Source organism: Myxococcales bacterium, from assembly GCA_016720545.1.
In the GTDB taxonomy this organism is placed as follows: Bacteria; Myxococcota_A; Polyangia; order Polyangiales; family Polyangiaceae; genus JAAFHV01.
The window spans coordinates 288358-401764 of sequence record JADKKK010000035.1; the positions used below are offsets into that span (position 1 = coordinate 288358).

98 protein-coding genes and 2 pseudogenes (1 of these 100 cut by a window edge) are annotated in these 113407 nt (G+C 72.0%); 44 read left to right on the forward strand and 56 right to left on the reverse strand.

The features are described from left to right. Positions 1-61: 61 nt before the first annotated feature. Positions 62-2161 carry a M3 family metallopeptidase gene (locus IPQ09_29795; GenBank protein MBL0198341.1) on the reverse strand — a complete coding sequence of 700 codons (2100 nt, stop codon included), beginning with the start codon at positions 2159-2161 and terminating at the stop codon, positions 62-64. A gap of 65 nt (positions 2162-2226) precedes the next feature. Next, positions 2227-3282, reverse strand: coding sequence for an agmatinase family protein (locus IPQ09_29800; protein ID MBL0198342.1), 1056 nt, complete (start codon positions 3280-3282; stop codon positions 2227-2229). A 135-nt stretch (positions 3283-3417) separates the two neighbouring features. On the opposite strand from IPQ09_29800, the gene IPQ09_29805 reads away from it, so the two are divergent. Both IPQ09_29805 and IPQ09_29810 read left to right on the forward strand, forming a co-directional pair. After that, positions 3418-4617 carry a hypothetical protein gene (locus IPQ09_29805; protein MBL0198343.1) on the forward strand — a complete coding sequence of 400 codons (1200 nt, stop codon included), beginning with the start codon at positions 3418-3420 and terminating at the stop codon, positions 4615-4617. After that, on the forward strand, positions 4614-4922 hold the full coding sequence (locus IPQ09_29810; GenBank protein ID MBL0198344.1) for a hypothetical protein: 309 nt from the start codon (positions 4614-4616) through the stop codon (positions 4920-4922). The genes IPQ09_29805 and IPQ09_29810 overlap by 4 nt, the downstream gene beginning before the upstream one ends. 115 nt (positions 4923-5037) lie before the next feature. Here the strand turns inward: IPQ09_29810 and IPQ09_29815 are convergent, their stop codons facing one another. Further along, the gene (locus IPQ09_29815; protein MBL0198345.1) at positions 5038-5403 is read right to left on the reverse strand and encodes an RNA-binding protein; all 366 of its coding nucleotides are present in this window, start codon (positions 5401-5403) and stop codon (positions 5038-5040) included. Between the two features lie 302 nt (positions 5404-5705). Then, a pseudogene (locus IPQ09_29820) lies at positions 5706-6359 on the reverse strand (spermidine synthase). A gap of 209 nt (positions 6360-6568) precedes the next feature. On the opposite strand from IPQ09_29820, the gene IPQ09_29825 reads away from it, so the two are divergent. After that, a complete protein-coding gene (locus tag IPQ09_29825; GenBank protein MBL0198346.1) occupies positions 6569-7096 on the forward strand; it encodes an LEA type 2 family protein in 528 nt (175 codons plus the stop codon). Positions 7097-7430: 334 nt separating this feature from the next. Here the strand turns inward: IPQ09_29825 and IPQ09_29830 are convergent, their stop codons facing one another. Then, positions 7431-8621, reverse strand: a complete 1191-nt coding sequence (locus tag IPQ09_29830) for a fatty acid desaturase (GenBank protein MBL0198347.1) — start codon at positions 8619-8621, stop codon at positions 7431-7433. 294 nt (positions 8622-8915) lie between these two features. Between IPQ09_29830 and IPQ09_29835 the strand changes: the two genes are divergently transcribed. Beyond that, positions 8916-9665, forward strand: a complete 750-nt coding sequence (locus tag IPQ09_29835; GenBank protein MBL0198348.1) for a hypothetical protein — start codon at positions 8916-8918, stop codon at positions 9663-9665. Between the two features lie 195 nt (positions 9666-9860). Here IPQ09_29835 and IPQ09_29840 read toward each other — a convergent pair whose 3' ends face one another. Next, positions 9861-10118 (reverse strand): hypothetical protein, encoded by a 258-nt coding sequence (locus IPQ09_29840; GenBank protein ID MBL0198349.1) that lies wholly within the window; start codon positions 10116-10118, stop codon positions 9861-9863. On the opposite strand from IPQ09_29840, the gene IPQ09_29845 reads away from it, so the two are divergent. From IPQ09_29845 to IPQ09_29855, 3 genes are read left to right on the forward strand one after another with little or no spacing between them, the layout of a single operon-like run. Beyond that, positions 10117-11613 (forward strand): hypothetical protein, encoded by a 1497-nt coding sequence (locus IPQ09_29845; protein ID MBL0198350.1) that lies wholly within the window; start codon positions 10117-10119, stop codon positions 11611-11613. The two genes, IPQ09_29840 and IPQ09_29845, sit on opposite strands and share 2 nt — an antisense overlap. Positions 11614-11616: 3 nt before the next feature. Beyond that, positions 11617-12504, forward strand: a complete 888-nt coding sequence (locus IPQ09_29850) for a hypothetical protein (protein MBL0198351.1) — start codon at positions 11617-11619, stop codon at positions 12502-12504. Further along, on the forward strand, positions 12501-12716 hold the full coding sequence (locus IPQ09_29855; GenBank protein ID MBL0198352.1) for a hypothetical protein: 216 nt from the start codon (positions 12501-12503) through the stop codon (positions 12714-12716). Before IPQ09_29850 ends, IPQ09_29855 begins: the two co-directional genes overlap by 4 nt. Positions 12717-12904: 188 nt before the next feature. Here the strand turns inward: IPQ09_29855 and IPQ09_29860 are convergent, their stop codons facing one another. Further along, positions 12905-13735 (reverse strand): hypothetical protein, encoded by an 831-nt coding sequence (locus IPQ09_29860; GenBank protein ID MBL0198353.1) that lies wholly within the window; start codon positions 13733-13735, stop codon positions 12905-12907. A gap of 61 nt (positions 13736-13796) precedes the next feature. Between IPQ09_29860 and IPQ09_29865 the strand changes: the two genes are divergently transcribed. The 5 genes from IPQ09_29865 to IPQ09_29885 all read left to right on the forward strand — a co-directional run bounded on the left by IPQ09_29865 (position 13797) and on the right by IPQ09_29885 (position 18318). Next, positions 13797-14276: a hypothetical protein gene (locus tag IPQ09_29865; GenBank protein MBL0198354.1), complete on the forward strand. Its 480-nt coding sequence runs from the start codon at positions 13797-13799 to the stop codon at positions 14274-14276. Between the two features lie 180 nt (positions 14277-14456). Then, entirely contained in the window at positions 14457-15242 is a 786-nt protein-coding gene (locus IPQ09_29870; protein MBL0198355.1) for a YbjQ family protein, read from the forward strand. Continuing rightward, on the forward strand, positions 15242-16234 hold the full coding sequence (locus IPQ09_29875) for a heavy metal-binding domain-containing protein (GenBank protein ID MBL0198356.1): 993 nt from the start codon (positions 15242-15244) through the stop codon (positions 16232-16234). Before IPQ09_29870 ends, IPQ09_29875 begins: the two co-directional genes overlap by 1 nt. Before the next feature lie 3 nt (positions 16235-16237). Then, entirely contained in the window at positions 16238-17410 is a 1173-nt protein-coding gene (locus IPQ09_29880) for a heavy metal-binding domain-containing protein (GenBank protein ID MBL0198357.1), read from the forward strand. Next, positions 17407-18318 carry a heavy metal-binding domain-containing protein gene (locus IPQ09_29885; GenBank protein MBL0198358.1) on the forward strand — a complete coding sequence of 304 codons (912 nt, stop codon included), beginning with the start codon at positions 17407-17409 and terminating at the stop codon, positions 18316-18318. The genes IPQ09_29880 and IPQ09_29885 overlap by 4 nt, the downstream gene beginning before the upstream one ends. A gap of 24 nt (positions 18319-18342) precedes the next feature. Here IPQ09_29885 and IPQ09_29890 read toward each other — a convergent pair whose 3' ends face one another. Next, positions 18343-18759 carry a hypothetical protein gene (locus IPQ09_29890; GenBank protein MBL0198359.1) on the reverse strand — a complete coding sequence of 139 codons (417 nt, stop codon included), beginning with the start codon at positions 18757-18759 and terminating at the stop codon, positions 18343-18345. Positions 18760-19222: 463 nt separating this feature from the next. On the opposite strand from IPQ09_29890, the gene IPQ09_29895 reads away from it, so the two are divergent. Next, on the forward strand, positions 19223-19870 hold the full coding sequence (locus IPQ09_29895) for a M15 family metallopeptidase (GenBank protein ID MBL0198360.1): 648 nt from the start codon (positions 19223-19225) through the stop codon (positions 19868-19870). Between the two features lie 24 nt (positions 19871-19894). Here the strand turns inward: IPQ09_29895 and ribF are convergent, their stop codons facing one another. Further along, a complete protein-coding gene (gene ribF, locus IPQ09_29900; GenBank protein ID MBL0198361.1) occupies positions 19895-20932 on the reverse strand; it encodes a riboflavin biosynthesis protein RibF in 1038 nt (345 codons plus the stop codon). 126 nt (positions 20933-21058) lie between these two features. Between ribF and IPQ09_29905 the strand changes: the two genes are divergently transcribed. The 9 genes from IPQ09_29905 (at position 21059) to IPQ09_29945 (ending at position 32047) form a co-directional block, all read left to right on the forward strand. Next, the gene (locus IPQ09_29905) at positions 21059-22300 is read left to right on the forward strand and encodes a DUF4912 domain-containing protein (protein ID MBL0198362.1); all 1242 of its coding nucleotides are present in this window, start codon (positions 21059-21061) and stop codon (positions 22298-22300) included. 183 nt (positions 22301-22483) lie between these two features. Further along, positions 22484-23434, forward strand: coding sequence for an outer membrane beta-barrel protein (locus IPQ09_29910; GenBank protein ID MBL0198363.1), 951 nt, complete (start codon positions 22484-22486; stop codon positions 23432-23434). Beyond that, on the forward strand, positions 23431-23847 hold the full coding sequence (locus IPQ09_29915; GenBank protein ID MBL0198364.1) for a hypothetical protein: 417 nt from the start codon (positions 23431-23433) through the stop codon (positions 23845-23847). Before IPQ09_29910 ends, IPQ09_29915 begins: the two co-directional genes overlap by 4 nt. A gap of 180 nt (positions 23848-24027) precedes the next feature. Then, positions 24028-24120, forward strand: coding sequence for a potassium-transporting ATPase subunit F (locus IPQ09_29920; GenBank protein MBL0198365.1), 93 nt, complete (start codon positions 24028-24030; stop codon positions 24118-24120). Beyond that, on the forward strand, positions 24117-25871 hold the full coding sequence (gene kdpA, locus IPQ09_29925) for a potassium-transporting ATPase subunit KdpA (protein MBL0198366.1): 1755 nt from the start codon (positions 24117-24119) through the stop codon (positions 25869-25871). Before IPQ09_29920 ends, kdpA begins: the two co-directional genes overlap by 4 nt. 11 nt (positions 25872-25882) lie before the next feature. Next, positions 25883-28018, forward strand: a complete 2136-nt coding sequence (kdpB, locus tag IPQ09_29930; protein ID MBL0198367.1) for a potassium-transporting ATPase subunit KdpB — start codon at positions 25883-25885, stop codon at positions 28016-28018. A 14-nt stretch (positions 28019-28032) separates the two neighbouring features. After that, positions 28033-28620: a potassium-transporting ATPase subunit KdpC gene (gene kdpC / locus IPQ09_29935; protein ID MBL0198368.1), complete on the forward strand. Its 588-nt coding sequence runs from the start codon at positions 28033-28035 to the stop codon at positions 28618-28620. Between the two features lie 23 nt (positions 28621-28643). Then, positions 28644-31340 carry a sensor histidine kinase KdpD gene (locus IPQ09_29940; GenBank protein ID MBL0198369.1) on the forward strand — a complete coding sequence of 899 codons (2697 nt, stop codon included), beginning with the start codon at positions 28644-28646 and terminating at the stop codon, positions 31338-31340. After that, a complete protein-coding gene (locus IPQ09_29945; protein ID MBL0198370.1) occupies positions 31337-32047 on the forward strand; it encodes a response regulator in 711 nt (236 codons plus the stop codon). The genes IPQ09_29940 and IPQ09_29945 overlap by 4 nt, the downstream gene beginning before the upstream one ends. A 23-nt stretch (positions 32048-32070) precedes the next feature. Here IPQ09_29945 and IPQ09_29950 read toward each other — a convergent pair whose 3' ends face one another. Continuing rightward, positions 32071-33786: an acyl-CoA dehydrogenase family protein gene (locus tag IPQ09_29950; protein ID MBL0198371.1), complete on the reverse strand. Its 1716-nt coding sequence runs from the start codon at positions 33784-33786 to the stop codon at positions 32071-32073. Between the two features lie 139 nt (positions 33787-33925). Continuing rightward, positions 33926-34963 (reverse strand): SUMF1/EgtB/PvdO family nonheme iron enzyme, encoded by a 1038-nt coding sequence (locus IPQ09_29955; protein ID MBL0198372.1) that lies wholly within the window; start codon positions 34961-34963, stop codon positions 33926-33928. A gap of 327 nt (positions 34964-35290) precedes the next feature. Between IPQ09_29955 and folP the strand changes: the two genes are divergently transcribed. The 3 genes from folP to IPQ09_29970 are packed head-to-tail and all read left to right on the forward strand — an operon-like array spanning position 35291 to position 38204. Then, entirely contained in the window at positions 35291-36151 is an 861-nt protein-coding gene (gene folP, locus IPQ09_29960; GenBank protein MBL0198373.1) for a dihydropteroate synthase, read from the forward strand. Continuing rightward, on the forward strand, positions 36145-37275 hold the full coding sequence (locus tag IPQ09_29965; protein MBL0198374.1) for a TIGR00159 family protein: 1131 nt from the start codon (positions 36145-36147) through the stop codon (positions 37273-37275). Before folP ends, IPQ09_29965 begins: the two co-directional genes overlap by 7 nt. Then, positions 37272-38204, forward strand: a complete 933-nt coding sequence (locus tag IPQ09_29970; GenBank protein MBL0198375.1) for a YbbR-like domain-containing protein — start codon at positions 37272-37274, stop codon at positions 38202-38204. Before IPQ09_29965 ends, IPQ09_29970 begins: the two co-directional genes overlap by 4 nt. Before the next feature lie 67 nt (positions 38205-38271). On the opposite strand, the gene IPQ09_29975 is transcribed toward IPQ09_29970, so the two are convergent. The 3 genes from IPQ09_29975 to IPQ09_29985 all read right to left on the reverse strand — a co-directional run bounded on the left by IPQ09_29975 (position 38272) and on the right by IPQ09_29985 (position 41980). Continuing rightward, positions 38272-39150, reverse strand: coding sequence for an amidohydrolase (locus IPQ09_29975; protein MBL0198376.1), 879 nt, complete (start codon positions 39148-39150; stop codon positions 38272-38274). A 103-nt stretch (positions 39151-39253) separates the two neighbouring features. After that, entirely contained in the window at positions 39254-39925 is a 672-nt protein-coding gene (locus tag IPQ09_29980; protein MBL0198377.1) for an ABC transporter ATP-binding protein, read from the reverse strand. A gap of 141 nt (positions 39926-40066) precedes the next feature. Continuing rightward, positions 40067-41980: a hypothetical protein gene (locus IPQ09_29985; GenBank protein ID MBL0198378.1), complete on the reverse strand. Its 1914-nt coding sequence runs from the start codon at positions 41978-41980 to the stop codon at positions 40067-40069. On the opposite strand from IPQ09_29985, the gene IPQ09_29990 reads away from it, so the two are divergent. Further along, entirely contained in the window at positions 41921-42973 is a 1053-nt protein-coding gene (locus IPQ09_29990; protein ID MBL0198379.1) for an NADH:flavin oxidoreductase/NADH oxidase family protein, read from the forward strand. The two genes, IPQ09_29985 and IPQ09_29990, sit on opposite strands and share 60 nt — an antisense overlap. Positions 42974-43018: 45 nt before the next feature. Here IPQ09_29990 and IPQ09_29995 read toward each other — a convergent pair whose 3' ends face one another. From IPQ09_29995 to IPQ09_30005, 3 genes are all read right to left on the reverse strand, one after another. Next, entirely contained in the window at positions 43019-43843 is an 825-nt protein-coding gene (locus tag IPQ09_29995) for a crotonase/enoyl-CoA hydratase family protein (protein MBL0198380.1), read from the reverse strand. A gap of 39 nt (positions 43844-43882) precedes the next feature. Next, the gene (locus tag IPQ09_30000) at positions 43883-45175 is read right to left on the reverse strand and encodes an FAD-dependent oxidoreductase (GenBank protein ID MBL0198381.1); all 1293 of its coding nucleotides are present in this window, start codon (positions 45173-45175) and stop codon (positions 43883-43885) included. A gap of 98 nt (positions 45176-45273) precedes the next feature. Continuing rightward, positions 45274-45822, reverse strand: coding sequence for a winged helix DNA-binding protein (locus IPQ09_30005; GenBank protein ID MBL0198382.1), 549 nt, complete (start codon positions 45820-45822; stop codon positions 45274-45276). 82 nt (positions 45823-45904) lie between these two features. On the opposite strand from IPQ09_30005, the gene IPQ09_30010 reads away from it, so the two are divergent. After that, positions 45905-46882: a hypothetical protein gene (locus IPQ09_30010; protein ID MBL0198383.1), complete on the forward strand. Its 978-nt coding sequence runs from the start codon at positions 45905-45907 to the stop codon at positions 46880-46882. Positions 46883-46939: 57 nt separating this feature from the next. Then, positions 46940-49612, forward strand: coding sequence for a DUF3160 domain-containing protein (locus IPQ09_30015; protein ID MBL0198384.1), 2673 nt, complete (start codon positions 46940-46942; stop codon positions 49610-49612). Between the two features lie 52 nt (positions 49613-49664). Here IPQ09_30015 and IPQ09_30020 read toward each other — a convergent pair whose 3' ends face one another. After that, positions 49665-50231 (reverse strand): GNAT family N-acetyltransferase, encoded by a 567-nt coding sequence (locus IPQ09_30020; protein MBL0198385.1) that lies wholly within the window; start codon positions 50229-50231, stop codon positions 49665-49667. A gap of 76 nt (positions 50232-50307) precedes the next feature. Then, entirely contained in the window at positions 50308-51471 is a 1164-nt protein-coding gene (locus tag IPQ09_30025; GenBank protein MBL0198386.1) for a hypothetical protein, read from the reverse strand. A 389-nt stretch (positions 51472-51860) separates the two neighbouring features. Here IPQ09_30025 and IPQ09_30030 point away from each other — a divergent pair, with 389 nt between their 5' ends. Then, positions 51861-52748 carry a hypothetical protein gene (locus IPQ09_30030; GenBank protein ID MBL0198387.1) on the forward strand — a complete coding sequence of 296 codons (888 nt, stop codon included), beginning with the start codon at positions 51861-51863 and terminating at the stop codon, positions 52746-52748. 30 nt (positions 52749-52778) lie between these two features. Here IPQ09_30030 and IPQ09_30035 read toward each other — a convergent pair whose 3' ends face one another. The 4 genes from IPQ09_30035 to IPQ09_30050 form a co-directional block, all read right to left on the reverse strand. Then, entirely contained in the window at positions 52779-53576 is a 798-nt protein-coding gene (locus IPQ09_30035) for a hypothetical protein (GenBank protein MBL0198388.1), read from the reverse strand. A 42-nt stretch (positions 53577-53618) separates the two neighbouring features. Beyond that, positions 53619-55319 carry a hypothetical protein gene (locus tag IPQ09_30040; protein ID MBL0198389.1) on the reverse strand — a complete coding sequence of 567 codons (1701 nt, stop codon included), beginning with the start codon at positions 55317-55319 and terminating at the stop codon, positions 53619-53621. 11 nt (positions 55320-55330) lie between these two features. Then, a complete protein-coding gene (locus tag IPQ09_30045; protein MBL0198390.1) occupies positions 55331-57937 on the reverse strand; it encodes a TonB-dependent receptor in 2607 nt (868 codons plus the stop codon). Between the two features lie 71 nt (positions 57938-58008). Continuing rightward, positions 58009-59586: a serine/threonine protein kinase gene (locus IPQ09_30050; protein ID MBL0198391.1), complete on the reverse strand. Its 1578-nt coding sequence runs from the start codon at positions 59584-59586 to the stop codon at positions 58009-58011. 183 nt (positions 59587-59769) lie between these two features. Between IPQ09_30050 and IPQ09_30055 the strand changes: the two genes are divergently transcribed. After that, complete coding sequence (locus IPQ09_30055) at positions 59770-60627, forward strand: hypothetical protein (protein ID MBL0198392.1); 858 nt, start codon at positions 59770-59772, stop codon at positions 60625-60627. Next, positions 60624-61679, forward strand: coding sequence for a DNA polymerase III subunit delta (gene holA / locus IPQ09_30060; protein ID MBL0198393.1), 1056 nt, complete (start codon positions 60624-60626; stop codon positions 61677-61679). The genes IPQ09_30055 and holA overlap by 4 nt, the downstream gene beginning before the upstream one ends. A gap of 25 nt (positions 61680-61704) precedes the next feature. Here holA and IPQ09_30065 read toward each other — a convergent pair whose 3' ends face one another. Beyond that, complete coding sequence (locus IPQ09_30065) at positions 61705-62130, reverse strand: hypothetical protein (GenBank protein ID MBL0198394.1); 426 nt, start codon at positions 62128-62130, stop codon at positions 61705-61707. 280 nt (positions 62131-62410) lie between these two features. Here IPQ09_30065 and IPQ09_30070 point away from each other — a divergent pair, with 280 nt between their 5' ends. The 4 genes from IPQ09_30070 to xseB are packed head-to-tail and all read left to right on the forward strand — an operon-like array spanning position 62411 to position 67624. Then, positions 62411-63079: a GTP cyclohydrolase II gene (locus IPQ09_30070; GenBank protein ID MBL0198395.1), complete on the forward strand. Its 669-nt coding sequence runs from the start codon at positions 62411-62413 to the stop codon at positions 63077-63079. Positions 63080-63131: 52 nt separating this feature from the next. Beyond that, positions 63132-65213 carry a hypothetical protein gene (locus IPQ09_30075; GenBank protein ID MBL0198396.1) on the forward strand — a complete coding sequence of 694 codons (2082 nt, stop codon included), beginning with the start codon at positions 63132-63134 and terminating at the stop codon, positions 65211-65213. Between the two features lie 15 nt (positions 65214-65228). Next, entirely contained in the window at positions 65229-67343 is a 2115-nt protein-coding gene (locus IPQ09_30080; GenBank protein ID MBL0198397.1) for a HEAT repeat domain-containing protein, read from the forward strand. Further along, positions 67340-67624: an exodeoxyribonuclease VII small subunit gene (xseB, locus tag IPQ09_30085; GenBank protein ID MBL0198398.1), complete on the forward strand. Its 285-nt coding sequence runs from the start codon at positions 67340-67342 to the stop codon at positions 67622-67624. Before IPQ09_30080 ends, xseB begins: the two co-directional genes overlap by 4 nt. Positions 67625-67773: 149 nt before the next feature. Here xseB and IPQ09_30090 read toward each other — a convergent pair whose 3' ends face one another. The 8 genes from IPQ09_30090 to IPQ09_30125 all read right to left on the reverse strand — a co-directional run bounded on the left by IPQ09_30090 (position 67774) and on the right by IPQ09_30125 (position 74110). Beyond that, a complete protein-coding gene (locus IPQ09_30090) occupies positions 67774-68682 on the reverse strand; it encodes a hypothetical protein (protein MBL0198399.1) in 909 nt (302 codons plus the stop codon). A gap of 147 nt (positions 68683-68829) precedes the next feature. Further along, a complete protein-coding gene (locus IPQ09_30095; protein MBL0198400.1) occupies positions 68830-69321 on the reverse strand; it encodes a hypothetical protein in 492 nt (163 codons plus the stop codon). Then, positions 69318-69929 carry a hypothetical protein gene (locus tag IPQ09_30100; GenBank protein ID MBL0198401.1) on the reverse strand — a complete coding sequence of 204 codons (612 nt, stop codon included), beginning with the start codon at positions 69927-69929 and terminating at the stop codon, positions 69318-69320. The genes IPQ09_30095 and IPQ09_30100 overlap by 4 nt, the downstream gene beginning before the upstream one ends. After that, positions 69926-70753: a sigma-70 family RNA polymerase sigma factor gene (locus IPQ09_30105; protein ID MBL0198402.1), complete on the reverse strand. Its 828-nt coding sequence runs from the start codon at positions 70751-70753 to the stop codon at positions 69926-69928. Before IPQ09_30105 ends, IPQ09_30100 begins: the two co-directional genes overlap by 4 nt. Before the next feature lie 134 nt (positions 70754-70887). Further along, positions 70888-71082: a DUF1844 domain-containing protein gene (locus IPQ09_30110; protein ID MBL0198403.1), complete on the reverse strand. Its 195-nt coding sequence runs from the start codon at positions 71080-71082 to the stop codon at positions 70888-70890. Positions 71083-71171: 89 nt separating this feature from the next. Next, positions 71172-71405, reverse strand: coding sequence for a hypothetical protein (locus tag IPQ09_30115; GenBank protein ID MBL0198404.1), 234 nt, complete (start codon positions 71403-71405; stop codon positions 71172-71174). Between the two features lie 108 nt (positions 71406-71513). Next, positions 71514-72077, reverse strand: coding sequence for an FKBP-type peptidyl-prolyl cis-trans isomerase (locus IPQ09_30120; GenBank protein MBL0198405.1), 564 nt, complete (start codon positions 72075-72077; stop codon positions 71514-71516). A gap of 35 nt (positions 72078-72112) precedes the next feature. Beyond that, positions 72113-74110: a 3-isopropylmalate dehydratase gene (locus IPQ09_30125; protein ID MBL0198406.1), complete on the reverse strand. Its 1998-nt coding sequence runs from the start codon at positions 74108-74110 to the stop codon at positions 72113-72115. Positions 74111-74261: 151 nt separating this feature from the next. On the opposite strand from IPQ09_30125, the gene IPQ09_30130 reads away from it, so the two are divergent. Further along, positions 74262-75149, forward strand: coding sequence for a glycosyltransferase family 4 protein (locus IPQ09_30130; protein MBL0198407.1), 888 nt, complete (start codon positions 74262-74264; stop codon positions 75147-75149). Positions 75150-75202: 53 nt separating this feature from the next. On the opposite strand, the gene ftsZ is transcribed toward IPQ09_30130, so the two are convergent. From ftsZ to IPQ09_30210, 16 genes and pseudogenes are all read right to left on the reverse strand, one after another. Then, positions 75203-76504, reverse strand: coding sequence for a cell division protein FtsZ (ftsZ, locus tag IPQ09_30135; GenBank protein MBL0198408.1), 1302 nt, complete (start codon positions 76502-76504; stop codon positions 75203-75205). Positions 76505-76736: 232 nt separating this feature from the next. Beyond that, positions 76737-78038, reverse strand: coding sequence for a cell division protein FtsA (gene ftsA, locus IPQ09_30140; protein MBL0198409.1), 1302 nt, complete (start codon positions 78036-78038; stop codon positions 76737-76739). A 122-nt stretch (positions 78039-78160) separates the two neighbouring features. Continuing rightward, positions 78161-79069: an FtsQ-type POTRA domain-containing protein gene (locus IPQ09_30145; protein ID MBL0198410.1), complete on the reverse strand. Its 909-nt coding sequence runs from the start codon at positions 79067-79069 to the stop codon at positions 78161-78163. Further along, positions 79066-80476 (reverse strand): annotated as a pseudogene (locus tag IPQ09_30150) (UDP-N-acetylmuramate--L-alanine ligase). Before IPQ09_30150 ends, IPQ09_30145 begins: the two are co-directional and overlap by 4 nt. Further along, complete coding sequence (murG, locus tag IPQ09_30155) at positions 80476-81618, reverse strand: undecaprenyldiphospho-muramoylpentapeptide beta-N-acetylglucosaminyltransferase (protein ID MBL0198411.1); 1143 nt, start codon at positions 81616-81618, stop codon at positions 80476-80478. The pseudogene IPQ09_30150 and the gene murG overlap by 1 nt, the downstream one beginning before the upstream one ends. Beyond that, entirely contained in the window at positions 81615-82952 is a 1338-nt protein-coding gene (gene ftsW / locus IPQ09_30160; GenBank protein ID MBL0198412.1) for a putative lipid II flippase FtsW, read from the reverse strand. Before ftsW ends, murG begins: the two co-directional genes overlap by 4 nt. Next, the gene (gene murD / locus IPQ09_30165; protein ID MBL0198413.1) at positions 82916-84337 is read right to left on the reverse strand and encodes a UDP-N-acetylmuramoyl-L-alanine--D-glutamate ligase; all 1422 of its coding nucleotides are present in this window, start codon (positions 84335-84337) and stop codon (positions 82916-82918) included. Before murD ends, ftsW begins: the two co-directional genes overlap by 37 nt. A gap of 4 nt (positions 84338-84341) precedes the next feature. After that, entirely contained in the window at positions 84342-85490 is a 1149-nt protein-coding gene (locus tag IPQ09_30170; protein ID MBL0198414.1) for a phospho-N-acetylmuramoyl-pentapeptide-transferase, read from the reverse strand. Continuing rightward, positions 85487-86950: a UDP-N-acetylmuramoyl-tripeptide--D-alanyl-D-alanine ligase gene (locus tag IPQ09_30175; protein MBL0198415.1), complete on the reverse strand. Its 1464-nt coding sequence runs from the start codon at positions 86948-86950 to the stop codon at positions 85487-85489. Before IPQ09_30175 ends, IPQ09_30170 begins: the two co-directional genes overlap by 4 nt. Further along, positions 86951-88489, reverse strand: coding sequence for a UDP-N-acetylmuramoyl-L-alanyl-D-glutamate--2,6-diaminopimelate ligase (locus tag IPQ09_30180; GenBank protein ID MBL0198416.1), 1539 nt, complete (start codon positions 88487-88489; stop codon positions 86951-86953). Continuing rightward, positions 88486-90567: a transpeptidase family protein gene (locus IPQ09_30185; protein ID MBL0198417.1), complete on the reverse strand. Its 2082-nt coding sequence runs from the start codon at positions 90565-90567 to the stop codon at positions 88486-88488. Before IPQ09_30185 ends, IPQ09_30180 begins: the two co-directional genes overlap by 4 nt. Then, positions 90564-91010, reverse strand: a complete 447-nt coding sequence (locus tag IPQ09_30190; protein ID MBL0198418.1) for a cell division protein FtsL — start codon at positions 91008-91010, stop codon at positions 90564-90566. Before IPQ09_30190 ends, IPQ09_30185 begins: the two co-directional genes overlap by 4 nt. Positions 91011-91018: 8 nt before the next feature. Then, positions 91019-91903 carry a 16S rRNA (cytosine(1402)-N(4))-methyltransferase RsmH gene (rsmH, locus tag IPQ09_30195; GenBank protein ID MBL0198419.1) on the reverse strand — a complete coding sequence of 295 codons (885 nt, stop codon included), beginning with the start codon at positions 91901-91903 and terminating at the stop codon, positions 91019-91021. A gap of 143 nt (positions 91904-92046) precedes the next feature. Further along, positions 92047-92490, reverse strand: coding sequence for a division/cell wall cluster transcriptional repressor MraZ (mraZ, locus tag IPQ09_30200; protein MBL0198420.1), 444 nt, complete (start codon positions 92488-92490; stop codon positions 92047-92049). Between the two features lie 438 nt (positions 92491-92928). Beyond that, positions 92929-94077 carry an acyl-CoA dehydrogenase family protein gene (locus IPQ09_30205; protein ID MBL0198421.1) on the reverse strand — a complete coding sequence of 383 codons (1149 nt, stop codon included), beginning with the start codon at positions 94075-94077 and terminating at the stop codon, positions 92929-92931. A gap of 141 nt (positions 94078-94218) precedes the next feature. Further along, positions 94219-95322: a S1 family peptidase gene (locus tag IPQ09_30210; protein ID MBL0198422.1), complete on the reverse strand. Its 1104-nt coding sequence runs from the start codon at positions 95320-95322 to the stop codon at positions 94219-94221. Between the two features lie 307 nt (positions 95323-95629). On the opposite strand from IPQ09_30210, the gene IPQ09_30215 reads away from it, so the two are divergent. Further along, complete coding sequence (locus IPQ09_30215) at positions 95630-97369, forward strand: hypothetical protein (protein MBL0198423.1); 1740 nt, start codon at positions 95630-95632, stop codon at positions 97367-97369. 93 nt (positions 97370-97462) lie between these two features. Here IPQ09_30215 and IPQ09_30220 read toward each other — a convergent pair whose 3' ends face one another. The 6 genes from IPQ09_30220 to thrS form a co-directional block, all read right to left on the reverse strand. After that, the gene (locus tag IPQ09_30220; GenBank protein MBL0198424.1) at positions 97463-97876 is read right to left on the reverse strand and encodes a cobalamin B12-binding domain-containing protein; all 414 of its coding nucleotides are present in this window, start codon (positions 97874-97876) and stop codon (positions 97463-97465) included. Between the two features lie 34 nt (positions 97877-97910). Continuing rightward, positions 97911-98561, reverse strand: coding sequence for a hypothetical protein (locus IPQ09_30225; GenBank protein MBL0198425.1), 651 nt, complete (start codon positions 98559-98561; stop codon positions 97911-97913). Next, positions 98497-99219 carry a translation initiation factor IF-3 gene (locus IPQ09_30230; GenBank protein MBL0198426.1) on the reverse strand — a complete coding sequence of 241 codons (723 nt, stop codon included), beginning with the start codon at positions 99217-99219 and terminating at the stop codon, positions 98497-98499. Before IPQ09_30230 ends, IPQ09_30225 begins: the two co-directional genes overlap by 65 nt. A 178-nt stretch (positions 99220-99397) precedes the next feature. Further along, positions 99398-100084, reverse strand: a complete 687-nt coding sequence (locus IPQ09_30235) for a hypothetical protein (protein MBL0198427.1) — start codon at positions 100082-100084, stop codon at positions 99398-99400. Positions 100085-100407: 323 nt separating this feature from the next. Continuing rightward, the gene (locus IPQ09_30240) at positions 100408-101313 is read right to left on the reverse strand and encodes a hypothetical protein (GenBank protein ID MBL0198428.1); all 906 of its coding nucleotides are present in this window, start codon (positions 101311-101313) and stop codon (positions 100408-100410) included. After that, positions 101313-103274 (reverse strand): threonine--tRNA ligase, encoded by a 1962-nt coding sequence (gene thrS / locus IPQ09_30245; protein ID MBL0198429.1) that lies wholly within the window; start codon positions 103272-103274, stop codon positions 101313-101315. The genes IPQ09_30240 and thrS overlap by 1 nt, the downstream gene beginning before the upstream one ends. An 89-nt stretch (positions 103275-103363) precedes the next feature. On the opposite strand from thrS, the gene IPQ09_30250 reads away from it, so the two are divergent. Continuing rightward, the gene (locus tag IPQ09_30250) at positions 103364-104398 is read left to right on the forward strand and encodes a metallophosphoesterase (protein ID MBL0198430.1); all 1035 of its coding nucleotides are present in this window, start codon (positions 103364-103366) and stop codon (positions 104396-104398) included. A gap of 311 nt (positions 104399-104709) precedes the next feature. Then, positions 104710-105378, forward strand: a complete 669-nt coding sequence (locus IPQ09_30255) for a transposase (protein ID MBL0198431.1) — start codon at positions 104710-104712, stop codon at positions 105376-105378. Between the two features lie 47 nt (positions 105379-105425). On the opposite strand, the gene IPQ09_30260 is transcribed toward IPQ09_30255, so the two are convergent. Beyond that, the gene (locus IPQ09_30260) at positions 105426-106238 is read right to left on the reverse strand and encodes a hypothetical protein (GenBank protein ID MBL0198432.1); all 813 of its coding nucleotides are present in this window, start codon (positions 106236-106238) and stop codon (positions 105426-105428) included. A gap of 339 nt (positions 106239-106577) precedes the next feature. On the opposite strand from IPQ09_30260, the gene IPQ09_30265 reads away from it, so the two are divergent. From IPQ09_30265 to IPQ09_30275, 3 genes are all read left to right on the forward strand, one after another. Continuing rightward, positions 106578-107201 (forward strand): TetR/AcrR family transcriptional regulator, encoded by a 624-nt coding sequence (locus IPQ09_30265; GenBank protein MBL0198433.1) that lies wholly within the window; start codon positions 106578-106580, stop codon positions 107199-107201. A gap of 517 nt (positions 107202-107718) precedes the next feature. Further along, positions 107719-110019, forward strand: a complete 2301-nt coding sequence (locus IPQ09_30270; GenBank protein ID MBL0198434.1) for a hypothetical protein — start codon at positions 107719-107721, stop codon at positions 110017-110019. Between the two features lie 78 nt (positions 110020-110097). Next, positions 110098-111207, forward strand: a complete 1110-nt coding sequence (locus tag IPQ09_30275; GenBank protein ID MBL0198435.1) for a serine hydrolase — start codon at positions 110098-110100, stop codon at positions 111205-111207. 66 nt (positions 111208-111273) lie between these two features. Here the strand turns inward: IPQ09_30275 and IPQ09_30280 are convergent, their stop codons facing one another. Beyond that, on the reverse strand, positions 111274-111846 hold the full coding sequence (locus IPQ09_30280; GenBank protein MBL0198436.1) for a hypothetical protein: 573 nt from the start codon (positions 111844-111846) through the stop codon (positions 111274-111276). A gap of 218 nt (positions 111847-112064) precedes the next feature. On the opposite strand from IPQ09_30280, the gene IPQ09_30285 reads away from it, so the two are divergent. Continuing rightward, the gene (locus IPQ09_30285) at positions 112065-113075 is read left to right on the forward strand and encodes a hypothetical protein (protein MBL0198437.1); all 1011 of its coding nucleotides are present in this window, start codon (positions 112065-112067) and stop codon (positions 113073-113075) included. Continuing rightward, positions 113072-113407, forward strand: the beginning of a protein-coding gene (locus IPQ09_30290; GenBank protein MBL0198438.1) for an alpha/beta hydrolase. 699 nt of this gene lie beyond the right edge of the window; 336 of the gene's 1035 nt are visible here — the first part of the coding sequence; it begins with the start codon at positions 113072-113074; its stop codon lies off the right edge, out of view. The genes IPQ09_30285 and IPQ09_30290 overlap by 4 nt, the downstream gene beginning before the upstream one ends.

Genomic DNA, 113407 nt, shown 5'->3' on the forward strand with positions numbered 1-113407 from the left:
AGAAGTTCCCAAAAACCTATTGTTTTCAACGGGCTGCAATCTTCCGCTGGGACCGCAGCGCTCAGGCCGCCGGGGGCGCGGCGCCGCTCAGCCCCATACGCGCGACGAGCGCATCGACCGTGGGATCGCGCCCCAAGAAGTCGCGGTACAGCTCCTCGGGCGGCGCCTCGTCGCCGCGCGCGAGCACCTTCGCGCGGAAGGCCGCGCCCACCTCGCGGGAGAGCACGCCCGCGTCTTTGAAGGGCGTGAACGCGTCGGCGTCGAGCACCTCGGCCCACTGGTACGAGTAGTAGCCGGCGGCGTAGCCGTACGGGCTCCCGAAGAGGTGCGCGAACGACGCGATCATCGCGTAGTCGTCCGGGAGGGCCGCGGGCGAGAAGGGCTGAAACGCCTCCCGCGCGAGGCGGAGCAGCTCGGCCTTCGACGTGACGGCCGGCGTGCGGTGCAGGAGCAGATCGACCGTGGAGAAGCCGAGCTGCCGCAGGAGCATGTTGGCCGCGCGGAACGTGCGCGCCGCCTTCATGCGCAAGCGCATGTCCTCGGGGAGGCCCGCCCCCGACTCGACGTGCCGGGCGAAGAGGTCGAGCCCCTCCTTCTCCCACGCGAAGTTCTCGGTGAGCATGGAAGGGAGCTCGACGAAGTCGGAGAGCACCCTCGTGCCCGCGAGCGCGCGCTCGCGCACCGCCGAGAGCACGTGGTGGAGCAGGTGACCGAACTCGTGAAAGAGGGTCTCGACCTCGCGGTGCGTGAGCAGCGCGGTGCGCGCGCCGGGCGCGGGCGGGGTCATGTTGCCCACGATCACGGCGACGTTCTCGCGCTCGTGGGGCGTGCCGGGGAGCCGGTCGAGCATGCCGCCCATCCAGGCCCCGTCGCGCTTGTCGGCCCGCGGGAACAGATCCATGTAGAACGCACCTAGTCGCGTCTCGCGCGTCCCATCGTGATCGCGCACGACGTACGAGAGCACGTCGTCGTTCCACGGCCGGGGCGGGCCGTCCGGCTCGTCGGCCGTCCAGGGCACGACGCGCACGCCGTAGAGCTCCTCCGCGATGCGGAACAGCCCCTCCGACACGCGGTCGAGCGGGAAATAGGGGCGGAGCGCCTCGTCGTCGACCTCGTAGCGCTTGCGGCGGAGCTTCTCGGCGAAGTAGGCCACGTCCCACGGGGCGAGCGGCAGCGCGGCCTCGCCGGCGATCTCCCGCACGAAGGCGTCGAGCTCGGCGTTCTCGCGCGCGAACGCCGGCGCGATCCGCGCGCGCAGATCGTCGACGAACGCCTGCGCTTTCTCGCCGGTCTTGGCCATGCGGTCGGAGAGCACGAGCTCGGCGAAGTTGGGGAAGCCGAGCAGCTTGGCCTTCTCCTCGCGCAGCCGCAGGATCGTGAGCGCGAGCTCGAGGTTGTCGCCGGGCGCGGTCGTGGCGCGGGTCACGTTGGCCCGGTAGAGCCGCTCGCGAAGCGCGCGGTCGTCCGCGTACGTCATGATGGGCACGTAGAGCGGCGCGTGAAGGGTGAGCAGGTACCCCTCGAGCCCGCGCTGCTTGGCCGCCTCGGCGGCGGCGGCCACGGTCCCTTCCGGGACGCCGCCGAGCGCCTCGCGGTCGGCGACATGGTGAGAGAACGCGTTGGTCGCGTCGACCGTGTTCTGCGAATAGAGCAGCGTCATCTGCGCGAGCTCCACGTCGAGCTCGGCGAGCCGCTTCTTCCCCGCGGCGTCCAGGTTCACGCCGTTCTTCACGAAGTCGAGCAGGGTCTTGTCGAGGAGGCGACGCCGCCCCCCAGTGAGCGCGCGCCCTTCGTCGGTCGCGGCGTACGCGGCCAGCGCCCCGTAGAGCGGCGCCGAGAGCGCGATGCCGCTGTAGAACACGGCCACCTCTTCCTGCACGGCGGCGTACGCGTCCCGCAGCGCCGGCGTGCTCGCGGTCGACTCGAGGTGCGCGGCGACGCCGAGCGCAAAATCGAGCCCGGAGGTGGCCGCGTCGAGCGCGCCGAGCGTGGCGTCGTAGGTGAGGCGCCCCTCGGCGTGCGCCCGCGGGATCGCGTCGAGTGCCTCCTGCGCGGACGCGCGCAGCGTGGCGACCGCCGGGGCGATGTGCTCGGGCAGCACCGCGTCGAAGGGGATGTTCGTGGTGACCGTGAGCAGCGGGTTCTCGGGCGACATCGGCAGGAGTCTACCCCGCGCGCCGCGCGCGTTCGTGGGCTATCGCACCGCGCACCGCGGCGTCGGCGCGGTCAACCGCAGAGCTTCGCCATGCCTCGGCTGGCGAAGAGGAACCCGGCGAGCTTGTAGAGTAGCCGCGCCCCCACGTTCGCGTCCCACTCCCCCTCGGGGCCAGGCGCCACCTCGTTCAGGTCGAAGCCGAGGAGCACGCGGCCGGAACGCACGACCTCCGACAGCAAGAACACGGCCTCCGCGAGGTCGAGGCCCCCGGGCACGGGCGTGCCCGTGTTTGGGCAGAATCGCGGGTCGAGCCCGTCGATGTCGAAGGACACCCACACGCGCGCCGGCAGCGCGGCCACGATCGACGCGGCCACGCTCGCGAACGCCTCGCCGCGGAGCCGGCGGCGCGACAGCTCGCGATCGGTGAAGACCACCACGCGCTCGCCCTGCGCGGCGACGTAGTCGATCTCGGCTTCGCACACGTCGCGAATGCCGACCTGCACGAGCCGTGTGAGCTCTGGGACCTCGTCCAGCGCGTTGCGCATGATCGAGGCGTGCGAGTACAGGAACCCCTCGTACGCGTCGCGCGTGTCCGAGTGCGCGTCGAAGTGCAGCACGCCGAACGACCGCTCGGTGCGCGCCACGGCGCGCAGCGCCCCGAGCGGCACCGAGTGATCGCCGCCGAGCACCGCGAGCAGTTTGCCCTCGTCGAGGACGCGGCAGCTCTCTACGAACACCGCCTCGTTCACCTTCCGCGACAGCTCGTTGACGCGCGCGAGGGCCGCCACCAGCGCGGGATCGCCGTGGGTCTCGCCGCCGGCCTCGATGATGGCGCACGCCTCGGCCTTGCCCTCTTCGTTCCACGCGGCGAGCTCGGGAGCGGCCGGGAGGAGGCAGATGCCGGGCGCGTACGGGCGCTCGACGTCGAGGTCGTACAGGTCGACCTGCTTGCTCGCCTCGAGGATCGCCGCCGGGCCGAGCGAGGTGCCGCCGCCGTACGAGGTCGTCGCCTCCCAGGGCACCGGAACGACCAGGAGGGCCGCCTGGTCACGGGTGTGCGGCAGCCCGAACAGACCGGAGTCGAGGGCGGCCGGGGCATTCGGATCGAACGGCAGGTCGGACGTCATGGCGCACTGTCGCAAGGCCGGCCGCGCGAGACAAGCGCACTCGGGCGGGACGCGCGGTCGATTCTCGGGTGTGAGCGGTCCGGGGCGATGGCCGGGGCGCGCGCGCTCCGCGCCGCGGGGACGCACAATGATGGCATGGCGACGTTCTTCAATAAGCTCGGTCTCGCGCTGGCCCTCGGCGCGCTGGCCACGGCCACGGTGCCTCATCGCATCGCGGGCGCGGAGGCGGGCGCGTGGTTGGACGGGGATCCGGCGCTCGAAGAGCGGCTCGCGCGCGGGCTCCGACAGACCACCCAAGACGACCTCGTGAAGCATCCGTTTCGCACGGGGTCGAAGCACTTCGACAGCGAGTGGCTCTTCGGCACCTACATGATGGCGGGCATGGGCTTCGGGCAGCTCGCGCTCTCGCGCTCCTCGACGCCCGCGCGGACCGTCGAGCTCACGGCCGATCTCGACCGCTGCATCGCGGGCATGCTGAAGGACGAGTCGCGCTTCTACGACAGGTCTGCGTGGGGAGCCGATCCCCTGCAGACCCTCGCGAGCGATCAGGGCCACATCGCGTTCCTCGGCTACCTGAACCTGACGCTCGGGCTCCGGCGCCTGCTCGACCCGAACAACCCCTACGCGGAGCTGAACGACCACGTGAGCGCGGCGCTCGAGCGGAGGCTGCTCGCGACCTCGGGCTTCGTCGAGACCTTCCCCGGCCAGACCTTCCCCATCGACAACGCGAGCGCCGTGGGCTCGCTCGGCCTCCACCAGCGCGCCACCGGCAAGAGCCACGCGCGGGTCATCCAAGCGTTCGCCACCCGCGTGAACCGCCTCGCCCGGCAGCGGAGCGACGGGCTGCTGATCCAGATCACGACCACCGCGGGGGCGCCGCTCGGGCCCGGGCGAGGCTCGGGCACGTTCCTCGCTTCGTACTTCCTGTCGTTCGCCGACCCGGTCCTCGCGCGCTCGCTTTACGAGTCCGGAAAGAGTGCACTTTACACTGAACACCTCGGGTTCGGCGCGATGCGCGAGCACGCCGCCGGGCACGAGGGGAACAACGACATCGACTCGGGGCCGGTGCTCTTCGGGCTCGGGGTGTCGTCGAGCGGCTTCGCGCTCGGGCCGGCGCGGGCCTTCGGCGACGCCGACGCGTTCCGTGGGCTGTACGCGCTCACCCACCTGTTCGGCGTGCCGGTCGACAGCGGCGGCACGCGCACCTACGCCACCGGAGGCCCCATCGGCGACGGGATCTTGCTGGCGATGTTGACCGCGCCCGCTCCCGCGAGCGCGCCTGCGACCGAGGCTGCGGCGGTCGTCACCGCGAGCCGCGAGGGGGAGCTCCCGTGAAGGCGACTCGAAAGCTGGAGCTCGCCGCGACGTTGGCCCTCATCACCCTCTACGTAGGGATGGCGCACGTGGCGGCGGCCGAAAAGGTCGCCAACGCCCTGCTCGCCGGCGGCGGCGCGGTCAGCCCCGCGCTCCTCGTCTTCGTGGTCGCGCTCGTCGTGCTCCGGTTCCTGGTCGTGATGGTGCTGCCCGGGGTCGTGGCCGCGCGGCTCGGTCTGCTGCTCTGGGCTTGGCTAGCTGAGCGCCGGCAGGAGCGTGATGCGTGGCGGGAGAGGCCGGGGAGCGCGGCGAGGCCTGATGCGTGACGCTCGCGCAACGCCGCGCTGAGAGCACAGAAGGAGCACAAAAGAGCGGACCCCCGCGGCTCGCATGCGAGCGACGGGGGTCTCTCACGCCGCCTCCTGGAGAGGAGGCCGCGTCTTACCAGCGGTCGCCGCCGCGGCCACCGCCGCCGCCGCCGCCGCCGCCGCCGCCGCGACGACCACCGCCGCCGCCGCCGCCGCCGAAGCCGCCGCCGCCGCCGCCACCGCCGCGGCTCTGGCGCTCCTCGGCCTCGTTGACGCGGAGGGGACGCCCGTCGAGGAGAGCGCCGTTCATCTCGGCGATCGCCTTGGCGGCCTCTTGCGCGGTCGACATGGTCACGAAGGCGAAGCCGCGCGAGCGGCCGGTCTCGCGATCGGACACGACGTGGGCGTCAGTCACCTCGCCGAAGCTGGAGAAGGCCGCGCGAACGGAGTCCGCGGTCGCGTTGAACGAAAGGTTGCCGACGTAGAGACGATTGCCCATCAGATTCTCGCTTCTTCAAAAAAACCCCCGGATCCGGGGGGGTTGTTGACTCGGGCCGAAACATCGGCGACCGAGGTGTCGCGCCGTATCGAAGCTGTCTGCGCTGGTCCCGAGAAATGACGAGAGGCGAGAGACCGACCGTGTCCGTGACGGGCGACACCTTATCTCGCCGCGAGGAACGTGCAAGGGCATTCTGGCGGCCCGTTGACAAACTCCCGTCAGACCCGCCCGCGGCGTTTTTGGGCGGGCTTTCGAACGAGGCCGGGCGGGACAGGCGGCGCCGCGCGCACGACGGGCGCCGGGCGGGCAAGGTAGATGGTGTGCTGGCGGGCGCCGCGGCCGGCGCGCTCGAGCTCGTGTCGAAATCCAGCCGCCTCGAGCCAGCGCTCGAAGCCCGGAGAGCGCGCCTCGCCCCACACGGCGAGCACGCCGCCCGGGCGTAGCGCCGCGCGGAACGCGACGGTCGCAGCGCGGCCGTACAGAGGGTGGCCCGGGGCGACCGCGGTGGGCGGGCCCTCGTAAAGGTCGAGGACGATGGCGTCGAACTCGCCGCGAGCCGAGGGGCGGCCGAGACGCGCCACCGCGTCCACCAGCTCGAGGGTCACCCGCGGATCGCTCGCGGCGCCGCCCGTGAGGCCGGCGAGCGGCCCCGCGCACCATCGAGCGACGATCGGGTTCAGCTCGGCCACGACCACGCGCGCGTCGGGCCGGAGCGCGTCGAGCGCCGCGCGCAGCGTGTAGCCCATCCCGAGGCCGCTCACGAAGACCCGCGCGCCGGCGCGCTCACCCAGCCCGGCGCAGGCGAGCACCGCGAGCGCGTCCTCCGACCTATGGGCGGCGCTCGTCATCACCACCCGACCGCCGAGCGTGATGAGGAAGTCGCGCTCACGCTGCTTCAGCTCGAGGAGCCCGTCAGGGGTGCGCTCCGCCGCGGCCGTGATCCACGGGCGGGTCATGCATGCCCGCCGCGCGCTGTGCGCGACGTCGGGGGACGAGGGAGCCCGCTGCCGTTGAGGTTGCCGCTGGTTCGCACGAAGCGCATGGCCGAGTGCCCTACCACGCGCGGAGCTGGCGCGCGAAGCCGCGGCGGACACGAAGGCCAGCGCGGACCGCGGGCCACACATTCACGCCCACCGCGAGCGCACCGGAGCGCTAAGATGAGGGCGTGCCTTCCCTTATTCGCTCCTGGTCTCTCCGCTCCGCGCTCGCGACGCTCGCCGCGCTCGCCGCGCTCACCGCGACCGGCTGCGCGCGACAGCCCACGATGCACCTGAACCACGCTGAGATAAGCGGCATGTCTCTCGGGTTCCCACCGAGCATCGCGGTGGTGCTCGTCACCGTCGTCGACGTCCACAACCCGAACTCCTACGACGTGGCGATCCGCGCCGTGCGCGGGACGGTCACCTTCGCCGACCGCTACACGCTGCCGCTCGACTACCGCGCGCCCGACGGGGGCCTCTGGCTCCCCGCCGACCGCACGACCCAGATCCGCGTGCCGGTGACGGTGCCGCTCGACATGGCGCTCGCGCTCGCGCGGGAGACCTTCAGCCAGCCGTTCGTCGGGTTCCGCATCTCGGGCAGGGCCGACGTCACGGCCACTCGCACCTTCCAGATCGAGAAGGACGACTACTCGATCGACGAGCGCGGCACGTTCTCTCGACAGCAGCTCGAGCTTGCGCTCCCCCACTTTTGAGGCTGCGTGACAAGCCGCGATTCCGTCGGTGCGCGCGCCCTGTCTCGCAGTTGCGATCGATCGCCCGCGCGGAATGCGCATGAAGTCCGCCAAGAAGATCCGCAAGCTGTCCGTGCCCCTCGTCGTCCGCACCGGCGTCCGAGCCGGCGCCCGAAGGGCTAGGGGGAGCTGACACGACCGCGCCGAGGCGTCCGGCGCCCGAACCTGAAAGCGAGCCCCGGAGGGGCGAACGAAGGTCTATGGCGGCCCCGAGCCGAAGGCGAGGTGTCGCCATGAACGCGCCGTCGCTCACCGCGCGCGTCGCACCGTCGGGCGTAGGCCGAGGCGCGGCGGCCTAAGCCTTGGCGCGCGCGCGCCGTGACAGCCCATCCCCCCACCTCATCGAGGTCTTTCCCACCAGGATGTCGGCGAGCTTCTTCACTCGCGACCACACCGATCCCTGCACGTAGGGGACGCCGTGCTTGGCGCAGAGCTCCTTCACCCGGGGCTGCGCGCGCTGGTACGCGAGGGGCGGCAGGTCGGGAAAGAGATGGTGCTCGATCTGGTAGTTGAGGAACCCGTGCATGAAATCGCGGAGATCTCCGCCGGTCTCGTAGTTCGCGCTGCCCGCGACCTGGCGCACGTAGAGCTCCGCGCGGTCCCGGGTGACTCCCTCGAAGCGGTACAGATCGTCGCCCGCGTGATTGGGCACGATGATGGCGAACGTATGAAGGTTGGTGAGCGCCTCCGCGCCGACGGAGTTCACCCATACCGAGAGCGCGGCCAGCGGCCCGAGCGGGAGGAACAGCGCGGGGATCACCACGAACCGGCCGAGACCGTAGGGCAAGAGGCAGCTCGACCAGAAACCGCGCCCGACCGGCGTGCGGGGATCGAACACCTCGAGGTAGGGCTCGGGGCCGCGGGCGTCGCGGGTCACGCCCGACTCGCGCCGGGCCCTCCGAGCCTTCGCGCGCTCCAGGATCTGAAACGTGTTGGGCGCGTAGTAGGTGACCTTCCACGTGAGCGCGTAGAAGCCGACCGCCAGGTACTTCAGCGCGAGCGGGATCTTCGCGTCGCGGAGCGGCGCGGCGTTCTCCTCGACGAGGTCCGGATCGGCCACTTCACCCGTGTGGTAGTGGTGCAGCACGTTGTGCTCGTGGTTCCAGGCGTCGGGGTGCATCCAGTCGAACCAGTCGACGAGCCGCCGCCTCCCCTTCGCGAAGCCACGCGACGTGTAGCGTTCGGGGACACCCGACACGCGATCCATGCTCCTGTGCCCGACGTGGTGGGCCAAGATCGCCCAGCGGGCCATCGAGCCCGTGGAGATGAGCGCCATGGAGATCGGGTTCGGGAAGAGCCAGGCCGTGGCGTAGCCGGCCGTCGAGCAGGCGTGTCCCCATCGCTCCAGCTTGCGGAGGTGCTCGAAGTGCTCGACGCCGAGGCTCGCGTCGAGCTCCCTGCGCAGGGCGTCGAGGTCGCGCGCGAACGCCTCGTAGTCGATGGGCGGCGGAGCGGGCGCGGGCGGCCGGTCGCATGGGGTGGTCATCGTCTGTCGGCCCTAAGGTGAGACGACGCCTCGTAGCACCTTCAGGGCGGCGGAGGGCGCTCGACCAGGAGTCCGTCGTGAACCCCCTCCGGTTAGTAGGCGCGACAGGCGGCGCCGAATGAAGCAAGACCTCGTGGTCACGCCCTCCATGGTCGACTTCCGGTGAGGCGAACGAAATCCGTCCCCCCGATGTCACACCCTCCAAGGCTCCCGCGACTTCCTGGCTGAAACGGCGGTGACCTGCACGTTGGGCGTGCGTGGCGGCTGCTCGCAGGCTTTTCTGGAGGTTGCACCATGGGTTCGTTCCCGAACGTGCGCGCGCGACTTGGTGCGTCCGCGGCCGTGTGGTTCGTCGTGCTCTTCGGGCTGGTCGCGGGCGGCGTGACGGCCCCACGCACCGCCGCGGCAGAGACCTCGTCGGTTGTCGCAGCGCCCGCCCGGATCCCGCGAGGAACGGTGTTGGCCTTTGCCCCGGAGAACCGCGGCGGAAAGCAGCCCGTCTTCGTGTACCTCCACGGAATCGCGGGAGGGCCCGAGCGCGGGTGCGCCGAGTTCGCCCACAGCGTCCCCACGTACGGCTGGCTCGTGTGTCCGCACGCGAACGTCAGAGAAGGGCAGCGCTACTCGTGGGGCGGCTCGCTCTCCGAGCAATGGGCGGTGGTCCAGCGCGCGCTCGCTCAAGTAGCCCAGGAGCCTGAAGTGGATCCGCGCGCGCCCGTGGTGCTTCTTGGGTTCTCGCAAGGAGCCTACCTCGCGGCGCAGCTCGCGACGGCCTATCCGAACAAGATCCGCGCGATCTTGTTCGTTGGGGCCAACGTTCGCCCAAGTAAGGACGCGCTCGAAAAGGCGGGGGTGACGAAGGTCGGCTTCGCGGCAGGGCTCTATGACGCGTCCCACTCCTATCTGAACGAGAGCGCGAGGCAGCTCGAGCAAGCAGGGTATCCCGCGCAGTTTCGTTCGCTCGGCAACGTGGGCCATACGTACGTGGGGGATGCGCAGGCGCGCGCCATCGACAGCCTCGTGTCGTGGATGGCGAACGACTGAGGCAGCGCGGGCGTACGTGCAGCCGACTGCGCGACTCGCGAGGAGGGTAAAGCCGGGCAGCTGCCGGCGCCGGCGGTGCCTCGCTCGCCCCTGCTCAAGGCGCCGGCGAGGCTCGCTGAAGCGCTCGTTCTCGTGAGCCCACGAGAGGGCGATGTGGGCGCCGTCAACCTCCAGCCCGCGGTTGATGTATCCCGCCTACGGGACGGGCATGGAGAAGTGCACGGCCCAGTTCTCGAGCCTGTTGCCGTGGCGTGAGCGCGTGGAGTCCGAGTCCCGGAGGTTACCTCGGGCGCCCGTGGTCGCCCCGGCGGGCGCGCCGGCCACGCCGGTGTGGGCGTAGCGCACGCTCTTCGCGGCGGTGGCGAGCGGCGCCGCGGAGAGCTTGATTCGCACGGTGTCGGTCCCGGCGAGAGTGACGGCCCCGTCCCGGTTGGCGTACTCTCTCGCACGCATGCTCGAACGCATCGCTCTCCACCAGACCCGCCTCCGCACCCCTGGCCTCGGCCTCGAGGGCAAAGGCGTCGCGCTCGGCGCGAAGGGGCTCGTGCTCCTCCCCTCGATCGATCGCCTCGTCGCGTGGCTCAGCGTGTACACGCGCGAGCACTCGCTCGAGGACCTGATGCCGAGCATGGAGATCGAGCTCGTGCGCTCGAAGCTCGGCACGCGGGAGATCACCCTCTCGTTCGCCGCCGAGTCCAGCGATCGGATGGACCGCATCGCGGAGACCGCGCGCCTCGTCGGCGGGTTCGCCTTCACCGGGACGAGCCGGCACTTCGTGCAGTACCGCGACGCCGGCGCCCCCTTCGGCTACGACGCGACACAGCTCCTCACCACCGACCTGCCGCTCTGCCTCTACCACGACAAGTTCACCCAGGTCTACGAGATAGACAAGAAGGTTGACCTTAGGGCGCTGCTCTTGAGGCTCATGCCGCACGTCGATCCCAGCACCAACGAGGACACGGGGCCACGCATCCTCGTGGCCGAGGCAGGGCTCGGGCCGGCCCTCATCCACTACTTCGTTCGCTCACGGGTGGAGGGCGAGGTCGCCGTGGGCGAGTGGCCCCCAGAGAGCGCCTTCGACGAGGGGCCCGTGCGCCGCACCATCGTGCGCCTCCCCGAGCTGCCGAAGCGCATGCTGAGCCTGATGCGGCTCACGCCGGGCATCACGACCTTCCTGCCGGCCGGGCCGGGCGTCGCCGTCGAGCAAGGGTACCGCCACCCCGTCGCGTTGCGCGCGTGCCCCGTCTTCGACCCGAACGGGCTCGTGCTGCTGCGGGGGCGCGGCGACGACCCGTGGATGCTCGATCGCACGCCACAAATGGGAGATTTGCGCGCGTTCGCGCGGGTCGAGCTGCGCCACGACGGGCGCCCCGAGGCCCTCGCCGCGACGGGCACGATGAAGCCCGACGCGGTCCGCGTGCCGCTGCGGGTAGTGCCCTCGCCCTCGCCCTGGAAGAACGTGACGGCCTCGTGGGTGCCGCCGGAGCAGGTCTCGCTGTTGCGGCGTCTCGCGTACGCCCTGCCACACGACACCATCACGCGGACCCGCATCGCGCTCACGCCGCGCGGCGCGTTCTTGCGCGCGTCGATGGGCATCGAGGCGATCCCGATCGGCACCTTCTTCTACGAGTTTCATGCGAGCCTGTTCCTGCCCGCGGGGTACGACGTGACGCCCGCCGTGGCGCCCGAGGTGCTCTGCCGGGCCCTCGGCGCGCCGGCGTCGCAGGTGCTCTTCATCGACTCGCTCGCGCGCGCGATGAGCGTCGAGGAGTCTGCGTTCGTGCCGCTCGAGACCGTGCTGCTCGAGAGCAAGCCCTGGGAGCCCATCGTCGCCGAGTCGATCGAGCGCGCCCTCGCGGAGCGCACGGTCGACCTGCGGCTCGAGCCGCTCGGCGCCTTCCCCATGAGCGGGGTCGCCGCGCCGCCCGACGCGACCTCGGGGGGCTGAAGCGTGGCGAAGGCGAACCCAGGCACGGTCCAAGACGTCCTCTTCGCTCAGTTCTTGGCGCCGCTCGTGCTCGGCGGCCCGATGACCCTGCACAAGCCGATCGGTGGGGCCACCGCGCTCGCCATGGAAGGCGACCGCCCCTTCGCCGACCCCGACCTCGGGAGCCACGTGCAGCTCGCACGCGCGCGTGTGGCGCGGAGCCTCGCCCCCATCGACCGCCTCGAGGCCATTTCGGCCCACGAGTGGGCGCTCGCCGCAGTGCTCAACGATCTTGTCCAATCGACCCACCCGGGCTTCGACGCGGTGCTTCGCCGCAGCTCGCCCGGCAAGCTCCTCGCCGTGCTCGACGCCACCCTCGCCCGCATCCCGAACCCCCGGAGCGTGGGCGAGAGCCTCTCGCGCCACACGCTCTTCTCGCGCGTGCTCGAGGTGAGCCGCACCGACGTGACCCTCGCGTGGTGGACTGGCAAGCAGACGTTCCTCGGCACCGAGCCGCCCGCCCGCCTCAAGGCGTGGCCGGAGCTCCGGCGCGTGGAGGAGACCCGCCTGCCGCGCGGGCTCGTCGAGCTTCCGGCCAGCGGCGGCGTGGTGTCGGGCACCGCGTTCCTCGGCACCCTGAGCACGTTCTTCGAGCGCACGCCGCTCACCGATCTCGCGACCCTCGATCGCAAAGAGCCCGCCTTTCAGTGGATGCCGGGCACGCTCGGGCTCGTGGGCTCGCGCGGCGGCCGCACGCTCGCTGGGCGATCGCCCGCAGGCCCACCACGTCGGCCGACGAGGCCCTCGGCGCCGCGACCCGGCGCCTCGCGGAGGGGCGCCAGTGGCAGGGGCTCGGCGTCGCGCTCGATCTCCTCGGCGAGCACATCCTCGCGCGCGCCGTCCAGGCCATGAGCCGCGGCGGCGACGCCGTCCCGGTGGCCCCCGACAAAGATGGCTCGGCGGGCGGCTTCACGCGCAGCGTGGGCGCCTTCGCGGCGCGGCGCCTCGTCGCGACCTCGGGCGGAGGGCTCGACGCCGCCGGCCGCCAGCGCGTCCTCGCGCTCCTCGGGCCCGCGGCGGAGTCCGGCGCGGCGCGGACCCTCGCCGAGCTGCTCGCGGGATGATTCGAGCGAGGGCTCGCACGTCGCCCAGCCCGACGCGGGGGCCAGGTACGCGTGGCGTCGCGGCACGGGGTGGCGCGCGATATCCGCCCTTCTCGAGTGCAAGCCTCCGGATGAGCGAGCGAGGCGATCATGACTCCGTCCAGGGCCGCACCCGTCAACAACGAGCTCGATGGCTCCTTCGAGCCCCGTCAGACCGGGTGGGCCGGCGGCTCGCGCTCCGCGCGCATCGCGCGGCTCTCCTGACGCGCGCGCTCGTGGACCTCGGCGATCGGCGCGAGCGCTCCCTGCACGGCCTTCCAGGTGGACGGTCGGCCGGCCCGCGCGAGCGAGAGCACCTGGACTGCGTATTCGGCGATGGTCTCGACGAGCTCGAGGCGCGCGAGGCCCCGATCGGGCGCGGCCTCCTCGGCGCCCAGGCGGTCGCCCACGCCGAGCGCCTCGCCGTACGCGGCGTGGCAGCGGAGCACCTCGTCGAGGAACTGCGGGCCCGCGAAGCGCCGCGCGGCGTCGAGCCAACCCTCGCGCTTGAGCCCGTCGAGGCGCGCGCCGATCTGCGCGAACTCGGCCAGGTAGTTCAGCTTCAAGATAGAGAGATCGCCGACGAGCGCGAGCACCCTCGCCGCCTCCACGGCCTCGGGATAACGCGCGGCGGGCAGCGCGGACACGTCCTCGATGCGGCGCACGAAGGTCGCCCACGCGCGGTCCATCGCGACATCGAACGGCCTGGCGTCGAGGTCGTTCGCCGCCTGGCTCGCTTGCCGCGCTTGCCGCGCTTGCCGCGCTTGCATAGCGCGCGCGCGATCGCGGGCCGCGGCGAGACGTGAGGTCTCCTCGGCGAGCGCGGGGGTCGGTCGCGACTTCGCCTCGAGGAGCGCAGTGGCGAGCGCGATGGCCTCGCCGAGGTCCATCGTAGGGAGCTCGTACGGGCTGCGATCGAACCGCTCGCCGTACGCCTCAAAGCTCGCGCCGCCGGGGCGGACTCCGACTGCCGAGCGCTTCGCGGCCTTCCTGCGGGACATGGCACCATCGTCGACCACGCGAGGCTTGCGCGCAAGGATCCGCGGGCGGTACGGTCGAGCGATGTCGGCCGCCCACGTTCCGTGTACGAACTGCGGAGCCCCCACTACCCCGCAAGGCGACGGTCGAACGTACGTGTGCGGCTTCTGCAAGACCCAGGTTGTCGTCGCCGTCGAAGGCCACCAGCTCGCCGCGAGCATGCGCCTCGACCTCGGCAACATCGACGCGTTCCTCGCGAAGCTCGCGAGCACGCTGCACGCAGGCTACCCCGAGGTCACGCGCGTCCAGGCGCACGGCGCCTACGTCCAGGCCATCGACGTGACCCTCGATCCCGAGGGCTTCGGCCTCCGCCGCGAGGGCGCGGGCCTCGTCGCCCAGCACAAGAAGGTCGTGCGCGGCATCGCCCTCAAGTCGAAGGTGATTCCCCTCGATCAGTGGGTCGACCTGCTGACGCGGGCCCTCGCGAGACAGGCAAGCTCCAACGCGCGCGCCGCGTGGGTGCTCGCGCAGCTCACCGGCGGCGACGAGCAGGGGCGCCCGTAGCCGCGCGCTCTTCCGCGCTGGTCAATCGGTCGAAGACCACGATAGCTTCGACGGGCCATGCAAAAGCCGCCCGCCGATCCGCGCCTCGGGATGCCGTCCCCTGCGAACCAGGCGACTCGCAATCAGCATGCACAGTACAACCACGAGCTCCCGCAGCACGCGCGCGAGCGACTGGCGAGCATGCGGCAGCATCGCTTCTTCACGAGCGATCTCTCAGTGAACGAGTTCTTGCTCGTCAAGGAGGTGGGCTTCCAGCCCCTCGGCCTCGTCATGGGCAGCAGCATCTTCCACGTGGGGTTCCACCCCGTGCGCCCGGGCGTGAGCGAAGAGCTGACCACGCTCACGCAGGCGCTCTACCAGGCCCGCGAGCTCGCGATGGTGCGCATGGAGGAGGAGGCCGACGCGCTCGGCGCGGACGGCATCGTGGCTGTCCGTCTCACGCTCACCATCCACGCGTGGGGCTCGAACGTCATCGAGTTTCTCGCGCTCGGCACGGCGGTGAAGAGCGTTTCCGGCGAGGGGACCTGGCGCGCGAACAACGGCAAGCCTTTCCAGTCGGACCTGTCGGGACAAGACTTCTGGACCTTGCTCCACGCGGGGTACCGCCCCGTGGGCATGGTCATGGGGAACTGCGTCTATTACGTCGCGCCAGAGGCCCAGTGGGCCGGGCAGCCCCGGGGCTGGGGCGGCGCGCCGCAGGGCTATGCCTACGCGCCGCCGCAGAACATGGAGCTCGTCGGCCCCACGCAGGCCTTCTACGACGCCCGTGAGCTCGCGATGGAGCGCATGCAGGCCGAGGCCGAGGACCTAGGCGCCGAGGGGATCGTCGGCGTGACGGTGGACGAGAGCAACCACACGTGGGGAGTGAACGTGCTCGAGTTCAGCGCCATCGGCACCGCGGTCGTGCCTATTCGAGCCGATCACGAGATCGAAAAGCCTCAGCTCGTCCTCTCGGTGAACGGCTGATGCACCCGCGCCCACGCATCGACTTGGCCGCGAGCTTCCACCACGTCGCGCAAGGCGGCATTCCGCTCCGCGCCCAGGAGCGCCTGATGGCCGAGGCCGGCCCGCACCGCCGGCTCTTCACGAGCGATTTGTCGGTGAGCGAGTTCGTGCTCACGCGGGACGTGCAGTGCGAGCCCATCTCGCAGGTCATGGGGAGCAGCATCTATTTCGTGGGCCAGATCGCCGACTACAAGGGCGCGACCGGCGAGATCACCGTCATCAGCGACGCGCACCGCGAGGCGCGGCGGCGGGCCATCGCGAGGCTCTACCAGGAGGCCGCCTTCGTGCGCGCCGACGCGGTGATCGGCGTGCGCCTGAGCGAGCGCATGATCACGATGGGCCGGCGCGGCAAGGGCGGCGACGATGGCGGCGAGGTGCTCGAGTTCACGGTCGTAGGCACGGCCGTCCGCGCGCCCTGGATCACCCACCCGCCTGGCCAGCCGGTGATCACCGATCTGTCCGGGCAGGAGCTCTGGGCCCTCGCGAAGGACGGCTACGAGCCGTGCTGCTTTCTCTTCGAGTTCTGCCGCTACCACGTGTGGCACGTCACGCCCGCCGGGCAGTTCCACGGGGAGATCCTCGAGGCGACGCAGGCGATCGAGGCGGCGAGGGCCATCGCCGCGACCAAGATCCAGCGCCAGGCGGCGGCGTTCGAGTGCGAGTTCGTGGTGGGCAGCGACATCACCCTCAAGGTGAAGGAGGTGCCCTGTGGCGCGAACGACTGCGAACGCAACGATCTCGACGTCGACCTGAGCTGGCTCTGCACCGGGGTGCGACGCATCCCGGGCGCGCGCTGGCGAGCGCGGGTCGAGGTGCCGCCGCTGACGCTGACCTTGACCCCCCTCGGGCGGCGCCAGGGGGAGATCATCGAGGGCGGCGACGACGCCGAGGAGATCCGCATCGAGGCCGAGAACGCCGAAGAAGCGGCCATCGAAGCCTCCGAGGGGCGCTGAGCCGTGTCGACTCGCCGACATCCCCCGCCGCAGGCGCCGCACGCTCCGCGGCCCGCGCCCGCCGCGCCACCCGCACCCGAGGCGCCGACGCTCCCGCCGCACGCCCACGAGCGCCTCGCCGAGATGAGGGCGAAGAAGCTCTTCACTTGCGATCTGTCGGTCAACGAGTTCTTGCTCGTGAAGGAGGCCGGCTTCGACTGCCTCGGCCTCGTGATGGGCACGTCGATCTACCAAGTGGTGCCCACCGTTCCCCAGCTCGAGAAGGGCGCCCCCGGCTGCGAGGTCTACGACATGACGCGGGCGCTCTACCACGCGCGCGAGCTCGCGATGGCGCGCATGGAACAAGAGGCCGAGGAGCTAGGCGGGGACGGCATCATCGGCGTGCGCCTCGTGGTCAATCTCGACGGTGATCCCCAGCGTATCGCTTGGAAGCAATACCGGCAGTGGCAGGCGTGGGCGCACGAGCAGGGCTATCCACGCCGGGTGACCAACCTCGGCTACGATTGGTTCTCCAGGTGGCAACAGGTGGCGTGGGCGCAGTGGACGCAGTGGTGCCAGCGCATGGGCTGGCCCGCCCAGCCGGCGCCGTGGTCGCTCCCGCCGAAGGAGCCGACGTACGCGCTCGGACAGAACGTGGTCGAGTTCATGGCCATTGGCACGGCGGTCAAGCACCGTGGGCCCGAGAGCTTCAAGAACAAGTTGGGCAAGCCCTTTCAGTCGGCGCTCTCCGGGCAAGAGCTCTGGATGCTCGTGCGATCGGGCTACCGCCCCGTCGGCTTCGTGATGGGCAACTGCGTGTATTACGTGCCTCCGTGGCTGCTCAAGCCCCCGACCGGGGGCTTCTTCACCCGCGCGAAGAGCTGTGAGCTCTCGGGCTACACGCACGGCCTCTACGACGCGCGCGAGCTCGCCATCGAGCGGCTCCAGTGGGAGGCCGAGGCGCTCGGCGCGACGGGCGTCGTCGACGTCACCGTGAGCGAGAACGCCCACGCGTGGCAGCGCACCTACGTGAACATCGGCAACGCGGCGCTGACCTCCGGCGAGATGATCGAGCTGTTCGTCATCGGCACCGCGGTGGTCCCGATGCCCGGCGCCGATCGGAGGCTCCAGACCAAGCTCGTCCACGTCGCCAACGATCGGCGCGGCGCGCAGCACCTCGGGGGTCGAGAGAAGTGACCACGTCGGCCCGCCCCGTTCCCGCGCTGAGCGATCTCTCGGTGACCGAGTTTCTCACGCTCTCGCGCATGGGCTTTCTCCCGCATGGCCTCGTGGTCGGGGCGAGCGTCTACGAGGCCGACACGAGCTCGAGCGGCGCGCAGATCGATCTCTGGGGCGCGCTCTTCGGCAACGCGCCGCTCGTGAGGCCCGTCGAGACCCAAGAGGTCGTCGCGCTCTCCGAGGCGGTGCGCGCGGCGCGTACGCTGGCGATCGAACGAATGCGGATGCAGGCGGCGCAGGTGATGGCCGAGGGGGTCGTGGGCGTGCGCCTCGACGTGGAGCACCACCTCTGGCGAGGCAACCACCAGGTCGTGAAGTTCATCGCCGTGGGGACGGCCGTCGGCTTCGACCGCGAGCACGGCCCCGAGGCGCTCCGAGGCGCGCCCAGCCTCCGTCTCGCGAGCGGCGCGCCGTTCACGAGCGATCTGTCGGGGCAAGACTTCGTGGCGCTCCTCCAGGCGGGCTTCAGGCCCGTCACCGTCGCGAGCGGCACCTGCGTCTACCAGCTGAACCTCCAAGAGATGGTCCGCTATCAGGGCTACAACTGCGAAGTCGCCGAATACACACGCGCGTTCTTCGACGCACGCGAGACCGCGATGGCGAGGCTCCAGTACGATCTCTTCTCGTGGTGGCCCGCCGGCCACCCCGACGCGCCGACGGGCATCGTGGGAATGACCGTGAGCGAGAACGCGCACCGCCCGCAGCTCATGGGAGGCCCCGCCCGCAACGCCGTGGTCGCGGGCTCGATGGCCCCGGTGGTCGAGTTCACGGCGGTGGGGACCGCGATAGCTCCGCTCGCCCCCGGCGATCCGCGCCGCGCACGGCAGACAGTGAAGCCGCTCGTGGTCGTGCCGCTCGATCGGTGACGAGCGCTCTCCCTCAGGTCGGTGTCAGCTGCACTGGCAAGCGTCGAAGCTCGCGCCGGTGCTCTTGAAGCGCTCGGCCTTCGCCTTGCCCTGACCGGTGCAGAGCGCCGTGCAGCGCGCGTCGGTGACCTCCCCTGCCCCCGAAGTGCAGAAGCAATTGAGCTCGTTCGGCTGAATATCCACGCGCGATCCCCCGAAGCCCGACTGAGTGCACATGGCCTGGCAGGAGCTCGTCGCGTCCTTCCCGCTGTCCGCGCCGGGGGCCGCCTCAGGGCTCGCGTCGGCGGCGTCGGCGACCGGAGCGTCGGCCACGGCGTCGGCGACCGAGCCCGCGTCTCCCGCGTCCGAGGTCGTCGCGCTGTCGCTGCACGCGGGGAGCACGAGCACCGAGCTCGACGCGACGGCGATCAGCGGGACGAGCGCACGCAGAGCTTTTCTCATGGCCAAACGCTCACATGACCCGCAGCTTCGCGCAACTTCCTAGGGAGCCAAGGGGGCGCCGCGAGAGACGCCTCCTCGCGGCGCGGCGGGCGCCCTCGCAGAGCGGCTCGCGGGCCGCCTCGCGCACGGGCGCGGTGGCGCGATCCGTGGTAGGCCGCTCCGCATGAAGGGATCTCACTCGCTAGGGCCGTTCGCGCGACGCGCGCTCCCCGCGCTCGTGCTCTGCGTGGGCTGCTCCGCCGCCGAGGCCCCCACGGGCGCAGACCCGCCCGACCCCACCGCCGCGCCGTCTGCGGAGCCAAGCGCGACCGCGCCCCCAAGCTCCCCGCCGCCCGACGCGGCCCCCGCCGACGCCGGACCGCCTGCGCGCGACGCCGCGCCGGCCGCCCCCGCGCCTCCCGCGGGGCTCGCGTGCTACGCGAAGCACACGGGCGGCACAGCGCTGCAGCGCGGGGGCTCGTGGGTGCTCGCCTTCGGCCCGACCGCCTCGCCCGCCCTCGACGTACTTTGGGACGACGGCCGCGCCAAGACCTTCGACGAGAAGCTCGCGGCGCCCGACGTCGAGGACATTCTGTCGATACCCTATCGGCGAGGTTCGATAGTCCCCGTCACCGGAGTCAACGACGACCCAGGGCGCATACGCCACGACGGCGTGCTCAAGGCAATCTACGGCCAGACCGAGGCCCTCGTCCGCGCCGAGCTCGTCAACGTGAGCTTCATGGGGCAGTCTCTGCCGTTCCACCGGAAGGCGGCGCCCGCGCTCACGCGGGTCGCGCAGCGGCTCGCCACGGCGGTCGCGCAGACCCCCTCCCTCGGGCAGTACGTGACCGGAGAGCTCGGCGGCACCATGACCTGGCGCTTCATCGCGAACACCACGCGGCTCTCTTCGCACTCGTTCGCGACGGCGATCGACATCGTGGTGGCCAAGAGCAACTACTGGGAGTGGGAGAAAGACACCCAGGGTCGCTTCACCTGGAAAAACTCGATCCCCCAGGCCATCGTCGACATCTTCGAGAGCGAAGGCTTCGCGTGGGGTGGCCGCTGGTACCACTACGACACGATGCACTTCGAATACCGCCCGGAGCTGTTCGATCCGGCGTGCGTGCCGTAACGCAGCCACCCGACGGTCGGCGCCTCAGTCGAAGCCGCCGCGCTCGGGTACGGGGATGGCGGACGTGAGCGCCCTCGCGGCGGCCGAGTCCTTCACGATTTGCTCGCGGAGCGCCTCGAAGCTCTCGAACTTGCGCTCGTCACGCACGCGCTCGCGCACGTGAACGCGGAGCGGGCGGTCGTAGAGGTCGAGCGACGCGTCGTGGAGGTGGACCTCGACGTGCCGCTCGGGGCTGCCGGCGCTGACCGTCGGGCGGGTGCCGACGTTCATCACCCCGTGACCGAGCGCGCGGATCGGGGCGCCATCCGGCGCCTCGAGCAGGTCGACCGAGACGGCGTAGACCCCGTTCGCGGGGAGCAGCTCGGGGACCTCGGCGAGGTTCGCGGTGGGGAAGCCTATCGTCCGCCCCCTCTGGGCTCCGCGCGACACCACGCCGGACAGCGCGTGGGGCCTCCCGAGGAGCTCAGTTGCACTCTGCACGCTTCCCGCCGCGACCAGCCCGCGGATGCGCGTGCTCGAGAGCGGGCCCTCCGCGTCGGTCGCGAGGACCGAGGCGTAGGCCTCGAGGCCGCGAGAACGCGCCGACGTCTCGAGAAACGCGAAGTTGCCCGCGCGCGCCTTGCCAAAGCGGAAATTGTCGCCGACGACGACGACGCGCGCGGCGAGCGCCCCGAAGACGAGGTCGTTCAGGAAGCCCTCGGGGGGGGTCTCGGCGAACGCGCTCGAGAAGCGCGCCACGATGATCTCCACCACGCCGTGGCGCCCGAAGAGCGCGGCCTTGCGGGCCACGGTGGTGAGCCGCGGCGGCTCGGGTCGGCCGAGGACCCCCGCCGGGTGGGGCTCGAACGTGAGGACCGCCGGCGCGAGCCCCCGCTCCCCCGCGAGCGCGCCCATTTGCGCGAGCACGGCCGCGTGCCCGCGATGGACGCCGTCGAAGTTACCGATGACGAGCGCCGACGCCGGGGCGCGCGACGGCAGCCCAAGCCAGGGGTCGACCCGGATCACGCGCGGGCCCAGAGGCCCACCGGGATCGTGAGGGTGAGGGGCGTCGGCTTCAGCCACGGCGACCCCTTAGCACGGCGCGGCGGGCGCCGTGCACGAGAGAGAACGGCACCCACGGCGGTTTTCGGTACCCGCGCTTTTGTCGCTTTGGTACCTCTCGTACGGGGCACTTCGCCCGGAGGTACCATGAAACGAGCGAGTCTCGACGCCCTCGATCGCGAGGCGCTCATTCGGCTGGCCGAGGAGCACGGCATCACGCGGCCGCGCATCCTCACGCGGCCCGAGCTCGTCGACGAGATCCTGCTGCGCTCGGCCACGGAGCCGGGGGCCGATGCGTCCCTCGCGCGGGGCTTTTTTGGGCTCGCGCGCGACCTCGTGGCGCGCGTGGTGGAGCGCGGGCTGCACCTGCCGGAGGCCGCGTCGCTCATCCGCAACATCGCGGTCGAGCCCCCACGGCGCGCCCCCCGCGTGGCGCCGCTGCCCACGGTCACGCTGGCTCAAATCTACGCGTCGCAGGGGCACACGGCCCGCGCCGTCGAGACGCTGCGACGGGTCCTCGACGAGGAGCCGGACCACGCGGAGGCCCGCCGGCTGCTCGCGACCCTCGAGGACTCGGCCTACGCGCCGCCGAAGGAGCCCTTGCCGCCCGAGCCCGAAGAGCCCCAGGCTGCGCCCGAGGCCGAGGAGACGACCACCGCCCCCGAGGGAGACGAGGCGAGCGCCGCCAGCGCCGCGCCAGCGGCGGCCGACGCCCCTGAGCCCGACGACGCCGTGGCCCCCCGGGAGAGACCCGTCGTCGAGGCCGCGGCGAAAGCCCCCGCGCCCACCGCCCCGCCGAGCGAGCCCGCGCGCGAGCCCGTGCCCGCGATGCTGAACGACAGGCCCCTGCCGCCCCGCTACGACGTGACCGAGTGCGTCGCGATCTCAGTCGATCCCGAGACCCTCTTCGTCTACTGGGAGGTGCGTGAGGAGCTGCTCGTGCGCGTCCGCGCGGGGCGCGGGCCAGGCGTGGTCGTTCTGCGAGCGCTCGTCATCGAGCCGAGCTGGGGGGGGCCTCGCACGGTGGTGCGCGACCACGACGTCCACGCGACCCTCGGCGACTACTTCCTCCGCGAGCTCCCTTCGGGCAGCGTGGTGCGCGTCGCGATCGGCTACCGCCCGGAGGCAGGCGATTTCTCGCCGCTCGCTCACTCGCCGCTCCTCACGCTGCCTCGCCGTTCGCCCGTGCTGGACCTCGCCCAGACGTTCGTCCGGTGGACGCCCGGCGGCGCCGTCGAGGAGCCCAACGAGCGGCTCGCTCAAATCGCGGCCCTCGCCGCGGCGCGCGCACGCGAAGAGACCGCGCGCGTCGAATGCGGCGCGCCTCGCGACGCCGCGCCACCCGACGAGCCCCCGCGCCGCGCGAGCCCGCCGCTCGGCTCTTCGTAGGCAGCGGCGACCGCTTCGCCCCGGCCAACGACGTCGGCGCGCCCAGGTCGTCTGGGCCGCCTGGCGCCACCCGGTGCGGAGCGGCCGCCGACGCGACGTTGATCCTTTCTTGACGCCACGGCGGCCCACCTTGACCGCGCCGAGATAGGGGAGGCGGTACGACGACGGTGCACGGAGTCACCCATGCACTCGCCGTCCCGCCGCACCGCTCCAAGGCTCGCCGCCGCGCTCGTCGCCGCGCTCGTCGCCGCGCTCGTCCTCGCGCTCTCCCGCCCGACCCTCGCAGAGGAGCCCGACGCCCGTGCGCCCCGCGACGCGCCACTCGGCGCGCCGCCAGCCTCGCCAGAGAGCCAACCGCTGCCCGCCCCTGCGCGTCAGGTCGAGGCCGGGCGAGACGCCACGCCCGCCGCGCCCCCCGAGAGAGGGGGCGCGACGACCGCCGCGCCACCAGCCCCCGCGGCGAAGGCCGCGACGAGCTCGTTCGTGCTCGGCGGCTACGCGGAGGCGGCCTACCAATGGAACTTCAACGTACCCTCCAACGGAATTACCCACTTCCGAGGCTTCGACAACAGGCACAACACGCTGACCCTGTCGAACGTCGCCCTCGACGCCGCGTGGGATCATGAGGGGCTCATCGGACGACTCGCGCTGCAGGTCGGCCACACCCCCTCGACGTATTACCTGAGTGAGCCTGTCGCGCCGGGCGCGAGCGCGACGAGCGCCACGGGCCCCGAGGTTTGGAAATACCTGCAGCAGGCCAACGTTGGGTATCGTTTCGGAGTGGGTCGTGGGCTCACGGTCACCGCGGGCCTGTTCTTGTCACCCATCGGCCCCGAGTCCATGGCCGTGCGCGACAACTGGAACTGGTCACGCTCGAACCTCTTCTTCGGACTGCCCTTTTATCACACGGGCGTGCGCGCCTCGTACTCGCTCTCCGACCCGTGGGTGGTGACGCTCGGGGGCTACAACGGCTGGAACTCGGTCGTCGACAACAACCACGAGAAGTCCGCCTCGGCGGAGATCACGTACAAGCGCGACCACATCGCGGTGTCGCTCCTCTACTTCGGCGGGATCGAGCGCCCCAAGGGGCGCGCGAGGGGCGCGCGTGGCGTCATCTGCTCGACTCGCACGTGACCTGGCACGCGAGCCCGCGGCTCTCTCTGCTCGCCCACGCGAATGGCGGTCTCGAGCCCAACGAGCTGGGCGTGAGCGGGTGGGCCGCCGGCGCGATCGGCGGGCGGCTCAAGCTCCTCGAGCAGCTCTTCTTCGCCGTCCGCGGCGACGTGTTCTACGAGCACGTCCCCGAGAACGGCGCCGGCCGAGCGACACCCATTTTCTGGCCCGCGCCGTGGGTGAGCTCGGGCACCGCCACAGTCGACCTCCGGCCCCACGAGCGAGTGTCGTTTCGGCTCGAGTACCGGCACGACCACGCCGGAGGCGACATGTACTTCGGAGGCCACGTCGAGGGCGACGGCGGCGCGACCCCGTTCGTCATGAATCGCGACTCGCAAGACACCCTGACGGGCGGAGCGACCACGTGGTTCTGAGCGGCGGGACCCAGGCACTCTTCATCAGTCGCTTTCCAGAGTGCGACGGCGCGTGCGCTCGCTTCGCACCCAGACCGTCTCGTTGAGGAGCCCATTCATGGACATCGTCTTCATCACAGTCATATGCGGTTTCTTCCTACTCACCTGGGGCTTCGTTCGCCTCTGCGAGAAGGTCAAGTCATGACGCCACTGCTCATTCTCGGTGCCGCCCTGGCGGCCCTCCTCCTCGTCTTCCTGGGCTTTGCGCTCCTCTACCCCGAGAAGTTGTCATGACCGTCTCGACTGTGAACGCCGTGGTTCAGTTCTCGACCTTCGGGGTCGCGCTCGTCGCGCTCGCCCTGCCGCTCGGCTCGTACATGGCGCGGGTGTACGCCGGCGAGGCCACGTTGGCCCGACGCGCGATGGGCCCCGTCGAGCGCCTCTTCTACCGACTCGCGAACGTGCGGGCAGACGAGGACATGACCTGGCAGAGGTACGCGGGCAGCGTGCTCGTCTTCAACCTGCTCGGAGCGCTCGTCGTCTACCTGCTGCAGCGCACGCAGGGAGTGTTGCCATTGAACCCGGCTGGCCTCGCGGGCGCGACGCCCGAGGTGTCGTTCAACACGGCGGTGAGCTTCGCGACCAACACGAACTGGCAGGCATACAGCGGCGAGACGACGATGAGTCACCTCACGCAGGCGCTGGGGCTCGCCGTGCAAAACTTCGTCTCGGCCGCCACCGGCATGGCCGTGCTAGTGGCCTTCGTGCGTGGGTTCACTCGGCGCACGGCGGACGGGCTCGGGAGCTTCTGGGTCGACCTGACGCGGTCGACGCTCTACGTTCTGCTGCCGCTCTCCTTCGTGCTGGCGCTCCTGCTCGTCTCGCAGGGGGTCGTGCAGACGCATTCTGGCGCGGCGGCGGCGCGCCTCCTCGATCCGACCGCCGAGACCGGGGGCGCCGCCGTCACCGACCAGGTGCTCGCGCTCGGGCCCGCGGCCTCGCAGATCGCCATCAAGCAGCTCGGGACCAACGGCGGCGGGTTCTTCAACGCCAACTCGGCGCACCCCTTCGAGAACCCCACGCCGGTCTCCAACTTCCTGGAGGTGCTCGCGATCGTGCTCATCCCGGCGGCCCTCTGCTTCACCTTCGGCGACATGGTGAAGGACCGACGCCAGGGTTGGGCCGTGTTCGCCGCGATGCTGGCGGTCTTCATTCCACTGCTCGTGGCCACGACGGCCTTCGAGCAGGCGGGCAACCCGCTCCTCGGCAGCCAAGGCGTGGATCAGGTCGCGTCCGCCCTCTCCTCGGGCGGGAACATGGAGGGCAAGGAGGTCCGCTTCGGCATCTCCAACAGCGCGCTGTGGGCGACCGCGACCACCGCGGCCTCCAACGGGTCCGTGAACGCCATGCACGACAGCTTCACCCCGCTGGGTGGACTCGCGCCCATGTGGCTGATTCAGCTCGGCGAGATCATCTTCGGTGGCGTGGGCTCCGGACTCTACGGAATGCTCGTGTACGCGATCATCGCGGTCTTCATCGCCGGGCTCATGGTGGGACGAACTCCCGAGCTCCTCGGCAAGAAGATCGAAGCCCACGAGATGAAGATGGCGTCGCTCGTCATCTTGCTGCCGGCGGCCACCGTCCTCGTCGGCGCGGCGGTCGCGTGCGTCGTACCGGCCGGCACCGCGCCGCTCGGGAACCCTGGCGCCCACGGCTTCAGCGAGATCCTCTACGCCTTCTCGTCGGGCGCGAACAACAACGGCTCGGCGCTCGGAGGGCTCACGGCCAGCGGCACGTTCTACGCGACTGCGATAGGCCTCTCGATGTTGATCGGGCGCTACTGGGTGATCGTCCCGGTGCTCGCCATCGCCGGCTCGCTCGCCAAGAAGAAGTGTGTGCCCGCGAGCGCCGGGACCCTGCCCACGCACACGCCGCTCTTCGTGGGGCTGCTCGTAGGGACCATCGCCCTCGTGGGCGCGCTCACGTTCATCCCCGCGCTCGCGCTCGGCCCGATCGTCGAGCAACTCCAGCTCTCCGGACATTGAAGGACGAGGCCATGTCCCATTCTGCACATCCCGCGCGACCGTTGATTGAAATGTCTATCGTGCGACCCGCCGTGGTCGACGCCTTCCGGAAGCTCGATCCCCGGCGCATGGTGAGAAGCCCTGTGATGTTCGTGGTGGAGGTCGGGAGCGCCTTCACGACTGTGCTGTTCGTCCACGCCGCGATCACGGGTCGCGGAGACGCCCGCCCCGGCTTCATCCTCGCCGTCGCGCTCTGGCTGTGGTTCACGGTCCTCTTCGCGAACTTCGCGGAGGCGATGGCCGAGGGCCGCGGCAAGGCGCAGGCAGACACGCTCCGCAAGGCGCGGCAGGACATCCTCGCGAAGCGGCTGAGGCGGGGCGGCGACAGCGCGGAGCGCTTCGCCGGGCACGTGGTCGAGCGCCTAGCCGACCCCGAGCGGCGCGCGGGGGCGCTAGACGAGGTGGTGTCGTCGGCGCTTCGGATAGACGACGTCGTCTTCGTGGCCGCGGGAGAGCTGGTGCCCGCCGACGGTGAGGTCGTGGAGGGCGTCGCCTCCGTGGACGAGAGCGCCATCACCGGCGAGAGCGCCCCCGTCATTCGTGAGAGCGGCGGCGACCGCAGCGCCGTCACCGGCGGCACGCGCGTGTTGTCCGACTGGCTCGTCGTGCGTGTGACGAGCAACCCCGGCGAGGCGTTCCTCGACCGCATGATCGCGATGGTCGAGGGCGCCAAGAGGAAGAAGACGCCCAACGAGATCGCGCTCGACATTCTGCTCGCAGCGCTGACGATCGTCTTTCTCCTCGCGACGGTCACGCTGCTCCCGTTCTCGCGGTACGCGGTCGCGAGCTCGAGCCAGGGCAGCCCGGTGCCGCTCACCATCTTGGTCGCGCTCCTGGTGTGTCTCATCCCTACGACGATCGGCGGCCTCCTCTCGGCCATCGGCATCGCGGGCATGGACCGGATGATCCAAGCCAACGTCATCGCGACGTCGGGGAGAGCGGTGGAGGCCGCGGGCGACGTCGACGTGCTGCTGCTCGACAAGACGGGCACGATCACGCTCGGGAACCGTCAAGCGACCGACTTCCTGCCGGCGCCTGGCGTGAGGTCGAGCGAGCTCGCGGACGCGGCGCAGCTCTCGTCGCTCGCCGACGAGACCCCCGAGGGGCGCTCGATCGTGGTCTTGGCGAAGGAGCAGCACGGGCTGCTCGCGGGGGACGTCGAGGCGCTGGGCGCGACGTTCGTCCCCTTCTCTGCGCAGACCCGGATGAGCGGCGTGGACCTCGACGGCAGGCATATTCGCAAGGGGGCTACGGACGCGATCGTCCGCTTCGTGGAGGAGAGCGGCGGCGCCTTCCCGACCAAGGTGCGCGCGATCGTCGACGAGGTGGCGAAGCAAGGCGCCACACCGCTCGTGGTGGCAGACGGCTCGCGCGTGCTGGGAGTGGTGAAGCTCAAAGACATCGTGAAGGGGGGTATCCGCGAGCGCTTCGCGGAGATGCGCCGCATAGGGATCAAGACCGTCATGATCACCGGGGACAACCCGCTCACGGCGGCCGCGATCGCCGCCGAGGCGGGAGTCGACGACTTCCTCGCGGAGGCCACCCCCGAGACGAAGCTCGCGACGATTCGGGACTATCAGGCGAGGGGGCACCTCGTCGCCATGACGGGGGACGGCACCAACGACGCGCCCGCCCTCGCCCAGGCCGACGTCGCGGTGGCCATGAACACGGGCACCCAGGCGGCGAAGGAGGCCGGCAACATGGTCGACCTCGACTCCAATCCGACCAAGCTTCTCTCCATCGTCCATATTGGAAAGCAGATGCTGATGACGCGCGGGGCGCTGACGACGTTCAGCATCGCCAACGATCTCGCGAAGTACTTCGCGATCATCCCGGCGGCGTTCGTCGCGACGTATCCAGAGCTCGGAACGCTCAATGTCATGCGACTGCATTCCCCGACGACGTCGGTGCTGAGCGCCGTCATCTTCAACGCGCTCATCATCATCGCGCTCATCCCACTGGCGCTCCGGGGCATCCAGTACCGACCCGCTCCCGCGCCGGCGCTCCTCCGTAGGAACATCCTCGTCTACGGCCTCGGTGGGGTCCTGCTCCCGTTCCCGTGCATCAAGCTCATCGACGTCGCGCTGACGGCGATCGGTGTGACCTGAAAGGTGGTAATGACATGTTCGACGTCCTTCGCCAGGCAGCGGTCCTCCTCGCCCTCTTCACCTCGAGCACCGGAGTCGCCTATCCGCTGCTGGTCACCGGCGCAGCGCAGGTCGCCTTCCCAGCACAAGCCAACGGCAGCCTCCTGCGCGCGAACGGGCAGGTCGTGGGCTCTCGCCTGATAGGTCAACCTTTCGATGACGCTCGGTACTTCTGGGGGCGCCCCTCGGCGACCGCGCCCAGCCCGTACAAGGCCTCGTCGTCGACGGGCTCGAACCTCGGCCCAACGAACCCCGCGCTCATCACGGCCGTACGGCAGCGCGTGACCGACCTCCGTGCCGCACATCCGGACCAGGCCTCGACGCCCGTCCCCGTCGACCTCGTCACCGCGTCGGGGAGCGGCCTCGACCCGCACATTTCGCCGGCGGCCGCCCTCTACCAGGTGCAGCGCGTGGCGGCGGCGAGGGGGCTCCCCCCAGACCGCGTCAGAGCGCTCGTGCTCGCGCATGTCGAGGGTCGCACGCTGGGCCTCCTCGGCGAGCCGCGCGTGAACGTCCTCTGGCTCAACGTCGCGCTTGACGGGCTGGCCGCCCGGGGCGCTTAACACGAGAGAGGGAAATTTCACGCGTGAGCGACGTTCGCGACAGACCCGACCCCGACACCCTGCTGCGGCGCGTGCAGGACGAAGAAGCGCGGGCGAAGCGCGGCAAGCTCAAAATCTTTTTTGGTTTCGCGCCCGGGGTCGGCAAGACGTACCGCATGCTCCAGGTCGCCCGGGACCTCGTCACCGACCAGCACCTCGACGTCGTCGTGGGCGTGGTCGAGGACCACCGACGGGCGGACACGGCGCGCCTGGTGCTCGGCCTCGAGCTACTCCCACGGCGAAAGGTGCACTACCGCGGACGCACGGTCGATGAGCTCGACCTCGACGCGGCGCTCGGGCGGCGCCCGAAGCTCCTGCTGGTCGACGAGCTCGCTCACACGAACGCCGCCGGGTCGCGCCACCCGAAGCGGTGGCAAGACGTGGAGGAGCTGCTCGACGCCGGCATCGATGTCTTCACGACGATGAACGTGCAGCACGTCGAGAGCCTGAACGACATCGTGGCCCAGATTAGCCGAGTCCAAGTGCGCGAGACGGTCCCCGACTCGACCCTCGACCGCGCCGACGCGATCGAGCTCGTGGACATCGCGCCAGAGGAGCTCCTCGCGCGCCTGAAGGAGGGGAAGGTCTACCTGCCCGATCAGGCCAAGCGCGCTGCGGCGCATTTCTTCCAGCGTGGCAACCTGCTCGCGCTCCGCGAGCTCGCCCTTCGCAGGACGGCTCAGCGCGTAGACGAAGACGTGAGGGAGTACCGCGAAGAGCACGGCGTCGCCGTGCCGTGGCCCGCGGGCGAGCGAATCGTGGTGTGCGTGGGTCCCGCGCCGAGCTCCGGCAGGTTGATCCGCGCGGCGGCGCGCATGGCAGCCGGCCTGCGCTGCCCGTGGGTGGCCTCGTACGTCGACTCCACCACCGCGCGCCCCATGAGCGAGTCCGCCCGGCTCCAGCTGGAGGCCCACCTGCGCGTCGCCGAGACGCTCGGCGCCACGGTGACGCGGCTCTCCGGGCCGAGCGTGTCGGGCGCCCTGCTCGACTACGCGCGGAAGCACAACGTCACGCGCCTCGTCATCGGCAAGCCCACGCACTCGCGCCTGTGGGACCGCGTGCGGGGCTCGCTCCTCGACGAGATCGTCCGCGGGAGCGGTGAGATCGACGTGCACGTCATCCGCGGCGACAGCGCGCGCGAGGCGCCCCCTCGCGACGACCCCCGGGGGAGCGGGCGTTCGACCGGACGGCAGTACCTGTCGGCGACGCTGCTCGTGGCGGGGACCCTGGGCCTCGCGCTCGTGCTGCGCGGCCTCTTGGACCTGCCCGACCTCGAGATGTTGTTCCTGCTCGCCGTGATGGTCGCCGCGGTGTGGTTCGGACGCGGCCCATCCATCCTCGCCGCCGGCCTCGGGGTCGCCAGCTACGACTTCTTCTTCGTCGCCCCGGAGCACACGTTCTCGGTAGACGACCGCCGCTACTTCTTGACCTTCGGGATGATGTTCGCGGTGGGCTTCGCGATGAGCGAGCTCGCCGGGAAGCGCCGGCGACAGCAGCGCGACGCGCAGGCGCGGGAGGAGCGCACGGCGGTGCTCTACGCCCTGACGCGAGAGCTCTCGTCCACCGACGAGCCCGCCCGCATCGCGGCCATCGCTGCGCGGCACGCGGCGGACATCTTCTCCGCGGAGGCGATCGTCCTCGGGGTCACGACCGACGGGGAGCTGCAGCCGCTCGGGCGCTTCCCCGAGGGGGCCGAGCTCGACGTGAGAGACGCGGGCGTGGCCAAGTGGAGCCACGAACACGACGCGTTGGCCGGACTCGGGACAGGCACTCTGCCCGGAGCCGAAGCGCTCTGCTCGCCGCTCCGAGCGGGGCAGTCGCGTCTCGGGGTGCTCGCGCTCGTGCCGCGAGACCAGGCGGAGATGCGCGCCGACCAGCGGGGCTTCCTCGACGTCCTTTGTCGCCAGGTCGCGGTGGCGCTCGAGCGGGCGCGCCTGTCCGAGGAGGCGAAGCAGTCCGCGCTCCGCGCCAAGACCGAAGAAATGCGCTCATCATTGCTCTCCGCGGTGTCCCACGACCTTCGGACGCCGCTCGCCTCGATTACGGGCGCCGCCACCTCGCTGCGCGACGACGCCAACCTCGGCGCGGAGACGAGGGGTGAGCTCGTCGAGTCGATCGTCGACCAAGCCGAGCGGCTCGAGCGCTTGGTGGCGAACCTGCTCGACATGACGCGCCTCGAGTCAGGGGGCGTGGCGCTCCGGCGGGACTGGGTGCCACTCGACGAGATGATCGGCTCCGCGCTCACGCGCCTCGAGGCGCGGCTCGGCGCGCGCGAGGTGACGGTGTCGATCGCCGCCGACGTGCCGCTCGTCAGCGTCGACCCCGTGCTCTTCGAGCAGGTCTTCGTGAACCTCCTCGAGAACGCCGACAAGTACACGCCAGGCGGGAGCCCACTGGAGATCGACGCGCGGCGCGACGGCGACAGCGTCGAGATCGAGGTACGTGACCACGGCCCGGGCTTGCCCCCCGGCGCCGAGGAACGGGTCTTCGAGAAGTTCTATCGAGGCCCGCACGCCGGCGTGGCGGGCGCCGGGCTCGGACTGCCAATCTGCAAGGGCATCGTGGAGGCGCACGGGGGGACGCTCCGCGCCGAGACCCGCGAGGCCGGCGGCGCGGCCTTTCACATTTCAATCCCACAAGGCGGGACGCCTCCCTCCGTCCCCACCGGCGGAGGCCAATGAGCGTTCTCGGCGCCGTCATCCTGGTCGTCGAAGACGAGCCGCAGATGCGCAAGTTCATCCGCGCGTCGCTGAGCTCGCACGGGTATCGGGTGCTCGAAGCGGAGCGGGCGGCCGAGGCGATCATGAGGGTCACGAGCCACAACCCCGAGCTCGTGTTGCTCGACCTCGGCCTGCCAGACGGCGACGGCATCGCGCTCACGAGGCAGCTCCGCGAGTGGACCCGAGTGCCCATCATCGTGCTCTCGGCCCGCGGGCGCGAGGACGACAAGGTCTCGGCCCTCGACGCCGGCGCAGACGACTACCTCACCAAGCCCTTCGGCGTGAACGAGCTGCTCGCCCGCATGCGCGTCGCGCTTCGGCACGCGCTCAATCGAGACGTCGCTGCGCCTGCGCCAGCGCTCGAGTTTGGCGATCTCAAGATCGACCTGGTCCGCCGACAGGTCTCCCGCGGCGGTGAGGAGCTCCACCTCACCCCCATCGAGTACAAGCTCCTCGTCTTGCTCGCGCAGAACGCCGGCAAGGTGCTCACGCACCGCCACATCTTGAATGAGGTCTGGGGGGCCGCCTACGCCGCACACACACACTACGTTCGAGTGCACATGGCGGAGCTTCGGAAGAAGGTCGAGGCCGATCCGTCCCGTCCCAAGCTCCTCGTGACGGAGCCGGGCGTCGGCTACCGCCTGCGCGATCGCCTGCTGCCCGGCTGAGGAGATGGCGTGCTCGAGGGCCGCTACATCACGTCGAACGGATAGCCACCGTCGACGTAGGCGCGCTCGGCGATGCTCTTGCGGAGCTCGTCGTCGTTCTCCTCGAGCTCGGCGACGCAGCCGGCGAGGCGCCGCCGCGCGGACGCGACGAACATGCGGGTCATGTCGACCTCGCGCTTGCTCCCCTCGAGGCCGTGCCGCTCGAGCGCGCGGCTCGTGCGCGAGAGCACGGCGGCGATCGCGTAGAGGTCGATCGTCATGTCGGCTGCGCGCTTCTGGGGGAACTGCATCTCATGCACCATCTTGCCGTGACGCCGGATGGTGCGGTCGGCGTGCTTCGCGAGGAGCGTCGCGTACTCGCCGAGCACGTCGCCCTCGGCCTCGAGCGCAGGGTGGATGTGCGACAGGCGGTCGCGAGAGAGCGCCGAGCGGGCCTTTCGCATCGCGAACTCGCTCAGCAAGCCGAAGCCCTTGATGGGCTCCCGCACGGCCTTGGCGACCTCCGAGAGCTCGCGCCCCGGGCCCTGCATCCCGGACAGCGCGACGAAACACCGGAGGATCTCGTTGGTTCCCTCGAAAATGAGGTTGATGCGCGCGTCTCGGTAGATTCGCTCGTACGGGTAGGATTGCATGTATCCTGCACCTGCCGCGATCTGGAGCGCCTCGTTCGCGACGCGGTCGAGGGTCTCCGAGCCGAACACCTTGCAGACGGCGCTCTCCACCGAGTGGTCACCCGGCCGCGAGTCCACGGTCCCGGTCGTCAGGTAGGTCATGCTCTCGAGGGCGAAGGTCTCCGCGACCATCCGCGCGATCTTGTCCTTGATGAGCCCGAAGCCGCCGATCGGGCGGCCGAAGGCCTTGCGCTCTTCGGCGCGCTCGACCGCCAGCCGGAGCAGCCGCTTCGACGCGCCGACGCACCCCGAGGCGAGGCTCAGACGACCGCGGTTCAGGATCTCCATCGCGACCTTGAAGCCGCGTCCCACCTCGCCGAGCACGTTCGACTCGTGCACGCGCACGCCGTCGAGCGTGACCGAGGTCGTGGAGCTCCCGCGGATGCCGAGCTTCTTCTCGTTCTTGCCGCTGGTCACGCCGGGGCCGCGCTCCACGAGGAAGGCGGTGAGCCGCGGCTTCGCGCCGTACTCCGCCGGAGACGTGCGCGCGAAGACCGTGAAGAGGTCGGCCACGCCGCCGTTCGAGGTCCAAATTTTCGTACCGTTCAGCACGAAGGAGTCGCCGTCTCTCACCGCCGACGTCTGGATCGCGCTCGCGTCGCTGCCCGCGCCCGGCTCGGTGAGGGCGAAGGCGGCGAGCGTGTCTCCCGACACGAGCCGAGGCAGGTACGTGGCCCGCTGCCGCTCGGTGCCGAAGAGCACGAGCCCCATGGTGCCGAGCGACGCGTGCGCGCCGACCGTGACGCCGAGGGAGGCGTCGATGCCCGCGAGCTCCTGAATCACCCGCGCGTACGCGGTCTGCGAGAGCCCCGCGCCGCCGTACTGCTTCGGCACCAGCATGCCGAACAGCCCGAGCTCGCCCAGCCCACGGAGCACCTCCGTGGGGATCTCTTCGTCGCGGTCGATCGCCGCCGAGTCGACGTGCTTCGCCGCGTACCGTCGCAGGCTCGCCGTGAGCGCGTGCACGACGTCGACCTCCGCCTGGGCCGGCTCCGGCCAGGGAAAAACGAGGCTCTCGGAGACATCTCCGAAGTAGAGGGCTTTGGCGAACGACTCGTCCGAGCTCATGGGTGAGACCCTCTCTGACTCGCCGCGGACGCGCAACCCTTTCTTGGGCGCGCGGCCCGTGCCGACGCCCACCTCGTGTCCCGGCAGGCGAGTCCGCCGTGCGCTGGATGAGGTCGCCCCGGGCCCTCCCGCGCGCGGATCACGCTCCGGGCGCGTCGCCGCAGCAGCGCAGGCCCTGCTGGTAGAAGCGATGGCTCTGGTTGTGCGCCTTGGTCGCGGGGCGGCAGCGCGCGCGCACCGGCCCCCAGTACCCGCCCTTGAGCACCGACGGGCGCTCGCCGGGGCGCGAGCTCCGGGTCCACTCGTCGACGTTGCCCGTGAGGTCGTAGACGCCCATCGCGCTCCGGCACCCGGGGCGGCTGCCGGAGGGCTCGCCTTGCCAGAGCTTGTCGAGCTCGAGGAGCGTGGTGAGGGAGGAGCGCTTGCCAAAGCGACCCCAGGGGCGCCACGGCTTGTCGACGACGCAGGCGGCCGGATCCCGCGCGAAGCCGTAGGGATAAGGCGTGGCCTCTTCACCCTCACACGCGAAGGTCCACTCGTCCTCGGTGCAGAGCCGCTTGCCCTCGCCCGCGCAGAGCGCCGAGGCCTCGTGCCAGTCGACCATCACGATGGGGTGCGCGCCCACGCGGTTCGGGTACTCGAACCGGTCGATGCAGTAGTGCATGGGGCGCGTCTTCAGCGACCGCGACCGCACCTGCCACGCCGTGGCGTCGTACTCCGCGCAGCGCTCCGGGAACTTGCGGCTCACCCAGCGCTTGCAGGTGAGCTGCTGGAGCCCGTCGACCCCGAACCAGTGGCCCGCGTCGTCCTTCATCTGGCCGCGCACCTCGACCATGCCCTCCGAGCACGCGCCGCGCGTGCCCTCGCGCGCGTCGGTGATCGCCGGCGGCTCGATGTCACCGAGCCCCGCCACCTGCCAGAACGCGTCGTCGAGGAGCCTCCACCGCCGCTCCGGCGCCTGGAACGTCGACTCGACGGTGACCTGGCCCACCACCCGCTCCACCACGGGGGGAGTCGGTGGAGACGAGGCGCGCGCCGCGGCCGCCCCCTCCGTCACGAACCCCGTGGGGTCCCCCACTGTGCCCGTCACCGCCGCCCCCGCGACGCCGACACGCAAGCCCACGGCCACGGCCGCGGCCCCGAGGCGTCGTGCCCACACACCCGAGGAATCAATCACCTTCCCCATACATCAGAGATTCCCATTCAAATGCTCGAAATCAAGCGAGTTTATTCGAATCACGGCAGGTTGCGTGGTGCCCAGAGATCTGGCACGATCTCCTCGGCCTCCAGGAGGCGTCGCAAACGAATTGCTCACAGGCCCGGGTCTTGCTAGGGCTGTGAGAGCGAGACCCGACTCCGACTCTCCAATGACCGCCACGAGCGGCGCGCGGAGCGCGCGATCGAGCCTCGCTGGGGAGGCTCATTGGAAGGAGGAGTCTGCAGCGGCGCCGCCCGCTTCTTCGAGGAGGTCGCCCGCGCGAACGCGCGAGGCCTGGCCGCCTTGATGGGCGTCTGCAACGTCACTCCAGACAGCTTCAGCGACGGCGGCCTCACGGCCGATCCCGAGGCGGCGCTCGCCCAGGTCGATCGGCTCGTACGCGAAGGCGCCGGCATCGTCGACATCGGCGGAGAGTCCACTCGCCCCGGCGCAGCGCGCGTGCCGGCAGACGCGCAGCTCGCGCGGATCGAGGAGGTCGTGGCGCGCGCGGCGGAGCGGGTCGTCGTCTCCGTCGACACCACGCTGGCCGAGGTCGCCGAGCGCACGCTCACGCGCGGCGCCCACGCCGTGAACGACGTGTCGCTGCTCTCCGATCCCGACCTCGCGGGCGTCGTCGCGCGACACGGCGCCGCGCTCGTGCTGTCGCACGCGCGGGGGTCCCAGGCCGACATGGCCGGCTTCGGCGCGTGGCCCGAGCACGCGTACGGCGACGTGGTCGACGACGTGCTCGCCGACCTCGAGCGCGCCCGCGCCCGCGCCATCGCGGCGGGCGTCGCCCCCCGCGCGATCGTGCTCGACCCCGGGCTCGGCTTCTCCAAGAGCGCGGCCCACAGCCTCGAGCTGCTGCGGCGCACGCGCGAGCTCGTGCGACGCGCCGGCGGCCCTGTGCTCGTCGGCGCGAGCCGCAAGTCGTTCCTCGGCGCCGCCTGCAGCGAGCCTGACCCCAAGAAGCGTCTCGGCGCCTCTCTCGCGGCGGCGGTCCACGCGCAGCGGTGCGGCGCGGCGATCGTGCGCGTGCACGACGTGCGCGAGACCCAGCAGGCGCTCACCCTCGACGCGCTGCTCGGCGCGCCCGACGACCCACGCGCAGGGCGCGATCCGCGCGCCCCGAGCGGCCACCAATCCGATCGGGAGGCCCCATGCTAGAGGGCTTCCTCCAGCTGTTCGCGCGGCGGCCGGCGCAGCAGGTGCTGCTCGACATCGCCGACGTGCTCATCGTGGCCTACGTGGTCTACCGCGGCCTGCTCGTCATGCGCGGCACGCGCGCGATGCAGATGGGCCTCGGCCTCGGGCTCATTCTGCTCGCGTACGTGGTGTCGCGCTGGGCGGGGCTCGTGACGCTCTTCAACGTCCTCTCCACGCTGCTCTCGTCGATCTTCGTGCTCGTCGTCGTGGTCTTCCAGAACGACATCCGGCGTGGCCTCATGCGCGTCGGGTCGGGCGCGCTCGTGGGCTTCTCGCGGCAGCAAGAGACCCGCGTGATCGACGAGATCGTGGCCGCGGCGACCGAGCTCGCGCGGCACCGCATGGGCGCCATCATTTGCCTCGAGCAGGAGGCGAACCTCGACGAGTTCGCGAACGCGCAGGGCACCACGATCGACGCCGCCGTGCAGCGCGATCTCTTGGTGTCGCTCTTCGTCCCCGAGGGAGCGAACAAGCTGCACGACGGCGCCATCATCATTCGCAACCTCCGCATCGCGAAGGCCGGCGCGTTCTTCCCGCTCCCCGACACGAAGGTCCTCGACAAGTCGATGGGCACGCGACACCGAGCCGCGATCGGCATCACCGACGAGACCGACGCCGTGGTCGTCGTGGTCTCGGAGGAGCGCGGCACCGTGAGCCTCTTCTTCAACGGCAACATCATCCCGAACGTCGACGGCGCGGCCCTCAAAGAGGCGCTGGTCGGGCTCTTCGGGAAGGCGTCGCAGGCGAAGCGCACTGCGCCCGCGGCCCGCGCGCCGGCGAGCGAGAAGGGCAAGGGGCCCCCGCGCGCCGCGAAGACCCCCGTGCCCGGCAGCATCGCGCCCGTGGGCAAGACCCCGCTCCCCGGCTCGCTCGTGCCAGTGAAGGTCCCCCGGCAGATGACCCCCATGCCGGGGACGCTGAAGGCCCCGCTGCTCTCCGCGCCCGTGCCCGACGAGTCGGTGCCTTCGCTCGTCACGAGCCTCGAGCTCTCGCGGCCCATGAAGCGCATGGAGCCGATAGTCAAGGTCATTGATGATGCCCCCACGTCCACCCGCGGCGACGGCGGCGAGGGGAGCGCAGGATGACGGCCGCCGCGCCCACGCTCTTCGCGGCCGCCCTCGAGAACTGGCGGCTGAAGCTCCTCAGCCTCGCTTGCGCGCTCGTGCTCTTCTCGCTGGGCCACGGCGGCCAGGACGCGAAACGCACCCTCGTGGTGAACCTCGAGGCGCGCCTCCCCGACCGCGAGGACAAGGTCCTGGTCGACGCGCTGCTCACGAACGTGCGCATAACGATCAAGGGCTCGAGCGCGGAGATCGACAACCTCCGCGCGAGCGCGTTCGGCCTCCAGCTCGACCTCCGCAACGCGAAGTCGGGTCACGTCACCTTCGAGCCGCAGATGGTGCACGGGCCCGCGGGCTCCCGCTTCGAGGTGGTCGACTTCGACCCCGCGGGCGTCGACGTCGCGTGGGAGGATCGCATCAAGCGTGACATCCCCGTGCAGGTCAGCGTCGTCGGCACACCGGCGGCGGGGTACGTGGTGAAAGGCGCGCCCCTGGCCGACCCCACCAAGGTGAGCGTCACGGGCCCCGCGACCGATGTGATGGCCCTCACCGACGTGAAGATCGGCGCGTTCGACGTGCGCGGCCTGTCCGAAGGCGCCTACCCGCGCGAGCTCGCGATCGTGGGGCTGCCCGCCCGCATGCGCGCCGAGCCCCGCACCGTGTTCGTGACGGCGACCATCGTGCGCGAGACGGCCGAGCGCGCCTTCCCGCGGCTCGCCGTCGTGGTGGTGGGAAACGCGAAGGCGAAGGCGAAGCCCGCCGAAGTGGACGTGCGGCTCGTGTGCCCGCCGGAGCTCGTGCGATCGCTCCGGCCGGAGCAGGTGGTGCCGCGCGCCGAGGTCTCGTCGAAGGAGGCGAAGGAGCCCGGGGGCAGCGTGACGGCCCCGGTCGAGGTCGCCGTCGACGGCTGCGAGGCGTTCGTGACGCCGTCGTCCGTCGTGCTCAAGTGGTGAGGGCCTGAGCCCCGTGAAGTGCGAGCTTTTCGCTGCGTCTCGGTGCCCGTCGCATGAACCTCATGAACTATCCGGGCGCGCCGAGCCCGAAGAGGCGCCGCGCGTTGCCGGCGAGCACGGCCTCGAGATCGCCCTCGCGGACGCCGTGCGCCCGCAGCCTCGTGAGCTCGCGGTCCCACGCGTAGGGGAGGTTCGGAAAGTCGGTGCCGTAGAGCACGCGCTCCGGGCGGGCGAAGAACAGCGGGCTCGGCTTCATGGGGAAGTAGTCCGCGAGCATCATCGTGGTGTCCAGCCAGAGGTTCTCGTGGCGCTCGAGCAGCCGGAGGTAGGGGTCGAACTCGTCGGCGCCGAGGTGGGGCACGCAGAGCTTGAGCGTCGGGTGGTCGCGGAGCACCCGCTCGGTGCGCTCGGCCGCGCAGAGCTCGTGCGGATCGCGGCGGTAGGCCAGGCTGCGAGGCTCGCGCCCCGCGTGCATCACGAGCGGCAGACCTCGGCGCGCGCAGGCCTCGTAGATGGGCCCGACGGCGTCGTGGTCGGGCGAGAAGCACTGCACGTGGCAGTGGAGCTTGAGCCCCGACAGCCCGAGCGCGAAGGCCTCGTCCACGATGGCCTCGGCGTCGGGCTCGCCTGGCAGCACGGTGCCCAGGGCGGTGACGAACGGCTCGCGCCGCGCGAGCTCGGCCGCGTATGCGTTGAGGGCCCGCGCCATGCCCGGTTTGTGCGAGTACGTGAGCGCGACCACGTGCTCCACACCGCGCGCCTTCAGAAACGCGATGGCCTCCGGCGTCTTCAGGGGGTAGCGAATGGGCCAGCCGTGGGCCTCGAACCACCGCCAGATCGCGTCGAACATGCGATCGGGGAAGAGGTGCACGTGCGCGTCGATCACGGGCGGCAGGCCCCAGGGCACCCGCGGGCCCTCTTCGTCGTCGAGGCCGGGCGCGGGCATGACGAACCCGTCGAGGCACACGCTCGCGTCCGACGGCGCGTGCGGCGCGTGCGGCGCGTCGCTCACGCGTCGACCATCACGCGCGACCTCATCGTGTCGCCGCTCAACCTGCGCTCTCGCTCCGATAGGGCGCGTCGTCGCGCCGCTCGTCGTGGAGGACCCGGCCGTCCCGGAGGGTCACCTTGCGCGGCATGCTGTCGGCGAGCGCCATGTTGTGGGTCACGACGATGATGGTCGTGCCGCGCGTGGCGTTGATGGAGAAGAACAGCTCGTGGATCTGGTCGCTGGTCTTCGAGTCGAGGTTGCCGGTGGGCTCGTCCGCGAGGAGGAGCTTCGGCTGGAGCACGAGGGCGCGCGCGAGCGCCACGCGCTGCTGCTCTCCGCCCGACAGCTCGCCCGGCCGGTGCGAGGCGCGGTTCGCGAGGCCGACCTCGGCGAGGAGATCGTTCGCGGCCCGCTCGAGCTCTTTGCGCGGCCGCCCCTGGATGAGCCCGGGCATCATCACGTTCTCGAGCGCGTTGAACTCGGGCAGGAGATGATGAAACTGAAACACGAACCCTATCATGCGGTTACGCAGGCCCGCGAGGCGCGAGCTCGAGAGCCCCGAGAGCTCGTCGGCCCCGAGCTTCAGGGAGCCCCCCGTGATGACGTCGAGCGTGCCGATGCAGTGGAGGAACGTGCTCTTGCCGGCGCCGGACTGCCCGACGATGCCGACGAACTCGCCCTCGTCGATGGTGAGGTCGATGCCGCGCAGGACCTCGAGCGGCCGCCCCATGTGGACGAACGATTTCTTCACGCTGGTCGCGACGACGAGGGGAGTGCCCACGGGTGACCTGTTACCACCTCGGGTGTCACTCCCACGCGAAAATCTACGAGCCGGGTCGCCTCGCCGGCCAGCAGCCTCGCGAGCGCGGCGCTACTCGTTCGCGAGCGCCTCGCGGATACGGGGCACGAGGGCGTCGAGCCCGCCCACGACGGTGAGGCTGCCGATCTTCTCGGCGATGCGCTCGGCGTGCTCGAGCTCCTTCAGGCGCAGCAGGGTCGGGTGCTCGTCGAGAAGCCTCGCGGTGTTGAGGAGGCTGCGCGTGGCCGCGGTCTCTTCGCGGCGGGTGATGAGGTTCGCCTGCGCGCGGCGCTCGGCCTCGACCACCTGGCCCAGGATCGCGCGCATTTCGCCCGGCAAGATCACGTCGCGGAGCCCCGCCGACACGAGCGTGAGGCCGAGGGCCGCGCACGCGTCGCGGGCACGCGCCACCAGCGCGGCGCCGAGGTCTTCCTTGCGCGAGAGCAGCTCGTCGAGCGTGAGCCGCTGGGCCTCCTCGCGGAGCGCGAGCTGGAGGCAACGGTGGAGCGCCTCTGGGGGGGGGGGGGGGGGGGGGGGGGGGGGGGGGGGGGGGGGGGGGGGGGTCCCCCCCGCGGGGGGGGGGGGGGGGGACCGGGGGGGGGGGGGGGGGGCCCGGGGGGGCCCCCCCCCCGGCGGCGCGGGGGGCGGGGGGGGGGCCCCCGGCCGGGGGGGGGGGCCCCCCCCCCCCCCCCGGGCGGGGGGGGGGGGGGGGGGGCGGCCGGGGCGGCCGCGGGGGGGGGGGCGGCGGGGGGGGGGGGGGGGGGGGGGGGGGGGGGGGGGGGGGGGGGGGGGGGGGGGGGGGGGGGGGGGGGGGGGGGGGGGGGGGGGGCCCCCCCCCCCCCCCGGCGGGGGGGGGGGGGGGGGGGGGGGGGGGGGGGCCCCCGCCCCCCCCCCCCCGGGGGGGGGGGGGGGGGGGGGGGGGGGGGGGGGGGGGGGGGGGGGGGGGGGGCGGGGGCGGGGGGGGGGGGGGGGCCGGGGGGGGGGGGGGGGGGGGGGGGGGGGGGGGGCCGGGGCGGGGGGCGGGGGGGGGGGGGGGAGGGGGGGGGGGGGGGGGGGGGGGGGCGGGGGGCCGGGCCGGGGGGGGGGCGGGCGGGGGGGCCCGGGCCGCCCCCCCCCGACCCCCCCCCGGGCCCCCGCCGGGGGGGGGGGGGGCGGGGGGGGGGGGGGGGCGCGGGGGGGCCCCCCCGGGGGCGGGGGCCTCCTTTTTCCGGGGGGGGGGGGCGGGGGGGGGGGGGGGGGGGGGGGGGGGGGGGGGGGGGGGCCGCGGGCGGCCCCCGCCCCCCCCCCCCCCCGGGGGGGGGGGGCCCGGGGGGGGGGGGGGGGGGGGGCGGGTCTTGGGGGGGGGGGCCCGGGGGGCCGGGGGGGGGGGGGGGGGGGCCGGGGGGGGGGGCCGGGGGGGGGGGGGGGGGGGGGGGGGGGCCCCGGGGGGGGGGGGGGGGGGGGGGGGGGGGGGGGGGGGGGGGGGGGGGGGGGGGGGGGGGGGGGGGGGGGGGGGGGGGGGGGGGGGGGCGGGGGGGGGGGGGGGGGGGGGGGGGGGGGGGGGGGGGGGGGGGGGGGGGGGGGGGGGGGGGGGGGGGGGGGGGGGGGGGGGGGGGGGGGGGGGGGGGCCGGGCCGGGGGGGGGGGGGGGGGGCCCGGGCCGGGGGGGGGGGGGGGGGGGGGGGGGGGGGGGGGGGGGGGGGGGGCGGCGGGGGGGGGGGGGGGGGGGGGGGGGGGGGGGGGGGGCGGGGGGGGGGGGGGGGGGGGGGGGGGGGGGGGCCCCCCCCCCGGGGGGGGGGGGGCGGGGGGGGGGCCCGGCGGCCCGCCCCCCCCCCCCCCCCCCCGCGCCCGCCGCGGGGGGGGCCCCGCGGGCCCGGGGGGGGGGGGGGGGGGGGGGGGGGGGGGGGGGGGGGGGGGGGGGGGGGGGGGCGCCGTCACGGGCAACGTGATGATCGACCGCCGCGCGCTCGGCGAGCCCGGCAACGTGGTCGTGGAGGACGATCGCGATCTCGAGGCGCTCCGCGCGTGGGCCACCGCCGGCACGGCCTGTGGCGCTCACTTGTGGATGCAGCTGAACCACCCCGGCAAACAGTCGCCCGCGTTCCTGTCGAAAGAGACCGTCGCGCCCTCGGCCGTGCCGTTCGGCCCCGCGTTCGCGGCCGCCTTCCGCACGCCCCGCGCCCTCACCGAGGCCGAGATCCAGGACCTCATCACGCGCTTCGGCGCCACGGCGGCCATCGCCAAGCAGGCCGGCTTCACCGGCGTGCAGATCCACGGCGCCCACGGGTATCTCGTGAGCCAGTTCTTGTCGCCGCACCACAACCGGCGCGACGACCGCTGGGGCGGCTCGCTGGAGAACCGCGCCCGCTTCGTGCTGGCGGTGTACCGGGAGATCCGCGCCCAGGTGGGGCCCGCGTTCCCGGTCGCCATCAAGATAAACTCCGCCGACTTCCAGAAGGGCGGCTTCTCGGAGGAGGACTCGCTCCAGGTGATCACCTGGCTCGCGGAGGCGGGCGTGGACCTCGTCGAGGTGTCGGGTGGCACCTACGAGGCGCCCGCGATGACCGGGGCGCAGCGACCGAGCACGGCGGAGCGTGAGGGGTATTTCCTCACGTTCGTCGAGGCGCTCCGCGCGAAGGTGGACGTACCGCTCGCGGTGACCGGCGGCTTCCGCACCGCGAGCGGCATGGCGGCCCCCATCCGGAGCGGCGCGGTCGACCTCGTCGGGCTCGCGCGCTCGCTCTGCGTGGAGCCGGAGCTCCCCCGGCGCGCGCTCGGGGGCGAGGCGGTGGAGAGCCAAGCGCGCAAGCTCAGCACGGGCGTCCGGGCGCTGGACCGGATCGCCGCGCTCGACGTGACCTGGTACGAGAACCAGCTCGCGCTGCTCGGCGCGGGCAAGCCCCCGAACCCGCGGCTCGGCGCCGTGCGTTCGATGCTCACCTCGTTCTGCAAGCAGGGGACTCAGGCGTTCAAAATGCGGCGCCCCAGCGGCCGCTCGTGAGCCCGGGCGTCTGGCGCGGGGCGCGCATGCCCGCTCCCCCGCTGGCTAATCGCCCTTGAAGACGGGCGCGCGGCGCTCCATGAACGCGGCCATCGCCTCCGCCAGGTCGTTCGAGGCGAGGAAGGCCGCGTTCCACACGGCGACGAAGCGCTCGCGGTCGCGCACGTGGGAGCGCTCGCCGAAGTCGAGCACCTCCTTGATGCCCGAGACGACGAGCGGCGAGTTGTCTGCGATCTGGCGCGCCATCGCGCGAGCGCTCTCGAGCAGGCTCGCCTTGTCGGGGAGCACGTCGTTCACGAGGCCCACGCGGAGGGCGCGGGCCGCGTCGATGTCTTTGCCGGTGTAGGCGAGCTCCCGGGTGACCCCCTGCCCCACGATCCGCGGGAGCCGCTGGAGGCTCCCCAGATCGGCCACCATGGCGACGCGCACCTCGCGCACCGAGATCTTCGCGTCGGCGCTCGCGAGGCGTACGTCGCACGCCGTGGCGAGGTCGAGACCGCCGCCGATGGCGTGGCCGTGCAAGCAGCAAATCACGGGCTTCTTGCACGCCTCCACCGCGTCGAACGAGCGCTGCAGATCGAGCACCAGCTCGTAGAGGCCCGTCCGCTGCTTCGCGAGGTTGGGCGGCGCGAGGTGGGGCATGAGCGTGGGCATCATGCCCTTGAGGTCGAGCCCGAACGTGAAGTGCTCGCCCTGGCCATAGAGCACGACCGCGCGCACCTCGTCGTCCTTCGAGAGCCGGTTGAACACCTCGGGGCACTCGGCCCAGAAGTCGGGGCCCATCGCGTTCCCCTTGCCGGGTCCGAGCAGCACGACCTCGGCGACCGCGCCTTCGCGCACCACGCGGAGCGCCTTTCCTTCGAAGCTCATCGTCTCTCCTTGGTTCTCGTCACCCGTCGTCACACGTCGTCACGCGCCGAGCTCCGCGCAGAGCGCGCGCGCCTCGACGATGTTGTCCTCGATAGAACAGTAGGTCCACCCCCCGTAACGGCCAATCGAATGCACGTGGCGCTTGCCGAGCTCGGCCCGCAGGCGATCGGTCTCGGCGATGGATTCGCGTGTAATATGCACGTAAGCAGGGTCCATCACCACGCTGTGCGAGGACACGAGCTCGTGACCAGCGACGATGCCCTCGCGCTCGAGGTCGGCCAGCACGCGCGCGCGCATGCCCTCGGCGTCGACCTTGGCGTCAGCGGGATACCCGAGCTCCACGTAGAGGCTCATGCGGTCGGCGCCGAAGATGTTGTCGTAGAAGCCGATGCGGTAGAACGAGGTGGCGCGGTCCGGGTAGTACATCCAGTGCACGTCGTCGGGGCCCTTTCGGTCGAACCCCAGGTTCCACACGAGCACTTTGTTCCACGAGAACACCGACGCGTCGTGCTCTATCCCGGTGAGCGCCGCGAGGCGGTTCAGCGGGGCCGACGAGATGAGCCGGTCGAAGCTCACCTGCCGGCGCGGGGTGGTGACGACCTTCGCGTCGAGGTCGATGCGCGTGACGGGCTCCGACAGCGCGAGCGCGGAGGGCGCGACCTCGCTCGCGACGGCCCGCACGTACTCGATGGCGCCGCCCTCGGGGTAGGTGAAGGTCGCGTTGTACGAGCTGTTGTCGGGCGCGCGCATGTTGCGCACGATCGCCGTGAGGTCCGCGTGGGGGAAGAACCGCCCCATCGCGTCTTTGTCGAGGCGGCCGAGATCGCACGCGTAGAGCTTCTCGTTGTAAGGGATGAGGAACTTCTCGGCGATCGAGCGCCCGAAGCGGGCGTAGAGCATGTCCTTGAAGCTCTCCTCGGCGGGCGCCGGCGGAGCGTCGGGGCCGAGCAGCTCGCGCGGCGCGCGGGCGAAGTAGAGATCGACCAGGCAGTCGATGAGCTCCTCCTTCGGCAGCTGGTGGATGTTCTTTTGGAACGGGAAGTCGATGCGCCGCGCGCCGCCCGAGTGAGAAATGAAGCTCCGCTTCTCGATCGTGCGGATCTCCTGGCCCGGCATTCGCTCGCGCAGCCAGGCCTCGATTTCAGGGTGCTTGAAGTGGAAGAAATGCCCCGAGTAGTCCCACACGAAGCCGTCTTGCTTGACGGTCTTGCAGTACCCTCCGATCTCGCGGTCGGCCTCGAAGACTCGGGTGTCGTGCCCCTTGCCGAGGGCGGCGGCGGCCGCGAGCCCGCTCATGCCAGCCCCCACGACGATCGTGCGCGCGTGCTCCATGGCGCGCACTGTCGCAAATGGTCGCGCCGCCGTCGAGCGAACGCGACGCGGCGCGCCTGGTGGCGGCTCCGCGGCGGGCGCTTCGCCCCAAGGCTGCTCTAGTCAGCCGAAGGCCCGTGCGCCGCGCTCTCCGCCCAGCGAGACAGCTCGAGCATCGCCGCCACGGCAGCGGCGCGGTCGCGCGCGCCGAGGCGCGCCTCGAGCGCCGCGTCGAACGACGCGTGGAGCCCGCGCACGTCCGCCACGACGCGCTTCCCGCGCGGCGTGAGGCGGACACGGCGGGCGCGGCGATCCGCGGGGTCGGCCTCCCGCTGGACCAAGCCCTCGGACTCGAGCTCTTCGACGAGCTGCCCGGCCGCCTGCTTGCTCACGCCGAGCCGCTGCGACAGGTCGCTGAGGCGAGCGGTGCCGGCCTCGAGGAGCGGAAGGAGCCGCCCGTGCGAGGCGCGGAATCCGGGGAACTGGACGCGCATGCGGCGCACCGTGAGATCGCCGAGGAGGCGGCCCGCGTGCAGCACGAGCTGCGTCGTGCTCGCGCCGTCGGCGCCGGGCGCGGCGACGCCTTCAGACTTCGCAGGCTCCGCGGGCTCCGCGGGGGCTCGGGGGCTCGGCTTCGGTGCCTTCGGGGCGCGCGCGCGTTTTTCCATGCGTCGATGGTATCCGGCCGCGCGCGGAACTTGTCAATGCTCTTGACGAGTGAGGCGACGCCCGTCGTGCTAGCTTGAGGCCGTGGCCCGCTCCTCCTCCCTCACCCCTCGCGCCGCGATCCTGCTCCTGCTCGCCACACAGCCCATCGCCAGCTCGATCGGCCTGCCAGGCTGCAGCACGCAGACCACCGCGATCACCGAGCCCGACGCGGGCGCCGCCCCCGACGCGAGCGCGACGCCCGACACCACGACCACGCCGGCCGCGCGCACGACGCCAGCGACAGAGTTTCTCCCGAAGGTGACGGGCGCCTGCCCAGACTTCGTCGCGGCGGGCGCAGGCGGGAAGGCCAGCTTCGCGCCGGGCGGCAAAGCGCGCGACGTGCAGCTCTGGGTGACCGACGCGGCGAAGACCAAGGACGGCCCCGTGGTGTTCTTCTGGCACGGCGCGGGTGGCTCACCCACGGAGGCGAGCGGCGCGCTGAGCCCCCAGGTGATCTCCGCGATCACCGCCGCGGGCGGCATCGTCGCGGCGCCCTACCACGACCCCGCGGCGGGTCAGCTCCCGTGGTTCCTCGCGCTCGGAGGCAGCCAGGAGGACGACCTCGCGGTGATGGACGAGGTGGTCGCCTGCGCCATCAAGGACCTCGGCATCGACCCGCGACGCATCCACTCGGTGGGCTTCAGCGCGGGCGCGATGAACACGATGCAGGCCGCGTGGCGGCGCTCGGGCTACATCGCGAGCATCGTCGCCTATTCGGGCGCCACCATCGGCGAGCCGCCGGTGCAAGACCCGACGAACCTCTTCCCGGCGCTCGTCACTCACGGCGGCCCGTCCGACAGGGTCCTCATCCGCTTCGAGGAGACGACCGTCGCGTTCCGCGCGAAATTGAAGGAGGCGGGGCACTTCACGGCGCTCTGCGCGCACGGCAAGGGCCACACGGTGCCGAGCGACCTCCGCGCGAGCGCGTGGAAGTTCCTGCAAGACCACCCCTACGGGACCCGACCCTCGCCCTACGCGGCCGCGCTCCCCGAGGGCTTCCCGAGCTACTGCGAGCTGTAGCCGCCGACCTCTCCTCGCGGGATGCGCGCCGGGCTGGCCGGCGTACTGTGAGCCGCCATGCCGCGCAGCCAAGGTCGCCCCAAGTCGCTCGTCCCCCGCACCCGATCCGCGCGAGCCCTCAGCCTCGTGCTCGCGCTCGGCGCCCTCGGCGCGTGGCCGCTCGCGTGCGCTTCCACGCCGCCCTCGCCCGCCGCGTCGGTGCCCTCGAGAGAGGCGCCGCTCGCCGACGCCGGGACTCCACACGCGCGCGCGTGTGTGGCCTGGCACACCGCAGCGAGCGCGCCCACCGCCCCGCCCGACGAGAGCGCCCCGGCCCGGCGCGCCACCCCGGAGCACGCCCAGGATCGGTGCGAGACCGCCGACTCGAACCTCGCCACGGCCGAGCAGGCGATCCTCGCCCTCGACCGCGCCGACACCAGCGCCGACGCCGTGCGCGCGTGGCCCCCGTGGGACCACAAGTCCGCGCCCGAGCACGGGCAGGCCGTGGCGCGGCGGTTCGCCTTCACCCGCGCAGAGAGCGCGGCGCTCCGCGACCGCGGGTTCGTCGTGCTCTCGCGCGTGCCCAGCACCACGTTCGCCTTCGGCCTCCACGAGGTCTACCAGTCCCAACTGCCGCTCTACGTGTCGGCCGACGCGATCCTCCACGCGGTCTACGCCTCGAACGATCGGCTCATCGCCGACATCGAGGCGGGGCTCCTGCGCGATCGCCTGGGCCGCGCCCTCTCGGCGATGCACTGCGCGCTCGCCGCGAGCGGCGACACGTATCCTCTGGATATTTCACGTGATATCGACATCTATTTGACGGTCGCGCGATCGCTGTTGGCGGACGAGGCCGTGCCCAGCGTGCTCGGGACCGACGCGGAGGTGAGCGCGCTCGTCGGCGCGGCGAAGGCGGGCGCGGCGCTCGCGCAGGTCGACCTCTTCGGGCGCTCGCGGCTCATCGACTGGACGCAGCTCACACCTCGCGGTCACTACGCGGACCCCGCGCCGAGCGCCGACGCGACGAACGCGACCGAGGGCGGGCCCGCGCGACCGCGGCTCGCGCCGTTCTTCCGCGCCGCCATGTGGCTCGCGCGGTTGGAGTGGAACCTCGTGTCGCGCTCGTCGCGGAGCTCGCAGCAGGGTGCGCTCGACCCGCGCGAGACGCCCCGCGAGGCGATCGACGCGCTCGCCGTCGCAGACCTGGCCGAGCGCGCGGGAGCGCTCCCGGACCTCGACGCGATCGACCGCGCGTGGACGCTGCTCGCCGGTCGGCGCGAAGACGTCTCGATCGCCGATCTCCTTCGGCTGAAGCAGAAGGCGGGCATCGCGCGCGTCGACCTCGGCGCCTTCGACGCGCTGAAGGCGGCCATCGGGAACGATTTCGAGCGCACCGCCCGCACCCACCCCATGGCCGAGGGAGCGAAGAACCTCCCGGCGATCGCCACGCTCCTCGGGCCGCGAGTGACCGCCGACGCGGCCGCGTTCCGCCCCCTCATCCACACCGAGGTGAACGGCCGGTACCTCCCGGCCGCGGGCGACGTCGCGTACGTGCTCGGCCTCGATCGCGGCAAGGCCGCCCTCGCCGACGATTTCGCGAAGTTCCCGGCGCTCGGGGCGCAGCTCGAGGCAGCACGCGGCGTCCTCGGGACCGCGAAAGACGCGGGCGATCTCTACGGCGCGTGGCTCGGCGCCCTCCGCGGCGTGGCGGCGACGCCCCGCGGGGTCGTGCCCTCGTTCATGAAGACGACCGCCTACGACGACCTGCGCATGAACACGCTCGTGGTGGGCTACGGCCAGCTCCGCCACAACTACGCGCTCATGGCCGCGCAGGCCTACGACGAGGGGGGCTGCGAGATCCCGGACGGGTGGGTCGAGCCCCTGCCCGCGCTCTACGACGGGCTCACGGCCTACGCCGAGCGCGGCAGCGCGACCCTCGCGGCGCTCGATCCCAAAGACCGGCTCGGGGCGCTCGCCTACTTCAAGCGCCTCGCGGAGCTCACGCGGGTGCTGGCCACGATCGCGCGGCACGAGCTCGCGGGGCGCCCGCTCTCGATCGAGGAGAAGCGCTTCCTCTCGATGGTCGTCGAGATGACGCCCGGCGGCACGGGAGGCCCGCCCCGGTTCACCGGCTGGTACTTCGACCTCTTCCGCGGGAGAGAGGCCGAGGCGCTCACGAACGCGGCGTTCGTCGCCGACGTCGCCACCTCCGCGTACACGCAGCGCGTGCTCTACGCCGGCGCGAGCGCGCCCCGGATGGGGGCCTTCGTGGTCGACACCGGCGGGCGGCCGCGCGTGATGGTGGGCCCCATGGCGAGCGGCTACGAGCTCGTGGGGCCGCTGGCGGCACGCTACACGGACCAGTCGGTCACCGAGGTCGCCGGAAAGAGCGCGCGCTGGGCGGCGTCGTACACGGCGCCCACGCCTGCCGCGGCCGCCCTCGCGTTCGCGGCCAACCTCGACGGCGGCGGCAGCGAAGTGCCGATCGTGCTGCGCGCGAAGGGGGCGCTCGGAGCGATCACGATCGAGACCCTGAGCCACCACCGAGTGCCCCTCAGCCGCGCCGTACGGGTCGTGACGAACGCGAGCCTGGTCCAGCTGAAGCTCCCGGCGCGGGGCGTGGAGGGCATACGTGTTCGCGTCGGCGACGACTCGGTCGAGGCGTTCGTCTCGGGCCCGAACACCCAGCTGCTCGTCGAGCGCGGCGGCGCGACGTTGCTCGAGGCGGATCTCGCAATACTGGACAAGTAGCCGTTCTAAATGGCGTTCTGATGACTTCTTTGGCCAGCGAGTGAGCGCTCGCTCAGTCGGGCCGCGTGTCCAGTCGCAGCAGCGCCTCTTCGCACACGGGAAACCGCGTGTCGCCCTCGGACGATCGCCGATACCCGATGACCTGGAAGCCACCTCGCTCCAGCACGCGAAGTGAAGCGCGGTTCGAGGTGGCCGCGCGCGCGTGGACTGGACGCACCGTGACCTCCCGCAGGATCGCCGCGAGCGCCCGCGTGGCGATGCCGCGGCCCCAGTGCGCTCGTGCGATCCAATACCCCACGAAGTCGAGCTCCCCCTCGACCTCGCCGGAGGGACCCACGCGCGCGCCTTCCTCCGGCAGCCCGAGCCGCCGGAAGCAGTTGATCATCCCGACGAGGACGCCGTCGGCTTCGATCGCCCGCGCCACGAGCCCTGGAGGCGGTGAACGCAGCAGCCGTCCCCAGTGTGCATCGAATTCGGCCCGCGAGCGCGGGGTCACCACGGCCACGCGGGCGGCCTCGGGATCGTGCTGGTGCTCGAAGAGGGCGGGCAGGTCGACCTCGACGACCTGGCGAAGGTCGACGTTCGCGGGGCACGCGCGGTCGGTGCGGGCGTCGGACACCGCGTCACGCTAGCGAAGCTGCGCGGGCCACACCACCTACGAAGGCGAGAGCGTGCGAAGACAGCCGGCGGCACGCTCATCGAGGGCGATCGGCGCGCAGCGCGGGCGGGTCGTCGCCAGACGCGTTCGCCTCGTTCGCCTCGTTCGCCTCGTTCAAGATGACCCGCGCGCCGGGCGGTGTGGGAGGCTCCGACGGCGCGCCCTCATCGGCGGCGGGCACGTAGGACCGCGCCTCCCTCCACACGTCGTCGGGAAGGAGCCGCCGCGCCTCGGGGATGGCCTCGAGGAGCGCGAGCACGAGCGGGGGGGTGCGGCGAGACAGGTGGCCCTCGAGCGTCGCGGGGCCGGCCGCGCGGGCGAGCCAATAGGCGGCAGCCGCGCGCGCCTCGACGGTCGCGCTCGGGCTCGCGAAGAGCGCGAGCAGCTCGTCGGGCCGCGCGCCCGCCGCGCGGTAGCCGTCGGCGCGGAGCGCGTCGAGCCGCGCGCGCCACGCGTCGAGGGACGCGCCACGCCGCAAGAGGTCCTCCGGCACGCGCCGCGCGCCGACCGCGAAGGCCTCGGCTTGGTGGGCCCGCACGCGCTCGACGAAGCGCGCCGCGGCCCCGGCGTCGTCGGGATCGAGGACCAGCTCGACCTCAGCGTCGCCCGCTGCCTCACCGACGACGAGGGTGCTGTCGCCCGCGCGGTCGAGGCGAGGCGCGAGCCTCGGCGGGGACAGCTCCACGTAGGGCACGTAGCCACGCGCGTGCCCCTGGTCGATGCGCACGCCGCCCGCGTCGAGCTCGAGGGTCGTCGTGGTCGCCGAGAGAGCCCGCGCGAAGAGCGGCGGGCGTCGCTTTCCCACGCGGGCGCCGCGCGGTGCGTTCGGCCCCGCGACGGCCAGCAGCGTCACCACCGCGACCGCCCACGCGCACACGACGAACACGGGGCTCGAGAGCGCGACACCGACGCCAGCGCCCAGCGCCACGAGCGTGAGGGGGAGCACGAGCGCGAGACGACCTCGCGGGGCCGCGCGCGGGAACAGGAAGACGAGCGACGTGACGAGCGCCAGCGCGAGGAGCCCCGCGAGCACGGGCTCGGCCGTGAGGAGCCTCGACGCGGCGCCGATCCCGAGCACCGTGGGGAGCGCCACGAACGCGCCGCCGAGGGCCGGGGCGCTCGAGACAGCGCGGCCGCGCACGCGCAGAACCTCGTTCTCGCCGCCGCCTCCGTCTCCCGCTCCCGCTGCCTTGCTCTCCACGCCGCGCTCCTCCCGGCCGCTCGCCGCGCCGCGAAGACTAATGCATCCATTCTCCCACGGTGGTCGGCATCCTCGATGAAAGGAGCGCGGTAAAAATGAACGTTCAAGGGGCGCGGGGAGCGCAATCGCTCCGCCAGACAGCCACCTGGCGCTCGCGGAGCCGGGCCAGCCGGCGCTGTTCGTCTGGAGCCCGGCGGCCCCCGGACCGGGCTCGCCGGTCGCGCCGAGCACCGCGTCGTACGGGGCGCTCGGCGCGCATCAGGCGATCGGCCTTCCGCGCGTACCGCAGCACGAGGCGCTGAGCGAACACCCGGGCTCGCGGGCGCACATCCACCCGACCAAGTGCAGCGAGACTCCGCCGGCTTGGCGGGCTCGTGTAGAGTCGGGCCATGCCCTTTTCGCCACGCCCGCTCGGCCGCACGGGACTGAAGGTATCTCCGCTCGGCCTCGCCACCGGCGGGGGCTCGCTGCCGGCCGAGGGGGTCGAGCTCGCCTTCGAGCGCGGGCTGACCACGCTCTACTGGGGCAGCTACCGCTCGGCGCCCTTCGGCAAGGGCGTCGCGGCGCTCGCGCGCTCGCGGCGCGACGCCTTGCAGCTCGTCGTGCAGAGCTACACGCGCGCGGCTTCGCTGATGCGCGGCTCGCTCGAGCGCGCGCTGCGCGCCCTGGGGACCGACCACACCGACATCTTGCTCCTCGGCTGGTGGAACCGCCCGCCGCCGCAGCGCATCGTGGACGCGGCGCTCGAGCTGCGCGAGCGTGGGCTCACCCGGCACCTCATGATCTCGTGCCACGATCGCACCACGTTCCCGACGTACGCGAGCGATCCGACCTACGGGGCCATCATGGTGCGCTACAACGCCGCGCACCCTGGGGCCGAGACCGAGGTGTTCCCCTCGCTCGGCGACGCGACCTCGAGGCCCGGCGTCGTCGCCTACACCGCCACCCGCTGGGGCCACCTCCTCGACCCGGCGATGGTCCCCGCCGACGAGCCGCGACCCACCTCGGCCGACTGCTACCGCTTCGCGCTGACGCACCCCTCGGTCGACCTGGCGATGTGCGCCCCGCGCGACGTGGCCGAGCTCGAGCTCGCGCTCACGGCCATCGAGCGAGGCCCTCTCTCGGACGACGAGCTCGCGTGGATGAAGCGGGTCGGCGCGCACGTGAAGCGCGCGGCGGCGGGCACGCGCACGTGGAACCCGGTCGACGCGCTGGACCGCGCGATGAGCTGGCTGACGCCCGGGCCGTCCTCCGGCGCCGACATTCGTCGCGACTGAAGGCGTCTCTCTCGCGCCGCCGCACCGCGCTCACGCCGGAGACAGCGTGAGGCCTCGGAGGACGCTCTCGATCACGTCGACGACGTATTGAAGCGGCGGCGCCGCGCCGAACGCGGGCGCGCGGCGCTCGGGCGCCTCGGCGACCTCGTAGCCGATCGACGGGTGCATGATCAGGAATCCATCTCCCCGTAGTTGTTCGAGATTTCTCTGCACCGATGGGGCGTGGAGCATCGCCTCGTTCATCGTCGGGACGAGGATCACCGGCCCGCGCGTGCTGATGGCCGCCGCGGAGACGAGGGTCGAGCAGTCCCCGCGCGCGATGCGCGAGAGCGTCGTGGCGGTCGCTGGGTAGAGGACGGTCACGTCAGCCCACCGCGCGAGGGCGAGGTGCGGCACGACGTCCGTCGGGCTGGATGGCCACAGCTTCGACGGGACGGGCGCGTGCGTGAGCGCCTCGAGAGGCAGCCGACGAACGAACCGGAGCGCGCTCGGCGTCGCGACCGCCCGGACCCCGTGCCCTCGGCCCACGAGCAGTTCCACCAAGAGCGGGGAGAACGCGGCCGCGATACCGCCGCCGAGCGCGAGCAGCACGCGAGCTTGGCGCGTAGCCATTGGGGCGTCCGCGGCCACGCTGGGCGCGCCGGGAGGCGCGCGGGGGACCTCGACGACGACGCCCGCGGCGCGAAGGAGCGCGAGCACCTCCTCCACCACCGAGAGCCGCTGGCGACTCCCGGCGCGCGCCGCGATCGTCTCGGTGAGCTCTTCGAGCGTGCACGGGGTACAGAGCTCGGCGACCTTCGTCGCGAGCGAATCGTTTATATGCAACATGCACATCGCCTGCAGGGAGCCTGCCTGCAGGCGCAGGTGGTGTCAGCGAGGCAGGCACTCGACGGGCACGCCGCCCGCGCACGCGGCCTGGCCCTCGGGCGTGGTCGGCGGCACGATCTCGAGCACCGCGCGCGGGCCCTGCGAATAGAGCACCGGGCGCGCCTTGCGGTTGCACGATCCGACCTTGTCGCGCTCCACGAGCGAGCCCTCGAGCGCCGCGCACGCGCCAGCCTCGTTCGGCGTGGTCCACACCTGCCCCGAGGGGTACGCCGCGATCATCGCGTAGCGACCGAGCGGAAGGCAGCCCGCGCGCACGTCGGCCACGAGGCTGCCGAGGCCGCGCCGGAGCGCTCCCTCGTCGAAGACCGGCTTGGGGGCGCTCTCCGCGGGATCGGCGCTCTCCCCGGTGAGCGAAGGCGTGACGACGAGGCCCCCGCGATCGGGGCGCGCGGCGTCGACGCAGAGCGCCGCGGGTCGCACGAGCACCTTCACCCTGCCGCGCAAGGCCGCGACCGAGGGCGCCGATCCGATCGGTCCGGCGACGGTCTTCACGAGGCTCTCGTCGAGCAGCGTCAGTCCCTGAAGGAGCACGGCCGGAGCCTTGTTGCTGCCCTGAAACGCGAGGCTCTGAGGGTCGGCCTTGTGCTCGGGATCGTCCACGAGCTTGCGGAACGTCACCTGCGGCCAGAGCGCGGGGATACGCGCCGACTCCGGCTGCGGCGCGCCTCGACCGAACACGAGCAGTCCCCCGCGACCGGCAGGAGGGAGCGCCTCGAGCGGCAGCCCGAAGGGAGCGCTCAGCGAGGTCGCAACGTCGAGCTCGTCCGGGGCCACCCCGTACCCGAGGGTCACTGCGGGGAAGGAACCCTCGTACCGAGTGAGCGTCTCCAGGTTCACCGTCGCCGGCGCCGCGAGCACGCGGTGGTCCTGGGTCATCGTGACGACGGGCACGTAGCGGGGCTCTCCGCTGGGGTTCCCGGCGCTGGGTGTCTTGGTCGCGGGGAGCTCCGCGCCCGCAGGGAAGAAGGTCGGGCGGTTGGTCGATACGACCCGCGCGATCGTGACCGGCACGTTGTCGGTGAGCGCGCCCTCGGGCGGGATGCTGAAGGTGTCGTCGGGGCCCGGGGTGCCTACGGAGACAGGCAAGTACTTGGGTACGTACGAAGGGTTTCCGCTGTTGAGATCGGCGTCGCGCTGATCGACGTAGCCGCCCGCGAGATCGCCCGCCTCCGGCTGGTTGCGGTACCGGAACTGGGGCTGGAAGCGGCCGCTCCGATGGTAGAACGCGACGAGGGAGTACGACGCGCCCGCGAGCGGCGACATCGTGAAAGGCGCCGACACGCTGACGATCTCGCCCGTAGGCGGGCAGGACAGCTCCGCGCCGCGCGTGCGCGGCTCGTTCGCGAACAGAGTGTCCCCCGGCACGACGGCGAAGTTGACGGCGCTCGCGGCGATGCCGAGCGGCGGCGGCGGGTTGCGACGGTCGAACGCGAGGATGATGGCGTCGCCCACGACGTGCCGATCGCGCGTGCACGGCCGGGGGCCCACGTACGTGACCGTTCCGCGGATGACGCCCTGCGCCGGGAAGAGGCGCTTGTCGTTGCGTGTGTCGTCGATCGGCACCGTGCAGGCCGCGACCAACCCAACGCACGCGAGCGCGCGCGCGGCGGTCCCGGCGGCGCGCGTGGACGTCGCGCGGGGCGATCGCGGGTCACTCGGGCGTAGTGGGGGAGTTCGTTGCATGTTGCACACTGTCAGAAACGGAAGGTGCCGAGGCCCATGACCCGGCGGTCGACGACCTGCCCGAACGGGTGCTGCCGGTGCTGCACGCCGGCGAGGTTGAAGCCCGCGACCGAGACCTCGAGGCGGTCGCTGAGGAACAGGTAGCCGACCCGCGCGTTGAGGAGCGAATAGGCGGGCAGCTCGAAGCGCTGGTACTCGACGCGCTGAGCCCTCACGTTCGTGACCTGCTCCGCCCACGCCTGACTCGCCACGTAGTGAAAGTCGACCGAGGCGCCCAGCCCGGCCTTGAGGCGGAGCTGCACACCGGCGTTCAGCTTGTGGGCGCTCGTGCGCGCGTCGGTGGTGATCACCTGCGACACGCGATCGGCGTCGCTGCAGCCCGACTCGTCTTGGTTCACCACGTTCAGCGTGTAGCTGCCGTAGAGGTCGAGGCCCTCGAGGGGAAAGGTGCGCACCGTCACCTCGCCTCCCACCATGTTGTAGAGCTGGCACTGGTTCGAGAAGCCGCCGATGAGCAGCGGGAACTGGCCCGCCTGGCTGTCGAACGCGCGCGTACCCGCCGCGATGTCGCCCACGGTGATGGGCCGCGCGCCCGAGAGCTGGATGAGGCTCGACACCCGGTTGTAGTACGCGGCTACGTCGACCACGAGCTTGTCCGAGTCCTGGGTGAGGTACCCGACCTCGGCGTTGAAGATGCGCTCCGGCCCCACCCTGAAGTTGGGCTCGTCGGTGCGCACGCCCTCGGTGATCGAGGTGCCACCCGCCACCGGGAGGTTCACGGGCAAGCGGAGGTACGACTCGAGGAACGTGGGCTTGCGGAACGCAGTCGCCACGGTGGCGCGGACCGTGGAGCGCGCGGTGGGGTGCACGAGCATGGCGCCGCGCGGCGAGGGCACGAAGCGCTGGAGATAGGGCACGTAGTCGAGGCGCATGTCGCCGATCGCCGTCACGGACTTTCCGAAGCTCACCTCGTCATGGAGGAACGCGCCGAAGTGGTGCTCGGTGCGGCGGGTGTCCAGGAAGGTCCAGTTCACGTCCTTGAAGCGGTAGCTGCCCCCGGCGCGGAGCTCGTTGTGGACCGTGGGCGCGAGGTCGAACCCCGACTTGAGCTGCACCTCGTTGTCGACCACGTTCTGCTCGGCGCGGGAGGGCAGGAGCGACTGCCCCACGTAGGCGACGTTCAGCGTGCTGTCCGCCCGGAAGCGGTTCCAGAAGGTGCGCAGCTCGACGTACTTCGAAGAGAGGCCCGCGGTGAGATCGGTGGAGACCATGTTCGGCAGCACGAGATCGTTGAGCGCGCCGATCCCGAGCACCTCGATGTTGCCCTGCACGAGGCCGCCGCCGACGTACACGTGGGTGTCTTTGCCGAAGGACTGATCTCCGCGCAGATCGACGCGCACGGTGCGGGCCGCCTCGACCTGATCGGCCACGCCGAGGCGCACGTCGGCGCGCCCGTTGGGGACCTCCCGCGACCACCGGGGCAGGTAGTCGTAGCCCGCCGCGGCACGCCAGCCGAAGCCCTTGCTCTGGCCAGACGTCCACAGGCTGCCGTGCGCGGCGCTCTGAGAGCCGTACCCGCCAGCCACGCCGCTCCGCTCGCCCCGCCCCTGCCCCGGCCGCTTCGTGAGGATATTGATGACCCCGTTGAACGCGTCCGCGCCGTAGAGCGCGGAGCCGGGGCCACGCACGACCTCGATGCGGTCGATGTCCTCGACTCCGATCGACAGCGCCTGCCAGAAAGTCGCACCGAGCAGATCGACGTACACGCTGCGTCCGTCGACGAGCACCAGCACTTTGTTCGAGAGCCGCTGGTTGAAGCCTCGAATGCTCACCTCGGTCTGCCCGCCGGTGACCTGCATGATGTCGACGCCGGCGAGCCGGCGGAGCAGCTCGGGCAGTTTGGTGATGCCCGACAGTCGGATGTCCTGCTCGGTGATGATCGCCGTCGAGTTCGGCGCCGAGAGGGGGCTCTGCTTGCCGCGCGATGCGGTGACCACCGTCTCGTCGAAGACGTCCTCCGTGCGGGCCGTGCCGAGCTCGGCGGCCTTTGGGGGAGCGGGCGCCACCGGCGCGGCCGGGCGAGGGCGCGCGGGCTCGGGCGTCACACAAGGCTCGGCCTTCGCGGGCTCCGGCTTCGTGGGCTCCGGCTTGACCGGCGCGGGAGGCTCGGGCTTCGGCGGCTCGGCGGCCTTCGCCTGCGCTGACTTCAGCTCGAGCGCGGCGACGATCTTCGCGACGTCCTCACGGTCGGGAGGATCGCCCTCGAGGTAGCGCTTGTAGGCGGCGAGCGCCTCCTCGACGTGGCCCGCCTCGGCGTGCGCGCGCGCGATGTTGAAGAGCACGTTGGGGTGCGGCAGCAGGCGATAGGCCTCGTCGAGCTCCGCGATGCCCTGCTCGAAGCGCTTCTCGGCGATGGCCGCCATGCCCGCCTTGAAATGAGCCCGCGCCTCCGCGCGCGCGTCGGCCGCCGCCGGGGCCGCGTACAGCGCGATCTGCGCGAGCGCGCCCACCGCGACGAGCAGGCGCGAGAGCCCGCGGCCTCGTGACGCGGTTCGCCCCCCCGCGAGCTCGGCGCGAGCCCGGTGGTCAGCGTGGTGACCCTGCTCGCGCGACGCCATCGGCTCCCGACATTACTTCAACCCGACGGAGGGTGCGACAGTGGAGACACCCCAGCACAACGCCGAGGGGCTCAGTAGGCGCCCTTGTAGCCGCTGGGGGTCGGGGGCGGTGCCTGCGGCTTGCCCGCGGGAGTCGGCCCATCGAGCTGCACGTGGACCTTGCCATCGCCCACGCGGGCCTCGACGGGGACCGGCTTCCGCGGCGGCTTCTGCACGAGCAGCGAGAGGACGCGCTCGGGGCTCGCGTCGTCGCCCGTCAGCAGGATGCTGCACGGGGTGGCCTTGCAGAGGACGACGCCGTCGCGGCGGACGCTCGCGCCAGGCGGCTCGGAGACGACCTGGAGCTGCGTCTGGCGGACTTGGGCGGGGCCCGAGGCCGAGGGGGGCGGCGCCTGGCTCGGCGAGGGCGCGGGCGTAGGTTGCGGGGCGGCCACGACGGGCCTCGCGACCGGTGGCGACGGGGACATCGACAGCTTGTACGCTGCGAGCCCGCCCAGACCGCCGGCCGCGGCGGCGATCGCGACCGCCACCGGCAGCACGTACTTCGACGAGCGCCTCGCCTCGCGCCGGGGGACCTCGTCGTGGGACAGGGAGAGCGGCGTCTGGCTCTGCGGCGCGGCGCTCGCCACGACCGCCGGGGCCTGCCGGATCGCGATGCCGCCGCTGCCGCTCGCCGCCGCGCGACGGACGACCCTCTGCGAGCCGCTCGCGCCCGCCCCGAGGGGGAACGCGGAGACCTGCCCCGTGACGCTGACGCCCGCTGCCACGCGGAGCGCGAGCAGCAGGTCGTCCATGCTGGCGTAGCGGTCGTCGGGGTTCTTCGCGAGGCATCGGTGCACGATGTCCTCGACCTCGATCGACGCCACGATGTCGGGCTTGAGCTCGGCGAGAGGCGGCGGCGACTCGCTCACGTGCGCCATCAAGATGCTCACGCTGGTCGCGCGGTCGAACGGCACCTTCCCCGTGAGCAGCTCGCAGAGCACCACGCCGAGCGAGTAGATGTCGGTGCGCGCGTCGACCGCGGCGCCGTGGATCTGCTCGGGCGCCATGTACTTGGGCGAGCCCATGAAGAGGCCCGTCTGGGTGATCTGATCCTCGGCCTTCTCCAGCACGTTCTTCACGAGCCCAAAGTCGAGGATCTTCACGAAGTCGCTCTCGTCGCCGTGCTTGACGAGGAAGATGTTCGCCGGCTTGAGATCGCGGTGGATCACACCGATCGCGTGAGCCTCGCGCAGCCCCCGGCAGATCTGGCTCACGATGTTGACGGCGCGCTCTTCCGTGATGAAGCCGTCGCGACGGATCGCCTGGTAGAGGGTCTGCCCCTCCAGGTACTCCATCGCCATGAAGTAGTAGTCGTCCTCGGTGACTCCGTAGTCGAAGATCGTTACGGTGTTCGGGTGGGAGAGGCGCGAGGTGACGCTCGCCTCCAGGAAGAACCGCTTGTGGAACTCGGGCTCGGCGCCGCCGTTGTAGCTCGGGTTCAGCACCTTGATCGCGCAGAGGCGCCCGAGGGGCGACTGCTCCGCGAGATACACCTTCCCCATGCCACCGCGCGCGATGAGGCGCGTGATCCGGAAGCGATCGTTGATCGTGCGCCCTATCAGCGGATCGGCAACGTCCGACCGGGTCGCACCTGTTCGCTCCGTCATTTCCTGGCAGGAAGTGTGCCCAAGGCGCGTGGTGCTGTCAAACGATGCCCACGTCATGCGCGACGGAGGGCGGCGAGGATCGCCCGAGAGGTCGCACTTCGTACGATACTTCCCTACCCCCCGGTCGTCGCGCCGCGTCCTCCCTGTGCCCCCGGCGCGCTCTGGGATAGGCTTCGGCCACCCATGCTTCGCACCGCCCGCCCCGCCCGTCGCCCGCCGCCCTCGTCACGCGCCAGCCTCGCCGTCTCGCGCCTCTTGGCCCTCGCCGCCATGGCTGTGCTCGTCCTGCTCTCGGGCGGGGCGCTCGCTGGCGGCGGCAGCTTCTCGCTGAAGAGCCACGAGTCGACCGAGGTCGCGGGGATGTGGCGCATCTTCGTTAAAATCCAGCTGCCGAAGCCCCCGGCCACGGCCCACCAGTCGCTCCGGTTCGTCTTCACCAAGACCGTCGCGTACGAGCGCTCGCTCGTCGATGGCAAGTCCGAACCCGTCGTCAACCGCCAGAGCCTCCAGAACCAGAACCCCATGGTCGAGTCGCTCGACGTCGGGTTCTCGGACGCCACCGGCAAGATCTACCCCGGCACGAACTTCGACTTCGCCCTGAAGCGCGAGCGTGGCTTCGAGGCGGGCGAGTACAAACTACAAATGCGCACCTCGGACAACGTGGAGATCGGCACCGCGACGAACCTCATCTTGAAGGGCGACAACCCCGTCGTCGATCGCCGCAGCATCGCCTTCAACGCGAAAGACACGAGCATCAAGAAGTACCACGACGGCGTCGACGCCGGCCCCGCGGTGGCGAAGAACGACGAGGTCGCGCCGAGCACGATGGAGGGCGACGTCAAGCCCGCGGGAACGGCCGCGCCGTTCGTCTCGAAGGACGCGTTCAACCGAACCCCTGAGGAGGACATCAAGCTCCAGAAGCCGAGCGGCTGCGGCTGCGACGTGCCGGGCATGGGCGGCGACGCCCCGCTGTTCGCCACGCCGCTGCTGGCGGTCGGTGCGCTCGCCGCAGCCCGCCTCCGCAAGAAGCGCGAGGGATGACCCCCGACGCCGCGATCGCCGCGGCGCAGAAGGGCGACCTGCTCCCGGTCTACGCGATCGTCGGAGAGGAGCGCTGGTTCCGTGACCGCGTGATCCGCGCGCTGCGCGACGCCTGCCTCGCCGGCGGCTTGGCCGACTTCAACGAAGACAAGATGACCGCGGGCGACGTGGGCGTCGAAAAGGTGCTCGCGGCGGTGCGCACCGTGCCGATGATGGCGCCGCGCCGCTTCGTGCTCGTGCGTCAGGTGGAGCGGTGGGAAGAGCGCGAGGGTGGCGCCGACGGATTCCCGACCGACCCGCTCGCCGAGTACGTGAAGGCGCCCGTCCCTTCGACCTGCCTCGTCCTCGTCGCGCAGAAGCTCGACGGCCGGCGCAAGCTCGGGACCGCGGTGAAGAAGGGCGGCCTCGCGGTGGACTGCAACGCGATCGAGCGGCGCGCTCTCCCGGGGTGGCTGCGCACCACGGCGCGCACGAGGGGCCACGATCTCGACGTCGACACGGCCGACCACCTGGCCGAGCTCATCGGGTCCGACCTTTCGCTCCTCGACGACGCGATCGAGCGCCTGTCGCTCTATGTGGGCCCGGGCGCCCCGATCGACGCGCACGCGCTCTCCGAGTGCATCCACCGCGTCCGGGCAGACGACACCTGGGCGCTCGTCGACGCCGTGGGCCAGCGTGACCTCGCGCGCGCCTTGGCCGTGCTGGCCGACACCTACGACCCGCGCGATCGCGGGCTGCCGCTCCTCGGGGCGCTCGCGTGGTCGGTGCGTCAGCTCGCGCGCTACCAGGCCGCCGTGGAGGGCGGCGCGCGCGACGACGAGGCCGCGCGCTCGGCGGGCGTCTTCCAGCCCCACCGCGCTCGTGAGCTGTCGACCAAGGCGCGAGGTGTCTCGGCGCGGGAAGTGGAGCGCTGGATGACGATCCTCGCGGAGACCGACCTCGCGCTAAAGAGCTCCCGTCGGTCGCCCGACGCCATGCTCGAGGACATGCTCATGAGCCTGTGCCGGCGGCGCGACGCTCGCCCCCGACGGCGCGCGCCGAGCTCCGGCTGAGCCGGACCGGCGAGTCTGCGGGTCGCTACTCCACACGCGGCGCGGGGAACAGCAGTCGCTGATAATAAATGAGCGCGAACGCCCAGACGACGCACGCGATGAGCGAGATCACGATCGCGAGGGTCCCCAGGGTCGTGCTTCGCCCCTGCTCGGCAGCGCGCGCACGGGCCCGCAGGCCGAGAAAGAGGCCTGGCAGGGCCAGCGGCACGCAGGCCACGAGCCCCACGGTCGCGAGCACCATGGCGATCATCCCATCGGACTCCCCGCCTCGTGGCGCGGTGGGCGGAGCTGCCCCGGACAGGCCTGACCCGCCAAAGGGTGTGGGCCCGAACGGGCGCAGAGCGGGCGCGGGAGGAGTCGGCGGCGCTGGCATGAAGTCGTAGCCGCACGCAGGGCAGACAAACGCCGTCTCGGAGACCGAGGCTCTGCACTTGGGGCACGTGATGTTCATGGGGGTCCCAACAGGGCCAACAGCCAGGAGGGCTTGGGTCGGAAGGCTGCGCCGAGGCACCGGCGCGGCCGCGAAAGGGCGCGCAGAGTGTACACGCTTTGCAGGCGCGGTCCCCGCCGCGATCGAGCGCGCCCGTCTGCGCGGGCGGGCCACGGATGAGCTTCCTCGACTCGAATGGCCGATTGACTCAGCTCCTTTCGGCTTTACATTGCTTCGCCAGTCGGCGATGCATTCGCCCTCGCGCGCCCCCGGCGCAGCCCCCCTGGAGAGAACGAAAGAGATGCACGTCCCCAATAGGGTGATCCGGCCTCGAACCGAGTGGCAAGCGATGGCCGAGCTGCCCACGCGCCACGGTCCCTTCAAGACCCACGTCTTCCGCGGCACCCGCGGCGAAGAGCACGTCGCGCTCGTCTTTGGCGACGTGGCGAACAAGCAGGCGATCCCCGTCCGTGTGCACTCCGAGTGCATCACGAGCGAGGTGTTCGGGTCCATGAAGTGCGACTGCAAGGAGCAGCTCGACGCGGCCATGGCCGAGGTGGCCCGCCGAGGCGCGGGCGCCATTCTCTACCTGCGCCAGGAGGGCCGCGGCATCGGCCTCACGAACAAGATCCGGGCGTACGCGCTCCAGCAGTGCGGTCACGACACGGTCGACGCGAACCGGCTGCTCGGCCTCCCCGACGACGCGCGCGAGTACGACTCCGCCCAAGACATGCTCGAGTTCCTGCGTGTGCGCAGCGTACTGCTCCTCACGAACAACCCCGCGAAGGTCGAGGCGCTGCGCGCCCTGGGCGTCGAGGTCGACTCGCGTGAGGGCGTGGTCATCCCGCCGAACGCGTTCTCGGCCGGCTACCTGGAGGCCAAGCGCCTCCGCATGGATCACCACCTGCCCGACCACGCGCCCGAGCCGCTCCGCACGCGCACGCTCCGCGCCGTGAACGACGCCGAGTAGCGCGCTCTTTTCCCGTTCCTTCGCGTCGAAGCTCGCGTACCCTCTGGGCCGGATGCGATCGTCGTCTTGCACGGGATTTTTCGCCTCGATCCGCTCGCGGCGAGGCGCCCGCGTCGCTCTCTCCAGCGGCGCGCTCGCCTTGGTCGGCGCGCTCACCGGCGCGGGCTCGGCGCGCGCGCAGGCGCTCCCATCGTTCGACGCGCGCACGTACCGCCCGTCCACCGATCCATCCGCGTCGCTCGTGTACGAGCCGGTCGGCACCCCCGGCCCGTGGCTGTGGAACGTGGGCGCTGGCCTGGGCTACGCGCACCGGCCGATCGTGCTGCGCGGGGCGCGCACCGGTGACGAGACCTTCGTGCCCGTGCGAAATCAGCTCGCGCTCGATCTCGTCGGCGGCCTAGGGCTCGGCACCCGCGGGTTCGTGGGAGTCGCCCTCCCGCTCGCGCTCGCGCAAGAGGGCAGCGGCAACCTGCCCTCCAGCACCTCGACCGCGCGCCGCGTGCCGACCACCGCGCTCGGCGATCTCGCGGTGCACGGGAAGGCGGCCCTGGTCGACAACCGCGACGGAGGCTTCGGCGTCGCCGCGCTCGGCACCATGACGCTCCCCACGGGCAACCAAGAGTCCTTCCTCGGCGAGGGCGCCGTCACCGCGCAAGGGCGCTTGCTTGGCAGCTACTCGTTCGTCCTCGCAGAGCTGTCGGGAAGCCTCGGGTACAAGCTCCGCACGGCTCAGCGCGTCTGGCCCGATCCCGGCGGCGCGCGGTTCGGTGACGAGATCCCCTTCACGCTCAGCCTCACTGTGCGCCCCTCGGTTCTCGGCCTCGACTCCGCGAACCGCCAGCGCTGGGAGATGTCTCTCCACGGGTGGGTGCCCGCCGGGCCGGTCGCGCCCTTGGGCCTGGGCGACGAGCGCAGCCCTCCGCTGTCGCCGGCGATGATCGCCATCTCCGATCGCGTCGAGCTCGGGCGACGGCGCGATCTCTACGTCGTGGCGGGCGTCGATCTCGGGCTCGGCTCCGCGATCGGCGTGCCGTCGTTCCGCGGCCTCGCGCAGCTCGGCTGGTCGCCGCGCACGCACGACGAAGACGGCGACGGCGTGCCCGACGACGTCGATCAGTGCCGGCAGATCCCGGAGGATCGCGACGGGTTCGAGGACAGCGACGGCTGCCCCGAGATCGACGACGACGACGACGGGATCGTCGACAAGGAAGACGCGTGCCCCCGTGTGGCCGGCGTGGAGAGCTCCGAGCCGCGCAGGAACGGGTGCCCCGTCGGCGACCGAGACCGGGACGGCGTCCCCGACGACGTCGACCGCTGCCCGAGCCTGCGCGGTGTGCCGAGCTCCGAGCCGGGGAAGAACGGCTGTCCGCTCGTCGACTCGGACGGCGACGGCGTCACCGACGAGCTCGATCGCTGCCCCGACCAGAAGGAAGATCGCGACGGCTTCGAGGACGACGACGGCTGCCCCGACCCCGACAACGACAAGGACGGGATCCCAGACGCCGCGGACATGTGCCCGCAGGAGCCCGGCGTCGCGAAGGCGAACGCCGCCCGCCACGGCTGCCCCGCCCTCGATCGTGACCACGACACCTTCGACGACGAGGACGGCGACAAGTGCCTCGACCAGCCAGAGACCTGGAACGGCGTCGCGGACGACGACGGCTGCGCCGACGTCGGTGGCAGACCGCTGCTCGTGCTCGACCGGAAAGCGTACACGCTCCGCGTGGCCTCGCCGGTCGCGTTCCTCGCGCCCGCGCCGGGCGTGGCCGGCGCCCACGCGGCGCTCGATGCCAAGACCGAGGGCGCGCTCCGCGCGATCGCCGCGCTGCTGAAGCAGCACCCGGGCTGGTCGGTCGGCGTCGCGTCGCGACCGCGCGCGGGCAGCTCTGTGGCCGCCGAGGAGGCGATGGGCCGCGCGCTCGCCATCGAGTCCGCGATCGCCGCGCATGGCCCACCCGACGGCGCGGTCGAGACCGTCGGCTGGGATCCTAAGCTCGCCAACCGTTTCGACGCTAACACTCAGTTTGTATTGCGAATTTCGTCCAACGCCTTGCCGCTTGCGGTCCCCCCCGGCGCGGGCGCGCCGCCAGGCGAGGTCGCGCCGTCGAAGCCTGCGGCCCCAAAGGCGCAGTAGGGGTATCGTTTGGCGGTGCTCCGCGCTCGTCGCATCCTCGCCGCCGTGTGCCTGCTCGCGCTCTCGCGCGGGGAGGCGCGCGCGCAAGACATCGCGACGCTCGAGGAGATGGTGCCGGCGCCCGAGCGCACGGCGAGCAACCTGCGTGGCCGCTTCGGGATGGAGCTCGTCCTTCGCCTCGTGCGATCGCGAGAGCCGGAGGACCGCCTCCGCGGACTCCGACGCGCCGCCGACATCGCGACCCCGGAGGCGCTCGCGCTCATCGCCTCTCAGGTCGAGTCGAACGCCGCCGTGCGCGCCGATCCGCGGGCGCTGATCGAGGCGGCGCGCGGTCTCGCCCCCCACGCCCACCAGGACGGCGCCCGGACCGCGCTCCTGGCCATCCTCACGTCGCCGCCAGGTGCGCGCGGCGCGCGGAGCCCGGCCAGTGGCGCGGAGCCCGGAGCGAGCCCTGCGGAACAGGTCGAGTTGGCGCGCGCGACCGCGGCCCTCGCGTTGGCCGAGAGCGGCAACGGCGCCGCGCTCGAGGCCTTGCTCAACGCCACGCGGACGACCAGCGCCGCGAGCGCAGCCGCCGCCGACGCCCTCGCCCTCGCGCCGCCCGCCACCCTCCGCGGCCTCGGCACGGCCCGAGGGCTCACCGCGCCCCTGCTGCTCGCGGTCTCGCGGACGGAAGATCTGCGCGCCGGGGACGTGCTGCTCCTCGGCCTTGCGGCGGCGGATCCTCGAGTGAAAGGCCTCGCGCTGCTGGAGCTGGCGAGGAAGGGCGACGAGCGGGCGCTGCCCGCGGCGAGAGAGCTCGCGAAGAAGGGCGCTGGGCCGGCTCCTCTGCGGATCGCCGCGGTGCAGGCGCTCGCCGCGCTGGGCGCGCACGAGGCCACCGACGGCGTCAAGGCGCTGCTCGAGGACGAGGGCGCCGCGCCCTTCGCCGTCGACCTCGTCCCTCGGCTCGAGAGCGACGACCTCGTGAAGCACCTCGCCGCGCGCGCGAGCCTCCACCCGCTCCACGCCCAGCGCTTGGCGGCGATCGGCGCGCTCTCGCGGTGCCGCTCCGTCGCAGCCGCGAAGGCCCTCGGCGCCCTCGTGCTCGACAAGTCGGTCGAGAGCGAGGCGGCGCACGCCCTCGGCCGCATGCGAAGCGCCGCCGCGGTCCCCTGGCTCATCGCCATGCTCCGCTCGCCCGAGGCGCGGCGGCTCGGAGCGCGCGCGTACGTCGTGCACGTGCTCGCGGGCGGAGCGCCGATCGACGAGGCGAAGAGCACACTGCGGACGCTATCCGCCTCGCGAGCGACGAGTGACCGAGCGGTCGGCGTCTTCGCGCGGGTGGCGCTCGGCGACGCGGCCCCAGAGAGCCACCTGTCGGACCCCGACCCCTCCGTGAGGGCCGCCGCGGCCATGGGCTGCCGGGGTCGCGCGAACGCCGCGGTGCACAGCGCTCTGTTGGCACGCGCCGTCGACGAGAAGCACCCAGCGGCTCGCTCGGCCCTCTTGGCGGCCCTCGCCAGCGGGGATCCGAGCGGCAAGGTCCCCTCCGTGCTGCTCGTGGATCGCGCAGAGTCGGGCGAACCCGAGGCGCCGCTGGCGGCGTTCGTGCTCGCGCGCCGTACGAAAGAGCGGGCGAGCGACAAGGTGCGGTCGCTCGCGACCTCGGCCACACCGCTCGTCGCGACCTATGCGCTCCGCGGGCTCGCCGAGAGCGAGGCCCTCGACGCCTCGGGCTGGCTGGCCAGCGCGTACGCGTACGAGCCCGACGCCCAACGCCGGAGCGCGCTCGTCGCGGCGCTCGCGGCCCGCCACCGCGACGCGCGCGCGCCCGTGCGCGCCCAGACGCTGAACCTCGCGGCCCGGCTCGACCCGAGCCCCGAGGTGCGCTCGCGCGCGAGGCAAGCGCTACGCGGCTCGTCACCGGTCGCCGGTGAGGCCACCGAGGTCGCGTGGCTGCGGGTGACCGGGCCAGACGGCCGCGCGCCCGCCGACACGGGCCACGCCGCGACGCTCGTCACGTCCGCGGGCGAGGCCGTGCCGATCGCTTTCGATCCCGACGGCTACGCGGTCGTCCTCGCGGTCCCGCCTGGCGACACGCACCTCCTGCTCGCACCCCGCTTCACCACCGAGGGACCCACGAAATGAAGTCACGACGCGATGACGCGAACGCGCCCGCGCCCGCGCCCGCACCCACCGACGACGCTCCATTCGAGGTCTCGATGAAGCGCCTGGCCGAGATCGTCGGGCGACTCGAACGCGGCGATCTGCCCCTTGAGGAGTCCCTCGCGCTCTTCGAAGAGGGAGTGAGCGTCTCGGCGCGCTCCCAGGCGAAGCTCGAGGCCGCGCAACGGCGGGTCGAGGAGCTTCTTGCGGTCGACGACGAAGGGCGCTCGCGGCGCGCGCCCCTCGATCCGCTCGTCGACTGACGGCGCGCTGCGCTAGCCCTGACGATTCATGAGGTTCGTGCGACGAGGCACCGAGCCCGCGGCGAGAAGGTCGCGCTCCGCACCGCAGTACGAGCGTTGCGGCGAGAGGACCGGACGGCTCGCGCGGAAGCCTCGTGAGCTCGACGGGCTTAGCGTCCGATCGCGCCTCGGTAAACCCAGCCCTCGCCCTCGGCGAACGTGATCTTGAACCAGCCCTCGCGCGACGCGGAGGTAGTCACTTTCGTGCCGCGCGGCAGCCTCGCCACGACGGCGCCCGACTTCGGGGCGTCGCGCACGAGCGCTGTCTCCCAAGTGACCTGCGCCGATCCGGACGTGGCGGCAGGCGTGGCGCCGTCGTCGGGGCGCGCCGGCGCCTCGGCCGAGGTGGCCGCGCCCGCCGGGTCGAACGTGACCCCATACGCCACGACGTAGCGCGTGTGCGTGTGGGGGAGCCCCTTCAGGACCACCCCCGTGAACTCGGTGCGCATGCACCCGAGGAAGGCCTCCGTGTCTTTGACGGTCGAGGACTTCCCAACGCTCAGGTCCATGCGCCCGCTCGCGTAGTCGAGCGTAAAGACGGCCGAGAGCTTCCCGCTCGCGTGGGCAGCGGCCGTGCACTGAGCGAGGTTGCGCAGGCGCGGCTGGGCGACGAGGTCGAAGCCGGAAGCTCCGCAGCCCGTCCTGAGGGTCTCGCCCTCTGCGGTCTTGCAGGAGAGCACCGCGCCTCGCCCCACGGTCGCGGTGCTCCCCGCGTGCGCGGCGGGCGCGGGCGCGCTGGCGCTCGCGGCGGGCGCGCTGGGCTTCGCCGAGGCGCCAGGCGTCGCGAGCGGCGCCGTCGCGGCCAGCGCGACCTCGCGGCCCCCGCCGGGCGCGCGCATCGCCGAGGCAGCGGGGCCGGCCACGCCCTCCGAAGGCGCGTTGGGGCCAAGCTTGACGCCCGTGAGCTTCGGCCACGCGATGCCCACGATCAGGCCGACGGCGGCGATGACCCCGACCCGGGACCACGGGGGCCCGTCATGCTCCGGGATCTCCACGACGACTGACTCAGCCTTCTTCATGCGAACTGCCCGGTTCGTACCACGACGGCGACGCGGTGGGCCAATCTCCCGCTGTGGATACGCTGTGGCTACGCGGCAGACGAGCCGCCGATTCCCACGGGCCGCGACGAGCCTCCGGGCTCCGCCGACGTGCGGGTCGGCAGTGCCTCAGCGGAGAGTGATCGCGAGGACGAGGTTGCCGCCCTGAAACGACTGGCCTGCGACGAAAAAGGTCTGGCCGACCGAAGCCGACACGCGCAGCAGTTTCAGGTACGAAGCGCCCCCAGCCTGGCTAATCGAGGCGGACAGGTCGTGACGCTGGTCGGCGGTGAGCCCGGCGTACGCCACCAGGAGATCGCGCCCGTTCGGTAGCTTGACCGGGGCGTTCTTGCCACTCTCGAGCTCCAGGTCCTTCTTGTCGAGGAGCCGGTACGTGTTGAACGCGCTAAACGGCGGCACCTTCAGGCGCGACACATCGCCGATCCGCGGGTCGTAAGAGCCGGGCTCGGGCCCCTTGGTGGCGTGAATGACCATCACCTCGACACGCACCTTCGGCGTCGCCTCTGCCCGCGCGCCCCGCGCCAGCGCGCCCGCGCCAATGACCGCGGCGCCGAAGAGCGCGGCAGAGACCATGTGCCTTCGGGTCAACACGCGCATCACGGGGCTCCCTTATCGTCGATCCAGACCACGACACTCGAGGACATGTTGACCCCCGCAGGCAAGTAGAACACTGACACCTGGCTCGTCTCGTCCGAGTCGATCGCTCGAACCTCCACGCCCTGCTCGGCGCCGACAGGCTCGATCGCCGACGGCGTCGCCAAGGCGACGGGGCCCACGTGGGGCGCCTCGCTGCGGGCGCGCGCATAAAACAAGCTGGCGGCCGCCAAGGCGAGGGCGCCGACCACGGCCGCGACCTGAGAGGCACGCGCACGGCGAGCCCGCGCTGCCGAGAGGGAGTGAACGGGCGCCTGCGTGGCGGCAGGCGCTGCCGGCGCGGCTCGACCCGCGGCCGCAGCGGGGACATCGTCGACGACGGCCTCGGTGGGGGGGAGCTGCGCCATGATCGCGTCGACGAGCTCCACCGAGGGTGCCGGCTCGAGCGCGGTGGCGGCCTGCACGGCGTGACCGAGCACCGCGAGGGACTCGGTGAAGGCGCGGGCCTCCGGAGACTGCGCCAGGAGCGAGAGCGCGGCCTCGTGCTCCTCGTCGTCGAGCTCGCCGTCGGCGAGCGCCGAGAGCCGCAGGTAGTCTTCGCGTGAGAGCCTCATGATGGCACCCCGTCTCCGTCGTCCGTCTCGGGTGCTTCAGCCTCAACGCCTCGAGCGCGCTCGACACCCTCGACCTGCTCGGCGTAGCAGTCGGCCAGCGCCCGCTGCAGCTTCTGCCTCGCGTGAAACAGGCGGCTCATGATCGTGCCCTTGGACACGTTCATGGCCTGCGCCATTTCCTCGTAGCTGAGGCCCTCGATTTCGCGCATCACGATGACCCCGCGGTGGTAGGGCGGCAGCGCGTCGAGCGCGGCCTGCACCCGCACGGCGATCTCACGGCGCCGGACGACCTCGGCCGGATCGGCGCCGTCGATGTGGGCGACCAAGGGAAACGCGCCATCCGCGGCCTCTTCGGCGTCGACGCGGCCCGGCTCGAGCTCCACGAGCTGGCGGCCCGGCTTACGGATGAGGTCGATCGAGAGGTTGGTGATGATGCGGTAGAGCCAGGTGAAGAAGGACGAGCCGCCCTGGAAGGTGCCGAGGCCCTTGTAGACCCGAAGGAAGGCGTCCTGGACGAGCTCGCGAGCGTCGGCTTCGTCGCGCACGAGAGACAGCGCGATCGCGAAGGCGCGGCGCTGGTGGCGCTCGACGAGGCGTCGAAACGCTTCTCTGTCGCCTTGCTGGGCTCTCGCGATGAACGCACGGTCTTCCTCGGCTTCCTTGATGCGGGCTAACTTGGCGTTTGACGCGCTCGCCGGCTCCGTATTCAGCCGAGTCACGGGTACCTGCGGTCGCCGCGACGCGTCCCCCTCCGGCGTCCCTCGACGCAAGCCGCTCCCGGCGCCCGGACCGCGGTTGTCCTGGAGCTCTTCGGTGGCGACCATGCCACGCGACGACTCCTCCCCGCTCGCGGGGGTCTCGGACGACGACACGGACATGGCTCAGCGGGCACAGTACCCCGTTTCGCGCGCCCGAGCCGCACGAAATGCCGGACAGCGCGCCGCGCCGCCGGACGCGGTTACTTCTTCACGCGCTCGACGTAGCGCATGCGCACGTCGAAGAGCACCTGCGAGAGGAGGCGCTCCTCGTCTCCTGTGAGGTTGCCGCGGGTCTTCTCCTCCAGGAGGCCGAGCAGGTCGATGTCTTGCTTGGCGAGCGGGAGGTTGCGCTCCACGCGCCCGTCGTCGGGGTGGGGCGCCAGCCCCAGGTGCATGAGCGCCGAGTGGCTCAGCGAGAGGATGAACGTGGGGAGATCGATGAGCGGGAGCTCAGGGTCCTTGTCCTCGGTCACGGGGGGCGACCTCAGCTCGGCTCGTCGGAGGCGTCCGTCTCTTCGTCGTCGTCGTCGTCGGCGTCGGCGTCGGCCCCCGCGAGCGCGGGCTGGGCGAGCGTGACGGGCTCCGAGGCGTCCGCGAGGTCGGGCAGCGCCGCGAGGAACTGCTCGAGATCTTTCTCGCTGAGGGCGCCGCTCTTGAGGTTGCGGTCCCGCACGCGGATGTCGAGGGCGCTCGGGCTGATGGTCTTGTGGCTGCTCATGCTGCTCTTCTCTTCCGGTGGCTTCGTGGAGTCGCGCCTGGGATTGGCTCTAGGCCGTAGTCAACCCAGCGCCGAATTGCAAGGGCGCCCGCGGGCGGCGATGGGCGGTCAGTTGTCGAGCTTCTTGCCGAGCTGCACGAGCGACGGATCGTGGCCGCAGTCGGGGCCGTGCACGTGGGCGGCGTCCTCGGCCTCCTCCAGCTCGCGCGCGGCGGCCTCGATCTCTTCGGCGGTCGCCGGTCGAAGCTCGCGGACCGTGACCGAGTAGACGAGGTCGGTCCCGGCCAGCGGGTGGTTGGCGTCGACCACGACCACGTCGTCTCGGACCTCGACCACGTGCATCACCGCTTCGTCACCGTCGGGCGCCTCGGCGATGAACTCGTCGCCGACGGCCACCGCCTTGGGGTCCGGGAACTCCGCCCGGTCGACCTCGAGGACGAGCTCCTCGTCGTGCTCGCCGAACGCCTCGGCCGCGGGCACGTGGATGTCGCGCTGGTCGCCCTTGGAGAGCCCCTTCAGACGCACCTCGAGGCCGGGCACGAGCATGCCGTAGCCGTGGACGTAGCGGATGGGCTCGCCGTCCTCATCGTCGCTGCTGTCGACGACCTCCCCTTCGGAGTCTTTGAGGACGTAGTCGAGGACGACGAAGGCGTTCGCTTGGATGGTGGTCATGGGGCGTTTCTCGGGTTGCGCGGTCGCGTGAGAGGCTAGGTGAGCCCAGCGAGCTCGTCGGGAGAGCCGATGTAGCCCAAAATCGCGCTGGCGGCGACCACCAGCGGGCTGGCGAGGTACACCTTGCCCGGACCGCTGCGTCCTGGGAAGTTCCGGTTGATGGCGCTCACCGTCACCTGGTCCGGCGAGTCGCTGACGCCGGGGCCCGCTTTGATGCACGCGCCGCAGGAGGGGTCCACGAGCTCGGCGCCGGCCTTGGCGAAGATCTCAAGGTAGCCCTTCGCCTCGGCGTAGCGGCGAATGTCCTGGGAGCCGAACTGGAGGTACAGGTGCACGCCCTCCTTGACGGTGAGGCCACGCGCCGCTGCGGCGCCCAGCACCTCGGCGTACATGTCCATGTCGGCCTTCTTGCCGCCCGTGCACGAGCCCCCGTAGGCGATCTGCACGGCCACCTTCCCCCCATGCCGCGCGTCGAGCTGGGCGAGGGGCACGCCGTTGCGGGGATCGCCGGGTGTGGCGACCATGGGCTCGATGGCGCCGAGATCGACCTCGAACGTCGCGAGGTACGTGGCGCCCGCATCGGCGCGCACGATGCGCGCGCGCACGTCGTCGGCGTCGAGGCCGCGCTGACGCACGAGGTAGTCGACCACGACGTCGTCGGCCTCGATGATCCCCGTGAAACCGCCGGCCTCGACGGCCATGTTGGTGAGCGTCGCGCGCTCGTCGAGCGAGAGCCCGCGGACCCCGTCGCCGGTGAACTCGAGCACCTTCCCGATGCCCGCGCCCGACGTGAAGAACTCCTGGGAGAGCACGTGGAGCATCACGTCTTTGGCGCACACGCCTGGACGGAGCGTCCCGCGGAGCACGAATCGCGCGGTCTCGGGCACGGTGACGCGCACGTCCTTCGTAAACCACGCGTTCGCCATGTCGGTCGAGCCCACCCCAAACGCGAAGCAGCCGAGGGCGCCCGCCATGCACGTGTGGGAGTCGGTGCCGATGACGAGCTGGCCGGGAAGCGCGAGCTCCTCGATCACCTTGTTGTGGCAGATGGCCTCGGAGCCAACGAGCTTGCCGTCGCGATGCACCTCACCGTAGAGCCGAACGCCCTGCCGCGTGGTGAACGACGCCTGCACGGTGGCGAGCTTCGCGGCCTGCTCCTGCAGGCCCATTTCGCGGTGGGCCTTCGGCATGATGAGGTCGAGGAACGTGAGGTGGTCACGGAACGCGAACACGCTCTCGGGCTCGGTCACGCGGGCGTCGGCGCCGAGCTCGCTCACGAAGAGAGACTCGGCCATGGGGGTGACGTACTCGTGGCTGAAGCGCACGTCGGCCCGCGCGAAGAACGCGTCGCCCGGGGCGACCGACGGCACGCCGAGGCTGCCCGCCTTCGCGTCGCGGATGGCGTGCGCGGCGAGGATCTTCTCGCACAATGTGAGTGGGCGCGGGGCGGTCGTCACCGGGGGCGGCGACACGTCGCCGGCGAGGCGCGCGCGGTTGTACGCGAAGAGGCCGCCGTGCTCCACGATGCCCGCGCTGATGGCGTCGAGCCCGCGGGTGAACTCGCTCATCGGGATCGCCTCGCCGCGCTCGATGCGGGGGACGAGGCCAAGATCGGTGCTCGTGAGAAGCCCGATATTCTGGGCATTTTGTCGGTAGATCTTCTCGATCGTCGGGGCGATCACGATCTTCACGCCGCACACGAGCTCGCTGTAGGGCGCGGTCTCGCGGCTCGAGCCGCAGCCCTTGGAGCGTCCGCTCACGATGACCGAGAACCCGCCGTTCTTCACGGCGTCCCGCGTCACCTTTCCCCCGCGGAGCCCGACGAGGCAGTACCTCCCGAGGGTCTCGTCGAAGTAGTAGCAGACCCACCCCGGCGTGAGCTCGTCGGTGGAGATGTTCTCGACGAGCGGACGGGCCGGATCGTACGACAGCGTTTGCCCCTGGAGCTGCGCCTCGAGGAGCGCGGTGTCCTCCGTGATGTAGAGGACGCGTCCTTCGACCCTCACGCTCTTGTCGCTCGTCGGCTCGGTCATGCGACCTCTTAATCACCAATCATGCGCTTCGAGCAAGCGCAAGGCGAGCCACCCGACGCGCCACCCGACCTTCCATGAGCTGCGGCGCCCGGCACGCCTGCACGCCACGTTTTTTCTTGGAGCCACGTGGGCTTGCGACTAGTTCGGCGGAGTGCGAGTCGCCGTCGTCACCACGAGCTACCCGGCCCACCAGGGCGATCCGAGCGGGCATTTCGTCCACGCAGAGGTCTGCGCGCTCCGGGACGCGGGGCACGACGTGGAGGTGGTGACCCCGCGCGCCGGCGGCGCGTTCGGTTGGCCAGGGGTGGCCGCGCGGCTTCGCGCGTTCCCACCGCGCGTCGTCGAGCTCTCGACGTTCATGCGCCACGCGCGCACGGTGGTGACGCGCGGAGGCTTCGACCGCGTCTTCGCGCATTGGGCGCTGCCGTCCGCGTGGCCCATCGCGAGCGCGTGCCGCGCGCCCCTCGAGATCGTGTCGCACGGGGCCGACGTGCGGCTGCTCGGCTCACTCCCGCGTCCCGCCCGAGCCGCGCTCGTGACCCGCCTCGCGGTGCGTGCGGAGGTGTGGCGCTTCGTCTCGCAGAGCCTCTTGGACAGGCTCGCCGAGGCGCTCCCGCGCGAGGCCCGCGGCGCGCTCGCCCGGGTCGCCACCGTAGCGCCCCCGACGCTCTCGCTACCTACGCTCGCGCCAGAGGCCATCGCCGCGCGGCGCGCGCCGCGGGGCTCGCTCTATGTGAGCGTGGGGCGGCTCGTCTCCAAGAAGCGCGTCGACCGCGTGGTCGCGCACGTGGCGACGCGGCGGTCGGCGGGGGAAGACGCTTCCCTCGTGGTGGTGGGCGACGGTCCGGAGCGGCGCCGGCTCTCGCGGCTCGCGAGGGAGCTGCGCGTTCCATCGCGGTTCGTAGGCATGACGCCCCACGCCGAGGCCCTCGCTTGGATCGCCGCAGCCGACGCGCTCGCCTTCGCCTCCGAGGAGGAGGGCCTGTCCACCGTCCTCCGCGAAGCCGAGGCGCTCGGCACCGCCGTCGTCCACGTCTAGCGCGACGAGCGCGCGAGTCGCGAGTCGCGAGTCGCGCGCGCTCGCGGAGACCGTTACTGCTGCTTGCGCTGGAACGCGGGCACGTCCCACTCGTTGTCGAAGGCCGGGAAGCTCTGAGAGCTCGGCGGGCGCTCGCGAACGGCCATGCGCGGCTGCGAGGCCGGCGGGTAGCGGGGCTCCGGCGCCGACGGGTAGCGCCCCTCGGCGGCGGCTTCGCGCGGGGCGGGCGCCGGGCGGCGCGTCGACAGCGCCGGGATGACGTCCGACTGACGCGCGCTCGGCGCGAACGACGAGGTCGAGCGCTGCGGCTGGAACGAGGAGATGGTCTGGGGCGCCTGCGACGTGACCCGCGCGTGCGACTGCGACTCGGCGGCGAGCTCGCGCTCGGCGGAGTCGAAGCCGGTCGCGATGACCGTGACCTTGAGGTTTTCGCCGAGGCTCTCGTCGATGCTCGCGCCGAAGATGATGTTCGCGTCCTCGTGCGCCTGCTCCTGGATGAGGGAGGCGGCCTCTTGGATTTCGCGCATCTTCAGCTCCGAGCCGCCGACGATGTTGATGAGGACACCCGTGGCTCCGTCGACCGAGATCTCGTCGAGCAGGGGAGAGGAGATGGCGAGCTCCGCGGCGACGCGCGCGCGGTTCGCGCCCTTCGCGACGCCGGTGCCCATGAGCGCCCGGCCCATGTTGCTCATCACGGTCTTCACGTCCGCGAAGTCGACGTTCACGATGCCGCTCTGGGTGATGAGGTCGCTGATGCCCTTCACGGCCTGGAACAACACCTCGTCCGCCTTGCGGCAGGCGTCGATGAAGGTGAGGTCGTCGTCGCCCATCATGAGGAGCTTCTGGTTCGGGATCGTGATGAGCGTGTCGACGTGCTCGGCCAGGGCGGCGAGGCCCTGCTCCGCGCGGCGCGAGCGCTGGCGCCCCTCGAACAGGAACGGCTTGGTCACGACGCCGACGGTGAGGGCGCCTTCTTCGCGGGCGATTTGCGCGATGACGGGGGCTGCGCCGGTGCCGGTGCCGCCGCCCATGCCGGCCGTCACGAACACCATGTCGGCGCCGGAGATGAGCTCCTTGATGCGCTGGACGTCCTCGAGGGCCGCCTTACGGCCGCGCTCGGGATCGGCGCCGGCGCCGAGGCCCTTCGTGATGTTCTGGCCGATGGTGAGCTTCGTCGGCGCCGCGTTCGCGTTGAGCGCCTGGACGTCGGTGTTCACCACGATGAACTCCACGCCCTCCAGGCCGAAGTTGATCATGGTGTTGACCGCATTGCCGCCGGAGCCGCCGCAGCCGATCACCTTGATGCGCGCCTGGTACTCCTGCGACTCGTCCGCGAACTCGATTGAAAAACTCATGACCATGCCTCCCGGAAGAGCACTCGTGCCCTTGGTCTCAACTCGCACGTACGCAAGGCCGTGGCCTGCGCGGACTCACCACTATCGCTCGGGCGCCTCTTCCCGATGCGGCGGCGTCGTCCCTGGTGGACTCGTTTCTACAACTAATTCACTAACTGACTCAAATCTTCGTCGAACATTTGTCCTACATTGGCGATTGTGTCGCACCACCTCCGGCGCGACAGAGTGCCAATCAGAACGCGGCCTTCAGCCACTCCCAGATCTTGCTCCCCTGCGCTTTGGGCTGTTCGTCAGTCGCCTCCTCGGTAATCTGCACGGGGCGCTTCGTCACCTTCTGTCGGGCGAGCGAGTGAGGAGGCGCGGGCGCGCGGTTATGCGCGTCGATGATCTGCTGAGCGCCATACTTCACGAGGCCCACCGCGGTGGCGTACTGCGGCCCCTGCACGAGCTGGGTCAGCCCGCGCACCCCGGTCGGATAGCCAATCCGCACGGGCATGCCCAGGATCTCCTCGGCGAACTCTGGCATCCCCTCGAGGAGCACGGCCCCACCCGTCAGCACCGCGCCCGCCGAGAGCTGCTCGAGCAGCCCCGTGTCTTCGATCCGCTTTCGGATGACGGCGAACATCTCCTCGACCCGGGGCTCGACGATGTCGGAGAGGACGCGACGCGCCGTGTGCCGCGGCTGGTGCCCACCCACGCCGGGCACCTCGATCTCCTCGTCTTCGGCGATCATCCGCCCCAGCGCGCAGCCGTGCTTCTGCTTCAGCCGGTCGGCCTCGGCCATCGGCGTGCGGAGCCCGGCCGCGATGTCGCTCGTGATGTTGTTGCCTCCCACGGGGATGACGAACGTGTGCGCGATGCCGCCGTCGACGTAGAGGATGACGTCGGTCGTCCCGCCACCGATGTCGATGACGGCCGCGCCGATCTCCTTCTCGTCCTCGGAGAGCACCGCCTCGGCGCTCGCGAGCGACTCGAGCACCGCGTCGGCGACCACCAGATCGCAGCGCTCCGCGCAGCGGATGACGTTCTGCACGCAGCTCGTCGCGGCGGTCACGAGGTTCACCTTCGCGCCGAGCCGAACGCCGCTCATCCCGATCGGGTCGCGGATGCCGTCCTGTACGTCGACGGTGTACTCGCGCGGCAGCACGTGGAGGATCTGCCGGTCGGCGTCGACCGGGATCGCCCTCGCCCCCTCGAGCACGCGCTCGACGTCGGCCCGCGTGACCTCACCCCCCGCGATGGCCGCGACGCCGTCCGAGGGCTGCGACCGGATATGGCTGCCCGCGACCCCCGCATACACCGTGCGGATCTCGACGCCCGCCATGGTCTGCGCGGCCTCTATGGCGTCTCGGATCGAGCGGACCGTCCAGTCGATGTTCGACACGATCCCCTTCCGGAGCCCGCGGCAGGGTACCTGCGCGACCCCCAGCACCGTGATGCCGTCTTCGCCGACCTCTCCCACCACTGCACAGACCTTGGTCGTGCCGATGTCGAGACCGACGACGATTTCTCCCTGCGAAGCTTGCGTGCTCATCCCGCTTGGGAATCGCATGGGGCCGGGGCTCGGGCCAAACTTTCGGCGACGTTTACGGGACCGTCGGAAGCGCGCGCCTTTTCGCAAGCTATTGCGAGTACTTACGAAGGGCGCGCCGACGCTCAGCGCATCCGCACGACCACGCGGTCGAGGCGCGCCTCGTCGTCGAGCAGCAGGGCGTCGGCCTTGGCGCCGCGGCGGTCGAGATCGGCGATGACGCGGGCCGCGTGCTCGAGCTTGCGCCGGAAGGGCGGCGCCCCGAGCTCGAGCGTGAGCGCGGACTTGCCGACCACGAGCGCGGTCCTGCCGGTAGGGGCGACGTGGATCTCTTGGAGCGGCGAGCGCTTGGCGAGGGGCGAGCGCTCGTACTCGAGGCCGAGCTCCAGCGCACGCCGCACGACGGCCTCCGCGCCTTTGCGATCTTGAGTCACCATCGTGAGCGAGAGACCCGTGATGATGGGGAGATCGGTCGGATCGCCGGGCTCGAGGCGCTTCCAGATCTCCCCGTCGGCCGACACGAGGTAGGTGTCCCCGGCGGCGACGATGCCCGCGGCGCGACGCTCTTCGACGACGATCGACACGGTGCCGGGGAGGCGCCGCTCGAGCCGCGCCTCCTTGATCCACGGGTCGGCGAGCAGGTGGGCGCGCGCGGCGTCGAGGTCCGTCGAGAACACGTTCTTGCCCTTCGCGACGCCCGCGATCGCGATGAGGTCGTCCTCGCTCCGGTGGCTCGCCCCGACCACCACGATGTCGGTGACGGCGAAGCGGGGGGTGGTCTTGACGTAGCGACGCGCCGCGTGCGCGACGCCGCCGGCGATGCCCACCACGAGCACGAGCCCGAGGAGCGCGCGGCCGAGCTCGACGAGTCGGGCCATCGAGCCCGAGGCGGCGCGGGACCGAGCGGCGCGCGGCGCGGGCGCGTCGGCCTTCCCTCGCCGCGGCGAGGCGGCCTCGGGCTCTCCCCCTCGCGACGCGTCGCCTTCCTTGGGCGCGTCGTCCAGGGCGATCCTCCTGTTCGAGGGGCGGATCACGTCGCGCGGCCCTCCGCCTCGAGGCGCTTGGCGAGCTCGCGCACCTGGGCGTTGATGTCGCCCGCGCCGAGCGCGAAGACGATGTCGCCTGGGCGCACGATCTCGTGCAGCGCGTTGGCGACCTCGGTCTTGTCGGCGACGTAGCGGACGTTGCGGTGGCCGTGCGAGCGGATGGCGCGGGCGAGCTCGGCGCCCGTGGCCCCCGCGATCGGCGCCTCGCCGGCGGCATAGACCTCGGTCACGAGGAGGACGTCGGCGTTGTTGAACGCGCGCGTGAACTCCGCGAAGAGCGCCTGCGTGCGCGAGTAGCGATGGGGCTGGAAGGCGACGACCACACGACGCTCGAAGCCGCGCTGGGCCGCGTCGAGCGTGACCTCCACCTCGGCGGGGTGGTGCCCGTAGTCGTCGATGACGAGCACGTCGCCGCGCGCGCCATCGCGCTCGATCGTCGGCTGTGCCACCAGGGTGAAGCGGCGCTGGACGCCGTGGAAGCCCGCGATGGCCTCTTTCACGACGTCGAGCGGCACCTCGAGCTCGTCGGCGACGGCGATGACGGCGAGCGCGTTCAGCACGTTGTGCGCGCCAGGCATGCGCACCGTGAACTGGCCGAGGGGCTCGCCCCGCTTGTAGGCCTCGAACTGCGTCGAGAAGCCGAGGTAGCGCTCGTTCTTCGCGCGGAAGTCGGCCTGATGCGAGACGCCGTAGGTCATCACGCGGCGGCTGATGCGCGGCACGATCTCCTGCACGTGCGGGTGATCCATGCAGAGCACACACAACCCGTAGAAGGGGATCTGGTTCGCGAACTCGACGAACGCGTCCTTCACCCCGGCGTGACTGCCGTAGTGATCGAGGTGCTCGGCGTCGATGTTGGTCACGACGCCGATGGTGGGCGTCAGGCGCAGGAACGAGCCGTCGGACTCGTCGGCCTCGGCGACGAACAGGTCGCCGGCGCCGAGCCTCGCGTTCGATCCGAGCGCGTTCACCTTGCCGCCAACGACGACGGTCGGGTCGAGGCCCGCGGCGCGGAGCACCGTGGCGACCAGCGACGTCGTCGTGGTCTTGCCGTGGGAGCCGGCGATCGCGACTGTGTACTTTACACGCATCAGCTCCGCGAGCATCTCACCGCGGGGAATGATGGGGATGTCGCGCGCGCGCGCGCACGATCTCGGGGTTGTCCCGGCCGATCGCGGACGAGTACACGACCACGTCAGCGCCCGCGACGTTCTCCGCCCGGTGGCCCACGACGACCTTCACGCCGAGCGTCTCGAGGCGACGCGTGACGTCGTTGCCCTTCATGTCGGACCCCGACACCTCGAAGTCCATCGTGCGGAGGATCTCCGCGAGCCCGCTCATGCCGATGCCGCCCACGCCCACGAAATGTACGTGCCGAACCCGTCCGCGAAACATCAGTGAACCTCCGTGCGGCGGCCGCGCGAGCCCCCAAGATCGTCGCCGACCACGCTGCGCATCTTGAGGCCCCCGAGCTCCACGAGGTCGCAAGCGATCTCGAGGGCGGCGTCGGGCCGGCCCGCGCTGGCCGCGGCGCGCGCCATGCGCTCGCGGAGCCCGTCGTCCGAGAGCACGAGGCGGACGTCGCTCGCGATGCGATCGACGGTCGCGCGCTCTTGCTCGACGAGCCGGCAGGCGCCTCGCCGCTGGAAGAGAGTGGCGTTCTTCAGCTGGTGATCGTCCGCTGCGTAGGGGAACGGGACGAGCAAGCTCGCCCGACCGACGCACGCGATCTCCGCGACGCTGACCGCGCCCGCGCGGGCGACGACGAGGTCCGCGGCGGCGAGCTCGCCCGCGACGTCGTCGAGGAACGGCACGCACCGAGCCTCGGCGACTCCCGCCCGGTCGTAGAGGCCGCGCACCTCGGCCTCCCGTCCCACGCCGGTCTGGTGGACGACCTCCACGCCGCCGAGGTCGCGGCTCACCCGGCCGAGCGCGAGCGGCATGCGCTCGTTCAGGGCCTGCGCGCCGAGGCTTCCCCCGAGCACGAGGACGCGGCGACGGCCGCGAGTCTGGTACGGGACGCGCGCGAACGCGCGCCCGAGGGGCACGCCCAGCACCCGCGCTCGCCCCTTCGGGAAGCGCTCCGCCACCTCGTCCCACGCGAGGTACGCGCGGCGCGCGAAGGGCCCCAGCACGCGGTGGGTGAAGCCCGGCACGGCGTTCGGCTCGACGATCGCGAGCGGCACGCGCGCCGCGAGGGCCGCGAGCGCGGCGGGGCCGGCGCTGTATCCGCCCACCGACACGACGAGCTTCGGAGAGTAGCGGCGGAAGAGCGCCGTCACGGAGCGCATGGAGCCCACGACGGAGAGCGCGCCCTTCGCGGCGCGGCGGATCCCTCCCCCCTTCATGGCGGTGACCGTCAGCAGCTCGAGCGGGTAGCCGCGCGCTGGCACGACGCGCGTCTCCATGCCGCGCGCGGTGCCCAGGAACCGACAGTCGACCTCGGCGAGCCGCCCGAGCGCGTCAGCGACCGCGAGCCCAGGGAAGACGTGGCCGCCGGTGCCGCCCGCGCAGACGAAGATGGTCTCGCGGCTCACTCGGCCTCCGCGCTCTCGACCACGAGCCCGAGCGGAGCCGGCGACTCCGCGTCGGCGACCTCGTCGGTCGTCGCCGTGCGCTCGTCGTTCGAGGTCACCTCGGGCGGGAGGGGTGTCTCGTAGTGAGCGACCGCCTGTCCCTGTCGGGAGACGTTGAGAAGGATGCCCGCGGCCAGCGCGTTCATGAGCAGCGAGGAGCCGCCGTAGCTGATGAAGGGGAGCGTGAGGCCCTTCGTGGGGAGGATCGAGAGCGCCACCGACAGGTTCAAGATCGCTTGGATGCCGAACATCGCCGAGATCCCGAACGCGAGGTAGCTGCCGTAGTCATCGGGCGCCCGCAGCGCCGCCCGGACCCCGCGGGCGACCAGGGTGAAGAACACGGCGCAGAGCGCCATGACGCCCACGAACCCGAGCTCCTCGCCGATGATGGCCGCGATGAAGTCGTTGTGCGCCTCGGGCAGGTAGAGGGTCTGGAGGCCGCGCCCGATGCCGAGGCCGAACGTGCCCCCGGAGCCGAACGACATGACCGACTGGAACGGCTGGTAGGCGAGGTCCTGGCGGTGCTGATCCATGTTCAGCCAGGCCAGGTAGCGGGCGTAGCGGTACTCGCGCGAGACGATCGACACGACCGCGAACGCGCCGCCGAGGATGGTCGCGCCGAGAATATATCCGACCTTTGCTCCCGCCACGAACAGCATGGTGAACGTGAGCAGCAAGAGCACGACCGCCGAGCCGAAGTCGGGCTGCTTCATGCAGAGCAGCACGAAGACGCCCGCGACCAGGAGGTGCGGGAGGAAACCGACGGTGAAGGTCTTTACCTTCTCGGCCTTCTTCGCGAGCGAGTAGGCGAGCCAGGAGACGAGCGCGAGCTTGGCGAGCTCGGCCGGCTGGATGTGCACGGGGCCCACCGAAATCCAGCGGGTGGCGCCTCCGCCGCGGTGACCGAAGCCGGCCACGCACGCGACGAGGAGCATTCCGACGCTCCCGAGCACGGGGTAGGTGAGCTTGTAGATGCGGTGGTAGTCGATGAGGCTCGTGAGGAAGAACACGGCGAGGGCCGCGATCGCGAAGGCCCCCTGGCGCTTCAGGAAGAACTGCGCGTCGTGGTGCTGGGTCGTGCCCTGCACGGTCGAGGCGCTGTAGACCATCACCACCCCGAAGCCGAGCAGGGCGACGACGGTGGCGGCGAGCACGAGGTCCACCGGGCGCTGCGAGGCCTCTTGGTTCGGGCGGGCGTCGAGCGGCACGGCCAGCTTGTCCACGGCCAGCGCCGGCGCCCTGCGGACGTTGCGGAAGTTCATGGCGACCCCTCGCCTTCGACTCGGCCTCGCCATCGACCTTCGTTCGCCCCTCCGGGGCTCGCTGCCGGTTCATGCGGCGCCTCGGCGCTCTCGCCGCTTCGCGCGTGGACGGCGGCGACGAACACGTCGCCTCGTTCCTTGTAGTCGCGGAACATGTCGAAGCTCGAGCAGGCGGGCGAGAGCAGCACGGCGTCGCCCGGGCGCGCGAAGGTCGCGGCCTGATCGACGGCCTCCGCCATGGTCGCGGCCCGCGCGGTGGGGACCGCGTCGCCGATGGCGTCGGCGAGCAGCGGCGCGGCCTCGCCGACGAGCACAGCGGCCCTGGCGCGGGCGCGCAGCGCGTCGACGAGCGGCGCGTAGGTGCCACCCTTGTCGCGGCCTCCCAGAATGATCACCGCCTTCGGTTCGGCGAGGCCGAGCAGCGCGGTGACGGAGGCGCCTACGTTGGTGCCCTTCGAGTCGTCGTAAAAGCGCACGCCCCCGACTTCTGCGACGTACGCCATCCGGTGCGCGAGCCCCTCGAAGGTGGAGAGGACGGAGGCGACGAACGCCGCGTCGACGCCGAGGTCGATCGCGACCGCGAGCGCGGCCGCGACGTTCAGCGCGTTGTGCGCGCCGCGTAGCCGGAGCTGCGCGAGCGAGAAGCGCGCGCCGAGGCCCCGGTGGAGGATGTGGTCGGCCGCCACGACCACATCGGCCTGAGGCTCCACGCCGAACGTGACGACCCGCCCGCCGCCGCGGCGCGCCTGGGCGAGGCAGCCCTCGTCGCCGAACGGCACGACCGCCAGATCCGCGGGCGTCTGCCGCGCGAACGCGTTGCCCTTCGCGGCGGCGTATTCGGCCATGCCGGCATACCGATCGAGGTGATCGGGGCTGAGGTTGAGCAGCAGCGCCGCGCGCGGCGCGAAGGTGCGCACGCGCTCCATCTGGTAGCTCGAGACCTCGAGGACGATGAGGTCGAGCTCCTCGTCGGCGTGCGCGGAGAGCGGCTCGCCGAGGTTCCCTCCGATGAAGACCCGTCGCCCGCCGGCGGAGAGGAGCTCCCCGAGCAGCGTGGTGACGGTCGACTTGCCGTTGGTCCCGCCGACCGCGACGATGGGCGCCGGGCGCACGAGGGCGCGCGTCGCGAGCTCGACCTCGGAGACGATCTCCGCGCCGCGGCCCTCGGCCAGCGCGAGCTCGGCGAACGGCGGCACGCCGGGCGAGAGGACCACGAGCTCGGCGTCCGCGAGCGCGAGCGCGTGGTCGCCCAGGGCGAGCTCGGCCCCTGCCGCCGCGAGCTCCGCGGCCGCGGGGACGTCGGCGCGCGCGTCGCCCAAGGTCACGACCGCGCCGCGCGCGAGGCAGAGGCGCGCCGCCGCGAGGCCGCTCGCGCCGAGGCCGATCACCGTCACCCGCTTGCTCTTCAGATCGATCACGTCGCTACCTGACCTTGAGGCTCGAGAGCGCCACCAGCGCGAGGAGCACGCTGATGATCCAGAACCGAACGATGATCTTGGGCTCGGCCCACCCCTTCTTTTCGTAGTGGTGGTGGATGGGCGCCATGAGGAACACGCGCTTGCCCGTGAGCTTGAACGACCCCACCTGCACGATGACGCTGACCGCCTCGAGGAAGAACACCCCGCCGAGCACGATGCTCAGCAGCTCGTTCTTCGTGAAGACCGCGCACATGCCGAGGCCGCCGCCCAGCGCGAGCGAGCCGACGTCGCCCATGAAGACCTGCGCCGGGTACGTGTTGTACCAAAGGAAGCCGATGCCCGCGCCGACCACGGCGCCGCAGTAGATGGAGAGCTCACCCGCGCTCGCGATCCCCGGAATGTCGAGGTACCGGGCGACGACGAGGCGCTGCGAGACGTTCGCGATGCCCAGGCTCGCGCCCGCTAGGTACGCCCACAGGAGGTAGGTGCCGCCGTTGATGATGACCGGGCCGATCGCGAGCCCATCGAGCCCGTCGGTGAGGTTGACGGCGTTCGACCACGCGACCACCACGAAGATCGCGAACGCGACGTAGACGTAAATGGGGAGCGTGATCGGGTGCTTGTCGAACGCCAAGAACGGCACGGACAGCCGCGCGCGAATGGCCCACCAGTCGGCCGGCACGGCGCTCTGCTTCAAGAACACGTACGAGAGCACGCCGCCGCCCACGAGGAACTGGCCGAGGAGCTTGAACCGCCCGGGGACGCCGCGCGTGTTCTTCATCTTGATCTTCAGGTAGTCGTCTAGGTACCCGATGACGCCGTAGCCCGCGGTCACCGCGGTCGTGGCCCACACGAACGGGTTGTGCAGATCGCACCAGAGGATAGTGGGCACGAGCACGCTGAGGAGGATGAGCGAGCCGCCCATCGTGGGCGTGCCCTGCTTGATCCTGTGGGACGCGGGGCCGTCGTCGCGCACGACCTGGCCTATCTGCTTCTTCTGCAGCTCGCGGATGAACCACGGCGCGAGGAAGAACGAGAACAGCATGGCCGTGAGCGTGGACATGATGATCCGGAACGGCACGTACCGGAGCACGTTCAGCCACCCGAGCCAGTCCGCGTGGGTGCGAAGCGGGAAGAGGTACTCGTAGATCACGCGGGCTCCGGGGAGGTGCCCGGCGCGCCGAACGAGCGTGCGAGCGCGGCGACGACGCGCTCAGTGGCGATGCTGCGAGACCCTTTCACGAGCACGATGTCGCTCGAAACGACCACAGAAGTCACGAAAGTGGCGGCTTCTTCTGCGTCAATGAAGTCAAATGTAGGTACGCCGGCGGCCCTCACGATCGCTGCGGTGCGGGAAATCAAGCCTCCGCACGAGACGAGGAAGTCCACCCCGGCCTCGAGAACCCTCGCGGCCAAGGCGTCGTGCTCGCCCTCGGCGAGGGCACCGAGCTCGCGCATCTCGCCGAGGACGGCGATCTTGCGGCGGCCTGCCCCCTGCTCCGCGAGCGCGGCGAGCGCGGCCGCCATGCTGCCGGGGTTGGCGTTGTACGAGTCGTCGATGACCCAGGCGCCGTTGCCGAGCACGACGAGCGAGCCGCGGCCGTGGAGCTCCGCGCGCGGGACGGCGGCCTCGATGTCGGCGGCGGCGAGGGGCGCGCCGAGCGCGGCCTCGGCGGCGGCGAGGGCGGCGAGGAGATCGATCGCAGCGTGCTCGCCGAGCAGCGGGAAGCGCACGCGCAGGAGGCGAGGCGTGTCGCTGGCCCGCGCGATCGTGAGCACGGATCCGTCCCGCGGCTCCACGGCGCGCTCGAGCAGGCGGTAGTCGGCGCTGGCGGCGCGGCCGAAGGTGACCACCCGCGCTCCGGTCGAGCGGGCCCGCAAGGTCTCGAGCGTGTCGCAGTCGGCGTTCAGCACCGCGACGCCGCCCGGGCGGAGGTGCGCCACGAGCTCGCCCTTCTCCTGTGCGACGCCCGCGCGCCCGCCGACGCCCTCGGAGTGGGCGACGCCCACGTTGGTGACGATGGCGACGTCGGGCCTGGCGGCCGCGGCCATCGCGCGGATCTCGCCGGGGACGCTCATGCCGAGCTCGAGCACGGCGAAGCGGTGCTCCGCCTCCACCGTGAGCGCCGTCGCCGGCATGCCGACGCGGTTGTTCAGGTTCCCGCGCGTGCGCTGCACTGTGCCCACGCACGCGAGCAGCGCCGCCGTGAGCTCCTTCGTGGTGGTCTTGCCCGCGCTCCCGGTCACACACACCGTACGCCGGGCGGGCCCCTCTTGCTCCCGCCACGCGGCGAGGTGGGCCTCGGCGAGCGCGGCCCAAGCGACGAGGGTGTCGTCGACCTCGACGACCGCGCTCTCGCGGACGCTCGCGCCCCGTCCTCGCGCGCACACGACCACGGCCGCGTGGCCGTCGACGCTCGCGAGGAAGTCGTGGCCGTCGAGCCGCTCACCCACGAGGGGGACGAAGAGCCCACCGGGCCGCGCGCGCGCGATCCGCGAGTCGGTGGTGAGCCCCTCCGCGACGACCGACGGCCCTCGGAGCGCGCCGCCGGTCACGCGGGCCACCTCGGCGGCGGTGAAGCGCGCCCGGTTGCTGGGGATGGGCGTCGCCACTCAGGTCCCCCGCCTCGCGGCGAGCGCGCGCCGCGCCTCCACGCGGTCGTCGAGGTCGTGCCGAACGGCGCCCACGATTTGGTAATTTTCGTGTCCTTTCCCGCAGATAAGAACGATATCTCCGGGCCGTGCGGCGTGCACCGCCGCGGCGATGGCCTCGCGGCGATCGAGCACCACCACGTAGCCCCGAGGCGCTTCAGCGAGCTCGCTGAGCGCGATCCGCGTGAGGCCGGCCGCGCGCACGCCGACCTCCACCGCCTCGGCGATGGCTTCGGGCGCCTCGCCCCGTGGGTTGTCCGAGGTAACGACGGCGAGGTCGGCGCCACGCCCCGCGGCGCTCCCCATGGGCGCCCGCTTGGTCGGGTCACGATCGCCGCCGCAGCCGAAGACGCAGATCACCCGGCCCACGCGGAACGGGGCGAGGCTGTCGAGCGCGCGGGCGAGCGCGTCGGGGGTGTGCGCATAGTCGACGAGGACGCGCACGTCGTCGGCGTCCTCGTCGCACCGCTCGAGGCGCCCCGGTGCGCCACCCTCCTCGCCGAGCGCGCGCGCCGCGTCGGCGGGGTCGACGTCGAGCGCGAGCGCGATGGCGAGGGCGACGAGGAGGTTCTCCACGTTGTGGAGCCCGAGCAGGCGCGAGCGCACCTCCACCTCGCCGAACGGCGTGCGCGCTCGCATCTGCACGCCTTGCGGGCCGAGGTCGAGCGTGGTTGGCGCCACGTCGGCGTCGGCCCCGGGCGTGCGGCGGACGCGCAGCAGCGGACAGGTCACGCGCTCCGCGAGCTCGGCGCCGAAGGGATCGTCGACGTTGACGACGGCCGCGCCCGGGCCGAGCTCCGTGAAGAGGCGCGCCTTCGCGTCGCCGTACGCCGCGAACGAGCCGTGGAAATCGAGGTGGTCCTGGGTGAGGTTCGTGAAGGCCGCGACGCGGAAGCGCACCGCCTCGACGCGCCCCTGGGCGAGCGCGTGCGACGAGACCTCCATCGCGACCGTGGAGGCGCCTCGCGTGCGCATCCACGCGAGGACCCGCGCGACCTCGTCGGCCTCGGGGGTCGTGTGCGTCGCCTCGACGAGCGCGCCTGCGAACCCGTGCCCCACGGTGCCCAGCGTGCCGCACGACGGGCGCCCGAGCGCGCCGTCGAGCGCGGCGCGCACGAGGTGCGTCGTGGTGGTCTTTCCGTTGGTCCCCGTCACGCCGACCACGTCGAGCGCGAACGACGGGTGGCCGTACACGGCGGCGGCCGCGTAGGCGAGCGCACGCTGAGGATCGTCGACGCGCACGACGGGGACGGCGAGCGGCGGCAGGGCCGCGCCTTGGGCAGCGACGATGGCGACCGCGCCGCGGCGGACCGCGTCGGTCGCGAACCCCGCGCCGTCGGCCGAGGCCCCGCGCCGCGCGACGAAGAGATCTCCGGGCCCGACCGCGCGCGAGTCGTGGTGCACGCCGGTCACGAGGATCTCCGACGCGCCGCCGGGCACCGACACGTCGCCCGGCACCTCGCGCGCGACGTCGGCGAGGCGCATGCCCCCGTGCGTCATGAGCCTGGCTCGAAGACGAGGCGCACGGCGCTGCCCTTCGGGACGGGCGCGCCGGGCTGGGGGTTCTGCCGAACGAGGCGCCCCGTGCCCTCGATCTCGGGGACGAGCCCAACCGCCCCCACCGCGCGCACGGCGTCGCGCGCGCCGAGGCCGCTCGCGTCCGGGACGCGCACTGTGTTGGGTGGCGGCGGCCCCATGGTGGCCGACTCCGACGGCGGGTCGGCGGTGGTCTTCGGGCGGAGCGCGGCGAGCGTCACGTCGGCGGGATCTCCGGTGCGCGACACCGCGCCGATGCGCGGGGCGGAGTGGGTGGGCGGCACGCCGAGGTACCGCAAGCTCGACTCGGCGACGCGCCGGAAGACGGGGCCCGCGAGGTCGCCGCCGTAGCGGCCGATCATCGGCTCGTCGAGGACGACGGCGACCACCAGGCGCGGCTTCTCGGCGGGCACGAAGCCGACGAACGACGCGGTGTACTTGTCGTCCGAGTAGCGACCCGTGGCAGGGTCGACCTTCTGCGCGGTCGAGGTCTTGCCGGCCACGCGGTAACCCTTCATCGCCGCCTCGACGCCGGTGCCGCCCTCTTCGACGACCGCGGTGAGCATCTCCGACATCATCTTCGCGACGTGCGGTGGCACGGCCTCTCTCCGCACGTGAGGGGGCCACTCCCGCACGATCCCGCCGCGCGCGTCGGTGATCTTGCGCACCAAAATGGGCTCCATCAGCTTGCCGCCGTTCGCGATGGCGGACATCGCCACCGCGAGCTGCACGGTGGTCACGCTCACACCCTGCCCGAAAGACGCGTTGGCGGTCTCGACGTCGTACCAGGGGCGCCCGCGCGGGCGGAGCACTCCGGCCGCCTCGCCCGGGAGCGGGAGGCCCGTGGGCTCTCCGAAGCCGAAGCGCCGATACCCGGCGTAGAGCGCCGGCTCGCCGAGGTTCAGCGCGATCTTGAGCGTGCCGATGTTGGAGCTCTTCGCGAGGATCTGCGTCGGCGAGAGCCACTCCGACACGTGGGTGTCGTGGATGGTGACGTTCGCGAGCTTGAACGTGCCCTTCTCGCAATAGATCTGCTCTGTAGGCTTCAGGGAGCCCGCGGCCAAGGCCGTGGAGAGCGTGAACACCTTCATGACCGAGCCAGGCTCGAAGCGGTCGGTGACGACCCGATCGCGCCGCGCCTCGACCGACGAGTCGCCGTAGTCGTTGGGGTTGAAGCCCGGCGTGGACGCGAGCGCGAGGATCTCCCCGGTCATCGGGTCCATGACCACGAGCATGGCGCCCTTGGTCTCGTAGGTCCGCTGCGCCACGTCGAGCTCGCGCTCGACCACGTGCTGGATGCCCTCGTCGACCGCGAGGTGGAGGTCGTGCCCCGCGAGCGCCTGCTCGTTCGTCGCGCCCTCCGAGAAGATCAGGCGCCCGGCGCGATCGCGGAGTCCGTGCACCTCCTCGACGTGCCCGCGGAGCTCCTCGTTCAGCGCGAGCTCGAGGCCGTCCTTGCCCTCGCCGTCCGGGGCGACGAAGCCGAGCACCGACCCCAAGAGCTCGCGACCCGGGTAATAGCGTTTGCCCTCTCCCTCGATCGCGAGCCCCTTGACCGGCTTCTGCCCCGGCGCCTGCGCCTTCGGATCGCCGAGCGCGCGCACGGCCGCCGCCTCGTCGCCGGGGATGCGCCGCTTCAGCCAGATGAACCGGCGGCGCGACACGAGCTTCTGGCGGACCTCTTCGGGGTCGAGTTTGAGCGCCGCGCCGATGCGCGCGGCGGCGTCGTGGATGACCTCGGCCTGCGCCGCGGGCTTGTCGACGCCGCGGAGCAGCTCGACGACGTCGACGGTGACGCTCGGCACCTCGACGCTGACCGCGAGCGCGGCGCCGTTTCGATCGTGGATGCTCCCCCGCTTCGGCTCGACGTGAAGTCGCCGCTGGCGCTGGTTCTCGGCGGTCTCGCGCCAGGACCGGCCGTCCTCGACTTGCACGCGGTACGCGCTGGAGACGACCCCGCCGACGCCGACGGCCATGATCCCCGAGAGGATGCCCATCCGCAGGCGCATCCACCGCGCGCGCTCCGGCGGCAGGTTCTTCACGGCGAGCTCTCCCGACCGTCCCGACCGTCCCGACCGTCCCGACCGTCCCGACCGTCCCGACCGTCCCGACCGTCCCGACCGTCCCGACCGTCCCCTTGCGCGGTCTTCCCGCTCGCAGGCGGGCGCTCGCGCGGGTCTTCCTGACGGTCGACGCGGTCCGGCGTGACGGGCGCGAGGATGACCACGCGATCGGGCGTCGGGGGCTCCATGCCGAGGAGCGTTCGCGAGACCATCTCCACGCGCTCGGGCGTCTGGTAGCTGGCGGACTCGAGCTCGAGCACGCGCTTCACCTCGCGCAGGCGCGCCTGCTCCGCGCGGCTTCGGCCAATCTCGTAGCCGAGCGCGACCGTGCGGCCGCGGAGCGCGAGGTGCACCACGAAGGCGCTCGCCGTCGCGAGGACCGCGAGGGTCCACATGACGAGGAAGGTTCGTGAGCGCTTCACGCTCCGAGTCATGGTTGGCTCCGATCGGGGGGGGCGCCCTCGTCGGGCACGAGCCGCGCGGCGCGCAGCTTCGCGCTCCTCGAGCGCGGGTTCGACAGGCACTCCTCGTCGCCGGCCATCGAGGGCCGCTTCGTGAGCGCCGAGAGCGGGCCGCCGATGAACGCCCGCTTCACGAGGCGATCCTCATGGGAGTGGAAGCTCAGGACCGCCGCCGTGCCGCCGATCTCGAGCACGTCGGGGAGCGCGGCCAGCAACGACTCGAGCTCGCGCAGCTCCTCGTTCACCTTGATGCGAAGCGCCTGGAAGGTGCGCGTCGCGGGGTCGACGCCGCCGACGCGGGCGGGGCCTACGGCACGGACGATCGCGCGCCGCAGGTCGAGCGTCGTCACGAGCTCGCCCGCGTCGTGCGCGCGCTTCACGCTCCGCGCGATGCGCCTCGAGCGGCGCTCGTCGCCGTACCGGAAGATCACGTCCGCGAGCTCCTCGTCGGAGAGCTCCGCGATGACGTCGAGCGCCGTGGCGCCCGAGGTCTGGTCCATGCGCATGTCGATCGGCCCCTCGCGGCGGAAGCTCATCCCGCGAGCCGCCTCGTCGAGCTGGGGCGAGCTCACGCCGAGATCCGCGCACAGCCCCTGGACGCGCCCGACACCGAGCTCGGTGAGCGCTTCACGCACGCGGCCGAACGTGGTCTTCACGAGCGTGACGCGGTCGCCGAAGGAGGCGAGGCTGCGCCGGGCAGCGTCGAGCGCCACGTCGTCGCGATCGAACGCGATGACGCGGACGTCGGGCGACCGCTCGAGGAGCGCGCGCGTGTGTCCGCCGCCGCCCAGCGTGGCGTCGACGAAGAGGCCCCCGCTGTCGGGCGCGAGCGCGTCGCACACCTCGCGGAGCATGACCGTGGTGTGCTCGAACTCTTGCGGCAAGGCGTCCTCCAGGGGATCGTCGGTCCAGACCCACTCCACCTCTCCGCTCGCGACGTCGCCGTCCGCGGGCACGTCGAGGCCTGGCAGAGCCAGCTGCTTGACGGGCGCGCCGGTCACAGGCCGAGCTCCGCGAGACGCGAGGCGATGACCTCTCGCTCGTCCTCGGTGGTCTCGAAGTGGGTCTTCCAGGTGGCCCGATCCCACAGCTCCGCGTACTTGCCGGACCCCGCCCAGAGGACGTCTTTGGCGAGCCCCGCGTGCTCCCTCAGGGTCGGCGGGACGAGGATGCGCCCAGACTCGTCCACGTCGCACTCGACCGCGCCGGAGACGTAGATGCGGCGGAGCTTCTGCACCGCGCGATCGAACTGCGGCAGCTTCGCGAGGCGCTCCTCGAACGCGGCCCACTCCGGCGGCGTGTAGGCCACGAGGCACGGGTCGAGGCCGCTCGTGAGGACGATGCGGCGCTCGGAGATGGACGCGAGGACGTCACGGTACCGAGCCGGCAGGCTCGTCCGTCCCTTCCCGTCCATCGTGTGCTCGTACCGCCCGCGAAACACGCCGCCCTCAGCTCCCCGAAGTCCCCGCTACGGGCGCCGATGGGGTCGGCCTGCCGTAGCTTGGTACTTCTTGCCACTTCATCCCACTTCAAGGGCCACCCTATGGAGTTCGCGGTCGGGGTGTCAACAATCGCGGGTGCTTTGTTGCCCACAAGCTAGGACATGTGCGACGGGGCGCTGCGCGAGCGCCGACGGCGCGCGTGTTCAGGGCCATGAGGACCTTATCCATGGTGCGCCATGGTGCGTGGGGTGGGCCAAGCTCCCGGCGCGCGACGGCGGCTGCGCCAAACTCTTGGACGGCGCCTCCGCGGGACAAAAACGAGGCGCGCCCGAGACGTCGAGCGTCATCGGGCGCGGAGGGCGACACGCGTTCAGCCTGCGCGGTGGTCAGCTCGCTGACCAGCCTCGCCGACCCTCGCGTAGGGATCGAGTTGCGCGTCAGGGGGCGAGCATGTGCTTCGCGATGACGAGGCGCTGGACCTCGCTCGTGCCCTCGCCGATCTCGCAGAGCTTCGCGTCGCGCAGGTGCCGCTCGACGGCGAACTCACGCGTGTAGCCGTAGCCGCCGTGGATCTGCAGGGCCTTGTTGCACGCTCGCGACGCCGCTTCGCTGGCGAAGAGCTTCGCCATCGACGCCTCGCGCGAGTAGGGCTGGCCGAGATCGCAGAGCCAGGCCGCGCGGTACGTGAGCAGGTGGGCGGCGTCGAGCTCGGTCTTCATGTCGGCGAGCATCCACTGGATGGCCTGAAACTCGGCGATCGACTTCCCGAACTGCTTGCGATCCTTCGCGTAGGTGACGGCCATGTCCAGCGCGCCGTAGCCGAGCCCGAGCGCCATGGCGGCGATCGAGATGCGGCCACGGTCGAGGATCTGCATCGTGTCGATGAAGCCATGGTCGACCTCGCCCACGCGGTTCTCGTCCGGCACGCGCACGTCCTCCAGCGTGAGCTCGCACGTGTCGCTCGACTTGCACCCGAGCTTCTCGAGGTGCTTCGACGCGGAGAAGCCGGGAGTGCCGTGCTCGACCACGAACGCGGTGATGCCGCGCTGCTTGGACACGTTGGGGTTCGAGTGCGCGAGCACGACGCAGAAGCCGCCCACGCTGCCCTGCGTGATGAACATCTTGGTCCCGTTCAGGACCCACGAGCCGTCGTCGGCGCGGCGCGCCGTGGTCTGCATGCCCGCCGAGTCGCTCCCCGAGCCGGGCTCGGTGAGCGCCCAGGCCGCCAGCCACTCTCCCGACGCCGCCTTCGGGAGGTACTTTCGCTTCTGGGCCTCGTTTCCGAACGCCAGGATGTGGCCGGTGCCGAGGCCGTTGTGCGACGCGACCGTCAGCGCGGACGAGCCGTCGACGCGCGCGAGTTCCTCGACGCAGATCGCGTAGCTGGTCGTGTCCATCCCCGAGCCGCCGTACTCCTCCGGGATGCGAATGCCGAGGAGGCCGAGCTCCGCCAGCTTGGGGACGAGCTCCCGCGGGAAGCGCTCTTCCTCGTCCCACGCGCGCGCGTGGGGCTGGATGTGGGCCTTCGCGAACTCGCGCACGCTGGTCCGCAGAAGCTGGTGGTGCTCGGAAAAGGTGAAATCCATGAGGGTCGCGGGGGCTCCTTTGACCCAGGTTCATAGGGGCCCCTGCCGACCTCGGTCAACGTGGAACGCGTGATCCTGCGCCGCAGGCGGCTCGCGCGAGCTGCCCCCCCTGCCCAGCGCCTCCGACTCCGCCGTGGGAGGTCACCGGGTCGCGACGCACACGGAGCCGCCCATGAGCTTCGTGCAGTGGTAGCCATTGGGGCAGCGATCCCCGGTCCCGCAGGGCCGGCTGCAGTACCCGCCCGTTCCGCGGGCGATGCACACCCCCGCGGCGCAGTCCGCGGCCGTGGCGCAAGCGCCCCCCACGTCGGTCGGCGGCTTCGCCTTGCCGCCCGGCTTCGCGGGCTCGCCGGTCCCTGCGTCGGCGGCGCCCCCGGCCTTGGGGTCGGGCTCCCCGGCGGCCCGGAGGGCCTCCTCGAAGAGCCACTGGTACGCGTCCGTGCGCGTGTACACGTTGTGCACGTTCGATCCATCGCAGCGCGGCCCCCCTCGCGACACGACGCCCACGACCTCGCCGGTGTCGTCGTCGAGCGCGGGCCCACCAGAGTCCCCTTGGCAGGTCGCCTCGCCGACGAGGAACTCCGCCGGGCTCACCGAGAGCACGCGCACGTGATCCCGCAGGAGCTTCTGGCCTAGCGCGCCGTCCGAGGGGCGACGGCCGAAGCCAACGGCGCGCACAAAGTCTCCCGCGGCGACGCCGGTGGCGCGCACTCCCACGGGCTTCACCCCGGCCACCGGACGATCGAGCACGAGGAAGGCGATGTCGGCGTCGCAGAGCGTCGCGCCCGACGGAGCGACGACGCGCCTCCCTCGCGCCGCCTCCCTCGCGCGCTCGACGGTCTCGCCCACCAACACCGAGATCGTGGCGGGATCGCGCGCGCCCAGCACGTGAACGCCCTGCGGCGGGCACGCGATGCGCTCCGAGGTGCGCGCGACGCAGTGCCGCGCCGTGAGCACAAGCTTCGCCGACACGAGCGTGCCGGAGCAGAGCCCCTCGCCCCCGAGGTCGAGGGCCACCACGGCGGGATCGCGCCCCCGATCGGGCACCCCACGCACGATCTCGACGGTCGACACCGCCACGCCGGCGTCCGCGCCCTCCTGCGCGGCCGGCAAGTCGACCGCCCGATCGACCCCGCCGCACGCCGCTGCCGCCACCACCAGCAGCCCGACCGTGAGCGGCCGCGCCCCCGACACCGCCGCCGAACCCACGAGCGCTGCCCACCGATTTCCAGACCCGTTCTGCATGTGAGACCTCCTTCGGGCGGCGCCCTTGCGCGGGCCGTGCCGCCCCAGAACGGCGTAATCCTTCGAACGTGGCGCGGGTGGCGCGCGTCCGGGACGGCATCGAGGCGGCCGCGGACGGCCCCGGCGGTGCTCGTGAACCTGACGTGAGCCCCAAGGGGTGAACCAAGTCGACGGCGAGCCCGAGCCGTAGGCGAGGTCTCGCCGTGAACTCGTGATGACGCTCGAGCGCGACACCGCGCAGATCCCTCGGCATTTTCGCGAGGTTCGGGCGGGGCACCGTCGGCACGCAGGTTGCTCCTCTTCAAGCGTGGCACGCGCTCCCCTCCCCTCCTCGCTCGTCGCTTCCCTCCTCGCCGTCGGCGCGGTGCTCGTCGCGCACACGCCCTCGGCCGCGCGCGCGAGCGGGACCCTCGGTACCTCGTCCCGTGGTGTGGCGCCCTTGGCCGTCCGCGTCGCGGTCGCGAGCGATGGCGCCCGCACGACCCGCTGGCAGATGGCGGTGCTCCCCGCCGGCGAGCGCGTCGCGTGGCTCGTCCCCGCCCGGCCCGGAGCGTCGATCGACCTGGCCGGGGATCCGCTCTTCGCGGCGCTCGACGAGGCCACTCGGGTCCGCGTCCTGCGACCCATCGGCACCACGGCCGGCCCGTCCACGACGGCGTGCGGCGCCGAGGGCGACCACGAGACCGTCCGCGACGAGGTGCCCACGGAGCGCGCCACCCCCGAGCCAGGCGCCCCCGTTGTGCTCACGAGCGGCGCCGAGCTCACGCGGTTCGCATCGGACCGGGGCCTGCACCTCCCGCAGGGGTTCGCGTCGCTCGCCTTTCGAGACGGCTCGATGGTCGTGGCCATCACCTTCGCGCCCGGCGCACGCCCGTCGAGCACGCCCGTGCTCCGCGTCTCCGACGACGGCCCGCCGGCGCTCCCGCTCTTTCTCACGCGCGCGACGAGCGGCACGCTCCCGGTGACCGCATGGGTCGTGGCGACATCGCCGGTGCAGATCGGCGCGCCCGTCTCGCTCCCGCCGAGCGAGCTCGTGTGGGACGAGCGCGGCTCGAACTACCTCGCGGCGCGGGAGCAGGTCGTCTCGGCCTACCGGGGCTTCGGCTTCCTCACCGAGGCCGCGAGCCACGATCTCCTCTTTGGGCCGCGCGACGCGCTCCCCAGCGGCGAGCGCCCTCGCCCCCTCGTCCAGACGTTCGCCGAGCGCGTCGCTCGCACCCCTGCGGAGGCCACCGCATGCGCCGACGCCCTCGGGCGGCTTCGCAACGCGCCGCTCCGGTTCGGGGTCGCCTGCCCAGCGGGAGCGCTCGGTCGAATCCCGGGCGGCTCCACGCCGCCGTGCGCGGCCACCCCCGGCGACGTCGACCCGGTCGTCGCGACCTGCGGCACCTCCGACGACGACCTCGCCCTCGCGCTCTCGGGAAAGCGCATCGAGTCGCTGAGCGTCACTCGCGCGTACGGCCTCATCCCCGCGGGCGGCTTCGGGGCGCTCGTGGGGTACCAGGAGGCGGCCGCGCGGTCAGGCGTGATCGAGAGCCAGCGCTTCGACCCGCTGTGTCTGCCGCAGCCCCCGCCCGGCGCCACGAGCCCCTCTCCCGTGCCTCCGGGGAAGGCCACGCCGGCACCGCGCTCCCCCGACTCGCCGCAGGAAGAGCCCGTCTACTACGAGAGCTCGGGCTGCTCCGGGAGCGCGGTCGTGGTCGACACGAGCTCCTCGAGCGACACCAGCTCCTCGAGCGACGACTCGTGCGGCGGAGGCACCGACACGAGCAGCTCCTCCGGCTCCTCCGACTCGAGCGACCCGGGCTGCAGCGGCGACACCGTCGGCGGCGACAACGACTCGGCGGGCGACGCCTGCGCGAGCGACTCCTCCTCCTCGTCCAGCGACTCGTGCTCGAGCGGCTCGGGCGGCGGCTCGGACTGCGACGCCGACGCGAGCCTGCGCTCGCGTCCACGAGGGAAGAGCCCGGTCTCACGCGCAGCGCTCGCGCTCTTCGCGCTGGCCCTCCCGCTGCGCCGCCTCTTTCGACGGCGGGAACGCGAGTAAATTCGAGCACTTGCAGCGCACATGAGCGCGACCCCGGCCCGAGGACGCGTCAGGCGAAATCCGCGGCTCGCTCGAAGGTGATGGACCGCCGACTCAGCGCGCGCGGATGTTGTCGCGCACCCAGCCGATGATCGTCTCGAGGCGCGTGCCCGGGGTGAACACGCCCTGAACGCCCGCCTCGCGCAGCCGCGTGACGTCGTCGTCGGGGATGATGCCGCCGCCAAAGAGCACGACGTCGTCGGCGCCCTTCGCGCGCAGCGCGGCGAGCACGGCGGGGAAGAGCGTGTTGTGCGCGCCGCTCATGATCGACAGCCCGACGCCGTCGACGTCTTCCTGAACGGCGGCGTTCGCGATCATCTCCGGCGTCTGGTGGAGGCCCGTGTAGACCACCTCGAACCCGGCGTCGCGGAGGGCGCGCGCCACCACCTTCGCGCCGCGATCGTGGCCGTCGAGACCGGGCTTGGCGACGAGGATTCGGACTTTTCGGTCGGGCTGGGCTTCCGGCATCAAGGCCGCGTTATGTGCGGAACCGGCCGATCTGTCAATTCGCGGGCGCCTCGGCGCCGGTCGGGATCTCCACGCTGACGGCGATGTCGTCGTCCCCGCGCCGCACGATCCCTGACAGCTCGGTGCGCCCGGCGAGGATGGCGCTCGTCACGATGCCCGACACCTCGCGCAGGGATCGAACACGCGCGCTCCCCACCGACACGAGCAGGTCCCCGTCCGAGAGGCCCGCGCCGGTCCCCACGCCGCGGAGCCGCACGCCCTCGCGCGAGTCGACCGCCGGCACCACGCCGCGCCTCGCGTAGGCCAGCACCACGGACGCCGGCACGTGCACCCCGCGGGTTCGGATCCCCACCGGGCCCGGGGCAGCGGCCCCGCCAGCCGCGTGCGCCGCGGGGCCGCCTGGGGCGCCCGCGACGGGCCCACCCGGGGCGAGCTCGTGCGCGTCGTCGACGCGCGGCAACCCGAGGTGCAGGGCCGTGTGGCGGGGCGACGGCGCGGCCCACCGCCCGAGCTCGCCGCCCAGCTCCTCCCCCAAAACGTCAGCGCCCCGGCTGCCCGCGATGATCGCGAGCAAAGCCGAGGCACCGAGGACGCCCGCGAGCGTCAGGCGACGGGAGAGCTCAGGCCTCGCCGGCCGGCGCTCCACCTTCGTCGTCGTCGTCGTCGTCGTCGTCGTCGTCGTCATCGTCTTCCATGTCGGGCAGCGACGGCTCGGACGGGAGCTCGCGCCCTTCCTTCGCGGCGAGCTGGCGATCCTTCTCGCGCTGCGCCTTCAGCTGAGCGACCCGCTGCATGATGGCGGGCTTGGGGGCCACCATGACGGTCATGGTGCGCGCTTCCATCATGGCGCGAGTCTCGACGTTCGCCAGGTCTTCGGTGCCGTGGATGACGAGCGTGAGCTGCTCTTGCGCCTTCTCGGGGTGGGTGATCTCGCGGCCGCGGAAGCGAACCGTGAACTTCACCTTGTGACCGGCCTCGAGGAAGCGACGCGCCGCCTTGATCTTGAAGGCGATGTCGTGATCGTCGGTCTTGGGGCGGAGCTTGACCTCCTTCACCTCGACCACGGTCTGCTTGCGCTTCGCCTCGGCGGTCTTCTTCTTTTCCTCGTACTTGTACTTCCCGAAGTCGAGGATCTTGCACACCGGCGGCTCGGCCTTGGGGTTCACCTCGACCAGATCGAGGTTTGCCTCCTGCGCGCGCTTCAGCGCCTCGTGCGTGGGCAGCACGCCGAGCATCTCGCCCTCCGGGCCGATGACGCGGACCTCGGGGACGCGGATGCGGTGGTTGACTCGAATCTGAAAGCCGCGCTGCTGTTGACGCGGATCGAAGCGGGGACGACCCATGGCCATGTGGCGTACTTGACCTCCGAAAAGGGGAAAAAATCGCGACTGTGCCGCGTGCGCACGGTTTTCCGAGTTTTTCGGGCCCGCGTCAATGGACATCGGAGAAATCGGCCCGGCGCGGGCGGCCGCGCCTGGCGCGAAGAACCACCTCCCGCACCGGCGGCGCCCTCGGGCGCGCTCACCTGTCGCGCGCGCCGGCGGTGCCGAGCCCGAGCAAGCCGCCGACGTACGCCCCGCCCAGCGGGCCCGTTGGGGCGGCGAGGGTGCTGGTGACGAGCTGACCGTCGAGACACAGGGCGAACACGTTGAAGGGGAGCCAGCACGCGAGGCCCTGAAAAACATCGACGGGGCCGCCGAGCCCGTCGTTCGCTTGGACCCGCGTGTAAAGCAGGTCGACCCGCCCCCCGCCGGTGCGCGCGGTGACGAAGCCGCCGAACGAGAACGCCGACGAGAGGACCCGCGTCGCCGACTCCGCGCGAAAGCGCCCCGTGAGCACCGGGGAGAGGCGCGCGCCGGCCTCGATGAGGGAGTCGCCGTGCACGTACTGGTAGCCGGTCTCGCCGAGCGGCAGGTCGAAGCGCGACCAGAGATAGCGCGCGTTGCCTTGGTACTCTCCCGCGAAGCCGACGCGCAGGAACGGAGCGTGCCGCCGGGCGATGGGGAGGCGCACGCCCACCAGCACCGCGCCGCCGAAGAGGCCCTCGACGCCGCCGGTGCCTCCCCCGAGGCCGAAGCCAAGGTCGCCGCGGCTCGCGAGCAGGCCGCTCTCGTCGTTGTGCGACTCGAAGCGCCCCGCGAACGACACGCCCACGGCGTCGCCGGGACCGCCGGCGAGGGCCGGCGCGTCGGTCTGGGTCGACTGCACTCGGACTCCGATGACGAAGCTCCCCGGCGTGCGCGGCTTGTCCTCGCACGGCGAGCAGTCGGTGTCGCATGCGCACGGACTGGACGGCGGAACAGGGCGCACCCGCGGCTGCGGTGGCGACGCGACCTCGGCCCTCGGCGCCGAGGATGCGGTGGGCGCGGGGGCGGAAGGCGCCGGCAAGGGCGGGAGCCCCGTCGACGCCGGCCCGGCGCTCGGCGAGGTCGCGAGAGGCAGCGGCTCTCCCGCGGACGCGGACCACGACGCCAACACCGCCGCGGCGACGCCAGCCAGAGAGAGAGACCACGCGGCGGGACGCGCGGCGCTCACTCGTCCACCGGCCGAAAGGTCTGACCTACTCCGACGGTGAGCCCGGTGTAGAATACACGGGAGCCGGACAGGTCCGCAGTGACCGCGCCCCCGTTCGGCACGCGGAGCGCTTGGCCGTCGAGGCAGACGACCAGCACCTGCGCCACCCCGAAGCCGCAGACGAGCGCGCGCGCGACCTGCACGGGGCGATCGAACGCGTCGCCGCGCTTGTCGATGTAGGTGACCGAGAACTCGCTCCGCAGTGCCATGGTGCGCGCCGAGAAGTATGCGCCGTATTGGCCCGCGCCGCTCAGCGTGCGCGGGAGCGGACCCTCGACGTGGTAGCTGCCCGCGAGGAGCGGCGACGCCCGCAGGCCCCCCTCCACGAAGCGCTCGGCCGTGCCGAGCTGCCACCCGGCCTCGACGATGGGCAGCTCGAGGCGAGAAAAATAGTAGTTTCCGTTGCCCTGCGCCTCGCCGCCGAAGCCGAACCGGAGGAAGGCCGACTGGTCGGCGTTCAGCTGGTAGCGCGCGCCGAGAGTGAGCGCGCCGCGGAGCCACCCCTCGACGGTCGCCGTGCCCGATCCGATCGCGCCGATGAACGAGCCGCGGAGCGAGCCGAAGCGGCCCTGGCTCCCGTGGAACGAAGCGCTCGTCACGAAGAGCGCCCCGAAGCTCGTGGCGCCCTCGCCGCGGGACTGCACGTCGGTCATGGTGGTGCGCCCCCCGAAGAACACCGTGGGCGCGCGCAACCCGGGCAGCACCTCCGCCTCGTCCTCCAGCGCCCCGGCGGCCCGCGGGGGCGCGGGGACCGGCTCCACCGCGGCCGCCACGCGGGGCGCGGCGACCGGGACGAGCGCGACCACGAGGGCGGCCGCGACGCGCGCCCCGGAGCGACGGCCGTGCGACCGCGGGGACCGCATCACACGCGAGCGCTTGGAGGCCGCCCCTCGGCGAGGAGCAGCTCGGCGAAGGTGTCGACCGGCATCGCGCCGAGCTCACCCTTGTCGCGAGAGCGGACTCCCACCGCGCCCGTCTCGGCCTCTTTCGCGCCGACCACGAGCATGTAGGGGAACCGCGCGAGGCGCGCGTTGCGGATCTTCGCCCCGAGCTTGTCCGCGCTCACGTCGAGATCGACCCGCAGGCCTCGCTCGCGGAGGCGCCGCGCCACGTCCGTGGCGTAGGCGTCGACCTTCTCGCTCACGGTGAGCACGACGGCCTGCCTCGGCGCGATCCACGCAGGGAAATTCCCGCCCGAGTGCTCGAGGTACACGCTGAAGAAGCGCTCGAGCGAGCCCAAGATCGCGCGGTGGAGCATGATCGGCCGGTGCTCCTTGCCGTCTTCCCCGACGTAGCCGAGGTCGAAGCGCTCGGGCAGGTTCGGATCGTACTGGATGGTGCCGAGCTGCCAGCTCCGCTTCAGCGCGTCGTGGATGTGAAACTCCACCTTCGGTCCGTAGAAGGCGCCCTCGCCCGGGGTGATCTCGAAAGGCAGTCCGGCGTTCTTGAGCCCCTGCTCGAGCGCGGCCTCGGCCTCGTCCCAGTCGGCCTCGGTGCCGATGCGCTTGTCCGGCCGGGTCGCCAGCTTGATGTCGATGCGCTCGAAGCCGAAGGCCTTGTAGACGAGGTTCAAGAAGCCGATGAACTTCTCGATCTCGGCCGGGACCTGCGCCCTCGTGCAGAAGATGTGGGCGTCGTCCTGGCAGAACGAGCGCACGCGGGAGAGGCCGTGCACGACGCCACCGCGCTCGTAGCGGTGGAGACGCCCGAAGTCGGCCACGCGCCACGGGAGCTCGCGGTAGGAGCGCTTGCGCGACCCGAAGATGATGCAGTGACTCGGGCAGTTCATCGGCTTGAGCGCGAAGCTCTCCGCGCGCAAGACCTCGCCCAGCGCCGCCGCCTTGGCCGGATCGCTCGCGTGGGCCTGCGCGACGCCGTCGACCTCGTCCTCGGTCCACAGGCGGTACATGTTCTCGTTGTAGTTGCCGAGGTGGCCGCTCGTGCGGAAGAGGCGCGGGTCGAACGCCTGCGGCGTGATGACCTCCTCGTAGCCCTCGCCCTCGTAGAGGTTGCGCACGAAGCTGACGAGGGAGTTGTACACGTACGCCCCCTTCGGCAAGAAGAAGGGCATCGCGGGCGCGACCGGGTCGAAGAGGAAGAGATCGAGCTCTTTTCCGAGCTTGCGGTGGTCGCGCTGCTTCGCCTCCTCGAGCAGCCGCAGGTGCTCCTCCAGCGCCTCCTTCGAGGGGAAGGCGGTGCCGTAGATGCGCTGGAGCATCGGGTTCTTCTCGTCGCCCCGCCAGTAAGCGCCCGCGACGCTGGTGAGCTTGATGGCCTTCAGGTACCCGGTGTTGGGGACGTGCGGGCCCTCGCACACGTCGACCCACTCGTGCCCCGGCTCGCCGTGGAAATAGAGGGAGATCTCCTCGCCCGCGGGGATGCGCTCGATGATCTCGACCTTGAACGACTCGCCCATGCCGCGGAACCGCGCGAGCGCCTCGTCGCGGCTCACGGGGACGCGCCGGAACGGCGACTTCTTGCCGACGATCTCGAGCATCGCCTTCTCGATCTTGGCGAGGTCTTCCTCGGAGAAGGTGCCCTCGGCCTTCGCGAAGTCGTAATAGAAGCCGTCGTCGATCGACGGGCCGATGGTGACCTTCGTGCCCGGGAAGAGGCGCTGCACCGCGTCGGCCATGACGTGCGCGGTCGAGTGCCGGATGACGGCGAGCCCCTGCGGATCGGTCGAGAGGATTCGCGTGTATTCTGCACCCTCATCGATCGGCGTGTGGAGGTCGACGACCTTGCCGGCGACCGACAGCGCCACGACGTCCTTGAGGAGGCCCTTCTCGGCGAGCAGCTCTCGCCCTGTCTTCATTGCACCCATGATGCCCGTGGCCTACCACGACCGCGCCCGGCGCGCGACGATGGCTCGCGCCGGGTGCGCCAACGCGCGGGACGTGCCAAGCTCGCCCGATGCCCCAGCTCGTGCAGCCGCTGCCCCCTGGGCCCCTCGCGATCGTGGGCGACGTGCACGGCGAAATCGAGGCTCTCGACCGCCTCCTCGAGCGCCTCGCGGCCGACGCCACGCCGCGCACCCTCGTGTTCGTCGGCGATCTGGTCGATCGCGGGCCCGACAGCGTCGCTGTGGTGCGGCGCGTCGCCGCGCTCATCGCGGAGGGGCGCGCGCTCGCGACCCTGGGAAACCACGAGCTCAACATCCTGCTCGGGGACCGCAAGGAGGGCAACGGCTGGTTCTTCGGGCACCCCGACCACGCGCAGATCGAGGGGGCCGAGGTGCCGTTCGACTCGGTCCCGGCCTCCCCGGCCGACCGCGACGAGGTCCTCGAGCTGCTGAGGAGGCTCCCCCTCGTGCTCGAGCGCGACGACGTGCGCGTGGTCCACGCGGGATACTCGGCCGCCACGGTCGCGCGCCTGCCGGCGGAGGGCGACCCCGCGGCCCTCTCGAAGGCAGCCGAGCAGGCCACACGCGCCGATCTGGCCGCTCGCGGCGTCCCGGCCGCGGCTGCGAAGGAGCGGGCGGAGCTCGCCGGCCTCCGCGACCAGCACGTGAAGCCCGATCGCCACCTCGCCGCGGTCGCCGAAGAGGACAGCGCGCTGCAGCTCCGGAACCCCGTGAAGCTGCTCACCTCCGGCGCGGAGGTGCCCGTCGCGCCGGGGGAGCACTTCTTCGTGGGCGGGAAATGGCGCTTCGTCTGTCGGGATCGATGGTGGCGCGAGCCCGTGGATCGCCCCACGGTCGTGGGGCACTACTGGCGACGGCGGGGAGCGCCCGTGCCTGGCAAGGTCGATGTGTGGGACGACGTGCCCCCGTTCGCGTGGTCGGGCGACGTGTTCTGCGTCGACTACAGCGTCGGGCGGCGCTTCGCAGAGCGCCACGCGGGGCGCAAGACCGAGTTCACCGGCGGCCTCGGCGCGCTGCTGTGGCCCGAGCGGACCGTCGTGTTCGACGACCGCGACGAGACCACACCGACCGCCCCGCCGCGCTGAGCGGGGCGCTCTCTGATTGAGCACCACGCGTCGCGAGAATTCTCGCGTAAACGCGTGGAGCCGCGCCACGCGCGCACGAGGCCGTGGCGCTCGATCACGCCAACAAGTCGGCTCGTTAGCACTACTGCGAGACTTCATTCTCGCAGTGGTGGTAGTTGGCCGCGGGAGCGGACGAGCCGGAGGGGTGAATCGGCCAGCTTTGTGGCCGAGGGCGCCGCGCCCCCTACGGGACAGGCTAGCACGGCTAGCACGACTGCCGTTCGCGCAGCGAACTGCGTAGCGAGAGGGAACCTCTCGCAGTGTGTTGGAAGGTGGCGAAGTACGAAGTCTCCGTTCACGGCGCGGCGAGGGTGATGGTCGCGCCCTCGCCGAAGCCGCTGTTCCCGCGCGCCATGCTCCACACCTCGGTGCTCGCCTGGCTCGCCGTGCAGAATTTCGCGCTCGGGGTCCCGAACTACCGCCTCGAGCGACACGTCTCGGCGATGGGCGAGTCCCTCGATCGCTCGACCATGTGCCGCAACCTCGAGGGCCTCGGCAGCACGCTCGGCGCGACCATCGTGCACGCCTTGCCGCGCGACGCCATCGAGACGTGCTCGGTCGACCGACGCCACGGGCGCCGCCATCCAGCCGGGCGCCCGCGACGGTGGCCCCAAGCGCGCCTGCAAGAAGGGCATCTTCTTAACCACTTGCACGCGTTCGCTTTGAGCTTCGTGCCGTCGATCGCGATGTGCCCCAGCTTGACCAGGCCTGCCTTCTGGCAGAGCCGCAAGACCTGCAAAAACATGCCGGCGAGCGCTTCGAGGTGTTGCTTGCGAAACGACGCGATCGAGTCGTGGTCGGGGTGCTGGTCGCCAGCGAGCACGCGAAACCCAGTGTCCTCGCAGGTCGCACGCTCAGTGCGTCGGGACGATGGCTTGCCCACGCAGGACGAGGCCGCGCGGCTCGAGCCAGGGCCATGCTCACTCGATCGCCTCGAGTGAGCTCGCCGCCGCGCGTGGGCGCGGAGCGCGAACTGGCGTCACGCGAGTCAGGGGAAGCAGACCTCGTACATGGCCATGTAGGGGCCGCCGAACGTAGTCACCCCCTCGAAGCAGCGTCCGCTCACCCCGTAGCCCTCGAACGTCGCGACGGGCATCCCGCCATCGACGTACTGGAAGGTCAGGCGATCCGCCGCCGGGCGGCTCCAGCTGCCGCTCACCGAGGGCTCGCCGGGGACGCTGAGGGTCGTGTCGGCGTTGAAGGTGGTCGTGTGCGACGAGATGGAGCTCGGGAAGCGCTCGCACTCGTGGAATGAGGTGAGGCCCTGCCCCGTGCAGTGCCGAATCGTCGCCGTCGCGGGCGCCGCCACCGTGACCGGGTAGGTGAGCGGCGTCGCCGTGTGCTGCGCGGAGTCGTTGGCCGCGTTCGTGTCGGAGCTGCTCGTCGTCACGTCGGCGTCGAACACGATCGGCGCCGCGCTGTAGGGTAGCGCGATATCGAAGAAGACCGACTTCGTCGCGCCGCGACCCACGGTGCCGAGCGCGCACGTGAGCGCCGTCCCGGAGAGCGTGCATCGCGAGTCTCGCGCGCCGAGCTGGCCCATCACGAACACCTGGGGGCTCGTGTGTGTCTTCGGGAGATCGATGACGACCGACACGTTGGACGCGTTGCGATTGCCTGAGTTCGCGACCGTGACGGTGTAGCGCCCCGTCTCGTCGACGTGCACGCCCACCGGGGCCGAGATGCCGACGGAGAGGTCGGCACCCGGGGCGGCAAGCGCTGGGGAGACGGCGAGGAGCGAACAGGCGAGCGCCGCGAGGCAGATGAACGAGCGACGGATGCGACGGATGCGACGGATCATGGGACTCCTCTCCCGGCGGAGCCGGGCTTCAAGTCGACGCGTCGCGCGCCTCCCCCTCGTGGGCAGACATCGCCGCGTCGTGTCCTGGAAGGTGCGGCCGACACGGCCCCGTGGCTACTCGCGTTTCGGCCCGCGAGACGCCGCGCCGGGCTCCCGACGCGAACCGGCGCTGGCCACGAAGTGCTCACATTTGCAGGCGATCGTGAGCCGTCCTGGCCGCGCGATGTCCCCCAATCGGGTGACACGCCCGACCGTCGCCCGTTGGGGTGACTCGCGGTCCCGCGGGCGAGTGCTCACGGTGGGGAGACGTCGCTGAGCGTGCCCAGGAGTCCCACCGTTATGGCGTTCGATCCATTCTCCCCTCGCAAGGTCGCCCGCCAGTCACGCGCTCGCGGGACCATCGACGAAATCATCCAGGCCTCGGCGCAGATCGTCTCTCGCCACGGCCTCGAGCGCCTCACGACCAACCACATCGCCGAGCGAGCGGGCGTCAGCGTGGGCTCGCTCTACCAGTACTTCCCCGGCAAGGACGCCGTGCTCCACGCGCTCATCGAGCGCGAGTTCAACCGCACCGTGGACGCGCTCGTGGCGCGCATCGAGGCGACCTGCGCCGCGACCACGCCGCTCGACCAGGCGATCGCCGGCCTCGTGGACCTCGTGTTCGAGCTGAACGCGCGCAACGCCCCCTTCCTCCGGCAGCTCGTGCTGGCCGCCGTGTCGCTCAAGCACCTCCGGTTCACGCTCGATAACGACGTGCGCGTGCTCGCCGCGCTCCGCGCGAAGCTCGCCGAGTACGGCGACGACGTCGACGCGGAGGGGCTCGAGCTCGCGACGTTCGTCGCGCTCTACGCGCTGAAGGGCGTCCAGATCGGGATGGTGTTCGGGAGTCGCGAGCACGACAACGAGCACCTGCGAGCGCTGCTCGTGCGGATGATGTGCGCCCTCCTCGCGCCGCCACGGTAGGCCGCCCGAGGCGAGCCCGAAGCGCGCGAGACCCAGCCTGCGGTCACCCTCGCCCGTGGGAGCTCGGGACAAGGTCCCCGCGCGCGAGGGCCTACAACGCGCCTGGATGAGATCCGGTTACCGCGGTGAAACGGACTGGTTGGTCAGGTCACACGGGGAAAACTCGAATCACTCGCCCGACGTCTCAGGTAAACGAACAGGACCGAGCACGTCTCCCTCACGACCTCGCGCAGGAGCCCCGCATCGAACCCCGGCTCGACGCGCACCTTCGGGCGCGACCTCGAGGCGCATGAACGCTGTCCGTGGCTCGGGAGCCGGCCGGACCGCGCGGCCGCTCGATCTCCCCGTCGCGTGCGGGTGCGCCCGATGATCGCGTGCGCGGGCGCGTACGCGCCCGCGCACGCAGGGCACTCGGCGGCTCACGCCGCCTGACCGAGCGGCCGCCGGCAGGCCCTCGGCGCAGCGCGCGCGAAAGCAAGTTGCCCATTTCCGACGGAGTTCTGCACACTGGTGCCCCGTGACCGAAGCCGTCCAGGCCGACCTCCTCCTCGCAGAGCTCTTCGCGATCCAGTCTGCAGGGGAGACGTGCGCCGTGATGGTGGCCGCCGACGGCCGCGAGCGCTGGCTTCACTTCGAAGAAGGGGGCCTCGTGCACCCGGAGTCGCCCGGCACGACGGCGTCGCTGGGCGAGCTGCTCGTGCTCGAGGGGAAGCTCACCCGCGAGCAGCTCGACGCCCTGCTGGCCGACCTCGCCGAGCACGAGGCCCGGGGCGCGACGCGGCGGCTCGGTGACGCGGCGATCGCCCGGGGTTTCCTCACGCGGAAAGAGCTCGGTCTCGCCCTGCTCGCGGACCTGCGCGCCACGCTGGTCGAGGCGCTCACCTGGGAGACGCCCACCTTCGCGGTGGTCCCGACCACCCGCAACCCCGAGCTCCGGGCGCGGTTCCCGACCTCGATCGAGCCGCTCGTGCTCTCGGCCTTCCGCAAGCTCCCACGGCTCCGCCTCGCCGCCTTCGTGCAGCCCCTCGTGCGCGCGGCGCCGCCGGTGCTGCTCGAGCCCGTGGAGGCCATGCGCGCGCTCTTCCGCACGCGGGTGGAGGAGAACGAGGCGCTCGGCGCGGTGATCCGCGAGGGCGGCTCGAAGATGCTCGCGGAGATGGTGAAGGGCAACCGAGGCCCGCACGACGGGCTCCCTTTCGTCGCGGCGCTCGCCGCGGCGGGCAGCCTCACGTGGCCCGGCGGTCCGCCTTCGCAGCGCAGCCATCCGCCCCCGCCTCGCCTCGTGGTGCCCCTCGCGGCGCGCTCCGAGCGCCTCACGCGCGCTGCGAAGCGGAGCGCCATCGGGGCGGTGGCGCCGAAGGGGCACGGCACCCTGCGCTGGCTGCTCTCCGAGGACGCCGAGCGCGCCACCTCCGAGCCGGCGGCCTCGGCATCGGCGAAGATCGTCGCCGAGCGCTCGTTTCACCTCGGCAAGGCGCACCTCGAGAGCGGCGACGCGACGGCGGCGAAGGCCGAGTTCTGGCGCGCCCACCAGCTGGACCCGGGCATGGCCGAGTACGAGCTCTACCTCGGCTGGCTCACCCTTCGCGGCGACGAGCAGCGCGCCGCGGAGCTCGAGTCGATCGCCATCCGAGCGAAGCGGCAGGCGCCCGAGCTGGGGTTCGCCTCGTACGTACTCTCCCACCTCGCCCTGCTCCGCGGGGACGTCGATCGCGCGGAGGCCGAGCAGCAGCGGGCGGAGCGCCTGGGCGTGCGGGAGGCGGCGCCGCTCCCGAGCTCGATCGCCTTCGCCGCCCCGCCCGCCCCCATGCCCTCGTCGGTGACGCTCAGCGAAGGAAAGATCCGTCCTGCGGCGAAGAAGCGCCGCCTGCCACGGCGAAGGCGCGACCGCGACCCCGCGCCGGAGCCCGCCCCGATCCCGCCCTCCACGGCGCGCTACGGTACCCCGCCCCCGCCTGCCGCGGGCCCGACCATCGAGACCGCTGAGGAGCTCGAGCCGCCCGCGGCCACGCAGCCCTCTCCGAGGGTTGGGTCGGCGCTGGTCGCCGCGTCACCCTCGGGGCTCGAGGCGAACGTCACCGCACCGCTGACCATCGAGGGAGTGCCGACGAAGACGCTCCCCATGCGGGCGGTTCCCCTGGCGGCGACACCCGAGCCCTCGGTGATCGTGACGCGGACCGATCCTCCCCCGGTCGCGGCGCCGATCCCGGCAGCGCCGATCCCCGCGGCCCCGATCCCCGCCGCTCCGATCCCTGCGGCCCCGATCCCGGTCGAGGCGCGGGACGCCGCGGGCTCACGGAGCGCGCCCACGCTGCCTCCACCGCAGCCCGCGCGCACGGCGCGGTGGCCCTTCGCCGTGGCAGGCGGGCTGCTCGCCGTGGGCGCCTTCCTCGCGGTGCGCGCGTGGACCGGCGCCGCGCGAACGACGCCCGCTACGGACGACGCGGCGGCGAGCGCTTCCGCGTCCGCGTCTGCTTCCGCGTCGGCCTCCGCCACGCCCGAAGACGCGACGAGCCCGACGATCCCCTCGGACGCGCGCGACGCGAGCGCCGACGACGCAGCGAGCGGGGAAGGCGGCGCCCAAGACGCAGAGGTCGCCGGGGCCTCGCCGGCGCGGGCGATCCCGCGGGGCATGGGTGAGATCCTCGTGCAAGGGGCGCCCGCAGGTCACCGAGTCTTCGTCGGGAAGCACGCGCTCGGCGAGACGCCGGCCGTCGTGCTCGCGCCGTGCGGGAGACGCGAAGTGAAGATCGGCAGCCGCGGGACGCCGCGGCAGGTCGACATCCCGTGCGGCGGGCGCATTACGCTCCGCCCATGACCGTCGCGACGTCGACCGTGTTGCGCCGCAACATCGCTCGGCGTTGCGCACCGTCGGGACGTCCGCCATGCTCCGGCCATGGCGAAACTTGGGTTAGGGAGGCGGGACGTCGTCGCCGGGCTGTCGGCGATGACCGCGATGGGGCTCTTGGGTTGCGGGAAGGCCGACGGGCCAGCCGACACCGCGGACGCGGGCGCCGGCCCGATCCCCACGCCCTCGGGCTCGACGACGGCGCCGCCGCCCCCGCCGAGCGGCGACTACTTCCCGCCCAACGGCTCGGACGCGTGGGAGACCGCCGACCCCGCCGCGACGGGCTGGTCACCCGCCGGTCTCGACGCGCTGGTGAAGCTCGTCGAGGCCAACAAGTCGAGCTCGTTCATGATGCTCGTCGACGGGCGCGTGCTGCTCGAGCGCTACTTCCTGACGGCCACGGCGACGACCCAGACCGACGTGGCTTCGGTGCAGAAGAGCTTCACCTCGACCCTGATCGGGCTCGCACGCGATCGCAAGCTCCTCACCCTCGACGACACGGTGTCCTCTCACCTGCCCGCGGGCTGGTCGAAGGCCGACCCCGCCGACGAGGCGCGCATCACCCTGCGTCACCTGATGACTCACTCGAGCGGCCTCAACCCCAACACGCTCGTGAAGGTGGCGGAGCCGGGCGCGCGGTTCGACTACAACACGAACGCCTACCAGAAGCTCCGCGCGGTGCTCGAGAAGGTGGCCGCGAAGGACATCAACGCGCTCTCTCGGGAGTGGCTCTTCGACGCGATCGGCGTCGGCGGGACCTGGGTCAGCCGCGGCCAGGTGGATCCGGTCGGCGCGCCCATCTGGGGCCTCGAGCTCCGCGCCCGGGACATGGCGCGGTTCGGCCTCCTGGCGACGCGGGGCGGCCTGTGGTCGGGCAAGCCCGTCACCGCCGCGGGGTGGTTCGCCGAGGCGTGGACGCCCTCGGCGGCGAAGGCCGACTACGGGCTCCTGTGGTGGCTCCAGGGACGCGGCAGCATGAAGGGCAAGGCGCCGGCCGATCTCGTCTCGGCGCTGGGCGCCCGGGACCAGAAGATCTACGTGGTCCCCAGCATGAAGCTCGTCGTCACGCGGCAAGGGCTCGCCGCGGGGACGGCCGCAGAGGCCGAGTCCGACTTCGACGCCCAGCTGCTCAAGGCCATCGCGGACGCCCGCGCGTGAGGCCAGGCCTCCCCGTGCACCGCGCCGCATGTTGCGTCGCAACATGACGAGGTCGCCACGGGCCGCCTAGCTGCGCTTCTTCGGTGACGGCGCGCGCAGCTCGCGCTTCAGCTCCTCGAGCTCGCGGCGGAGCTCGGCGATGTCCTCGCCGGTGGCGGCCGGCGGCGGCGGGGTGTCTCGTGGCGACGAGGCCTGAACGGCGCGCACATCGGGCGCGGGTCGCGATCGCCCACGCGCCCAGGGCCCGCCGTTCATGAGCACGCGGGCGAGCGCGTTGCCGGCCGTAAAGGGGAGCTGCGCGAGCGGATTATGGGGGAAGAGAGCGCCGGATCCGTTCTTGGCGTGGAGGTAGAGCTCCATGGCCCAGCTCATGTAACGGCCTAGAAATTCAGCGAGCGCGTCGTCACCCATGCGGATCATTTGCACGAGCAGCGGCACCGGCAGGAGGCGGCCGCCGCCGCGGCTCTCGAGGATGACGTGCGCCAGGGTCACCTGGGTCAGGTCCTCTCCCGACTTCGCGTCCTGAACGAAGACGTCGGAGCCGCCGCGCACCAACTCGGCGAGCTCGTCGAGCGTGATGTAGCGGCTCTCGTCGGTGTCGTAGAGCCGCCTGTTCGAGTACTTCTTGACGATACGCATGGGCCGCGTCCTCTCGCGCTCTCGTGACTCTGCGCGCGCGCCGGCGACGCGAGCCGGGGCGCGCTCGGCGCCGCTGGAGCATCGCACGGCAGCGATTGTGCCGTGCAACATTTGACCTTGACCGGGGAGGTTGCGGCGAATATGCCAGTGTCCGTGTTGCACAGCAACACAGACGCTCCCCGCGCCTCCGCGCCTCCCCGCCTGCCCTCGGTGCGCCCATGACCCCCTCGCTCTCCCGCTCCGCGCGTGCCTCCTTCCTCAGCTTGGCGCTCGCGCTCCCCGCGCTCCCTGCTCTTGGCGTCGTGGGCGTCGTGGGCGTCGTGGGCGTCGTGGGCACGGCGGGGTGCGCGACGTCCGGGCCCGAGTGCAGCCGAGGCGCCGACTGCGCTTCCGGGGCGTGCAGCGCGACCGGGCGGTGCATGCCGCCCGGCGACGTCGACGCGACGACCGACGCGACGACCGCGGTCGACACAGACGCGGGCGCCGACGCGAGCGAGCCCCTCGAGGCCGGCCCCGTAGGCGACGCGGGCTGCGTGCCCAACAAGGACTTCCGCATCACCCGCGAAGAGGTGCCGCTCGCCGCGGGTCTCCGCGCCACGTACAAGGTCGCGAAGGACGCGGACATCGCCACCGCCGGCACGCCGCTCGGCGACGGCACGCGTAGCTGGGACCTCTCCGCGGAGCTGCCCGGCGACGCCCTCGCGCTCGTCGAGACCCAGCGGGTCGAAGGCAAGTGGTTCGCGGCCGACTTCGCGGGCGCGAGCTACGCGACGAAGCTCTCCGCGCGCAGCGAGCTGCTCGGGGTGTTCGAGCTCTCACCGGGAGCCCTGAAGCTGCGCGGCGTCGTCTCGCCCGCCGACGGCGTGACCCGCACGAACGTCGCGTACTCGCCCGCGGTCGACGTGCTCGCGTTCCCGCTCGAGATGGGCAAGGCGTTCACGACCACCTCGACGGTCACGGGCCTCGCGAGCGGGGTGTTCTCGACCTACAGCGAGAAGTACGACTCCGCCGTCGACGCGCGCGGCACCCTGAAGACCCCGCTCGGCACGTTCACCGTGCTGCGGGTGCGCACGACCCTCACGCGCACCGTGGGCCTGCTCGTCACGGTCGTTCGCTCGTTCGCCTGGGTCACCGAGTGCTACGGGACCGTGGCGACGGCGACCTCGGCCGACAACGAGGCGAACGCCGAGTTCACGCGCGCGAGCGAGGTGCGCAGGATCTCGCCATGAGGCGCGCGGCGCGTGGGCTAGACCCAGAGCCGACGGGGCAGACGGCGCAGACGGGGCAGACGGGGCAGCGCGTGCGCGCGGCCCTCGCGACGGCGATGTTCGCTCTCTCCGCCACCGGTTGCCTCTCGTTCCACTCGGGCCCAATGCCCGGAGAGCCCAAGGGCGCGACCTTCGCCTCCGTGGCAGGGGCGCGCGTGAGGTACACAGACACCGCGGCGGGCGACGAGGCCGAGAAGAAGAAGCCGCCGGTCGTGCTGGTGCACGGGTTCGCGGCGACGCTCGAGACCTGGACCGCGGTGGTACCGGTCCTGCGCCGCACCCACCGGGTCATC

What these genes read in the sequence shown, in the direction of transcription:
- ftsA (MBL0198409.1), bottom strand. Translation starts at nt 78,038, where the DNA reads ATGAGCACGCAAGCTTCGCAGGGAGAAATCGTCGTCGGTCTCGACATC.
- IPQ09_30005 (MBL0198382.1), bottom strand. Translation starts at nt 45,822, where the DNA reads ATGGAAAAACGCGCGCGCGCCCCGAAGGCACCGAAGCCGAGCCCCCGA.
- IPQ09_30205 (MBL0198421.1), bottom strand. Translation starts at nt 94,077, where the DNA reads ATGGATTTCACCTTTTCCGAGCACCACCAGCTTCTGCGGACCAGCGTG.
- IPQ09_29975 (MBL0198376.1), bottom strand. Translation starts at nt 39,150, where the DNA reads ATGCCCGCGCCCGGCCTCGACGACGAAGAGGGCCCGCGGGTGCCCTGG.
- IPQ09_30230 (MBL0198426.1), bottom strand. Translation starts at nt 99,219, where the DNA reads ATGGGTCGTCCCCGCTTCGATCCGCGTCAACAGCAGCGCGGCTTTCAG.
- IPQ09_30105 (MBL0198402.1), bottom strand. Translation starts at nt 70,753, where the DNA reads ATGGTCGCCACCGAAGAGCTCCAGGACAACCGCGGTCCGGGCGCCGGG.
- kdpB (MBL0198367.1), top strand. Translation starts at nt 25,883, where the DNA reads ATGTCCCATTCTGCACATCCCGCGCGACCGTTGATTGAAATGTCTATC.
- IPQ09_30075 (MBL0198396.1), top strand. Translation starts at nt 63,132, where the DNA reads ATGCGATCGTCGTCTTGCACGGGATTTTTCGCCTCGATCCGCTCGCGG.
- rsmH (MBL0198419.1), bottom strand. Translation starts at nt 91,903, where the DNA reads ATGCTCCGCGAGGTGTGCGACGCGCTCGCGCCCGACAGCGGGGGCCTC.
- IPQ09_30030 (MBL0198387.1), top strand. Translation starts at nt 51,861, where the DNA reads ATGCCCTTTTCGCCACGCCCGCTCGGCCGCACGGGACTGAAGGTATCT.
- IPQ09_30035 (MBL0198388.1), bottom strand. Translation starts at nt 53,576, where the DNA reads ATGTTGCATATAAACGATTCGCTCGCGACGAAGGTCGCCGAGCTCTGT.
- kdpA (MBL0198366.1), top strand. Translation starts at nt 24,117, where the DNA reads ATGACCGTCTCGACTGTGAACGCCGTGGTTCAGTTCTCGACCTTCGGG.
- IPQ09_30100 (MBL0198401.1), bottom strand. Translation starts at nt 69,929, where the DNA reads ATGAGGCTCTCACGCGAAGACTACCTGCGGCTCTCGGCGCTCGCCGAC.
- IPQ09_29950 (MBL0198371.1), bottom strand. Translation starts at nt 33,786, where the DNA reads ATGAGCTCGGACGAGTCGTTCGCCAAAGCCCTCTACTTCGGAGATGTC.
- IPQ09_29945 (MBL0198370.1), top strand. Translation starts at nt 31,337, where the DNA reads ATGAGCGTTCTCGGCGCCGTCATCCTGGTCGTCGAAGACGAGCCGCAG.
- ftsZ (MBL0198408.1), bottom strand. Translation starts at nt 76,504, where the DNA reads ATGAGTTTTTCAATCGAGTTCGCGGACGAGTCGCAGGAGTACCAGGCG.
- IPQ09_29910 (MBL0198363.1), top strand. Translation starts at nt 22,484, where the DNA reads ATGCACTCGCCGTCCCGCCGCACCGCTCCAAGGCTCGCCGCCGCGCTC.
- IPQ09_30065 (MBL0198394.1), bottom strand. Translation starts at nt 62,130, where the DNA reads ATGAACATCACGTGCCCCAAGTGCAGAGCCTCGGTCTCCGAGACGGCG.
- IPQ09_29805 (MBL0198343.1), top strand. Translation starts at nt 3,418, where the DNA reads ATGGCGACGTTCTTCAATAAGCTCGGTCTCGCGCTGGCCCTCGGCGCG.
- IPQ09_29855 (MBL0198352.1), top strand. Translation starts at nt 12,501, where the DNA reads ATGAGCCGCGGCGGCGACGCCGTCCCGGTGGCCCCCGACAAAGATGGC.
- IPQ09_29890 (MBL0198359.1), bottom strand. Translation starts at nt 18,759, where the DNA reads ATGAGAAAAGCTCTGCGTGCGCTCGTCCCGCTGATCGCCGTCGCGTCG.
- IPQ09_30180 (MBL0198416.1), bottom strand. Translation starts at nt 88,489, where the DNA reads ATGACGCACGGGGGCATGCGCCTCGCCGACGTCGCGCGCGAGGTGCCG.
- ftsW (MBL0198412.1), bottom strand. Translation starts at nt 82,952, where the DNA reads ATGGCGAGGCCGAGTCGAAGGCGAGGGGTCGCCATGAACTTCCGCAAC.
- IPQ09_30225 (MBL0198425.1), bottom strand. Translation starts at nt 98,561, where the DNA reads ATGACGACGACGACGACGACGACGACGACGACGACGAAGGTGGAGCGC.
- IPQ09_29815 (MBL0198345.1), bottom strand. Translation starts at nt 5,403, where the DNA reads ATGGGCAATCGTCTCTACGTCGGCAACCTTTCGTTCAACGCGACCGCG.
- IPQ09_30040 (MBL0198389.1), bottom strand. Translation starts at nt 55,319, where the DNA reads ATGCAACGAACTCCCCCACTACGCCCGAGTGACCCGCGATCGCCCCGC.
- IPQ09_30090 (MBL0198399.1), bottom strand. Translation starts at nt 68,682, where the DNA reads ATGAAGAAGGCTGAGTCAGTCGTCGTGGAGATCCCGGAGCATGACGGG.
- kdpC (MBL0198368.1), top strand. Translation starts at nt 28,033, where the DNA reads ATGTTCGACGTCCTTCGCCAGGCAGCGGTCCTCCTCGCCCTCTTCACC.
- IPQ09_30265 (MBL0198433.1), top strand. Translation starts at nt 106,578, where the DNA reads ATGGCGTTCGATCCATTCTCCCCTCGCAAGGTCGCCCGCCAGTCACGC.
- IPQ09_30000 (MBL0198381.1), bottom strand. Translation starts at nt 45,175, where the DNA reads ATGGAGCACGCGCGCACGATCGTCGTGGGGGCTGGCATGAGCGGGCTC.
- IPQ09_29865 (MBL0198354.1), top strand. Translation starts at nt 13,797, where the DNA reads ATGTCGGCCGCCCACGTTCCGTGTACGAACTGCGGAGCCCCCACTACC.
- IPQ09_29920 (MBL0198365.1), top strand. Translation starts at nt 24,028, where the DNA reads ATGACGCCACTGCTCATTCTCGGTGCCGCCCTGGCGGCCCTCCTCCTC.
- IPQ09_30110 (MBL0198403.1), bottom strand. Translation starts at nt 71,082, where the DNA reads ATGCACCTGGGGCTGGCGCCCCACCCCGACGACGGGCGCGTGGAGCGC.
- IPQ09_30045 (MBL0198390.1), bottom strand. Translation starts at nt 57,937, where the DNA reads ATGGCGTCGCGCGAGCAGGGTCACCACGCTGACCACCGGGCTCGCGCC.
- IPQ09_29800 (MBL0198342.1), bottom strand. Translation starts at nt 3,282, where the DNA reads ATGACGTCCGACCTGCCGTTCGATCCGAATGCCCCGGCCGCCCTCGAC.
- IPQ09_30280 (MBL0198436.1), bottom strand. Translation starts at nt 111,846, where the DNA reads ATGCGTATCGTCAAGAAGTACTCGAACAGGCGGCTCTACGACACCGAC.
- IPQ09_30050 (MBL0198391.1), bottom strand. Translation starts at nt 59,586, where the DNA reads ATGACGGAGCGAACAGGTGCGACCCGGTCGGACGTTGCCGATCCGCTG.
- IPQ09_29835 (MBL0198348.1), top strand. Translation starts at nt 8,916, where the DNA reads ATGGGTTCGTTCCCGAACGTGCGCGCGCGACTTGGTGCGTCCGCGGCC.
- IPQ09_29870 (MBL0198355.1), top strand. Translation starts at nt 14,457, where the DNA reads ATGCGGCAGCATCGCTTCTTCACGAGCGATCTCTCAGTGAACGAGTTC.
- IPQ09_30240 (MBL0198428.1), bottom strand. Translation starts at nt 101,313, where the DNA reads ATGCGGTCCCCGCGGTCGCACGGCCGTCGCTCCGGGGCGCGCGTCGCG.
- IPQ09_29970 (MBL0198375.1), top strand. Translation starts at nt 37,272, where the DNA reads ATGACGGCCGCCGCGCCCACGCTCTTCGCGGCCGCCCTCGAGAACTGG.
- IPQ09_30250 (MBL0198430.1), top strand. Translation starts at nt 103,364, where the DNA reads ATGCCCCAGCTCGTGCAGCCGCTGCCCCCTGGGCCCCTCGCGATCGTG.
- IPQ09_29830 (MBL0198347.1), bottom strand. Translation starts at nt 8,621, where the DNA reads ATGACCACCCCATGCGACCGGCCGCCCGCGCCCGCTCCGCCGCCCATC.
- IPQ09_29965 (MBL0198374.1), top strand. Translation starts at nt 36,145, where the DNA reads ATGCTAGAGGGCTTCCTCCAGCTGTTCGCGCGGCGGCCGGCGCAGCAG.
- folP (MBL0198373.1), top strand. Translation starts at nt 35,291, where the DNA reads ATGGGCGTCTGCAACGTCACTCCAGACAGCTTCAGCGACGGCGGCCTC.
- IPQ09_29860 (MBL0198353.1), bottom strand. Translation starts at nt 13,735, where the DNA reads ATGTCCCGCAGGAAGGCCGCGAAGCGCTCGGCAGTCGGAGTCCGCCCC.
- IPQ09_29990 (MBL0198379.1), top strand. Translation starts at nt 41,921, where the DNA reads ATGATCGACCGCCGCGCGCTCGGCGAGCCCGGCAACGTGGTCGTGGAG.
- IPQ09_30125 (MBL0198406.1), bottom strand. Translation starts at nt 74,110, where the DNA reads ATGACCGAGCCGACGAGCGACAAGAGCGTGAGGGTCGAAGGACGCGTC.
- IPQ09_30275 (MBL0198435.1), top strand. Translation starts at nt 110,098, where the DNA reads ATGGCGAAACTTGGGTTAGGGAGGCGGGACGTCGTCGCCGGGCTGTCG.
- xseB (MBL0198398.1), top strand. Translation starts at nt 67,340, where the DNA reads ATGAAGTCACGACGCGATGACGCGAACGCGCCCGCGCCCGCGCCCGCA.
- IPQ09_30260 (MBL0198432.1), bottom strand. Translation starts at nt 106,238, where the DNA reads ATGATCCGTCGCATCCGTCGCATCCGTCGCTCGTTCATCTGCCTCGCG.
- IPQ09_29845 (MBL0198350.1), top strand. Translation starts at nt 10,117, where the DNA reads ATGCTCGAACGCATCGCTCTCCACCAGACCCGCCTCCGCACCCCTGGC.
- IPQ09_30220 (MBL0198424.1), bottom strand. Translation starts at nt 97,876, where the DNA reads ATGCCGGAAGCCCAGCCCGACCGAAAAGTCCGAATCCTCGTCGCCAAG.
- IPQ09_30015 (MBL0198384.1), top strand. Translation starts at nt 46,940, where the DNA reads ATGCCGCGCAGCCAAGGTCGCCCCAAGTCGCTCGTCCCCCGCACCCGA.
- thrS (MBL0198429.1), bottom strand. Translation starts at nt 103,274, where the DNA reads ATGGGTGCAATGAAGACAGGGCGAGAGCTGCTCGCCGAGAAGGGCCTC.
- IPQ09_30115 (MBL0198404.1), bottom strand. Translation starts at nt 71,405, where the DNA reads ATGAGCAGCCACAAGACCATCAGCCCGAGCGCCCTCGACATCCGCGTG.
- IPQ09_30070 (MBL0198395.1), top strand. Translation starts at nt 62,411, where the DNA reads ATGCACGTCCCCAATAGGGTGATCCGGCCTCGAACCGAGTGGCAAGCG.
- holA (MBL0198393.1), top strand. Translation starts at nt 60,624, where the DNA reads ATGACCCCCGACGCCGCGATCGCCGCGGCGCAGAAGGGCGACCTGCTC.
- IPQ09_29875 (MBL0198356.1), top strand. Translation starts at nt 15,242, where the DNA reads ATGCACCCGCGCCCACGCATCGACTTGGCCGCGAGCTTCCACCACGTC.
- IPQ09_29980 (MBL0198377.1), bottom strand. Translation starts at nt 39,925, where the DNA reads ATGGGGCGGCCGCTCGAGGTCCTGCGCGGCATCGACCTCACCATCGAC.
- IPQ09_29995 (MBL0198380.1), bottom strand. Translation starts at nt 43,843, where the DNA reads ATGAGCTTCGAAGGAAAGGCGCTCCGCGTGGTGCGCGAAGGCGCGGTC.
- IPQ09_29840 (MBL0198349.1), bottom strand. Translation starts at nt 10,118, where the DNA reads ATGCGTGCGAGAGAGTACGCCAACCGGGACGGGGCCGTCACTCTCGCC.
- IPQ09_30210 (MBL0198422.1), bottom strand. Translation starts at nt 95,322, where the DNA reads ATGCAGAACGGGTCTGGAAATCGGTGGGCAGCGCTCGTGGGTTCGGCG.
- IPQ09_30285 (MBL0198437.1), top strand. Translation starts at nt 112,065, where the DNA reads ATGACCCCCTCGCTCTCCCGCTCCGCGCGTGCCTCCTTCCTCAGCTTG.
- IPQ09_29905 (MBL0198362.1), top strand. Translation starts at nt 21,059, where the DNA reads ATGAAACGAGCGAGTCTCGACGCCCTCGATCGCGAGGCGCTCATTCGG.
- IPQ09_30120 (MBL0198405.1), bottom strand. Translation starts at nt 72,077, where the DNA reads ATGACCACCATCCAAGCGAACGCCTTCGTCGTCCTCGACTACGTCCTC.
- IPQ09_30055 (MBL0198392.1), top strand. Translation starts at nt 59,770, where the DNA reads ATGCTTCGCACCGCCCGCCCCGCCCGTCGCCCGCCGCCCTCGTCACGC.